The 86,690-nt window shown below is 55.4% G+C and carries 75 protein-coding genes (1 of these 75 running past the window's edge); 42 read left to right on the top strand and 33 right to left on the bottom strand.

Features of this window, described 5'->3' with window-relative positions; all coding sequences use genetic code 11:
- The first annotated feature begins 695 nt into the window (after nucleotides 1-695).
- The 6 genes from mads1 to FWJ25_RS14760 are packed head-to-tail and all read left to right on the top strand — an operon-like array spanning nucleotide 696 to nucleotide 10,058.
- Entirely contained in the window at nucleotides 696-893 is a 198-nt protein-coding gene (gene mads1 / locus FWJ25_RS14785) for a methylation-associated defense system helix-turn-helix domain-containing protein MAD1 (RefSeq protein WP_001083515.1), read from the top strand.
- 1 nt (nucleotide 894) lies between these two features.
- The gene (gene hsdR / locus FWJ25_RS14780) at nucleotides 895-3,285 is read left to right on the top strand and encodes an EcoAI/FtnUII family type I restriction enzme subunit R (protein ID WP_149601022.1); all 2,391 of its coding nucleotides are present in this window, start codon (nucleotides 895-897) and stop codon (nucleotides 3,283-3,285) included.
- A 20-nt stretch (nucleotides 3,286-3,305) separates the two neighbouring features.
- A complete protein-coding gene (locus FWJ25_RS14775; protein ID WP_222772751.1) occupies nucleotides 3,306-4,883 on the top strand; it encodes a class I SAM-dependent DNA methyltransferase in 1,578 nt (525 codons plus the stop codon).
- The gene (locus tag FWJ25_RS14770; RefSeq protein WP_000666516.1) at nucleotides 4,880-6,022 is read left to right on the top strand and encodes a restriction endonuclease subunit S; all 1,143 of its coding nucleotides are present in this window, start codon (nucleotides 4,880-4,882) and stop codon (nucleotides 6,020-6,022) included. The genes FWJ25_RS14775 and FWJ25_RS14770 overlap by 4 nt, the downstream gene beginning before the upstream one ends.
- Nucleotides 6,022-6,819: a hypothetical protein gene (locus FWJ25_RS14765; RefSeq protein ID WP_000062432.1), complete on the top strand. Its 798-nt coding sequence runs from the start codon at nucleotides 6,022-6,024 to the stop codon at nucleotides 6,817-6,819. The genes FWJ25_RS14770 and FWJ25_RS14765 overlap by 1 nt, the downstream gene beginning before the upstream one ends.
- On the top strand, nucleotides 6,816-10,058 hold the full coding sequence (locus FWJ25_RS14760) for a DEAD/DEAH box helicase (RefSeq protein WP_149601021.1): 3,243 nt from the start codon (nucleotides 6,816-6,818) through the stop codon (nucleotides 10,056-10,058). The genes FWJ25_RS14765 and FWJ25_RS14760 overlap by 4 nt, the downstream gene beginning before the upstream one ends.
- Nucleotides 10,059-10,455: 397 nt before the next feature.
- Here the strand turns inward: FWJ25_RS14760 and FWJ25_RS14755 are convergent, their stop codons facing one another.
- The 4 genes from FWJ25_RS14755 to FWJ25_RS14740 all read right to left on the bottom strand — a co-directional run bounded on the left by FWJ25_RS14755 (nucleotide 10,456) and on the right by FWJ25_RS14740 (nucleotide 14,742).
- A complete protein-coding gene (locus FWJ25_RS14755; RefSeq protein ID WP_149601020.1) occupies nucleotides 10,456-11,145 on the bottom strand; it encodes a hypothetical protein in 690 nt (229 codons plus the stop codon).
- An 824-nt stretch (nucleotides 11,146-11,969) separates the two neighbouring features.
- Nucleotides 11,970-12,308: a hypothetical protein gene (locus tag FWJ25_RS14750; RefSeq protein WP_149601019.1), complete on the bottom strand. Its 339-nt coding sequence runs from the start codon at nucleotides 12,306-12,308 to the stop codon at nucleotides 11,970-11,972.
- Between the two features lies 1 nt (nucleotide 12,309).
- The gene (locus FWJ25_RS14745; protein ID WP_149601018.1) at nucleotides 12,310-13,560 is read right to left on the bottom strand and encodes a tyrosine-type recombinase/integrase; all 1,251 of its coding nucleotides are present in this window, start codon (nucleotides 13,558-13,560) and stop codon (nucleotides 12,310-12,312) included.
- A 315-nt stretch (nucleotides 13,561-13,875) separates the two neighbouring features.
- Nucleotides 13,876-14,742: a YicC/YloC family endoribonuclease gene (locus FWJ25_RS14740; RefSeq protein WP_149601017.1), complete on the bottom strand. Its 867-nt coding sequence runs from the start codon at nucleotides 14,740-14,742 to the stop codon at nucleotides 13,876-13,878.
- Between the two features lie 193 nt (nucleotides 14,743-14,935).
- On the opposite strand from FWJ25_RS14740, the gene rph reads away from it, so the two are divergent.
- The gene (gene rph / locus FWJ25_RS14735; protein ID WP_149601016.1) at nucleotides 14,936-15,652 is read left to right on the top strand and encodes a ribonuclease PH; all 717 of its coding nucleotides are present in this window, start codon (nucleotides 14,936-14,938) and stop codon (nucleotides 15,650-15,652) included.
- A gap of 144 nt (nucleotides 15,653-15,796) precedes the next feature.
- Here rph and FWJ25_RS14730 read toward each other — a convergent pair whose 3' ends face one another.
- Nucleotides 15,797-16,603: an exodeoxyribonuclease III gene (locus FWJ25_RS14730; RefSeq protein ID WP_149601015.1), complete on the bottom strand. Its 807-nt coding sequence runs from the start codon at nucleotides 16,601-16,603 to the stop codon at nucleotides 15,797-15,799.
- An 81-nt stretch (nucleotides 16,604-16,684) separates the two neighbouring features.
- Between FWJ25_RS14730 and pyrE the strand changes: the two genes are divergently transcribed.
- Together pyrE and FWJ25_RS14720 are read left to right on the top strand one after the other, a co-directional pair.
- Complete coding sequence (gene pyrE / locus FWJ25_RS14725; RefSeq protein WP_149601014.1) at nucleotides 16,685-17,323, top strand: orotate phosphoribosyltransferase; 639 nt, start codon at nucleotides 16,685-16,687, stop codon at nucleotides 17,321-17,323.
- 3 nt (nucleotides 17,324-17,326) lie between these two features.
- A complete protein-coding gene (locus FWJ25_RS14720) occupies nucleotides 17,327-17,995 on the top strand; it encodes a DUF4124 domain-containing protein (RefSeq protein WP_149601013.1) in 669 nt (222 codons plus the stop codon).
- Between the two features lie 96 nt (nucleotides 17,996-18,091).
- Here the strand turns inward: FWJ25_RS14720 and FWJ25_RS14715 are convergent, their stop codons facing one another.
- Complete coding sequence (locus FWJ25_RS14715) at nucleotides 18,092-18,517, bottom strand: hypothetical protein (protein ID WP_149601012.1); 426 nt, start codon at nucleotides 18,515-18,517, stop codon at nucleotides 18,092-18,094.
- Nucleotides 18,518-18,820: 303 nt separating this feature from the next.
- Here FWJ25_RS14715 and FWJ25_RS14710 point away from each other — a divergent pair, with 303 nt between their 5' ends.
- Nucleotides 18,821-19,270, top strand: coding sequence for a fibronectin type III domain-containing protein (locus FWJ25_RS14710; protein WP_246166849.1), 450 nt, complete (start codon nucleotides 18,821-18,823; stop codon nucleotides 19,268-19,270).
- Nucleotides 19,271-19,294: 24 nt separating this feature from the next.
- Here FWJ25_RS14710 and FWJ25_RS14705 read toward each other — a convergent pair whose 3' ends face one another.
- On the bottom strand, nucleotides 19,295-19,627 hold the full coding sequence (locus FWJ25_RS14705) for a DUF2782 domain-containing protein (RefSeq protein ID WP_149601010.1): 333 nt from the start codon (nucleotides 19,625-19,627) through the stop codon (nucleotides 19,295-19,297).
- 89 nt (nucleotides 19,628-19,716) lie between these two features.
- Here FWJ25_RS14705 and polA point away from each other — a divergent pair, with 89 nt between their 5' ends.
- Entirely contained in the window at nucleotides 19,717-22,440 is a 2,724-nt protein-coding gene (gene polA / locus FWJ25_RS14700) for a DNA polymerase I (protein ID WP_149601009.1), read from the top strand.
- Nucleotides 22,441-22,721: 281 nt separating this feature from the next.
- Complete coding sequence (locus FWJ25_RS14695; protein WP_149601008.1) at nucleotides 22,722-23,105, top strand: hypothetical protein; 384 nt, start codon at nucleotides 22,722-22,724, stop codon at nucleotides 23,103-23,105.
- Between the two features lie 37 nt (nucleotides 23,106-23,142).
- Here the strand turns inward: FWJ25_RS14695 and FWJ25_RS14690 are convergent, their stop codons facing one another.
- From FWJ25_RS14690 to FWJ25_RS14680, 3 genes are all read right to left on the bottom strand, one after another.
- Nucleotides 23,143-24,612: an OmpP1/FadL family transporter gene (locus tag FWJ25_RS14690; protein WP_149601007.1), complete on the bottom strand. Its 1,470-nt coding sequence runs from the start codon at nucleotides 24,610-24,612 to the stop codon at nucleotides 23,143-23,145.
- A 102-nt stretch (nucleotides 24,613-24,714) separates the two neighbouring features.
- Nucleotides 24,715-25,836, bottom strand: a complete 1,122-nt coding sequence (locus FWJ25_RS14685) for a PilT/PilU family type 4a pilus ATPase (RefSeq protein ID WP_149601006.1) — start codon at nucleotides 25,834-25,836, stop codon at nucleotides 24,715-24,717.
- Nucleotides 25,837-25,867: 31 nt separating this feature from the next.
- Complete coding sequence (locus FWJ25_RS14680; protein WP_149601005.1) at nucleotides 25,868-26,902, bottom strand: type IV pilus twitching motility protein PilT; 1,035 nt, start codon at nucleotides 26,900-26,902, stop codon at nucleotides 25,868-25,870.
- Nucleotides 26,903-27,043: 141 nt separating this feature from the next.
- Here FWJ25_RS14680 and FWJ25_RS14675 point away from each other — a divergent pair, with 141 nt between their 5' ends.
- The 10 genes from FWJ25_RS14675 to FWJ25_RS14630 all read left to right on the top strand — a co-directional run bounded on the left by FWJ25_RS14675 (nucleotide 27,044) and on the right by FWJ25_RS14630 (nucleotide 36,091).
- Nucleotides 27,044-27,748 (top strand): YggS family pyridoxal phosphate-dependent enzyme, encoded by a 705-nt coding sequence (locus tag FWJ25_RS14675; protein ID WP_149601004.1) that lies wholly within the window; start codon nucleotides 27,044-27,046, stop codon nucleotides 27,746-27,748.
- A gap of 62 nt (nucleotides 27,749-27,810) precedes the next feature.
- Nucleotides 27,811-28,644, top strand: a complete 834-nt coding sequence (gene proC / locus FWJ25_RS14670) for a pyrroline-5-carboxylate reductase (RefSeq protein ID WP_149601003.1) — start codon at nucleotides 27,811-27,813, stop codon at nucleotides 28,642-28,644.
- A gap of 22 nt (nucleotides 28,645-28,666) precedes the next feature.
- Nucleotides 28,667-29,251: a YggT family protein gene (locus FWJ25_RS14665; RefSeq protein WP_149601002.1), complete on the top strand. Its 585-nt coding sequence runs from the start codon at nucleotides 28,667-28,669 to the stop codon at nucleotides 29,249-29,251.
- Between the two features lie 246 nt (nucleotides 29,252-29,497).
- Entirely contained in the window at nucleotides 29,498-31,462 is a 1,965-nt protein-coding gene (locus FWJ25_RS14660; protein ID WP_149601001.1) for a dynamin family protein, read from the top strand.
- Nucleotides 31,463-31,589: 127 nt separating this feature from the next.
- Nucleotides 31,590-32,738, top strand: coding sequence for a homoserine O-succinyltransferase MetX (metX, locus tag FWJ25_RS14655; RefSeq protein WP_149601000.1), 1,149 nt, complete (start codon nucleotides 31,590-31,592; stop codon nucleotides 32,736-32,738).
- Nucleotides 32,735-33,340: a methionine biosynthesis protein MetW gene (metW, locus tag FWJ25_RS14650; RefSeq protein ID WP_149600999.1), complete on the top strand. Its 606-nt coding sequence runs from the start codon at nucleotides 32,735-32,737 to the stop codon at nucleotides 33,338-33,340. The genes metX and metW overlap by 4 nt, the downstream gene beginning before the upstream one ends.
- A 29-nt stretch (nucleotides 33,341-33,369) precedes the next feature.
- Nucleotides 33,370-33,798, top strand: a complete 429-nt coding sequence (locus FWJ25_RS14645; protein ID WP_246166853.1) for a DUF4426 domain-containing protein — start codon at nucleotides 33,370-33,372, stop codon at nucleotides 33,796-33,798.
- A 7-nt stretch (nucleotides 33,799-33,805) separates the two neighbouring features.
- Nucleotides 33,806-34,405, top strand: a complete 600-nt coding sequence (gene rdgB, locus FWJ25_RS14640; protein WP_149600997.1) for an RdgB/HAM1 family non-canonical purine NTP pyrophosphatase — start codon at nucleotides 33,806-33,808, stop codon at nucleotides 34,403-34,405.
- Between the two features lie 4 nt (nucleotides 34,406-34,409).
- Nucleotides 34,410-35,558: a radical SAM family heme chaperone HemW gene (hemW, locus tag FWJ25_RS14635; protein WP_246166848.1), complete on the top strand. Its 1,149-nt coding sequence runs from the start codon at nucleotides 34,410-34,412 to the stop codon at nucleotides 35,556-35,558.
- Nucleotides 35,558-36,091, top strand: coding sequence for a hypothetical protein (locus tag FWJ25_RS14630; RefSeq protein ID WP_149600996.1), 534 nt, complete (start codon nucleotides 35,558-35,560; stop codon nucleotides 36,089-36,091). The genes hemW and FWJ25_RS14630 overlap by 1 nt, the downstream gene beginning before the upstream one ends.
- 48 nt (nucleotides 36,092-36,139) lie before the next feature.
- Here the strand turns inward: FWJ25_RS14630 and trmB are convergent, their stop codons facing one another.
- The 3 genes from trmB to FWJ25_RS14615 form a co-directional block, all read right to left on the bottom strand.
- Nucleotides 36,140-36,874 (bottom strand): tRNA (guanosine(46)-N7)-methyltransferase TrmB, encoded by a 735-nt coding sequence (gene trmB / locus FWJ25_RS14625; protein ID WP_149600995.1) that lies wholly within the window; start codon nucleotides 36,872-36,874, stop codon nucleotides 36,140-36,142.
- A 73-nt stretch (nucleotides 36,875-36,947) separates the two neighbouring features.
- Nucleotides 36,948-38,480: a YifB family Mg chelatase-like AAA ATPase gene (locus FWJ25_RS14620; protein WP_149600994.1), complete on the bottom strand. Its 1,533-nt coding sequence runs from the start codon at nucleotides 38,478-38,480 to the stop codon at nucleotides 36,948-36,950.
- A 72-nt stretch (nucleotides 38,481-38,552) separates the two neighbouring features.
- Nucleotides 38,553-38,804, bottom strand: coding sequence for an accessory factor UbiK family protein (locus FWJ25_RS14615; RefSeq protein ID WP_149600993.1), 252 nt, complete (start codon nucleotides 38,802-38,804; stop codon nucleotides 38,553-38,555).
- Between the two features lie 382 nt (nucleotides 38,805-39,186).
- Here FWJ25_RS14615 and glnK point away from each other — a divergent pair, with 382 nt between their 5' ends.
- Together glnK and FWJ25_RS14605 are read left to right on the top strand one after the other, a co-directional pair.
- Entirely contained in the window at nucleotides 39,187-39,525 is a 339-nt protein-coding gene (gene glnK / locus FWJ25_RS14610) for a P-II family nitrogen regulator (protein ID WP_004578958.1), read from the top strand.
- A gap of 72 nt (nucleotides 39,526-39,597) precedes the next feature.
- Entirely contained in the window at nucleotides 39,598-40,866 is a 1,269-nt protein-coding gene (locus tag FWJ25_RS14605) for an ammonium transporter (protein WP_149600992.1), read from the top strand.
- Between the two features lie 82 nt (nucleotides 40,867-40,948).
- Here FWJ25_RS14605 and speE read toward each other — a convergent pair whose 3' ends face one another.
- Entirely contained in the window at nucleotides 40,949-41,830 is an 882-nt protein-coding gene (gene speE, locus FWJ25_RS14600; RefSeq protein ID WP_149600991.1) for a polyamine aminopropyltransferase, read from the bottom strand.
- Between the two features lie 201 nt (nucleotides 41,831-42,031).
- Here speE and speA point away from each other — a divergent pair, with 201 nt between their 5' ends.
- Nucleotides 42,032-43,942, top strand: coding sequence for a biosynthetic arginine decarboxylase (gene speA, locus FWJ25_RS14595; protein WP_149600990.1), 1,911 nt, complete (start codon nucleotides 42,032-42,034; stop codon nucleotides 43,940-43,942).
- Here speA and FWJ25_RS14590 read toward each other — a convergent pair.
- Nucleotides 43,927-44,979, bottom strand: a complete 1,053-nt coding sequence (locus FWJ25_RS14590) for an AraC family transcriptional regulator (RefSeq protein ID WP_149600989.1) — start codon at nucleotides 44,977-44,979, stop codon at nucleotides 43,927-43,929. The two genes, speA and FWJ25_RS14590, sit on opposite strands and share 16 nt — an antisense overlap.
- A gap of 175 nt (nucleotides 44,980-45,154) precedes the next feature.
- Between FWJ25_RS14590 and FWJ25_RS14585 the strand changes: the two genes are divergently transcribed.
- From FWJ25_RS14585 to FWJ25_RS14570, 4 genes are all read left to right on the top strand, one after another.
- A complete protein-coding gene (locus FWJ25_RS14585) occupies nucleotides 45,155-45,802 on the top strand; it encodes a sigma-70 family RNA polymerase sigma factor (RefSeq protein WP_246166847.1) in 648 nt (215 codons plus the stop codon).
- Nucleotides 45,799-46,455 carry a ChrR family anti-sigma-E factor gene (locus FWJ25_RS14580; RefSeq protein ID WP_149600988.1) on the top strand — a complete coding sequence of 219 codons (657 nt, stop codon included), beginning with the start codon at nucleotides 45,799-45,801 and terminating at the stop codon, nucleotides 46,453-46,455. Before FWJ25_RS14585 ends, FWJ25_RS14580 begins: the two co-directional genes overlap by 4 nt.
- A 301-nt stretch (nucleotides 46,456-46,756) precedes the next feature.
- Entirely contained in the window at nucleotides 46,757-47,548 is a 792-nt protein-coding gene (gene tcdA / locus FWJ25_RS14575; RefSeq protein WP_149600987.1) for a tRNA cyclic N6-threonylcarbamoyladenosine(37) synthase TcdA, read from the top strand.
- Nucleotides 47,549-47,569: 21 nt separating this feature from the next.
- The gene (locus FWJ25_RS14570) at nucleotides 47,570-49,408 is read left to right on the top strand and encodes a cation:proton antiporter (protein WP_149600986.1); all 1,839 of its coding nucleotides are present in this window, start codon (nucleotides 47,570-47,572) and stop codon (nucleotides 49,406-49,408) included.
- 15 nt (nucleotides 49,409-49,423) lie between these two features.
- Here FWJ25_RS14570 and FWJ25_RS14565 read toward each other — a convergent pair whose 3' ends face one another.
- From FWJ25_RS14565 to FWJ25_RS14550, 4 genes are all read right to left on the bottom strand, one after another.
- Entirely contained in the window at nucleotides 49,424-50,401 is a 978-nt protein-coding gene (locus FWJ25_RS14565; RefSeq protein ID WP_188093641.1) for an NADP-dependent oxidoreductase, read from the bottom strand.
- A gap of 75 nt (nucleotides 50,402-50,476) precedes the next feature.
- Entirely contained in the window at nucleotides 50,477-50,950 is a 474-nt protein-coding gene (locus FWJ25_RS14560; RefSeq protein WP_149600984.1) for an acyl-CoA thioesterase, read from the bottom strand.
- Complete coding sequence (locus FWJ25_RS14555) at nucleotides 50,947-52,032, bottom strand: SMP-30/gluconolactonase/LRE family protein (RefSeq protein WP_149600983.1); 1,086 nt, start codon at nucleotides 52,030-52,032, stop codon at nucleotides 50,947-50,949. Before FWJ25_RS14555 ends, FWJ25_RS14560 begins: the two co-directional genes overlap by 4 nt.
- Before the next feature lie 116 nt (nucleotides 52,033-52,148).
- Nucleotides 52,149-52,940, bottom strand: coding sequence for an alpha/beta fold hydrolase (locus FWJ25_RS14550; protein WP_149600982.1), 792 nt, complete (start codon nucleotides 52,938-52,940; stop codon nucleotides 52,149-52,151).
- A 406-nt stretch (nucleotides 52,941-53,346) separates the two neighbouring features.
- Here FWJ25_RS14550 and FWJ25_RS14545 point away from each other — a divergent pair, with 406 nt between their 5' ends.
- The 3 genes from FWJ25_RS14545 (at nucleotide 53,347) to FWJ25_RS14535 (ending at nucleotide 56,624) form a co-directional block, all read left to right on the top strand.
- Complete coding sequence (locus tag FWJ25_RS14545) at nucleotides 53,347-54,432, top strand: AraC family transcriptional regulator (protein ID WP_246166846.1); 1,086 nt, start codon at nucleotides 53,347-53,349, stop codon at nucleotides 54,430-54,432.
- Nucleotides 54,432-55,862 carry a cardiolipin synthase gene (cls, locus tag FWJ25_RS14540; protein ID WP_149600981.1) on the top strand — a complete coding sequence of 477 codons (1,431 nt, stop codon included), beginning with the start codon at nucleotides 54,432-54,434 and terminating at the stop codon, nucleotides 55,860-55,862. The genes FWJ25_RS14545 and cls overlap by 1 nt, the downstream gene beginning before the upstream one ends.
- Before the next feature lie 84 nt (nucleotides 55,863-55,946).
- On the top strand, nucleotides 55,947-56,624 hold the full coding sequence (locus FWJ25_RS14535; RefSeq protein WP_149600980.1) for a GntR family transcriptional regulator: 678 nt from the start codon (nucleotides 55,947-55,949) through the stop codon (nucleotides 56,622-56,624).
- Here the strand turns inward: FWJ25_RS14535 and FWJ25_RS14530 are convergent.
- Together FWJ25_RS14530 and FWJ25_RS14525 are read right to left on the bottom strand one after the other, a co-directional pair.
- Nucleotides 56,605-58,788, bottom strand: coding sequence for a patatin-like phospholipase family protein (locus FWJ25_RS14530; RefSeq protein ID WP_149601036.1), 2,184 nt, complete (start codon nucleotides 58,786-58,788; stop codon nucleotides 56,605-56,607). The two genes, FWJ25_RS14535 and FWJ25_RS14530, sit on opposite strands and share 20 nt — an antisense overlap.
- 48 nt (nucleotides 58,789-58,836) lie before the next feature.
- On the bottom strand, nucleotides 58,837-59,436 hold the full coding sequence (locus FWJ25_RS14525) for a hypothetical protein (RefSeq protein WP_149600979.1): 600 nt from the start codon (nucleotides 59,434-59,436) through the stop codon (nucleotides 58,837-58,839).
- Nucleotides 59,437-59,655: 219 nt separating this feature from the next.
- Between FWJ25_RS14525 and FWJ25_RS14520 the strand changes: the two genes are divergently transcribed.
- Nucleotides 59,656-60,021: a hypothetical protein gene (locus tag FWJ25_RS14520; RefSeq protein ID WP_149600978.1), complete on the top strand. Its 366-nt coding sequence runs from the start codon at nucleotides 59,656-59,658 to the stop codon at nucleotides 60,019-60,021.
- Nucleotides 60,022-60,031: 10 nt separating this feature from the next.
- On the opposite strand, the gene FWJ25_RS14515 is transcribed toward FWJ25_RS14520, so the two are convergent.
- Nucleotides 60,032-62,812: an ATP-binding protein gene (locus FWJ25_RS14515; protein WP_149600977.1), complete on the bottom strand. Its 2,781-nt coding sequence runs from the start codon at nucleotides 62,810-62,812 to the stop codon at nucleotides 60,032-60,034.
- Nucleotides 62,813-62,908: 96 nt separating this feature from the next.
- Here FWJ25_RS14515 and FWJ25_RS14510 point away from each other — a divergent pair, with 96 nt between their 5' ends.
- Complete coding sequence (locus FWJ25_RS14510) at nucleotides 62,909-63,142, top strand: DUF2789 domain-containing protein (RefSeq protein ID WP_149600976.1); 234 nt, start codon at nucleotides 62,909-62,911, stop codon at nucleotides 63,140-63,142.
- Here FWJ25_RS14510 and FWJ25_RS14505 read toward each other — a convergent pair.
- The 7 genes from FWJ25_RS14505 to FWJ25_RS14475 form a co-directional block, all read right to left on the bottom strand.
- Entirely contained in the window at nucleotides 63,136-64,590 is a 1,455-nt protein-coding gene (locus tag FWJ25_RS14505; protein WP_149600975.1) for a GGDEF domain-containing protein, read from the bottom strand. The two genes, FWJ25_RS14510 and FWJ25_RS14505, sit on opposite strands and share 7 nt — an antisense overlap.
- Before the next feature lie 54 nt (nucleotides 64,591-64,644).
- Nucleotides 64,645-65,547 (bottom strand): tyrosine recombinase XerC, encoded by a 903-nt coding sequence (gene xerC, locus FWJ25_RS14500; RefSeq protein WP_149600974.1) that lies wholly within the window; start codon nucleotides 65,545-65,547, stop codon nucleotides 64,645-64,647.
- A 67-nt stretch (nucleotides 65,548-65,614) separates the two neighbouring features.
- Nucleotides 65,615-66,361, bottom strand: a complete 747-nt coding sequence (locus tag FWJ25_RS14495; protein ID WP_149600973.1) for a DUF484 family protein — start codon at nucleotides 66,359-66,361, stop codon at nucleotides 65,615-65,617.
- A 16-nt stretch (nucleotides 66,362-66,377) separates the two neighbouring features.
- Nucleotides 66,378-67,295: a diaminopimelate epimerase gene (gene dapF / locus FWJ25_RS14490; RefSeq protein ID WP_149600972.1), complete on the bottom strand. Its 918-nt coding sequence runs from the start codon at nucleotides 67,293-67,295 to the stop codon at nucleotides 66,378-66,380.
- A 14-nt stretch (nucleotides 67,296-67,309) separates the two neighbouring features.
- Nucleotides 67,310-68,560, bottom strand: coding sequence for a diaminopimelate decarboxylase (gene lysA / locus FWJ25_RS14485; RefSeq protein ID WP_149600971.1), 1,251 nt, complete (start codon nucleotides 68,558-68,560; stop codon nucleotides 67,310-67,312).
- A gap of 51 nt (nucleotides 68,561-68,611) precedes the next feature.
- Nucleotides 68,612-68,791: an LPS translocon maturation chaperone LptM gene (gene lptM, locus FWJ25_RS14480; RefSeq protein WP_246166845.1), complete on the bottom strand. Its 180-nt coding sequence runs from the start codon at nucleotides 68,789-68,791 to the stop codon at nucleotides 68,612-68,614.
- A gap of 82 nt (nucleotides 68,792-68,873) precedes the next feature.
- Nucleotides 68,874-71,732 (bottom strand): class I adenylate cyclase, encoded by a 2,859-nt coding sequence (locus FWJ25_RS14475; protein WP_149600970.1) that lies wholly within the window; start codon nucleotides 71,730-71,732, stop codon nucleotides 68,874-68,876.
- 138 nt (nucleotides 71,733-71,870) lie between these two features.
- Here FWJ25_RS14475 and FWJ25_RS14470 point away from each other — a divergent pair, with 138 nt between their 5' ends.
- Nucleotides 71,871-74,315, top strand: a complete 2,445-nt coding sequence (locus FWJ25_RS14470; RefSeq protein ID WP_149600969.1) for an EAL domain-containing protein — start codon at nucleotides 71,871-71,873, stop codon at nucleotides 74,313-74,315.
- A 29-nt stretch (nucleotides 74,316-74,344) separates the two neighbouring features.
- Here the strand turns inward: FWJ25_RS14470 and argH are convergent, their stop codons facing one another.
- Nucleotides 74,345-75,754, bottom strand: coding sequence for an argininosuccinate lyase (argH, locus tag FWJ25_RS14465; RefSeq protein ID WP_149600968.1), 1,410 nt, complete (start codon nucleotides 75,752-75,754; stop codon nucleotides 74,345-74,347).
- Between the two features lie 120 nt (nucleotides 75,755-75,874).
- Here argH and FWJ25_RS14460 point away from each other — a divergent pair, with 120 nt between their 5' ends.
- The 6 genes from FWJ25_RS14460 (at nucleotide 75,875) to FWJ25_RS14435 (ending at nucleotide 81,885) form a co-directional block, all read left to right on the top strand.
- Complete coding sequence (locus FWJ25_RS14460; protein ID WP_149601034.1) at nucleotides 75,875-76,921, top strand: sensor histidine kinase; 1,047 nt, start codon at nucleotides 75,875-75,877, stop codon at nucleotides 76,919-76,921.
- 7 nt (nucleotides 76,922-76,928) lie between these two features.
- Nucleotides 76,929-77,690, top strand: coding sequence for a LytR/AlgR family response regulator transcription factor (locus FWJ25_RS14455; protein WP_149600967.1), 762 nt, complete (start codon nucleotides 76,929-76,931; stop codon nucleotides 77,688-77,690).
- A 98-nt stretch (nucleotides 77,691-77,788) separates the two neighbouring features.
- Entirely contained in the window at nucleotides 77,789-78,730 is a 942-nt protein-coding gene (gene hemC, locus FWJ25_RS14450; RefSeq protein WP_149600966.1) for a hydroxymethylbilane synthase, read from the top strand.
- Nucleotides 78,711-79,523, top strand: a complete 813-nt coding sequence (locus FWJ25_RS14445) for a uroporphyrinogen-III synthase (RefSeq protein WP_149600965.1) — start codon at nucleotides 78,711-78,713, stop codon at nucleotides 79,521-79,523. Before hemC ends, FWJ25_RS14445 begins: the two co-directional genes overlap by 20 nt.
- Nucleotides 79,524-79,531: 8 nt before the next feature.
- Entirely contained in the window at nucleotides 79,532-80,647 is a 1,116-nt protein-coding gene (locus FWJ25_RS14440) for a uroporphyrinogen-III C-methyltransferase (RefSeq protein ID WP_149600964.1), read from the top strand.
- A complete protein-coding gene (locus FWJ25_RS14435; protein ID WP_149600963.1) occupies nucleotides 80,644-81,885 on the top strand; it encodes a heme biosynthesis HemY N-terminal domain-containing protein in 1,242 nt (413 codons plus the stop codon). The genes FWJ25_RS14440 and FWJ25_RS14435 overlap by 4 nt, the downstream gene beginning before the upstream one ends.
- A 68-nt stretch (nucleotides 81,886-81,953) precedes the next feature.
- Here the strand turns inward: FWJ25_RS14435 and FWJ25_RS14430 are convergent, their stop codons facing one another.
- The 3 genes from FWJ25_RS14430 to rho form a co-directional block, all read right to left on the bottom strand.
- Nucleotides 81,954-82,946: a 2Fe-2S iron-sulfur cluster-binding protein gene (locus FWJ25_RS14430; protein ID WP_149600962.1), complete on the bottom strand. Its 993-nt coding sequence runs from the start codon at nucleotides 82,944-82,946 to the stop codon at nucleotides 81,954-81,956.
- An 11-nt stretch (nucleotides 82,947-82,957) separates the two neighbouring features.
- Nucleotides 82,958-84,445: a 4-hydroxy-3-polyprenylbenzoate decarboxylase gene (ubiD, locus tag FWJ25_RS14425; RefSeq protein WP_149600961.1), complete on the bottom strand. Its 1,488-nt coding sequence runs from the start codon at nucleotides 84,443-84,445 to the stop codon at nucleotides 82,958-82,960.
- A 301-nt stretch (nucleotides 84,446-84,746) separates the two neighbouring features.
- A complete protein-coding gene (rho, locus tag FWJ25_RS14420) occupies nucleotides 84,747-86,009 on the bottom strand; it encodes a transcription termination factor Rho (RefSeq protein ID WP_149600960.1) in 1,263 nt (420 codons plus the stop codon).
- A 371-nt stretch (nucleotides 86,010-86,380) separates the two neighbouring features.
- Here rho and moaB point away from each other — a divergent pair, with 371 nt between their 5' ends.
- Nucleotides 86,381-86,690: the 5' portion of a molybdenum cofactor biosynthesis protein B gene (gene moaB / locus FWJ25_RS14415; protein WP_149600959.1), read on the top strand. The gene runs 263 nt beyond the window's last position; the window shows 310 of its 573 coding nt (coding positions 1-310); it begins with the start codon at nucleotides 86,381-86,383; the stop codon falls past the right edge of the window.

The following is an 86,690-nucleotide window of genomic DNA, read 5'->3' as shown; positions in this document are numbered from 1 at the left end:
ATGCCTTCTCCTGTGCGGAATACCGGCGACGGCGCTGCACGCCAGTTATGACTTCGATTCTCTCCACCTTGGACACTCCTTTGCACTAGGTCTATGCCTAGGCCTTTGCTTCTACCAAGGTGTCCGGTTTAAATGGGGGCTACTACAGCAGCTTTATTGAGCAACATGGCGAAAGCCGCTTTGCGCCCAAACAAAACGGTTACAGCAGCCAAGTACGCCAACGCGCGGGTTGGATAGATACCAGCGGCCCACAAACCCTCTACCTGTTTTACCCAACTGGCTGGCGTGAAGCCACCGAAGGTCTAAGCCCAGATCGCGCCGCCAAAGCGCTGATGGCCGCAGGCTACCTAGTCCCCGATGGCAACCGACCACAGCGCAAAGTCAGCCTGCCCGACAACACCCGTCCACGAATGTACTGCGTGAAAGGCAGTATCTTGGATGACTAAAAAGGCGATGAATCCTATGTAGGCTTGTCGCCTTTTAGTGTACCGCCAGTCAACCTAAGGGCTGGGCGAGGTATAAAGTCTGAGGCGGACAATACCGCTAGCGTACTGGTTGTGCACCGACAAGGTAAGAATGAATTTCTTTTTAATCCTTTTAAATCCTCTCTATTCAGCTCAAATCAAGTTTACTTTGCTGAGCGAATATGTGACTATTTTACAAAAGCATCAAGCTCATAACGTTAGGTACCTTTTGTGAATTCAGACCGCTGGTTATCTGTTGAAGAAATAGCCGAATATCTTGGCGTAAGCAAAGATACTGTGTACTCATGGATCAGTAAAAAGGGTATGCCAGCTCATAGAATTGGTCGGCCTTGGAAGTTTAAAGCAGATGAGGTGGATCAGTGGGTTAGATCTGGTGGCGCATCAGATGACAGCAAGGAAGAAAAATAGTATGGCCTTAAACGAAGCAGATACTTGTCGGGTCTATGTGACGCCAAAGCTCAAAGAGTCTGGATGGGAAAACAATCCTAGCGCAATAACTGAACAGTACACATTTACCGATGGCCGTGTTCAGTTTAAGGGCAGTAAAGTTCAACGTGGGGAGCAAAAGCGAGCGGATTATTTACTTAAGTACACTCGCGACTTTCCTATTGCTGTTGTTGAGGCTAAACCTGAAAACAGCCCTGTCGGCCAAGGGATGCAACAGGCAAAAGATTACGCAGAAATTTTAGGGCTAAAGTTTGCTTACTCAACCAATGGTCATGAAATCTTAGAATTTGACTACACCAGTGGTGAAGAGCAATTGTTGTCGCGCTTTCCAACCCCTGATGAGTTATTCAAGCGTCTTTGTGGCGATGAAGGTTTAAAGGATGAAGATCTTGATACCTTGCTGTCCCCTTACCACCATGTTTCGGGATATTCCCCGCGCTACTACCAACAAATAGCTATAAACCGCGCAGTTCAGTCGGTGCTTCAAGGTAAAAAGCGCTCATTAATTACGATGGCAACGGGTACGGGTAAGACAGTCGTCGCTTTTCAAATTAGTTGGAAGCTGTGGAGTGCTCGCTGGAATCGTACGGGAGACTACAGAAAGCCTCGCATTCTATTTCTGGCAGATAGAAATGTGTTGGTCGATGACCCAAAGGATAAAACATTTACCCCGTTTGGTGATGCCAGGCACAAAATTGAAGGCGGCAAAGTTGTTAAAAGTCGTGAAATTTATTTTGCGATCTATCAATCCATTGCCAGTGATGAGCGTCGTCCAGGCTTGTATAAAGAATTTCCGCAAGACTTCTTTGATCTAATTATCATTGATGAATGTCACCGAGGCAGTGCCCGCGACAACAGTAACTGGCGCGAAATTCTGGAGTATTTTGAGCCAGCTTTTCAAATCGGTATGACGGCGACGCCGCTGCGTGAAGATAACCGCGATACTTATCGCTATTTTGGCAACCCAATCTACACCTACAGTTTGCGCCAAGGTATTGATGACGGATTTCTTGCGCCATACCGCGTACACCGAGTTATTTCGGAAGTCGATGCGGCAGGTTGGCGACCAAGCAAAGGCGATGTAGACCGCTTTGGACGAGAAATCCCAGATGGTGAATACCAAACCAAGGACTTTGAACGGGTTATTGCGTTAAAGGCTCGAACAGATGCGTTTGCTAAGCATCTCACCGACTTTATGAAGCGAACCGATCGTTTTGCAAAAACGATCGTGTTTTGTGTCGACCAAGAACACGCCGATGAAATGCGTCGGGCGCTTAATAACTTGAATTCTGACCTTTCACGCAAGCATCCAGATTACGTTGCACGCGTGACATCAGAAGAAGGGAAAATTGGCAAAGGGCACCTCAGTCGTTTTCAAGAGTTGGAAACCAGTACTCCAGTGATACTGACCACTTCACAGTTATTAACAACGGGGGTCGATGCGCCAACCTGTAAAAATGTTGTGCTTGCGCGTGTTGTGAACTCAATGAGTGAGTTCAAGCAAATTGTTGGTCGTGGTACTCGCCTGCGCGAAGATTACGGCAAGTTGTGGTTCAACATCATTGATTATACCGGCTCCGCCACACAAAATTTTGCTGATCCTGACTTTGACGGTTACCCAGAAATTGAAGATGAAGTGGTGATTGATGAAGACGGTGAAGAAGTGGTAGATGACACTTCTTCACCAGAGAGTGAAGAGTTAGAGGTTGCTGAAGAGACGAGTGAATACGAAGTGAACACTGAAGGTGAAGGCGCTGATGATGGAGAGGAGCACGAACCGAGAAAGTACTACGTAGACGGTGGCAGCGTTAAAATTACGTCTCATTTGGTCTATGAGCTAGACGAAGACGGTAAACAGCTTCGTGTCATCCAATATACCGACTACACCGCAGAAAAGGTAAAGACCCTCTTTTCCTCACTGGACGAACTAAAAGATAACTGGGCAAACCCGTTAAAGAGAGAAGAGATCATTCTCGAACTACAAGAACGAGGGATCCAGTTTGAGGATTTGGTCGCAGAGTCAGGCAAAACCGATGCAGATCCATTGGATTTACTTTGCCACATAGCATTTAACGTACCGCTGCGAACCAGAAAAGAGCGCGCTGACTACTTGAAGAAAAACAAACCGGACTTTTTTGATCAGTACGGTCCAGAGGCACGCGCGATCTTAACGTCTTTACTGGACAAATATACCGACCACGGCCCCAAGCAATTCAGTATTCCGGATTCGCTACAGGTACCGCCCATTTCTGAATATGGCAATGTGATGGAAATAGCCAATCTCTTTGGCGGTGCATTGCAAATGAAAACCGCCGTGGACCAATTACAAACGCTGCTCTATAGCCAGCAATAACAGAAGTGACGATACGATTTATGGCACGAACAAAGAAAGCAGATCAGCCGATGACCACCGCCCAGCAATTAGGTGCGATTGTTAAATCGTCTCGGCAAATCATGCGTAAAGACAAAGGCTTAAATGGCGATCTCGATCGTCTGCCAATGCTCACTTGGATCATGTTTTTGAAGTTTCTCGACGACTTAGAACAATTGCGAGAAACCGAAGCCGTGTTAGAGGGCAAAAACTTTCAGCCAGCCATCGAAGCGCCATACCGCTGGCGAGACTGGGCAGCAATTGAAGGTGGTATCACCGGCGACGAGCTGATTGCCTTTATTAACAACGACGAAGCAATGCGACCTGATGGTACCCGTGGCATCGGTTTGTTTGCGTACTTGCGTAGCCTGCAAGGTGACAACGGTGGTGATCGCAGAGATGTGATTGCGACCGTGTTTAAAGGTATGCAAAACCGCATGATCAACGGGTATTTGTTACGTGATGTTGTCGACAAAATAAACGGCATTCATTTCAACTCATCTGAAGAGATGCACACCTTAAGCCGCTTATACGAAACCATGCTGCGTGAAATGCGTGATGCCGCTGGTGACTCCGGCGAGTTTTATACTCCGCGTCCAGTGGTTCGCTTTATGGTTGAGGTGATGGACCCGCAGTTGGGTGAGTCCGTATTGGACCCAGCCTGTGGCACGGGGGGGTTTTTGGTTGAAGCGTTCGAACACCTGGAGCGCCAGTGTAAAACAGTCGAAGACCGCGAAGTATTGCAAGAAAGCAGTATCTTTGGCGGTGAAGCCAAATCGTTGCCTTACCTGTTGGTACAAATGAACCTGTTACTGCATGGTTTGGAGTACCCAAGAATTGACCCAGAAAATAGCCTGCGCTTTCCACTACGAGAGATGGGTGACAAAGATCGTGTAGATGTGATCTTAACCAACCCACCGTTTGGCGGTGAGGAAGAAAAAGGCATTCTTGGTAACTTCCCGGAAGATATGCAAACCGCCGAAACCGCAATGCTGTTCCTTCAGTTGATCATGCGTAAACTCAAACGCCCGGGTCATGGTTCAGACAATGGTGGTCGCGCCGCGGTTGTTGTCCCAAATGGCACGTTATTCAGTGATGGTATCAGCGCACGCATTAAAGAAGAGCTGTTAAAGAACTTTAATCTGCATACCATTGTTCGTTTGCCGGAAGGGGTATTCGCGCCTTATACCGATATTGCAGGCAACTTACTCTTCTTCGATCGTTCTGGCCCAACAGACGATATTTGGTATTACCAAATCACTGTTCCTGAAGGTCGTAAAAAATATACTAAAACTAAACCAATGGAAAGCCATGAGTTTGATGAATGCTTGAACTGGTGGAGTAACAGGATCGTTAATCAGAATGCCTGGAAAGAAAGTGCCTCAGAGATTATTAAATACTCCGAAAGTGGACAACTGATTGACGTAAATTTAGATAGAAAAAACCCTAATAGTCTCGAAGTGCTTGAACACGAAGAGCCTATGGATTTGATAGAGAAAATAACCACGAAAGAAGAGTCTCTTTTAGCGATCTTAGAACAGATTAAAGCCGAAATAAGCACTCAAGGTATCTCTAAATGAAAGAGTATACTTTAAGGGATGTTCTTATCCGCCAAAAAGAGGCCATCACCGTTGAGGATGATGCTGAGTATAAGCGCATTACCATTAAAATGAATGGTAATGGCGTGCTCCTTAGAGATGAAGTCATTGGTGACGCAATAGGAACTAAGCGCCAGTTTCTGGTGAGTTCTGATCAGTTTGTGCTTTCAAAAATTGACGCAAGGAATGGTGCTTTCGGAATAGTGCCTAAAAGCTGTGATGGAGCAATTATTACAGGAAACTTTTGGACATTTGACGTCAACTCCGAACTTGCAGATGTTAAATACCTCGATTTCATGTCTAAAACACCAGAGTTCAAAGACTTTTGTATCGTTGCAAGTGAAGGGACTACTAATCGAAAGTACCTTGACGAAAATAAGTTTCTTGATAAACGGATTTTGCTACCTGAGCTCGCAGAGCAGAAAAAAGTGGTTGCTAAGATCTTAAAGTTTAAGAATAAGATAGAGCTAGCGCGGAAAATCCGAAACGAGATTTTAAGTGATCTCTACGTGCTGTTAAACAGCACATTTCACAAATTAATTGAAGGCGCTGTTTATAAGCCGATGTCGGAAGTGGCTCCGATTGTTAGAAGACAAATTGAAATTACAGTTGATGGCGAATATCCAGAACTGGGTGCTCGGTCTTTTGGCAAAGGCATTTTTCACAAGCCGACGTTAATCGGTGCGGAACTCGATTGGCAAAAGCTTTATACCGTCCATTCTGGTGATCTGGTTTTAAGTAATATTAAGGCTTGGGAAGGTGCTATTGCTGCTGCTGGAGACAATGATCACGGTCGAGTTGGGTCGCACAGGTATATCACATGTGTGCCTGTAGAAGGGGTAACAACTGCAAACTTTCTGGCGTTTTATCTTCTGACTCAAGAGGGTATTGAACAAGTACAGGCAGCTTCGCCTGGTAGTGCAGACCGAAACAGAACCTTGGCGATGAAAAGATTAGAGAAAATTAAGGTTCCTGTACCCGATTACGATAAGCAGCTTTGGTTTAATCAATTGCAAAGCTATGTTGAAAAAATTAAACAAGCTCAATCAGAAAATGAAATAGAGCTAGAGGCCCTGATGCCTTCAATTTTGGATAAAGCCTTTAAGGGAGAATTGGTTTAATGTCTATGCCTGCACCGACGCTTGCATATGATGCTGGCACCCAGCCTGTTATTGCTCATGGCTTGTCTTATCAGGACGAGCAAGTGAGCGAGATGTTAGCTGGCCCCGTAAAGCATATTTTGCAAGATACCGCAGGCAATGATGAGCTCCAGGAGTTACTTGGCAGTGTTGTGAGCACGGAGTTTGAGCAAGAGGGTTTACGCCAAGCGCTGATTGATGAAACCGTGCCAGATAATTGGCGAGTAGGCGAAGCCATTGCCGAAGCCTTTGTGGCTGATATTGGCAATTGCGTGTTTCCGTGGCCCACAGGGCGTGATCTTAAAAACCCGAATGCCAGCCCAGCAGGGTGCGATTTGACTGGATTTCAACCGGTAAACGATGCTGAGCTTCCCTACCGTTTTGCGTTTGGTGAAGTAAAAACGTCTGAAGAGAACAAAGCGCCGCCAAGCGTGATGACCAGCTTGGGTACCCAATTGTTTGGGCTACGAGATAATCGCCAAGTAAAAGATGCTCTCTTACGTTATTTAGGACTCCATGCGGTGCGAGCACCGTGGGAACCGATGTTTAAAAGCGCTGCCAAACGCTATTTGAGCTCGAACACGACGGACGTTGCTGTTTATGGTGTTTTGGTGCGCGATATTGCCCCAAGCGCTTCTGATATTGCTGGCCGAGCAAAAGCACTGGCGGCCGATTGTCCAGTGCAAACTGATATTGAAATGTACGCTTTATACCTTCCCCTAAACATGATTGGTACGCTGTCTGCTCGTGCTCAAGCGGCTATGCAGGAGGCGTCATGACGCTTTCACAAGAGCACTTACTACAGGTAGAGAAGCATTGGGCTGTTCAGTCCATTAGTGCTGAATTGCGTGATACGGCTATGGAAATGGCGGAACGGCGCTTGGTTGATGTGGCGCTGGGTAATCTACTTGAGCATGCGGCAACGGAGTTTGACAGTGACTTGTTAGAGCAAGTAGCAACGGCGTATGAGTTGGCCGCGATCGAAGGCATTGGCGCTTTGTTGCACCCTGTTGCCAATCAGGACAATAAAAATATTCGTGAGCTTGCACAAGCTGGCGCGTTTCGAGCGTTCGGGCTTTATCGTGTATTACCCGTACCGAGTGACAATGAGGCGCGCTTGTTTCATGTGTTGCATGTGTCGGGTTTGGCGTATTGCGCCGATCGCTGGACCGATTTACGTCGATGGTTTGAAGAGCAGAACAGTACAGTAGCAGTACCCAGTGTGGCTGGTGTTACTTGGGATAAGCGTCTGCTTTACCGAATTTTTGATTGCTGGTTGCGACTACTACGTAAAAACCGCTGGGACGACTTAGATCAGATTTCAGAGATTGTGCTTGGTTTACGAAACGATCAAGCAAACTACGAAAAAGCATTACTAGAGCAAACTCAAGGTGCAGAGGCGCAAAGCATAGCAATGCGTTTAGTGGCGCTTTATCACTGGGCCAAAGCAACAGAGCGTTTAGCGGTGTACATGCTGCAAGGCGAACCGGTAGCGATCGATGCACAATTAGATCAGCATTTTGAAGCGGCGCAAAAAGCGGCACAAGCCTCGAAAGACCCGCAGCTCGAAATGATTTTACGCTGGTTACATGTCGCAAGCCGAAAAATGGTCGCTGGCTCTTTATGGTGGGTGGCGCATACGGTTAACTCCCGTGTGACCCGCTTTGTTTCCCATGTGACTAAGCACAAGAGCTTATTTGAACTGTTACCTCCGCAACGAGCGGCACTGCAAGAGCAAGGTTTACTCGATCAAGCCAGTAGAGCGGTAATTGTTGATTTGCCTACATCCGGCGGTAAAACCGCGCTGGCACAGTTCCGCATGTTGCAAGCGCTGAATCAGTTTGATCAGGATGATGGTTGGGTGGCTTATGTTGCGCCAACTCGCGCTTTGGTTTCGCAAATTACCCGGCGATTACGTGAAGACTTTGGCCCATTAGGTATTCAAGTTGAGCCGTTAACTGGCGCGATTGAAGTCGATGCTTTTGAAGAAGCGCTTTTGGGTGAAGCACGTGCTTTTCAGGTTTTGGTTGCAACACCTGAGAAACTTCAATTGGTGATGAGAAACAAAAAAGTCGCTCGCCCATTGGCTCTGGTTGTAATGGATGAAGCTCATAATATTGAAGATGAGTCTCGTGGCTTGCGCATTGAACTTCTGCTTGCAACGATAAAGCAAGAATCACCTCGGGCAAACTTCTTACTATTGATGCCATTTGTTCCGAATGCTAACGATTTAGCTCAATGGCTAGCTGCCGATCGTGGCCGAAGCATCAGTTTGGGCACCTCTGCTTGGCAACCGAATGAGAGAATTGTTGGCTTATTTGATATTCATAAAGGTGAAAAACGCGGTGATTGGAATTTAAGTTTTGAAACGTTGACGACCACTCAACGGACGATTCACCTTAAAGGAATCCACAATGTAGATGGTAACCGCCCTCTGCAAAAACTGACGTACTCTAGCGCTAAGGGGCTCGCAACACAGGCTGTTGCTATGGCTAAGGTTTTCTCTAAGCGTGGTACCAGTATTGCGGTTGCGCAGACAATTCCAGATGCTTGGAGTATTGCTCGTAAAGTTGCCGCAGAGCTTGAACCTTTGGTTCAAGTGCACGAAGACATTAAACTGGTTCAACGTTTTCTTGCGGCTGAGATTAGTGAGGACTTTGAGCTAATTGATATGCTATCAAAAGGTGTTGTTGTGCATCATGCAGGTTTACCCGCTGAGGCCCTTTCATTAATCGAATGGCTTACAGAAGCTGGCCATATTCGAGTGATTTGTGCAACGACAACCATAGCACAAGGGCTTAACTTCCCTGTTTCATCAGTGTTTCTTGCTACGAGAAAATTGCCTTACGGCAATGAAATGTCGCATCGGGCATTTTGGAACCTCGCGGGTCGAGCTGGGCGTATCGGCCATGATAGCGTCGGCGTTATCGGTATTGCAGCAGGTGCACAGCCGAATGAGATCCGGAAATATGTTAGTGATGCAACCGCATCGTTAGTTTCCCGTTTGGAAGGGATGCTGGATGATCTTCAAACTGCGGGGAAATTAGCAGACTTATCTTGGGTTATGCAGCAAGAACAATGGGCAGACTTCAGAAGCTATATCGCTCATTTATGGAATGAAAAACGTAACTTGGACGCTGTAATTGGTGAAGCCGAACAATTACTGCGAAATACCTACGGGTTTGGTTCTCTGCGCGCTAAAGCTGATAAAGCCTCGCAAGAGAAAGCTGATGCGCTTCTTGAAGCTACCAAAGGATATGTCAGAAAGTTAGCTGAGCATCCAGAAAATGCTTCTCTTGCAGATGTTACAGGCTTCTCTCCTGAGGGCGTTCGTTCAACTTTATTGGATTTGAATAACCTTGAAAACAAGTTAACGCTTGCAGATTGGGAGCCTTCGAGTCTATTTGGCGATAAATCGAAGTCTGTGCTGCCAAGCTTGATGGGGATTATGCTGCGGGTTCCGCAGTTACAAGAAAGTTTACGAGAGATCAGTAAAGGACAGGGGAATAGTCATCGTAAACTTGCTGATATTACCCAGGCTTGGGTAACAGGTAGCTCCATTGAATCTATAGCGAAGACTTACTTCGAAGGTGATAGCCTTACAGATCAAATATCTAAAGCTTGCAGAGCGGTTTATAGAGATTTGGCCAATAATGGCGCTTGGGGGTTGTCGGCATTAAGCAAAATGCCAACGTCAGGCCTTGATTTTGAAGCCATGACAGACGAAGAAAAGCGCAGATTAAATAACCTTCCAGCGATGCTTTACCATGGTGTAAAAACCGAAGAAGGCGTGTTGATGCGCATGAACAGCGTTCCGCGTAGTATTGCTGAACGTGCCGGTGAAGACTTTAAGGCTCGAACTGAAGCCGGTGCAGAAAATACTCTGTCACCTCGAAAAGCCAGCGAATATCTGAAGTCTTTGAAACCGGATGATTGGGCGCGTTTGAAACCTGATAATTCCTCGCTGTCCGGCGATGACTATTTGAAAATATGGAAGCGGCTTTCAGGTGAAGCTTAGAAAGTCGTTCTTGTTCTAGAGGATGGTACCGACATTTATGTCGGTACCAGGTAATTTCAGGAAAATATAGTTAATTACTAATGGCCATATAATCAAGCAGTTAAAGATTGCTAACCATTTCGTGGATCAACACGAGATGGTACGAATAGATGGCCATTTTGCATTGTTAATATTAAAATCGCACCAACAACACCCCTCCCGCTACCCGTTAGATCAGCGCCCTGTGAGGGGTTACTCGTTTCTTGAGATTGTGATTTCGGGTAGTTTGTAAGAGATAAGCCCCAGTCTTAACGGCGACTGAGGCGCAGCCACGAGCCAAAACGCTAGGTAAAGGCGCAACCAGCTTTAAATAGCTTGAGTGAAATTGTGGTTTTCTTCAAAACAAATATCAAGTTATTTAGCCTTGTTGTTGAGTTTTGTTCTCGTTACCAAAGCATTTGCTCGTAATCCACACATCATTCTCCGGCCCACAAAGGTGGTGCAACAGCGCTAGGTTGATCTGGTGGCTGATCACGTTGCCGTTTCGTTTTTGGCTCTCTTTTCTCAAACCTCTCAGTAATAACCCCGTACATGATTTGCCCATTTGCTCTGGCGAACTGGGCAGGCAAAAAGCGCGGTTTTGCTGTTTGGGGTGCAAGGTAGCGCGTTTCCCTGTTTTAGATAAAGGCGAAATGCACCAAAAGATACAGGCGTTGGTCGGTGTGCTTGCTTTCAATGTGTTGGTTTTGCTCGTGTAATCCGCATATACCGGTAACAAATGTGCCGGTAACAAAACCAACCCGCCTTGCGCGTGGCCTTCAACCTCAGGTAAAGGTAGCCAATACAGGTTTGGCCATTGCTCGGGGCTCTGCCATTTTTCTACGATCACTTGCGCGCCAATGCTATTCAGCCATTGGTGAATGGGGCAGCCTGGATGCGCTTGTTTAACGCGCGGTAACTGATAGGTCAGCCAGCGGGTTAAGCGTTCGGCTGCATTATCGCACTGGCTTAATGCTGGGTAGAGGGTAAACGCGCCATGCCCAACCAGTAAAGCGACCACCTGCTGTATCCATTCTCTATCCCAATCGTTAGCACTTGCCCATAACACGTCACTTATCACCTTGTTGGTTCGTCATGCCGTCTATTTTCAGTGGTCGGGTGCAGACTCAGTGGTGAATTAGATGAAAGAAATGGCCATCAAACTAACCAGTCAAATCGGTTTTTTGTGATGACCTGTGCGCGGCTAACTGTTTGATATACATAGTCCAATACAGCGCTGTTTGACGGCATTTAGCCCATGCAAAAAAATCGAGACGCCAAACGATCGTTTGCATTCTGGGTTAGAAAAAACAAACGGTTTGTACTTTGGATTCGAGGTTGGTTTAGGGTGCAAAAAGTGCCAAACCTTGCTTTGAACCAGTAATGGCAAGGCCTACCAGCGTTGGATTTCAATCGAGAAGCCAAACAGTGAATGGGCTAATTTCCCTGTTTGGCGTTTCGATCCAAAAGCCAAACGGATAGTGGTTTTGGCGTAAGGGGGTAAAGGCATGGGGAAGTGTGTGGCGGCTGTTGAAACTCATGGATTAGCAAATGACGCCTAGGGGGGATTGCATCAGCTGATCAAAGTAAGTAATTGGGTTGGTTGATTTAGCTTAAAGCTGGGTGTGGTATTTTGTAAGCGAGCTATCGGTAGGATAAGCAATGGCTGAATAGTGACAAGGCGAAATGAGAACCGACGCGTACAGAAATGCAGAGGCGTCGGCCATATTGGCTTGAAGATTATGTTTAGTGACCTATTTTGTCAATCAAAGCCCCGATTGCCCCATTCCTTGGGGCGGTTCACATCCCTCTTATTCACCCTCTGAAGCTCGGCATATCAAGTGTTGCCCCATTGTCCCAACTGCCCACGGTAAGTGAGCAAATGGGGGATTGTTAGTTTCGCCTGATGGGCCTTTTCGGCATGCGGCTGCGTTTGCCATCGAAGAAGGCCAATACTCTGAACCAATAGAGTGATTCTTCATACCCCAAGCTGTGCGTTGGACGTGCAGGCGGGATGAGTCCCAGTTTGCGTCCTAGGCTGACAATCACGTAGAACGTGAGTTTTAGCGTCAGCCAAGGAGCGAGTACCACCAATGTCATCAGGCAATACCGAGCAAGTGCGTAGCCTATACCATGAGGTTGTTCGAGTAAGGCAATGCCAATACACCAACCAAGCCCTGCCAGCATGGTGATTGGAAAGGTAATGGGGGCAAGTCGCATCATAAATTGCATGTTAGCGCCCTCCTGTGTGGTGTTGTGAAGCGGGCTCAAAGTTCACTAGCGGTTCAACCACATCAGCCACGGTTTGATGGGCAATACGGCGCTCTTCAAAGTAATCGTGGCGGTCGTAGATACCCTCAACGCCTTTTAGCTTATGGTTAAGACAGCGTTCGGCTACGTTGCCTGCAATACCCAAAGAGGCGGCAAGGCTGCGAAAGGTGCGGCGCAAATCGTGTACGGTGAAGTGTTCAAGTTTGCCCATTTTATTGGGAGGCTGTTTTTTGCGCCCAGGCTCGCGACCAAAGAGTTTAGAAATGGCACGGTTTAGCGTATCTGGCCCCATATGTGGACGATGGCTTGCTCGTCTGGCTGGGAAAACATAAGGCGAGCCACAAGCACGGACTTGCAACTCGTTAAACCAAGCAATGGCTTGGCGTGGTAAGGGAATGCTGATTGGCACGCCGGTTTTGCTGCGTTCTTTGGGCAGATCCCACACGCCTGTGGTTAAATCCATTTCACGCCACATGGCTTCGCACAGTTCGCTTTTGCGTACACCCAATACCAAAAACAGGCAGCAAGCGAGGTAGTTGTCGCGGCCAAAGCTATTGATATGGGAATGAAACACGCTAAAGGCGTAGTGAATTTCCTCTTTGCTAAGCATCCTGTCTTTACTGGACTCCACGCCACCGGCATCGTCTACGGTAAATGCTGCGGCTGGGTTGTTCAGCGTTAAGTCGAGCTTTATCGCATGCCGAAATAGCTGCTTCATGTACATCAAGGTATCGTTTGCAATGGTAGGGCGGTTACTTTCTCGAATGCGCTCTAGCACCTCCCGCACGTCACGTGCGGTCACCTCAGCAATACACTTAATGCCAATGACTGGGCTTATGTCTTTGGTGTAAACCCGATACGGAATCTTGGGATGCTTAAGTCGTCGACTAAGATCGGTTCGATACCAGTCATGGAACAGTTGATCCACGGTTTCAATGTCAGGTAACTCGATTTTCTGTTTTTCTAGAAGAGGATCTATGCCGTCACGTACTTCCTTTCGAAAGTATGCGGCGGCAATTCGAGCGTCTGCCAACGACATTAAAGGAAATTGCCCCAAGGTTGCTTCTCGTCGTCCTTTGGTTGTGGTGTAGCGGATCATCCAGTAAGGCGAGCCTTGTTTGCGGACGCAAAAATATAGACCTTCACCATCTGAATATTTTTTGGGGTCGGCTTTGCTGTATGCAATAACCTGTTTTGCTGTGAGTTTTCCCATGTTTACTCCATAGTTGCTGAAATAATGGAGGGGGCAATAATGGCTGCCCACCACCGATTTGCTTATTGAATCAGCAGCTAACCTGTTGTGGTGGCGAGTTAAATGCGAAAATTGGGTAACTTACTGCCCACCAATTTGCTCACCGCAAAATGCTTATTGAGCAAAAATGAGGGGGCTGCCCACCATTCTGCCCACCACTAAACAGGTAGTTGGTAACGGACATCTGTAAACCGATTTGGACGGGAAAAATAAAAAAGCCCTGTATTTACAAGCAAATAACAGGGCTTCTAAGACATTCTTGGACGGGTGAAAAAACTATTCGATATTTTGGATCTGTTCCCTCATCTGCTCAATCAGGACCTTCAGGTCGACCGCCGTACGAGTCACCCCAGCATCAATACTCTTACTGCTCAGCGTGTTAGCCTCGCGGTTCAGTTCCTGCATGAGAAAATCGAGGCGACGACCGATCGCATCGTTTTTCATCAGGGTATCCTGAACCTCACCGATGTGGGCATCCAGCCTATCCAACTCTTCGGCAACATCACTCTTCTGCGCCAGCATCACCATCTCCTGGGACACCCGGTCCGGGTCCAGCTCGACACGAGCCTTTTCGAAACGCTCACGAAGAGACTTATCCTGAGCCTGAAGGAGGCTGGGCATCAGGGCGCGAACCTGAGCGACCAACTCCGACATCTCGGACAACCGGTCGTCAAACAATGGCCGCAGGCGCTCACCCTCCCGCTCCCGCACGGTAACCAGCTCTCCGACCGTGTCAGCAAACAACGCTGCGGCGGCCGCCTTCGCCGGGCCATAATCCTGCTCAGGCACAGACAACACCCCGGGCCAGCGCATTATGTCGAGCGCACTGATATGCGCGGGATTATCAAGCATCCGGTTGATATGGTTGGCAGCCTCATTGACCGATTTGGCCATATCGTCGTTGATTTCAAAGCTCTGGGACGCCTTTTCCACCGACTGCAGGCGCATCGAAATATCTACCTTGCCGCGCTTGAGCTGTTTACGGAGTTCCTCACGAAAGCCGTTTTCCAGCTCTCGAAGGGATTCAGGCAAACGAAAAGACGGCTCCAGGTACCGGTGATTTACCGTTCGGATCTCGCAAGTCAGCGTTCCCCAGTCTCCCTGAGTGTCCTTCCTTGCAAACGCAGTCATACTTCGGATCATGATATCTCCGGCCCTAATGGTGTGAGTTATTAAACAGTCATCAAAGAGTGTAACAGGCTCAAACAACTCCCGGCGAACTGGACAAAAGACCTGGCCGTCTTCACCACCATCCCCATGTTATACTCACCAGCCTTTCAGTTTTTTCGACCGGAGTCTCCTCTCCGGACACTCATCACAGATGTCAGGAAACATTATGCGACCAAGCGGCAGAACGCCCGAACAACCCAGAGACGTTCGAATCACCCGGAATTACACCCGCCACGCAGAAGGCTCGGTCCTGGTGGAATTCGGAGACACAAAAGTGATCTGCACCGCCTCCGTCGAGAACAAGGTTCCCCCCTTCCTTCGCGGCGAAGGCAAAGGCTGGATTACAGCAGAATACGGCATGCTCCCACGCTCCACCGGCAGCCGCATGGGCCGCGAAGCCGCGCGAGGCAAGCAAGGCGGGCGTACCGTCGAAATACAGCGCCTGATTGGCCGTTCCCTGCGCGCTGCAGTAGACCTGCAAGCTCTCGGCGAGCACACCATTACTATTGACTGCGACGTTATCCAGGCCGATGGTGGCACCCGCACCGCCGCCATCACCGGTGGCTGCGTTGCGCTGGTGGATGCACTGAACTATCTGGTGGCCGAGAAGCGCCTGAAGAAGAGCCCGCTGAAACAGATGATCGCCGCCCTTTCAGTTGGCGTCTACAAAGGCACCCCGGTAGTCGACCTGGACTACCCGGAAGATTCCGAAGCTGAAACCGACATGAACGTGATCATGACCGACCAGGGCGGCTTTATCGAAATTCAGGGCACCGCTGAAGGCGCACCGTTCGAAAAGAACGAACTGGACAGCATGCTGGATTTGGCTAAGCAGGGAATTGAAAAGCTGCTTGAAATCCAGAAAGAAGCTCTGGAAAGCTAACTCGATATCTGGGGAGCCATTGCGGCGCTGATCCCCCAGAATGTTGAAGGCCAGGGATGGCCGAAAACAAGCGTACATGGACGTACTTGCAGTGGTTCTGGGGGATCAGCGCCGCAATGGCGACCTCCCCCAAAATCCAAAAATTTAAAAACCGATTTCGATGTCGTAATCCATAATCACCGGCGCGTGATCAGAAAAACGCGTGTCATCATCAATCCAGCCATCCTCGATGGTCTTGCGAATCCCCGGCGTCAGCAACTGATAGTCCACCCGGATACCTGCACTCCGCCGCGCACCGCCAGACTGCTCGGGCCACCACGAAAACTGATTGCTTTGCTTGTTGATTTCACGGAACGCATCGATGCAGCCCATCTCGTCAAACAGACGGTCCAGCCAGGCTCGCTCGTGGGGCAGAAAGCCCGAAAAATCAGACTTGTGGTACAGCGGACTCGCATCCGTCACATGATGAGCGGTCTGCAGGTTGGCACAGAAAATAAACTGGCGACGCTTACGCAGCGTCTTCTGCATATGCAGACCAAAGGCTTCCATGAACTCGTCTTTGTGATCCAGCACCGTCAGATCATCTTCACCGGTGACTTCTTCTTCACGCCCTAATGCACAGGGCGCCAGCACACAGGCGACAGAGACCTTGTCAAAATCGGCCTGAATAAACCGTCCTTCACGATCCGCCTGTTCATTGGCGAATCCGTACATGATGGCTTTCGGAAAATGACGGGTATAAATACCGACCCCACCATCTTCATTTTTTTCACCATCAATGAAGTAAGCCTCATAACCTTCCGGAATCAGGTTCATGTCCTCAATTTCATAGGCGCGCATGCGGTGATCCTGAACGCAGACAACGTCGGCATCCTGGTCGGCCAGCCAGTCGAAAAAGCCTTTGTCGACAGCCTGTGCAAGACCGTTGACGCTGATTGTTACTACCCGCATACGTGTTCCCTGATTCGGTTTGTGTGTATGATACCGTTTTTAAGCGTTATTTAAAGATCCACACCCGCCAGAAGCCTTGTCATGCACGACTATCAGCAGAATTTCATTGAATTTGCGATCCGCCGAAACGTACTGCGCTTTGGTGAATTTACCTTGAAGTCCGGCCGCACCAGCCCCTACTTCTTTAACGCCGGGCTTTTCAACACTGGAGACGACCTGCTCCAGCTAAGCAAAGCCTATGCCGCCGCCATTGAACGCAGCGGCCTGAATTATGACATTATTTTCGGACCTGCCTATAAGGGCATTCCGTTGGCTACAGTCACGGCCATGGCCCTGGCTACAGACGGTAACAGCAAACCATTTGCCTTTAACCGCAAGGAAAAGAAAGATCATGGAGAGGGCGGCAACATTGTTGGCGCACCATTGAAGGGCAAAATCCTGATTGTTGATGATGTTATCACTGCAGGAACGGCCATACGCGAATCCATCGATCTGATCCGCGCACAGGGCGCCGAGCCTGCTGGCGTACTGATTGCCCTAGATCGCCAGGAGAAGGGTAACGGAGAGCTGTCTGCCATTCAGGAAGTTGAACAGGAGTTCGGTATTCCTGTGGTCAGCATTATCCGGCTGGAACAGGTGCTGGATTACCTGAAAGCCAACCCGGAGTTCTCCGACCACGCAGAGAAAGTCGCCGAATATCGGGATCGTTACGGAGTCTGAGCAATGACCGACCGTTCCAGCATACGCTACATCGCTTCAGCCATTACGCTGACACTTGGAATTGTGACGGCAGCAGAAGCGGACATGTACCGTTACAAGGACGAAAACGGTCGCCCCGTCATCAGCAACACCATTCCCCAGGAAGCCACCCGGCGTGGCTATGAGATTCTTGGATCGAATGGCCGCGTTATCGAGACCATCGCTCCAGCCCCCACAGCTGAAGAAATTGCCGCCAGGGAGGCCGAAAATCAGCGTCAGAAAGCCCGGGAAGCCCAGCATGAAAAAGACCGCCTGCTCCTGAAACGCTTCAGCCATCCAGATCAGGCTGTACAGGCCATGCACCGGAAAATCGTCGAACTGGACAGCCTCATACAGCTCAAGCGCGGCAACATTTCCGTAATCTCCAGCCAGTTGGATAGTGAACAGAGCCGGGCGGCCAACATGGAGCGGGCCGGACGCAACATTCCCGAAGCCAGCCTCAACAAGATCCGCCGTCTGGAATCTCAGATTCGCGACATCGAGAAGGAAATCAATGCCCAGAGCCAGGATATCGAGGCCCTCAAGGCCGACTACCTGAAAGACATCGAGCGACTGGAAGAAATCACCGGTGAGAGCCGAACTCTGCCCCTGACCCCCCAATCCCAGGAACCCCAGGCGGCATCACAGAACTGATTCCCCTGCTGGCAGCATAAAAAAAGGGAGGCACTTTCGTGCTTCCCTTTTTTTCAGTTCGGCAGCCTTTCCGCGAGCCGCCGCACCTACGCTGTATCAGGCAGACGCAGTCGTCGCCTTCTTCGCCGCAGACGCAGGCTTGCGTGCCGGGGCCTTGCGAGCCGCAGGCTTCTTGGCTGCAACGGCTTTCTTGGCAGATTCTGCCGCTTCAGCAACTTCTTCAGCCGCTTCGGAAACAGCGTCCGCACCTTCGGCTGCTTCTTTCTCAAGCTTGGCAACCAGATCTGCAGCAAAGTTACCAAAACGGGTGTTCAGGCTGCGCAATTGCTCGAACAGGTTTTCGCTATAGCCAGTGTAACGATCACGCAGAGTCTTGACGCTGTACTCGCGCACTTCGCTTTCCAGCTTCTCAGCGTATTCGAAAGGCTTTGCGGCCAGCTTCTTCTGCTGCTCTTCAGCCGCGTTGATGCCCTTTTCCACGATTTCCTGAATCTGTTCCTGATAGCTCTTGAGTTTACCCATAACACTTCTCCTCGATTTATCTGAAAGATCTCAAACTCATGGACCCTGGACGGCCCAGAAAGCCTTTCCTCAAATTTCAGGTATCAAGTTACGGATAAAAATTAGAATGTTCATACTAAAAGAGGCACAGGTGTGCGGTAGGTATTTTTACAGATTCTTCACTTGATCCCACACCCTCCTCCGGCATAATGCTGCCCATAGTTTATAGAGGCGTAACGCCGAAGAGCGCACACGCCCCGACGCGAGTAAACCATGACTTCTCTTTCAGCAGGACACCGGAAACCGTGCCCAACGGAGTACGTTTTGCCCGCTCTCGTACTATCGCTGGCGGTGTTTCTTGGTGGCTGCCAGGAAGACGACAGAGCGGCCCGCACCACCGCGTCCCAGGCATCTGAACTGGCAGAGAACCGCATCGACCTCGCAACAAACAGCCTTCTGGATACATTTGGACAAACCGGCCCCGAAACGCTACAGCGCGCGGTGTCCAGTGAGCCCAAAACACTGTCCTGGAATCCCCCACTTACCCGGGAAGATGGAAGCGCCCTGAGTCCGGGCCAGATTGCGGGTTTCCGTATCTATTACCGGTTACGCCATCAGGACAGTTACAGCATCATCCCGATCAACGATCCTTCAGTAACCAGCTTTACACTTGGTGATTTTTCGGCGGGCGCCTATGAGTTTGCCATTACGACAGTCGACGTGAATGGCCTGGAAAGCCAGCGCTCAGATCCCGTCACCGCTGACCTGATCTGAGCTCTCTGACAGGGAATCAGGCAACTACCAGCGGAACAGAACCCAGCTGGGGATCAGCATGTCCGAATCGGTTTCCCGGATCCAGCCACCCCCATCAGCTGGAACAAGATAGTATTCAGGCCCGGCCTCCGGAACCACTTTGATCTCCATGAGCTGGCCATTCACCCGATACTCATAGAACACCTTGTTTTCCCCCGGGCGGATCACGATCTGCGGTCCTTCGGACGTGGACTGGTAATCCGAAATCACAACCGGCTCGTCAGGCGTCTCAACCAGCGTTTCATCCAGACCGCCAGTCTCCTGAGCCAATGCCGCTGACGATGCAAACACCAGCGCTGCGACGGTGATTCGTTTCATTTTCGTGGTACCCTTTCGTGCATCCAAAGTTAAGTACAGAGTTGCACAAGCCAACACACGCTTCAATCAGAATCCGGACCTGTTTTGACATGACTGAGCAAAAGATCCCACCGGTGGTTCTTGTGGACGGATCGTCCTACCTTTTCCGTGCTTACCACGCGCTACCACCCCTGACCACCAGCAAGAATCATCCAACCGGAGCCATCAAAGGCGTCATCAGCATGCTTCGCCGGCTGGAGCAGGACTTCCCGGGGTCGAAAGTTGTCGTAGCGTTCGATGCTAAAGGCAAAACCTTCAGGCACGACATGTATGAGGAATACAAGGCCAACCGTCCACCCATGCCAGAAGACCTCGCCATGCAGATCGCACCCATTCACGACATCGTACGTGCAATGGGGCTGCCACTACTGATTGTCCCCGAAGTGGAAGCCGATGACGTTATCGGCACCCTGGCCCACGAAGCCACCAGCAAGGGCATCGACGTGGTCATTTCAACCGGCGACAAGGACATGGCCCAACTGGTCAGTGATCACGTTATCCTTAACAACACCATGACCGACACCACCATGGACCGGGACGGCGTTGTTGAAAAGTTTGGGGTAACACCAGAACAGATCATCGACTACCTGGCCCTGGTTGGCGACAAGGTAGACAACATCCCCGGCGTCAACAAGTGCGGCCCGAAAACCGCCGTCAAATGGCTGGGCACCTATCAGGACCTGGACAATCTCATCGAGCATGCGGACGAGATCAAGGGCAAGATCGGTGACTACCTGCGGGAAGCCATCAAAACCCTGCCCCTGAGCCGGGAACTCGCCACCATCAAAACCGATGTAGACCTTGAATTTGGCCTGGAAGATCTGGGACTTCCCCGGCAAGACGACAGTCAGTTGATCGAACTGTTCCGCGAATACGAATTCCGCACCTGGGTGGCAGAGCTGGAAAAAGGGGAAAGTTCGGAAGAGCAGTCCTCAACTTCCGAAAACGCGTCTGAGCCCGTGGAAAGAAGCTACAGCATAATCACGGACCAGTCCGAACTGGACGACTGGATCGAACGACTGAAGTCCTCAGATCTGTTTGCCTTTGATACTGAGACCACCAGTCTCCGATATATGGATGCCGAAGTCGTGGGCGTATCATTCGCCATCCATCCTGGCGAAGCCGCTTACGTCCCCCTCGCCCATGACTACATGGGCGCACCGGAACAGCTCGACAGGGATCACGTTCTGGGACAACTGAAGCCGTTGCTGGAAGATCCCGCACTGGCCAAGGTCGGACAGAATCTGAAATACGACAAGAACGTACTGGCGAACCACGGGATCCACCTTGAAGGTATTGCCGAAGACACCATGCTCGAATCCTACGTGCTCAATTCGGTTCTCACCCGGCACGACATGGACAGCCTGGCCAGGCAGTATCTCGGAGAGGACACCATCTCTTTTGAATCCATCGCCGGGAAAGGTGCCAAGCAACTGACCTTCAACCAGATCGAACTGGAAAAAGCCGGTCCCTATGCGGCGGAAGACGCCGATATCACCCTTCGTCTGCACCAGACTCTGAGTCCGATGCTCGAGAAAACCGGCAAACTGGCGAACGTTTACCGGGAGATCGACCTCCCACTTGTGCCGGTACTGTCCCGAATGGAGCAACGGGGAACCCTGATTAACGCCAGCACTCTGAAACAGCACAGCCAGGAACTGGCCGAGCGCATGGCAGAGCTGGAAAAAGAAGCTCACGACGTAGCTGGCGAGCCTTTCAACCTCGGTTCGCCCAAACAACTCCAGGCCATCTTCTATGAAAAAATGGGGCTACCGGTTATCAAGAAAACCCCCAAAGGTGCGCCGTCCACCGCAGAGCCCGTGCTGCAGGAGCTTGCGCACGAGCATGAACTGCCCAGACTGATTCTGGAACACCGGAGCCTGAGCAAACTCAAGTCCACCTACACCGACACATTGCCAGGTCTGATCAACCATCGCACAGGCAGAATCCACACCTCCTACCACCAGGCCGTCACCGCAACCGGACGATTGTCGTCGTCGGAGCCGAACCTGCAGAACATCCCTATCCGCACTGAACAGGGCAGGAGGATCCGGCAGGCTTTTATTGCCCCTGAAGGCTTCAAACTGGTAGCGGCAGACTATTCCCAGATTGAACTGCGCATCATGGCCCACCTGTCCGGTGACAAGGGCCTTCTGACGGCGTTTGAAAAGGGCGAAGACATTCACAAGGCAACCGCCGCCGAAGTATTTGGCGTACCGGTCGAGGATGTTTCAGGTGACCAACGTCGTAGTGCGAAAGCCATTAACTTCGGTCTGATCTACGGCATGTCTGCCTTTGGGCTCTCACGCCAACTGGATGTCGAGCGCAAGGTTGCCCAGGAATATATCGACCGCTACTTTGAGCGCTACCCCGGCGTACTCCGCTACATGGACAACATCCGCAAACAGGCGCATGAGGACGGCTTCGTCGAAACCCTCTTCGGCCGGAGGCTTTACCTTCCCGAGATCAATGCCCGCAACAAACAATTGCAGCAGGCTGCCGAGCGGACAGCTATCAATGCCCCGATGCAAGGCACCGCAGCGGACATTATCAAACGGGCAATGATCGACGTGGAAAACTGGCTTCTGACCGAACACGCTGACACAGCACGAATGACCATGCAGGTTCACGATGAACTTATTCTCGAAGTCAGGGAATCCGCCCTGGTAGACATCCGGGATGGGCTGGTCAGACGGATGTCGTCTGCAGCAGATCTGGACGTACCTCTGCTGGTTGAAGCCGGCGTTGGCGACAACTGGGATCAGGCACACTGACCCTTCTCCAAGCGATCCTGTGGTGCGTCGGAGCCGAGCTTTGGCGCACCGCCCAAAACAGGGCAATCAAAGCCCCGGCGCACCGAAATATCGCGCGCCGATCTCTCTGAATAGTTAGCACTTTTTCACTTCAAAGCTCCCCGCGCCCTGCGCCACAACGCTTCCGGACAGGCCGCATTAAACGGCACGAATCTCGCTTGTTACATTTCCATGTCGGCCGCACTCCCGCGACACGAAGGCGGGATGCGCCATGTTGTGACACTTTACCCCGAGGTTAATACATGACTTCTCTGGCGTCTGAACGAAGCTGGCTACTGGACCCTGGCCTGCTGAAGCTGGTTCACCAGTGCCGCCGCCTGATTCATACCGAGTTCGGCGTAAAACTTCACCTCACGGAAGAGCATCTGGAACGACAGCTGGCAGACTATGCCCGCAAGACGCGATCAAGCCATCTTGTTCGCACCTGGGAGTCCCTGAAGGAGCAGGTACCGCAGCTCAAAATGGAAGAAGAAAATGCGGAAGCAGAACAAAGCGAGTCACCCAAACGGATGTACCGGGGGCAGGTAATTGCAGACAGCGCTGCGGACACCAGCACAACGGAGCCCAGCCCGGAAGCCCTGGCGCGGAAGAAGAAAATCATCTACCGCGGCCAGGTGGTGGGCTGATCAGAATCATTGATCAGCCCAGGCAACGTCAGACCACTTAAAAGGCCTTGCTGACCTGAACGGCTGCACTCCAGGCGCTCAGTTCATAGGTGCCCTCGTAATGGGAGGCTCCGGAGGCCGGATCAACGGTAGACGGTGCATCGTGGAGGTATGAGTACTCATCAACCTCTGCGTCGTCTGCGAAGATCAGGGTGCCAATGGCTGCATCCACGGCCCAGCCAGTGCGCACATCTTTCCACTGGGCACCCAGGGTCAGCCAATGACGATCTTCTGATGGCACGCGAGCGGTAACGTACTGATCAACAGGCGATTCATCCCAAGCGTAACCAGCTTTGAAGGCCCACGCCGGGGTTGCCTGCCAGATTCCGCCAACATTGAACTGCCAGGTGTTTTTCCACTTCTCGGTAATGTGGGTAATCGGGGTATCCCCGGTACGACCCGATGCCATAGAGACCGCACCGGAGTCGCCTTCAGCACTGTTGATATCCAACTCCTCAAAGCGGCTCCAGCGAGAGTAGGTCGCTCCCGCCAGCAGAGTCACGTCATCTGTCAGCTGATGACGAATGCCAAAGGTCGCACTTTCAGGGATGGCCAGGGGTACTTTGACATCTTCAGACAGCGTCGTTGGAGACAACCCAACCGGCGAATTGGCATCCGGTACCGGGTACCCCGTCAGCTTGATGTCGCCTTCCAGCTCGAACTCGGTTCCCGTCTGTGCAGTCAGGCCCAGCTGGGTTTTATCTGAGAGTTCATAGAGGAAGCCTACGCGGAAGTTAACCGCCACATCATCTCCCTCAACATCCGCATACGGGACTCCGTAGGCGGCCTCGTAGGCGTCGCCTGCTGCACTGGCCTGCGCCGCAGCCTGCTGTGCTGACAAACCAGCGCCAACCAGTGTCTGGTAAATACCTCCACGAACATCCTGGTACTTGGAGAGACGTCCCTCTGCGTACATGATGTTCATGGTGACACCCATGGACAGCCCCTGCCCGTTGTTAACCGCAACGGATGGAGAGAATGAAATCGCCGTCAGCTCTGTCTTGTCGGCAAAGTAACGGCCAACAAAGTCGTTCTCATAATCGGCAGCCAGCCCATACGGCGCATGGATCCCAAAGCCCACATCAATGGCATCGCTGACTTCGTGGGTCAGGTAGAAGTTCGGAAGAACGGCAGGATCAGCAATATCACCGCCAGCACTGCCCTGAACCTCGCCGCCCAGTACATTGGTCGCGGATACTGAATCGCTTTTCGCTTCAGCATCGATATCAAGAACCGCCGCACCAAATGATATGTTGGTGCCGGAAAGCTGGCTCATACCTGCCGGGTTGAAAAGAACGGTGGTGGCATTTTCAGGATTCGCCGCGGCACCGGCGTTCGCGGTACCCATGGCACTGGCGCTTTGCTCGTTGAGAGAGAATCCACCAGCGACCACCGTTGCCGGAGCAACGATAGCCGCCAGAGAGGCCAGACGAACAGCACGTGCAAGATTATTGAGTCGGTTATGCATGGTATCTCCTATTTTTCTCGGCGCGGAGTATACGCAGCACAGACCAAGGGCCTCAAATGCAAAAACTACTGATTTGCAGGCCTACTCAATTACGACTTTCGTCTAATCATCCTGAATCGACAACTTGTCGACGGTGGACGACAACTGATCTGCGCCCTGGGCGTCGGCACCCAGCTTGATCATCAGGCGCAGATCATTCGCCGAATCGGCGTGGGCCAGGGCATCCTCATAGGTAATGGAACCCTCGGCATAGAGACGATAAAGCGCCTGATCAAAGGTCTGCATCCCCGCCTCTGTGGACTTCGCCATCAACTCCTTGAGCTTGTGGACTTCGGCTTTGCGAATCAGGTCGGCTACCAGAGGCGTATTGATCAGGACCTCAATAACAGCCTTACGCCCCTTGCCATCCGGGGTCGGCACCAATTGCTGAGCCACGATCGCTTTCAGGTTCAGCGACAGATCCATCCATACCTGGTTGTGCTGTTCCGGCGGGAAGAACTGGATGATCCGGTCCAAAGCCTGGTTAGCATTGTTGGCGTGCAGAGTGGCAAGACAGAGGTGGCCGGTTTCGGCAAACTGCACGGAATATTCCATGGTCTGACGGGTCCGGACCTCACCAATGAGGATGACATCCGGCGCCTGCCGGAGTGTATTTTTCAGGGCTACTTCGAAGCTCTCGGTATCAATCCCGACTTCACGCTGGGTCACGATACAGCCCTGGTGCTGGTGCACAAATTCGATAGGGTCCTCGATGGAAATGATATGACCCCTGCTGTTCCGGTTACGATGCCCGAGCATGGCGGCCAGGGATGTGGACTTACCGGTACCTGTGGCACCCACAAACATGATCAGGCCACGCTTGGTCATCGCCAGATCCTTGATGATCTCTGGCAGCGCCAGTTCATCAATCTGGGGAATCTTCACTTCAATCCGGCGCAGAACCATACCGCACAGGTTGCGCTGGAAAAACGCGCTGACCCGGAAGCGTCCGATGCCCCTTGCACTGATGGCAAAGTTGCACTCGTGACTGGTTTCGAACTCTTCCCGCTGTTTATCATTCATCGCGCCGTAAACCAGTTCCCTGGTCTGCTCCGGGGTAAGCGCATTCTTGGTGACGGGAAGTACCTTGCCATTCACCTTCATACTCGGCGGGACCCCCGCCGTAATGAACAGGTCGGAGCCGCCCTTTTCAACCATCAGCCGAAGCAGTTTTTCAAATTCCATTGTTGTTACCTATCCTGTTGTTCCAGCCCAATCAGAAGTTGTCCGGAATTTTGGCCTTCGCCTTGGCCGCTTCACGGGAAATCAGCCCTTTCTGGAGCAGACGCTCGAGGCACTGATCAAGTGTCTGCATACCAATGGAACCACCGGTCTGGATCGATGAATACATCTGTGCAATCTTGTCTTCACGGATCAGGTTCCGGATCGCAGCCGTACCGATCATGATCTCGTGGGCCGCAATCCGGCCGCCCCCCATTTTTTTCATCAGCGTCTGGGAAATAACGGCCTGCAGGGATTCTGACAGCATCGAGCGGACCATGGACTTCTCTTCTGCCGGGAAGACATCCACCACCCGGTCAATGGTCTTCGCCGCTGAGGTCGTGTGCAGGGTGCCGAACACCAGGTGCCCGGTTTCCGCCGCTGTCAGCGCCAGACGAATGGTCTCAAGGTCACGAAGCTCACCAACCAGGATGATATCGGGATCTTCACGAAGCGCAGAACGCAGGGCTTCGTTGAACCCTAGGGTATCCCGGTGCACTTCCCGCTGGTTAACCAGGCACTTTTTGGAGTCATGGACGAATTCGATGGGGTCTTCGATGGTCAGGATGTGCTCGTAGCGGGTGTCATTGATATAGTCCATCATCGCCGCCAGCGTCGTGGACTTACCGGAGCCGGTTGGCCCTGTCACCAGAACCAGGCCCCTGGGAACCGACGCAATATCCTTGAAAACCTGGCCCATGCCCAGATCTTCCATAGTAAGAACCTTCGAAGGGATGGTCCGGAACACCGCACCCGCACCGCGGTTCTGGTTGAAGGCGTTAACACGGAAACGGGCAACACCCGGGACTTCGAAAGAGAAATCGGTTTCGAGGAACTCCTCAAAATCCTTGCGCTGCTTGTCGTTCATGATGTCGTAAATCAGCCCATGGACCTCTTTGTGTTCCATCGGCGGAAGATTGATCCGGCGAACATCACCATCAACACGAATCATGGGGGGAAGGCCAGCAGAAAGGTGCAAGTCAGACGCACCCTGTTTGGCCGAAAAGGCAAGCAGTTCAGTAATATCCATAGGGGTCCTCGGAAGGCGTTCTTCTTTTATCCTGGTGCGTCGGCCCGGCGGAGCTCTGAATCGGTTCACTTGGCATTTCAGCGACCTGCGGGTAACGTGTCACCGTACCAGCGACAGGACCGGACGTAGCATTTTCACACTATGAGCAGCATAGCAGACAACATCGGGAGCGTAACCCGACGCATACAAAAAGCAACATTGGATGCCGGACGGGCGCCGGATTCTGTGGGCCTGTTGGCAGTGAGCAAAACCCGCTCACCTGCTGACCTTCGCCAGGCCATTACTGCAGGCCAGAGAGCTTTTGGCGAAAACTACCTTCAGGAAGCTCTCGATAAAATCGAGGCTCTGCGGGAAATTCCCGATATTGAATGGCACTTTATTGGCCCCATCCAGTCCAATAAGACTCGCCAGATTGCCAACAGTTTTGCCTGGGTGCACAGCGTTGACCGTCTGAAGATAGCCCGGCGCCTCAGCGAACAGAGAGACCGCTCGTTACCGCCACTGAATATCTGCCTGCAGGTCAACGTAGATCGGGAAACCAGCAAATCCGGCTGTGACCTCGATGAGCTACCCGCGCTGACAAAGGCAATTGCCGAGCTGCCAGGGCTGAGTCTGCGGGGACTCATGGCCATTCCGGACCCGGCTCAGTCTGCCGACGAACTGCGGCTGAGCTTCCGCAAACTGGCAACAGCATTGAACGACCTGAAAACACGCTATCCCGACGCTGGCCCCCTGGACTCTCTCTCCATGGGCATGTCCGGTGATCTCGAACTGGCCATTGCCGAGGGCGCGACCTGGGTCCGCATAGGTACAGCCCTGTTCGGATCACGACCGGCCAAGAGCTGAATACCGCGGTTCCTGCTATGATCAGGACCGGACGTTTAACCGATCAACCGTTGGAGTGAACCTTGAGCACATCTCCCACCATTTCATTTATTGGCGCAGGCAATATGGCCAGCGCCATCATCGGCGGTATGTTGGACAGCGGCTACAAAGCAGCTGACATCTGGGTAAGCGCCCCGGATGACAGCCACCTGCAAGCCCTGCGTAACAAATTCGGGGTAAGCGTGACCACCGACAACCGGTATTGTGCACAGCAGGCCGACATGGTGGTGCTGGCCGTCAAACCGCAAGTCATGGCCGATGTGTGCCGCGACATTGCACCGGTAGCTCAGAACACCCGCCCGCTGATGGTTTCCATCGCAGCAGGGCTGACAGCTGATACCCTGGACGAATGGCTCGGAGGTGGCTTGCCTCTGGTGCGCGTCATGCCCAACACCCCGTCGCTGGTTGGCAAAGGCGCCGCAGGCCTGTTCGCCAACGGGCACGTCAAAGATCCGCAGAAAGCCATGGTCGAATCTGTCTTCAAGAGCATCGGTTCTGCCTTGTGGGTCGACGACGAAAATCTGCTGCATGGGGTGACGGCGCTGTCCGGCAGTGGTCCTGCCTATTTCTTCCTTATGCTTGAGGCCCTGGAAGCCGCCGCCACCGAATCCGGCATCGCCGCCGATACAGCCCGTCAGCTTGCTATCCAGACCATGGCGGGCGCCGCCGAGATGGCTGCGCGCAGCGAGCATGACCCGGCACAACTCAAGCGTAACGTTATGTCTCCTGGCGGAACCACAGAACGGGCAATCAACACCTTTGAGGAAGGCGGCCTGCGTGAACTCGTCAACAAGGCCTACAAAGCGGCCTTCAGGCGTTCCGAAGAAATGGCCCAAGAACTGGCTGGCAAACAGTAACCGATAACGGAGAAACGGCTTCATGCTGGCAGACATCCTGATTACGATCCTGCTGATCGCATCCACGTTTTACATGACCATTGTGCTGCTCCGCTTTCTGCTGCAGCTTGCCCGGGCTGACTTCTATAACCCGATCTCACAGTTTGTGGTCAAGGCCACCAACCCACCGCTACGCCCACTGCGCCGGTTCATTCCCGGCTGGGGCGGCATTGACGGTGCCTCTCTGGTCCTGGCCATCATCATTCAGGCCATTACATTCTTTCTGATCCTCATTGCCCTCAACGGCGGAATACCTGCCATTAACCCGATCACACTGCTGGTATGGGCAGTGCTGAATGTCCTCGACCTGATCGTAAAAATCTACTTCTGGTCTGTCATCGCTATCGTAGTGGTCAGCTGGATTGCGCCAGCCAGCGGGCATCCTGCCATCCAGTTGGTCGCCCAGATTACCGAACCCGTCATGCGCCCGGTCCGGAACATCATGCCGTCCATGGGTGGATTGGACCTGTCGCCGATCATAGTGTTCCTGATTCTGAATGTTGTTTCGGTGGTCATTGATCACATGAAACTCGCCGCCGGGCTGGGCTCCATCGGCCTAGGGATGTAACCCAGTTCACACGGATACACTCCGTAACAGTTTTCAGCAAAAACCAATATTGAAAGGCCGGGAGCTCAAGTCGTTGAACTCCCGGCCTTTTTCGTGAAATATCACCCTATCATCCTCAAGTTACTGTCGATTCAGCCGACTAACAAGATGAGGAAAGCAGCTAATATTACCCGGAATTAATCCGCCGCCCATGTGGACCTGATTGGTGCCCGGGCCAACCGGAAGTCGCGCAGAAGGATAACTCCGATGACCCCACAGGGAACTCTGTCGCAGCAGGTAGAGGCCTACCATAACTGGAAGAAAGAGCTGATCCGCCAGATTGGCCGGTATCGTCTATGGCTGCAGGACAACAACCTGTTTTCCGAAGACGTCAGCACCCGGATCCGGCACGGGCTGGAACTGCTTATCGAAGATGAGCTCACCATCGCATTCGTGGGTGAATACTCCCGCGGCAAGACTGAGCTGATCAACGCCCTGTTCTTCTCGGAATACGGTCAGCGCATGCTGCCTTCCCAGGCCGGACGGACCACCATGTGTCCGACCGAACTGTTCTTCGACCGAACCGCCAACGAGAACTACCTGCTGCTGTTGCCCATCGAGACCCGGACCGGCGATCTGTCTCTGCAACAACTCCGGAAACAACCTGAGCGCTGGGTCAAACACGACCTGGATGAGCGTGATCCGGAAGTCATGCGCGAAGTCCTGGCCGAGGTGGCGCGGGTCAAAAGCGTCACCCCGGATGAGGCCCGCAAGCTCGGCTTTGATGAAGCCATGCTTGAGCAGGACCGCAATAATCCGGGACAGGTACTGGTTCCGGCCTGGCGCAATGCCCAGATCAGTATCCGTCACCCCATGTTCGAGCGTGGCCTGAGGATTCTGGATACTCCGGGCCTCAACGCACTCGGTTCCGAGCCGGAACTGACCATCAGCATGTTGCCGCGGGCCCATGCCGTCATTTTCGTGCTCAGCGCCGATACCGGCGTCACCGCCAGCGATATGACCATCTGGAAAGAGCATATCGATACCGAGCACGCAGACCACCGTGCCGGCCGGTTTGCAGTACTTAACAAAATCGACGTCCTGTGGGATGACCTGCAAGGTGAAAAGCACACGCAGGACGCCATAGACCGTGTTCGCAATTACAGCGCGGGCCACCTTGGCATCCACCAGAAAGACGTTATTCCTCTTTCTGCCAAGCAGGGCCTTATTGCCCGGGTGCGTCAGGATGAAGCACTCTTCGATCGATCCAACATCGGCCACCTGGAAGAGCTCATCATCCAGCGCATCCTGATGCACAAAGAGCAGCTGATCACCCAGAGCCTGATCAACGACCTGCTGGGCATGCTCCAGAACAGCCAGGCAGCCATGCAGACTCGCCTGGAATCTCTCGAAGAGGAACTGAAAGCCTGTTCAGGCGCCACCCTCGACAAAGCGGCGCTGAGCCGCCTCGCCGACCGCGCCCAGCAGGATTACGATTTCTACTACAAGAAACTTATCACTTTGCGTTCCAGCCGACGCCTGATGGACTCCCAGGGCGATTTACTGAGGCAACTGGTCAGCGAGCAACGGTTTGAGGCACATGCTGAGAAAATTCGCAGAAGTATGTCGAAAAGCTGGACCACAGCGGGCATGAACCGCGCCATGGATCAGTTCTTCGAACTATTGGAAAGTGATCTGACCAACCTTCTCAGCGAAGGCCATCTGGCCGAGAAAATGGTCGGTGCGATTTATCGCCGATATAACGAAGATACCCGGGCACGCCATCTGGAGCCCATCCCTTTGCGGGCTGGCAGGCATGTCATTGCTATCCGGGAACTGCGCAAGAAGGCCCGGCGTTTCCGCATCAGCCCGAAAAACCTGCTGACAGAACAATCGGTTCTGGTTCGCCGGTTCTTCAACGTGATGGTCGGTGAAGCCCGCACCCTGCACTCACGGGTGCGCCGTGACGTGGACCGGTGGCCCAATGAGGCGCTGCTACCGATCATGCAATATTCCATGGAGCAGAAGCAGCTACTGGAGCATCAGATCCGCCGGCTGCGCGACATGGTCCGCAACGACCGGGATGGCCGAGCAGAAAGGGAGCGCCTGACCAACGCCATCAGCGACCTTCGCCGCCAGCTGGAACTGGCCGATGCCATGCACCGCCAGATCCGCAAACCAGCGCCCACCATGATCCAGCAGAAAGTCGTGAATATCTCCGGGGTCCTCTGACCCCGGAGATTCCCCAGAGACAGGCGGTTGCAGCCGTGGCGGCCCGGCTTTAAACTGCTGGGCTGGCAATGATCATGTCATTGCCGTTCCAGACACCTATGGACCGAATCAGGAACCTGTCGCGCCAATGCCCGATTCCCTGCCTGCGGATTCTGTCGGGATAGTTACCCCGCAGACCTATCATTTTGATACCCCTATCGATCTTGCCTGTGGCCAGTCGCTGCCGAGCTATGACCTGATGGTCGAGACGTATGGCGAACTCAACGCTGACGCCAGCAATGCGGTGCTGATTTGCCATGCCCTGAGCGGCCACCACCATGCCGCGGGCTTTCACTCCATGGAGGATCGTAAGCCCGGCTGGTGGGACAGCTGCATCGGCCCCGGAAAGCCCATCGACACCAACCGGTTCTTTGTCGTTGCCCTGAACAATCTTGGCGGCTGCCACGGCAGTACAGGCCCCAGCAGCATTAACCCGGCGACCGGAAAACAATATGGCCCGGACTTCCCGGTCATTACTGTGAGCGACTGGGTAAAAAGCCAGGCCCAACTGGCGGATCGGATGGGCATCGAAACCTGGGCTGCCGTGGTCGGAGGCTCCCTTGGTGGCATGCAGGCGCTGCAGTGGAGCCTGGATTATCCCGACCGCTTAAAGCATGCGGTGGTCATCGCCTCGACACCTCGCCTCACGGCCCAGAATATCGCCTTCAATGAAGTTGCCCGGCAAGCCATTACCAGCGACAGGGAGTTCTACGACGGTCGCTACTATGACCACAACATCGTTCCTCGCCGGGGGCTGATGCTGGCTCGCATGGTTGGACACATTACTTATCTGTCCGACGAATCCATGGGCGAGAAGTTCGGTCGCGAACTCAGGGACCAGGCGTACAAATTCGGTTACGACGCCGAGTTCCAGGTAGAAAGTTACCTTCGCTATCAGGGGGAGCGGTTTTCCGAATCCTTTGACGCCAACACCTACCTGCTGATGACCCGGGCCCTGGACTATTTCGATCCTGCCTATGACTATGGCGGGAACCTGTCCCGGGCACTCGCATCGGCCCGTTGCGAGTTCCTGGTATTGTCCTTCAGTACCGACTGGCGATTCGCTCCGGAGCGGTCGGAAGAAATGGTCAATGCCATGATCGCCGCCCGCCGAAAGGTCAGTTATGCCGAAATTGACGCCCCCTGGGGCCACGACGCCTTCCTGATTCCCACCCCGAGGTATACTGATATTTTGCATGCCTATATGGACCGGATTGGCAGGGAGGTAGGGGCATGAGACCAGACCTCGATATCATCCAGCAGTGGATCAGCAAGGGGCACCACGTGCTCGACCTCGGGTGTGGTGATGGAACCCTGCTCGATTACCTGCAGCGGGAGCGTGGCGCCAGCGGTTTCGGTCTTGAGATCAATCCTGAGCACATAACCACCTGCATGAGTCGCGGCGTTGCCGTTATTGAACAGAACTTGGACACTCAGGGGCTGGGCAACTTCGATGACGGCAGCTTCGATGTGGTTCTGATGACCCAGGCTCTTCAGGCGGTGCGCCGCCCTGACAAAGTGCTCGACGAAATGCTACGGGTCGGTCGCGAGGGCATTGTGACCTTCCCCAACTTTGCCCACTGGCGCCTGCGCTGGGGGCTGGCTCTCAGTGGACGCATGCCCGAATCCGACGCATTGCCGTATAAGTGGTACAACACGCCGAACATCCGGCTATGTACTTTCAAGGACTTCGAAGCGCTGTGCCGTCAAAAAGGCATACGCATCACTAGCCGAAGGGTTGTCGATGGGCAGCACCAGAACAGCTGGTTAGCGCGCCTGTGGCCAAACCTTCTGGGCGAAATTGCGATCTATCGGATCACAAGGGAGAACACGCTATGAGCATTCAAACCTTGAAACAGGCTTGCCTGATGGTCGTCACACTGGTGGCATTGCTGACCGCCAGCCTGCAGGCTCAGGCCGCTGGCAATAAGGATTTCGGGGACTACCAGGTGCACTGGAGCGTTCTGCCCAGCACATTCCTGGCACCAGAGGTGGCCAAAGCCAATAACCTGCAACGCAGCAAAGGCATTGGCATCATCAACATTGCCATCATGAAAGAGGGTGACAAGGGCCAGCTGATGCCTGTCACCGGCCAGGTGGAAGGCCAGGTGTCCAATGACATCCAACAGGTTAAATTCCTTGCCTTCCGCCGGATACAGGAAGGCGATGCCGTCTACTTTATTGCCGAATACCAGTACGCCTCCGGCGAGCTGATGACCTTCAACGTAACCGCCAGACCGTCAGGTTACTCGCAGGATCTGCCGGTTCGCTTTGCACACACCCTGTTTAGTGATTAATTCTGATATGAGTGAACAACTGGTCATTGCCAGCAACAACAAGGGTAAGATTGCGGAGCTTACCGAGCTTCTGGCGCCTCTCGGGATGACGCCTGTGGCCCAAGGAGAGCTGGGGGTTGGCGAAGCCGAAGAGCCCGCCGTTACCTTTGTCGAAAACGCCATCCTCAAGGCACGACATGCCGCCCGGGAAACCGGCCTGCCAGCCCTTGCCGATGACAGTGGCCTTGCCGTCGACGCCCTGGGGGGAAAACCCGGCGTGCGCTCGGCCCGCTTTGCTGGCCCGGATGCCAGTGATCAGGACAACATTGATGCCCTGCTGGAAGCCATGAAGAATGTTCCGGACGCCCAGCGAACAGCCCAGTTCCATTGCGTTCTGGTGTACCTCCGGCATGCGGACGACCCGACACCGGTCATCTGCCACGGCCGTTGGCCCGGCCATATTCTGAACGAGCCCCGGGGCGAAGGCGGTTTCGGCTATGACCCGGTATTTCTGGTACCCGGATACGACTGTAGCGCTGCGGAACTGAGCCGATCGGAAAAAAGCCGCATCAGCCATCGTGGCCGCGCCCTCTCCCTGCTGATGGACCAGCTCGGGACCGGAGCCTGAGCCGGTGACACCCCCCTCTGCAGAGGCGGTATGCCCGCCACTGAGCCTCTACATCCATGTGCCCTGGTGCGTTCGCAAGTGCCCATACTGCGACTTCAACTCCCACGCCATTAAACAGGACATTCCCGAGGAGCGTTATCTCAAGGCGCTACTGGAAGATCTGGATGAAGACCTGTCCTTTGCCAGTGACAGAAGCATTCAGACCATCTTCATCGGCGGTGGTACCCCATCGCTTATGTCAGGGCCGTTTTACCAGAACCTGTTTAACGAGCTGAAGAAACGACTGGCACTGTCCCCGGATGCAGAGATCACACTGGAGGCCAATCCGGGTACTCTCGAGGAGGGTCGATTCGAGGCCTTCCGGGCAGCAGGTATCAACCGGCTGTCCATCGGAGTTCAAAGTTTCAATCCTGTACATCTGACGGAACTTGGCCGGATTCACGACCGGGAATCTGCTCACCGTGCCATCGAGGCCGCCCGCGAGGCGGGTTTTGATAATTTCAATATTGATCTGATGCACGGGCTTCCGGGGCAAAGTGTCGAGGATGCTTTGTCCGACCTCCGGTTGGCTCTTGAGCACAACCCTCCGCATCTGTCCTGGTACCAACTCACTCTCGAACCAAACACCGAATTCTACAGCCGCCCTCCGACACTGCCTGACGACGACCAGCTTTGGGAGATCTATCAGCAAGGGTCTGCATTTCTCAGACAACACGGCTTTGAGGATTACGAAGTGTCGGCCTGGAGCCAACCCGGTAAGGAATCGCGGCACAATCTGAATTACTGGACCTTCGGTGACTATCTGGCACTGGGCGCCGGCGCGCACGGTAAGATCAGCCTGCAAGATGGAACCATCCGCCGTTACTGGAAAACCCGGCAACCCGATGCCTATCTGAACCGGATTGGCAGCCGGACGGCAGGCAACGAAGAGATAGACTGGTCAGAACGCCCCCTGGAGTTCCTGATGAATGCCCTAAGGCTGTCCCGGGGTACCAGTGAAGAACTGTTTGAAGAACGTACAGGTTTACCCCTGTCGTCCATTGCGGTAAAACTTGAACAACTGCGTGAGGAAAAGCTTCTGGATAGGCACCGGATCCAAGCCACCGAGTTGGGCCACCGGTATCTCAACAGTCTGTTGGAGCGCTTTCTTTGATGGATTCAGAACAGGAACGTACAGCCTTGCCCAATAGCCTGAAAGCCGGCCTTCTCTCAGCCGTTGCACTGTTCACTACACTGCTTGTGATCAACCAGCCATTGCTGACAGGAAGCGCACCTCAAGGGATCATCAGCTTCCAATTGGCTGGAAACGCAGATCAGGCTACTGCAATCCTCCAAAGCTGGGGGCCTGAGGGCAGTTTCTGGGCCCGGGTGTCGCTATGGGTGGATTTCCTCTTTGTGCCCGCCTACGTGCTCAGCATGATTTTGCTGACACGCCACTTGATGCGGGACCGGCCCGGAGTTCGTGAACGGATGGTCGCTCGCTGGATCCGAGCCCTGTTTATTACAGCCGGGTTGAGCGATGTGGCGGAAAACGTCCTGTTGCTGAACAACTTTGACGCCCCCACTGATCTGGTCAGTCTGAGCGCCACCGTCTGCGCACTGATCAAATTTACCGGCCTCACCCTCGGTACCGCCGGCCTGGTGATCATTCGCGCCGCGCGCCGCCATCCGCTGCCCCATAGCTGAAGATTACTCCCGCAGACTCGGGCAGCGACTGACTCGCAGACAACGGGATCAGTTTGTACGGTTGAACAGTAAATCCCAGACGCCGTGTCCCAGGCGCTCGCCCCGCTTCTCAAACTTGGTGACCGGGCGGTGATCAGGCCGGGGAGAATACCCTCCATCCTGCCGGCTGTTGGCAAAACCTTCCGCATCGTTCATCACTTCCATCATGTGCTCCGCGTAATTCTCCCAGTCCGTGGCCAGGTGAAGCACACCACCAACACGAAGTTTGTGGCGGATACGCTGAACAAACGCAGCCTGGATCAGCCGGCGTTTGTGATGCTTTTTCTTGTGCCAGGGATCCGGGAAGAACACCATCACCCTGTCCAGACAGGCCTCGGGAAGACACAGGTCAATCACATCGTTGGCATCGATGTTGTACACCCTGACATTTTCGAGCCCGCGATCCTCAACCTCCTTCAGCAGCGACCCTACCCCCGGAAGGTGCACTTCGACACCGATAAAATCCTGTTCGGGAGCCGCTTCCGCCATTTCAGCCAGGGATTTACCCATGCCAAAACCGATTTCCAGGTTGAGCATGGCTTCCCGGCCAAAGACTTCACGGGGATCAATCATGCCCTGTTCACGGGTCAGGCCATATTTCGGCCAGCTCCGCTCGAAGGCCCTCTTCTGCCCTTCGGTCATGCGCCCCTGGCGCAACACAAAGCTACGGATGCCTCTCCGGGTGGTTACCGGAGAGTTCTCGGAGCGCTCATTGGTATCTTGCGGTCCGTTCTGGTCGGTCATCTGTCATCCTCAACCGCAGGCTGCGGGATATGGTTAGCGGAAATTGCACGACAGTTTACCAGAGTCGGCGGATTCAGGAGGACACCATGGGGCTGTGAGACTGCTTCCGGTCCAACTGGCGATAGCCAAGCGCCTCCATCAGGTGCTGAGACGTTATTGCCTCAACGCCCTGCAAGTCTGCCAACGTTCGTGCTACCCGGAGTATCCGGTGCAGGGCACGGGCAGAAAGGCCCAATTTATCCATGGCTCCGGACAACAGTCGCTCGCTTTGCTCATCGAGGCGACAGGCCTTGTGCAGACTTTGTCCTGCCAACAACGTATTGACCTGCCCACGCGCCGCCTGGCGCTCCCTGGCGTCAGCCACCCGTGCTCTGACAACTGCACTGGAATCACCATCACCGCCGGCCTTAACCAGAAGATCGCCAGTCTGGACCGGCACTTCCACATGGAGATCAAACCGGTCCAGCAACGGGCCGGAAACCCTGGAGCGATAGCGCATGACCTGCTGCGGCGTGCACTGACACTCGATTGATGGGTGCCCACTGTAGCCACAGGGGCATGGGTTCATCGCACCAATGACCTGAAACTGTGCAGGGAAGGATACCTGCCGGGCAGCACGGCTGATCGCGATCTCCCCGGTTTCCATCGGCTCGCGCAGAACTTCCAGTACCCGACGCTCGAACTCTGGCAACTCATCGAGAAACAGTACGCCACGATGAGCCAGGGAGATCTCTCCCGGCCTCGGACTGCTACCTCCTCCAACCATGGCAACAGCAGACGCTGTATGGTGGGGCGCACGAAACGGAGGCCTCCGCCATTGGCCATCCCGTACCGGCAGGCCGGCCACCGAATGTACGCTGGCCACCTCCATTGCCGCATCATCGTCCAGTTCCGGAAGAATCCCGGGCAACCGGCTCGCCAACATACTTTTACCGGTACCCGGAGGACCAAAAAACAACAGATTGTGACCGCCTGCCGCAGCTACTTCCAGGGCTCGTCTTGGCACCTTCTGCCCCCGGACATCTGCGAGATCAGGCACTGCCTCCAGACCATCAGCCCTGGATTCAGGTGACAACTGCTCAATCGGCACAATTCGGGCGCGGGCACTCAAATGCTCGCAGACCGTCAGCAAATGGCCAGCAGCAAAAACATCATTCCGGCTGGCCAGCGCCGCTTCCGACGCATTGCTCTGGGGCACCAACAACTGACGCCCTTCCGACCGGGCCGCCAGAACCGCGGGCAGGATGCCTCTCAGGGAACGCAGTGCACCATCAAGGGACAATTCCCCGACAAATTCATACTGGGCCAGGCTTTCACCCGGAATCTGCCCCGAGGCGGCGAGAATGCCCAGTGCTATAGGCAAATCAAAGCGACCACCTTCCTTGGGAAGATCCGCAGGAGCGAGATTGATGGTTATCCGGCGGGCGGGGAACTCGAAGCCGCTGTTAAGCAAGGCACTGCGAACCCGCTCCTTGCTTTCACGAACGCCGGTTTCCGGCAATCCAACAATGGACAGGGCGGGAAGTCCGCCCGAGAGATGCACTTCGACAGTCACCGCCGGTGCGGACACGCCTATGCTGGCGCGAGAATGGACAATGGCAAGCATGACGACCTTCCATGGTAAGACAAACTACGCTTTCACCGAGCCATGCATCCTGCCGGCCCGGCCATTCAGAAATCAGGATTCCAGAGATTTTTCGAGAGCTTGTACCCTTTTTTCCAGCGCTTCCACTTTTTCCCGGGTCTTCATCAACACCGCTTGTTGGGCATCGAATTCCTCCCGCGTGACCAGTTCAAGCCTGGACAATACAGACATGACAGCCGCACGGGCCTGGGTCTCGAAATCTTCCCGGGCAGCCCGGGCCATATCTGGAACAAACTGGCCGAACTGGCCCTGCAACTGGGCAAAAATATCCTGCGGACCTTTCACGCTACACCTCACTGGCTCAAAATTTGGCCGGTTTAGACCAAAGACAGGGCCTGATACCGGTTTGCGGGAGTGTATCACACCCAAGGCCCTGCCATACTGTAGGCAGTCGGCAGTATAATGACCGGCGCGCCCGGCTGGTGCAGCTGCTCTGGTTTGGAACACTCTTGGGCGCAACGCCCTTTTTTGGTGCGCATATTTGCGCCAATCTGGGACACGAAACTTGTAACATATTGTTTTTAAATTATTTTTTTGCGTTGGCACACCCGATGCTAAAGCCTACGTACGCAATCCGCACAATTGGTGTGCGTGGTAGCAGCATCCCGAACTCAACAACCGGCCGACGGGCCCTCACTGTTGGGACGGCTTTACCAAGGAGAAAGCAATGAAACTTGTGACAGCGATCATCAAGCCTTTCAAATTGGATGATGTCCGTGAGGCACTATCCGAGATTGGCGTTCAAGGCGTGACCGTCACTGAAGTCAAAGGCTTCGGTCGGCAGAAAGGTCATACAGAACTTTACCGTGGCGCGGAATACGTTGTGGACTTCCTGCCCAAGGTCAAAGTGGAAGTCGCCATTGGCGACAACCTGCTTGACCAGGTCATCGAGTCCATCACCAAAGCAGCCAACACCGGCAAGATCGGTGACGGCAAGATCTTCGTGACTGAACTGGAACAAGCCATCCGTATCCGGACCGGCGAAACTGGCGAAGAAGCGGTTTGATCCGACTCTGATCATCACCCAGCCAACGCAAAAAACTTAATAACCTGACGAGCCTGGTGCGGAGGGCTTCAAATGGAAAGCAATATTTTTCACCTGCAGTACGCCATAGACACCTTTTATTTTCTGGTGTGTGGTGCATTAGTAATGTGGATGGCAGCTGGCTTTGCCATGCTGGAATCCGGCCTGGTGCGTGCTAAAAACACCACCGAGATCCTGACCAAGAACGTGGCATTGTTTGCCATTTCCTGCATCATGTACCTGGTGTGCGGTTACGCCATCATGTACGGCGGAAACGTGTTCCTCTCCGGCATTGCTGACGTAGATGTTGCCAGCACTCTGGGAGATTTCGCCGCCCGTGAAGACGGCTTCGAGGGTGGTTCCATCTACTCCGGCGCATCTGACTTCTTCTTCCAGGTTGTCTTCGTTGCAACCGCTATGTCCATCGTATCCGGCGCTGTCGCCGAACGTATGAAGCTTTGGACATTCCTGATCTTCGCAGTCGTTATGACTGGTTTCATCTATCCGATGGAAGGTGCATGGACCTGGGGCGGTGCTTCTGTCTTCGGCATGTACACTCTGGGCGACCTCGGCTTCAGTGACTTCGCAGGTTCCGGTATCGTTCACATGGCTGGTGCCGCTGCTGCTCTGGCTGGTGTTCTGCTGCTGGGTGCCCGTAAAGGTAAATACGGTCCGAATGGCGAAATCCGCGCCTTCCCGGGTGCAAACCTGCCGCTGGCCACCCTCGGTACCTTCATCCTGTGGATGGGCTGGTTCGGCTTCAACGGTGGTTCTGTCCTGAAACTGGGCGACATCGCCAGCGCCAACTCTGTGGCCATGGTCTTCCTGAACACCAACACCGCAGCTGCCGGTGGTGCAATCGCTGCCCTGCTGACTGGTCGTCTGATGTTCGGCAAAGCTGACCTGACCATGCTGCTGAACGGTGCCCTGGCTGGCCTGGTTGTGATCACTGCCGAGCCTTCAACCCCGAGCGCTCTGACTTCAACCATCTTTGGCGCCTTCGGCGGCATCCTGGTTGTCCTGAGCATCGTCACCATGGACAAGCTGCGCATTGACGATCCTGTCGGCGCCATCTCCGTTCACGGTGTGTGTGGTCTGCTGGGTCTGCTGCTGGTACCGGTTACCAACGACGGCGTCAGCTTCTCCGGTCAGATCGTCGGTGCTATCACTATCTTCGTATGGGTATTCGTTGCCAGCCTCGTAGTCTGGGGCATCCTGAAGGCTGTTATGGGTCTGCGGGTCAGCGAAGAAGAAGAGTACGAAGGTGTGGATCTGTCCGAGTGTGGTATGGAAGCCTACCCGGAGTTTGTCAGCAGCAAGTAAGCAACGCTGACATCCAATACCAAAAGGGCGCCCCAGGGCGCCCTTTTCATTGGTCAGCAATTAGCGCGGAAGCATGTGACGATCAGCCTTCGCCGGGCACAACCACATCCTCCAGGGCATCAACCATGAACTGGGGCATTGCGAGGGCTCCGTGATGAATACCCGCGTTGTAGTAACGGGTGACAAACGGCCTGTCGTTCACATCCTCTTCACGGAAATAGCGTACCGGATTCTCCTTGCTTGCCATGGTGCAGCTCCACCACCCTGTCGGATACACTGGCTGCGGGAAAGGCAGGGTCTGGATATGGTCGAAACCTGCTTTCTTCATGTCCTCATGGATATCGCGGATGATGGTGTCGGTATGCAGCAGCGGAGACTCGCTCTGCTGGACAATAATGCCGCCTTCCCGAAGAGCCAGCATCGCATCACGGTAGAAATCCAGAGCAAACAGGCCTTCGGCCGGTCCCACCGGATCGGTGCTGTCAATGATGATGATGTCGACACTTCCGGGCTCGATATCTCTCATCCACTGGATGCCATCGCCAAAGAAGAAGTTGGCCCTGGGGTCGCCATTGGATTCACACAGCTCCGGAAAATATTTTTCCGACATCCGGGTAACACGCTCGTCTATCTCTACCTGCCAGGCCTCCTCAACACCGGGGTGTTTCAGGACCTCTTTCAGGGTACCGCAGTCGCCACCGCCGACGATCACGACCTTTTTCGGATCCTTATGGGTAAACAGTGCCGGATGGGTCATCATTTCGTGGTAAAGAAAGTTGTCCCGGCTGGTTAACATGACGCAACCGTCCAGTACCATCAGGTTGCCGAAGGTCTCAGTTTCATAGATTTCCAGCTTCTGGAACGGTGTCTGTTCTTCGTGCAGCTTCTGTTTGACCTGCAGGGAAAATGCGGTGCCCTGGTCCTGGAATACCTCGGTAAACCATCCATCATTTAACGCTGTCATGTGTTTCCTCCCGCTCTGCGCCATGGGCTATGTTAGAAGGTGCGTATTGTAGGGCCGGGTGCCCGGCAGCAGAAGTCTTTATCTTCACCGGAATACAGGTATTTTCCGTATCCGGTGCTTTCCGCCAGCAAGGGTTGGTCCTACAATGGCGCCCATATTTCCGGCACCCGTCCGGCCCGGTTTCCTGACAGGATAGCAAGCATGAGCGATGCCAGCGGAACTCCCGCCAACAAGGTCTATAACATTGCGCAATGGAGCGATGGCTATATCGGCGTAAACGAAGCCGGCGAAGTGATGATCCGGCCAGACCGGGGGCTCTCTCCGGCCCGGATCAACCTGCCTGAGCTTTGCGACACAGTGGCCGAGTCCGGCGTGCAGCTACCGGTGCTGATCCGTTTCACCGATATTCTCCATGACCGCGTGAACACGCTGTGCAACGCCTTCAACAAGGTGGCCTCCGAGCAGGGGTACAACGGCCAGTACACCGCAGTGTATCCGATCAAGGTAAACCAGCAACGCCGCGTCGTGGAGGAACTGATCAGCGCTGAACCTGCAGCGAGCAAAGGTCAGATCGGACTTGAAGCCGGCAGCAAGCCCGAACTCATGGCTGTCCTGGCCATGTCACCGCGATCTGGCTCAATCATCGTCTGTAACGGTTACAAGGACCGTGAGTATATCCGGCTGGCACTCATCGGCCAGAAGCTGGGGCACCGGGTATTCATTGTAGTGGAGAAGCAGTCCGAACTGCCGCTCATTCTGAAAGAAGCGGAAAATCTGGACGTCGAACCATTGATTGGCGTGCGCGCCCGTCTGGCAAGTATTGGCAAGGGTAACTGGCAGAATACCGGTGGGGAGAAGTCGAAGTTTGGCCTGTCCGCCTCCCAGGTTCTCGATGTGGTTCAGACCCTTCGTGATGCAAATGCTCTGTCCGCCCTGCAGTTGTTGCATTTTCATCTGGGATCACAGATTGCCAACATCCGGGACATCCAGACCGGGCTCAGGGAGTGCGCCCGTTTCTATAGCGAACTGAGGCAGATGGGTGCTCCCGTGGGAACCGTCGATATCGGGGGTGGCTTGGGTGTGGACTACGAAGGCACCCGTTCCCGCAGCAGCTGTTCCATGAACTATAGTGTCCATGAATATGCCTACAACGTTGTTCACATTCTGCAATCCGAGTGTGATCGCAACGACATCCCGCACCCGAACCTGATCAGTGAATCCGGAAGGGCTCTGACCGCACATCATTCTGTGCTGGTGACCAATGTCATTGACCGGGAAACGCCGGATAACCGGCAGCCTTCTGAACCAGAGACTTCCGCTCCGGCCCCGTTGTTGGATTTGTGGCGCGACCTGAACAGCCTGGAAGACAGCAATACACCGCGTTCGCTGGCGGAAATCTATCATGATGTGTTACACGCCATGACCGACGTCCATGCCCAGTTTACCCATGGCTTACTGTCGCTGAGTGAGCGAGCCAACGCAGAGACCATCTACACTCGTTGCTGCAGGCTCATTCGGGGATTGCTCGACCCTGCCAACCGTGCACACAGGGAAATCCTGGACGAGCTCAACGAAAAGCTCGCCGAGAAGCTGTTTGTGAACTTTTCCCTGTTCCAGTCCCTGCCAGATGTCTGGGGCATCGACCAGATTTTCCCGGTGATGCCCATCAATGGCCTGAACCGACCACTCAATCGCCGGGTGGTTATCCAGGACATCACCTGCGATTCCGACGGTCGCATTGATCAATACGTGGATGGCCAGGGCATGGAAACAACACTGCCAATGCCCGGTGATGAGGTAGGAGAACCTCTGCTCATGGGCTTTTTCATGACCGGCGCCTATCAGGAAATCCTGGGCGACATGCACAACCTGTTCGGGGATACCCATTCCGTAGATGTACGCCTGACGGATAATGGCAGCTACACCATCAGCCCGCCGGTCGTCGGTGACACCGTCTCCAAGGTACTGCGCTATGTCAACTTTGAGCCGGAGGCACTGCTGGATGCGTACTGCCGCAAGTTCGCACAGAGCGGGCTGCCTGAAACCCTGCAGTCAGAACTGCTGGCAGAACTTGCAGCCGGACTGGAAGGGTACACCTACCTGGAAGAGTGACCTTTCCGCGCGTGCTCCTGGCGCCAGCTGCTGGGAGCCTGCCCTTCCCATTTCCGGAAAGCCCGTCCGAAATTGGACGGGTCGCTGTACCCCAGTTGCTCCGCAATCACATCAATGGCCAGATCAGAACGCTTCAACAACTCCAGTGCTCTCCGGTGGCGAATATCATCCTGCAGGGCCTGAAAGCGAACCCCCTCGGCGGATAGCTGGCGTCGCAAGGTACGGGCGGAGAGATGCATCTGCCCGGCCACGTCGTCCAGTCCGGGCAGACGACCATCCCGTGCCGATTCGAGCAGTCGGGTTACTCGCCCGGCTACCGTGCTTGCTGCGTCGATGGATCGCATTTCCTCTTCACACTGGGCCTCGGCCAGTCGTCGGGTGACGGGATTGGAGAGTGAAATCGGAAGGCTCAGGAAGGACTTGCTGAATCTGAGCTGATTCACACCGCGATCAAACTCCACATCTTCGCCAAACAAAGCCCGATAGGCCGTCAGATCCGCGGGGGCTCCATAATCCAGCAGCAGCCGGCCACCAGACACCAACTGATCGCCAAACAGCAAAAGATTCACATCCATCAGCGAGGCCATCACCACCTCGATATTGAAACGATACAGGTCTTCCAGGCCATGCTGCAGATCCAGTTGCAATACCGCATCATCGCCGTCGATGAAGAACGACAGCTCCATGTAGACAAAGCGGATCCGGAAGTACTTGATCAGCACGAACAGCGCTTCTTCCAGGTTGTCGCAACTGATAGCAGCCTGAGACAGCGAACCGTGGGTGGTAAATTTCAGGCGCCGACCATACTCCAGGCCCAGGGTCACCTGGTCGCAGTGCAGAATCGCCTGCCGGCACAACAGGGTGAACTGATCGACAGTAATGAAGTTATCAGGATGGCCGAGCATGGAAGGACGAATACCCGCTGCAGACAGCAACGCTGATCGCGGTACATCCATGTCCTCTGACAGCTCGCAGAGTATGTCTGCGTAGTGTGCCCGGATAACGGGCAGACTACCGGTAAAGCCTGGGGCATTCATAACGTCCTACTGCTCCGGAGTCCGTTCTGTTGCTCAGACTAGACTGTGATGGCTCCGCCGGCAATTACTATCGGGACGGAGCATGGTCGGCACTGATGTCAGCAGGCAGCAGTGATCCACCCCGGACAGCCACTCGTAAATAACCAGACTGACAAACCCATGACGAGTGCCTAGAATGATGCCTGCAACCCTCTCAACCCCCTTGAATGCCAAGGAGCGCCCGGTGGCTGCACTGGATCAGAAAACAGCAAACGCCGAGGGTCCGAAAGACCCGTGGAGCCGCTTGCTCGAAAAGGTCGGCAAGCACCAGGATCGTGAAGCGTTCCACAAGCTGTTTGAGCACTTTGGCCCCCAGATCAAATACTTTGCCATTGCCAATGGACTGTCCAGTCACGCAGAAGAGCTGGTGCAGGAAGTGTTCGTCTCTATCTGGCGTCGATCCTGTCTCTACGACTGGCGCAAAGCCGCGGCGTCGACCTGGATATTCACCATCGCCAGAAACCAGCGCATCGACATGCTGCGAAAGATGCAGCGAACCAGTGCAGAGATTCCCATTGAAACCGAAGATCTGTGGCAGGTTCCCGGTGAGAACGACGATGAACCGGTTACTTCGCTGCACCGACTGATGTCGGAGCGGCGCATCCGCGAGTCCCTGGGAGAGCTGTCAGAAGAACAGACAACCGTCATCGCCAAGGTCTACATGGAGAACAAGTCGCATCAACGCGTTGCAGACGAGCTGAACATACCGCTGGGCACGGTGAAAAGTCGGGTTCGGCTGGCTTTGAACAAACTGAAAGTGATTCTGCAGGACCAAAACCCATGACACGGCACCACCCAGATAACCTCAGCCTGCTGGAATACAGTGCGGGTAACCTGAGCGAGCCCCATGCTCTCTGCATCCGGCTCCATCTGGACAAGTGTTCGCACTGTCGCAGCCGTGTCGATGCCATGGAAACCCTCGGCGCCGTCATCATGGAGCATCAGCCCCGCGTTAGCCTGTCCGAAGGCATGTTTGACAGCATCATGGATCGGGTGGATCACGGACCAGAGGCTGCAAAGCCGGGCTCCGCATCACCAGCTCCAGCGCCCGAGAAGAGGCAGGACGTATTGCAAAAGCTGCTTGGTGCCGGCCTCAATGACCTGCCCTGGAAACGTCAGCTAGGTGATGTCAGCGTGCTCGATATCACATCAAAATTTCCCAACCAGCCGGAACGGGTGGTCCTGCAGAAACTGGCGGCTGGCGGCAAAGCGCCGACCCACACTCATCGGGGAGAGGAAACAACCCTGGTGCTCCAGGGTGCCTTTGCCGACCACAAAGGCGTGTTCAATCAGTGGGACTTTGTCGTGCTGAACCAGGAAGACGAACATAAGCCTGTCGCCGTGGGCTGCGAGGACTGCATTACCCTGTCCATACTGAGCGCCCCGGTAAAGCTGACCGGCACCTTCACCCGATTGCTCAACCCGTTCATCCGCTGAGCGAACTCTGGAACTTTGTTGGCCTGAACGGCCAATTACTTGGCCAGACTGACCGAAAATGACCGATCATTGGCATGTTGTGACCTTCTTCAGGACATATAAAGCCCTGATAATAGCCACGTTGATTAGTGTCTCTGAACTAGTCCGGCACAGATTCCGAACAGAATCAGGTGCTATTTTTTAAGCCGCGCTCTGCGTGGCTTTTTTTATGCCCGTTTGTCTGTCAGCCCAGGGGCTGGGGTACAATGGCGCCTTTTGATCTTGTTCCCGCACCCGCCGGGCTGAAGAACACGGAGTCGCTATGAACCCAGCCGATTACTCATTCCGCTTTGGCGGCATCGAACGCCTGTACGGTCGCCGGGCCCTTGACGCTTTCCGCCAGGCACATATCGTCATCGTGGGGCTGGGGGGCGTTGGCTCCTGGGCGGCAGAATCCCTGGCTCGCAGCGGCATCGGTACCCTGACACTGATCGACATGGACGATATTTGTGTCTCCAACACGAACCGCCAGCTTCACGCCCTGGAGAGCCAATACGGCCGAACCAAGACCGATGCCATGGCCGAGCGCCTTAAGGCCATCAATCCCCAGGCCGACATCCGTGTCCACTTCGGATTTCTGACGCCCAAGAATGTGGCAGAGCTGATTCCTGACAGCATAACCGGAGTCATCGATGCCATCGACAGTGTGAAGGCCAAAGCGTCTCTGATTGCACACTGCCAGCGGCGCAAGATTCCCATCGTTTGTGCCGGCGGCGCAGGCGGCCAAATGGACCCCACCCAGATCCAGGTAGCTGATTTGAGCAAGACCACCCAGGACCCGTTACTGGCCAAAGTCCGTAACATGTTACGCCGGGAGTATGGATTTTCCCGCAACCCCAAGCGCCGTTTCGGGATTGAGGCCGTATACTCACTGGAGCAGCTGACGTATCCTGCCGGTGATGGCGAAGTCTGCCTGCAGAAGCCTGCAGCAGAAGGCCCGGTTCGACTCGATTGTGCTTCCGGGTTCGGAGCCTCCAGCCCAGTGACCGCCAGCTTCGGCTTTTTTGCGGCGTCCAGGCTACTGAACCGGATTGCACGGCGCGCCAACCAGTAACTCAAAGGACCTGAATCCCTTATGCCTATCAGTACCGTGATGCTCCTTGCCAGCATTGGCGTTCTTTCCCTGTTCTGCCAATGGCTAGCCTGGCGGGTACGGATGCCCGCGATACTTTTCCTTCTCGCGGGAGGGATTGCCGCCGGTCCGGTACTTGGCTTTCTTGCACCAGAAGCCGTTTTCGGCGATCTGTTATTCCCGGTCATTTCACTGGCCGTTGCGATCATCCTGTTCGAAGGCAGCCTGACTCTGCGTTATGAGGAAATTCGCGGCCACGGAAAGATGGTCAGAAACCTGGTTCCGGTGGGCGCCATCGTCACCTGCATCATCGGGACGCTCACCGCAAAATGGGTGCTCGACGTTTCCTGGCCCGTGGCCCTCCTTTTCGGCGCGATTTCCATTGTTACCGGGCCTACAGTGATTGCACCGCTGCTCCGCTCTGTCCGCCCCGACTCGAAGCTTGCGAACATCCTGCGCTGGGAGGGGATCATCATCGACCCTGTAGGCGCCCTGCTCGCGGTGCTGGTCTTTGAAGGCATTGTGTCCTGGGGACAAGGTAATGTTTTCGAACACTCTCTGTATATCTTCGGCAAAACGCTGCTGGTTGGCTTCCTGATTGGCGCCGTTGCCGGTTACCTCAATGGCATCGTGCTCCGCAAGCACCTGATCCCCCAGTACCTTCACAATGCCGGCACCCTGACCTTCATGCTTGGTGTCTATGCCATATCCAATGAAATGGCTCACGAATCCGGACTGCTGACGGTCACGGTCATGGGTATCTGGATGGCCAACATGAAGCAGGTACCGATCGAGAGCATCCTGGAGTTCAAGGAATCCCTGAGTGTCCTGCTGATCTCTGCCCTGTTCATTATTCTGGCGGCTCGGATCGAGTTCACTGCGATTGCAGACCTCGGATGGGGCCTCGTGATTGTTCTGGCTATTCTGATGCTGGTCGCACGGCCACTCAGCATATTCCTCTCAGCGATCGGCACCAGCCTGAACTGGCGGGAGAAGTTATTTCTGAGCTGGATTGCACCCCGTGGCATCGTGGCGGCCGCGGTATCCGCACTGTTCGCGTTCCAGTTGCAGAAACTCGGCTATGAAAGCGCAGCCACACTGGTTCCGCTGGTCTTCATGCTGATTATCGCCACTGTCACCCTGCAAAGCCTGACAGCCCGCCCGCTGGCACGGATCCTGAAAGTGGCAGAGCCCGCTGAGTTCGGTTTCCTGATACTGGGCGCCAATCCGGTTGCCAGAATGATTGCCCAGGCACTGCACAAGCACGACGTGCCGGTCATGCTGGCAGATACCAACTGGGAGAATGTCCGCCAGGCGCGCATGGACAATCTCCCTACTTACTTCGGCAACCCGGTCTCTGAACATGCATCAACCCACCTGGACCTGACCGGTATCGGCAACCTGCTGGTCATTTCGCCGTACAAGCACATGAATTCCCTGGCCACCTACCACTTCCTGGACTGGTTCGGCACGACATCCGTATTCACCCTCGCCGACGGTGATCAAGACCAGAAAGCCCGACACCAGACTGCTGAGAAGATCCAGATGACCAGAGGTCTGTTCGACGGTGTCAGTTACGCCAAGCTGGCCAGCCTGGCCAGCCAGGGCTACTCGGTGAAAACAACCCAGCTGAGCGAAGAGTTCAGTTACGAGAACTTCCGGGAAAAATACGAGAATCAGGCGCTCGTGCTGTTCGTGTTCGACGGCAAGGACCGGATCTCACCAGTCCGGGAAATGGATACACTGAAACCGGAAAATGACTGGAGCCTGATCAGCCTGGTGCCGCCACAGCCCCCCAAAGAACGGAAAGAGAAGGAAACCGAGGCTCCCGGGAAAGACTGAGGAGCCCCGGGCTCCTCAACGGCAATCGAGAACGAGCTTGCCTCGTACGTGACCGCCTTCGAGTAATTCGTGGGCGTCGGCTACCTGCTCCAGCGGGAACGTCCGATCAATGTGCACCTTAACGTCACCGTCTTCGATCAGTTCGGCAATCTCATCCAGGTGGAAGGCATCCGGGCGTACCGTCATTCCGTGTGCCCTCAGCCCCATGGACTCTGCGGTGCTGATAATTTCATCAGCTGTCACAGTCGGAATAGTCACCAGGACACCATGCTCCCCAAGCGTATGCAGCGAGCGCTTACCCGCTTCTCCTCCGACCAGATCAAGCACCACGTCGAGGCCGTAACACTCTTCTCCCACATCCGTCGTGTGGTAATCAATAACCTCATGCACCCCCAATCCCGCCAGGAAATCCCGGTTATTCGCGGAGGCCGTGGCAATAACGTGAGCACCGCGCTCCAGTGCAAACTGAACGGCAAAATGTCCGACGCCGCCAGCTCCTGCATGAATCAGTATTTTCTGACCAGATTCCAGCTTGGCGACTTCAAACAGCGCCTGCCAGGCGGTCAGGGCCGCCAGTGGCACCCCGCTCGCTGCCACCAGATCCAGCTCATCAGGCACAATCGCCAACTCATCAGCCCCGGCCACGGCGTACTGGGAATAGCCACCGCCAGAGGATGGAAACCCGATCATGCCCATTACCCTGTCTCCCGGGCTGAGGGTCGTTACCTCTTCACCGACGGCCACAACCTCTCCCGCCATGTCATAGCCCGGAGTCCAGGGCAGTGAATTCTCGATCTGCCGGGCCGCAAAACCGAGCCCCTTCCTGGTTTTCCAGTCAATGGGGTTAAGGCCTGCGCCGTGTACCCGGATCAGAACCTGGTCAGCCTCCGGCTCAGGGACTTCTGACTGGATAACTTTCAGGACATCACGCTCCCCGAACTGATCGTAAACGACGTGACGCATGGGCTCGGTAATCGGGTTGGACTGTTCCATGATGCTCTCCAGACTGCAGTGATAACGGGATACAGGGATTCATTCAGACTAGCAGAAGTTGCCAACACCAGCGGTTCAGTTGAAGCCTGCGTTCTTTCCGCCAGCGACCACCGCGCCACCCAGAATGTCCGCAAAGGGTTTCGGAGCCCGGGACGGCCGCTGGCTTTTCAGATCGACACAGGCATGAGTCGACACCGCCCGAACCAGGGTCTTCCCATCAACCGGACGAATCAGCTGGAACTGCCGGGACGACCGGAACTTACCATCATAACCGGTCAGCCAGGTTGCCAGAACCAGACGGTCTCCGGCATTTGCAGGCATCAGGTAGTCAATCTCGGTCCGGGTAATGGCCATGGCCTTGCCGGTTTCTTCGTGCAATTCCCAGGTCATACCCAGGCTGTCAATATGTGCCCAGCTGATGTCCTCAAGCCAGCGCACGTACACCACATTATTGGCATGCCCCAGGCGATCGGTATCTTCGTCCCGTACGACAATGTCGATCGTGAACGGATCAGGCAGATCCCACTGGAACGTCTTTTCGGTGGTCATTGTTCTTCTCCGAACCCCGGAATGGCCCGTAACGGTAACCGCCCGATACGATCATTGTGAAGTGAACCAAAGTATAGGTAGCTACCAACAGGGTTCACCGAAGTGATTTCCTGGAGGTGATCGCCACTTGTGTCATGGAGACTGGTCAGCACCTTGCCATTCCGATCAAAGGCTACCGCCAGGCCGTATGCCTGGGGCTTTGGCTGAAGACTTTCGGGTAGCTTTGCCACCAGGTTCTTGAGCCAGGGATGCTTGTGCAGGAAATCCATCTGGGGGTTTCGCAAGGTGGGAAATGCCACCCAGTAACGACCTTTGCTATCTACCGCCAGGTTATCCGGGAAACCAGGCAGGTTATCCGCGAAGATATCGGTCTGCCCCGCTTTCGGGCCCTTAAGCCAATGGCGAAGAATCCGGTATTTCCAGGTTTCGTTCACCAGAACAAAATCACCGTCCGGAGATACCGCCACCCCATTGGCAAAATAGAGATTCCTGACAATGACCTCGGTTTTACCATTGCGGGGGGAGTAGCGGAGCAATCGGCCGTAGGGACGCATTTCCATCAGGTCGAGCCGGTAATCCGGCTGATGGAAACGGGAACTGGCGTCGGAGAAGTAAATCCGGCCGTCCGGCGCAATATCAACATCATCGGTAAAACGAAACGGGGTGCCCTCCGCTTCACGAGTCAGGATTGACAGCGTCCGGTCCGGCGCAACGGAGACGAGCCCTTTCCAGGCGTCAGCGACAATCAGATTCCCTTTCCCGTCAAAGACCATACCCAGCGGGCGCCCACCCGGCTCAAGCCAGGTTTCTACCTTGCCATCCGGCATGACACGGACAATCTTGCCGTCCTGGGTCCCTGCGTAAACCACACCCTCTGAACTGACGGCCGTATCCTCCGGGCCGTAGATCTCGCCCCGGGCTAACAAATCGGCCTGACGCAGCAGCTCATTCGGCGCCAATGGGCCACTCATCGCCACCGGCGCCGGCGCCTGCCAGGCAGCACTGTCAATCGGAGAGGGACTCAGCAGGAAACCACCTACCAGCAGAAACAGGGCCAAGGCCGCTGCCATTATCCATTTCATGGTTCTTATCCGCTTGTTATCGGTTGTCTGGATACATTCGCGCTGGCTTAACCTTAGCAGATGGTAAGAGGGCCTTGAACACAACCGTTGGAGCTGTCCCTGTCGGCTTCAGGACGTCAGGATTTCAGGAAACGGCGGCAGAGCGCGGTAAACGTATCAGCCTTATCCACATGCAACCAGTGGCCGGTATCGCGGATGATCCGCAACTCCGCAGCCGGGAACAGGCTCTGTATTTGCTCCCGGTGTTTTTCCTGGATATACGCCGAATCCGCTCCCTTGATGAACAGCACTGGCCCGTTGAATGGTCCATCGCCCGCAGGAGCCTTGGCGAGGTTGGCGTAGAGATTGTTAATCACCGGCAGATTCATGCGCCAGCGAAATACCGGGCCGCCGGAAACCTGCTCGTCCCTGGGGACCCGAACCAGATTCTTGAGCAGGAACTGTCTGATAGACGGGATATCCACATACTCCGTCAGATGATTCTCTGCGTCCTGCCTGGACTTTACTGCCGCCAGATCGGTTGTTGTCAGCCCTTCAAGAATGGCATCGTGGCGAGGCTTGTAGTTCACCGGGGCAATGTCAGCCACGATCAGCTTGTCTACCCGCTCCGGGGCCATCAACGCCACTTGCATGGCCACTTTGCCCCCCATGGAGTGCCCCAACAGGCTCGCGCTGTCTATACCCTGAGCATCCATGTAGGCGATAACATCTTCCGCCATCGAGGGGTAATCCATGTCATCTGTATGGGGTGAGCTGCCATGGTTGCGCTCATCCAGAGCATGAATCTGCCACTCATCCTGCAAACGGCGGGTAATGCCTCCCAGGTTTTCCAGCGAGCCGAACAGGCCGTGCAGCAGGATCAGAGGGGCACCCTCACCGGTAATACGATGGTTCAGTTCTACACTCATGGACAACCAGTCTCCGAATCGCCATTGATACAAGTCAGGCGGGATACATTACCACTGCCTGTGCAGTGGGCAAGGCCCGGAACATCCGGAGAGCTTAAAATGACACAAAAAAAGGCCGGGGGTTACCCGGCCTCAAGGTCATAGGCTTTACGCCTGGCTGATCAACAGTAGAAAATGCTGTTCAGATACTCGGCTAATGCCACTACATTCTCACGCTCGTACGTGCTGTGCGGCACAAAAATTTCCTGTTCCATAAGACACCTCCTGATTACGCCTACGGATTACTCCAACCTGGTGACTTACATGCTATCGTTACTACAACAACAAACCGTTGACAGGGCGTCTCATCCATTTGACATTTTGTATCAGTGTCGATGACAGCCTGTTCATATTGGAAACGGATACTGTGATTCCGGCCGAACTCGCCCCATCCGACACCCCCCTTGTGGCAGCCTCAAGCACTCTGGCGCTGGTGCATTATCTCGAACGCCAGGGCGTACTGGATAAGGCTCGGGTTGAACAGATCACCGGCCTCAATCTCCATACTCTGTCTGATCCTGATCTGCGGGTTCCCGCCTCGGCCCACTACCGGCTCTGGGATTATGCCGAGTCAGTCACCGGGGATGCCGGCGTGGGACTGCACGCAGGCCAGGTCATTGACCCGGAACGAATGGGGTTGGTCGGGCATGTCTTCTTTAACTGCGATACCCTCGGGGAAGCAGTCACCCAGTATGTCAGGCTGCATCGCCTGATCAACGAATCCATCATACTGAGCTTCGAGCAAACCGGTGATCTGGCCATTCTGACCTGGCAACCGGATACCCCTGACCATTATTGCCGACAGGATATGGACCGGACCCTCGCCGCCGCTCTGAGCCGGACCCGCCATTTCATCCACGCTGGCCTGCAAGCCGAATGGGCAGAGATAGCCCATCCCAAACCTGCCTACGGCGATGAGTACGAAAAGCTGTTTGGCGGGCCCGTACATTTTGGCGCGGGCATCACCCGGCTGGCATTCCACACCAGACACCTTGCCCAACCGATCCCTCAGCGCAACCCCTACGTCTATTCCGCCGTTCTGAAACAGGTCAACGCGGTTCTGGCACGATTACAGACCCGGCGCTCCTTTGGCCGCAAGGTCCGCCGCCTGATTTCCCGGCAGATGGCAACAGACCGGATAGATGCGGACACCCTGGCCCGCCAGTGTCACATGAGCCGTCAAACGCTTTACCGGAAGCTGAAAAAAGAGGGGCTGAGCTTCCACGACCTGGTTGAACAGGTGCGCAAGGACAAAGCTCTCAGGTATGTTGCGGCCGGCCAATACGCTCTTGGTGAAATCGCCTTTCTGCTCGGATTCTCGGAGCTCAGTGCATTCAGCCGCGCATTCAAGCGCTGGACCGGTTCGTCACCCGCCCAGTACCGGGCCAGCCATCAAACCCTTGAGGCAACGTCTGTCGCGACCGGCAGCACGACTGGACACAAGGACCAATAATGCCAGACTTTTCTTTCGTCGCGGTCGTCGTCGGCCTGATCTATCTTGCAGCATTTGCATGCATCTATCGGATTCTCCTTACCTACCGCACGGCACAGGGCGCCATCGCCTGGATAATCGGACTTGTCGGCCTACCCTACCTGGCCGTTCCACTATTTGTCATGTTCGGGCGTTACCGTTTCGGCGGTTACGTCAAGGTCCGCCGGATGGGAGATGAACGGCTGACCAGCCTGCTGAACCGGTTCGAACAGCAAACCACCTCCATTCCCAAGCCCGCTTCGGAACGCTTCGAAGACGAGTTACAAGTGCTCTGCAAACTCGGGCGCCAACCGTTTACCGATGGTAATCAGTGCACGCTACTCAGAGACGGTGCAGCCACTTTCGAGGCTTTGTTCGAGGCCATGGAGGACGCCCGGCACTATATCCTCCTCGAGTTCTACATTATTCGTTCAGACCGCGTCGGCCAGCGCATCAAGTCGATCCTGGAACGTAAACTGGCACAAGGTGTAGAAGTCTGGTTTCTCTATGATGACATTGGCAGCGTCTGGCTGCCGAGAACCTACCTTGACCAGCTATCCGCGGCAGGCGCCCGGGTAGCGTCTTTCGGCAATGGCAACATCCGCCGCAGGCGATTCCAGATCAATTTTCGCAACCATCGCAAGCTGCTGGTCTGCGATGGCAAAGTCGGATTTGTCGGCGGCATTAACCTGGGAGACGAATACCTGGGAACCTTTATCGACCAGGAGCCCTGGCGGGACACCCACTGTCGGATTGAAGGGCCGGCCGTTACTGGCCTGCAACTGGCCTGGCTGGAGGACTGGAACTGGGCCAGTGATCAGCAGCCGCAGCTGGACTGGACGTCTGCGGACATCCCCCCCGGCAAGGATGAAGTCCTGGTATTACCTACCGGCCCTGCAGACGACTGGGAAACCTGTACTCTGTTCTTCCTCAACTGCATCAACAATGCCCGCACCCGACTGTGGATCGCTTCGCCCTATTTTGTTCCTGACCTGCAGGTACTCAACGCCCTGCAACTGGCCGCGATGCGAGGCGTGGATGTGCGCATCCTGATACCGGAGAAATCCGACAACCGGCTTATCCGGCTGGCCGCATATTCTTATCTTGTTCAGGCCTGCAAAGCAGGCATCCAGATCTACCGTTACCAACCGGGTTTCATGCATCAAAAAGTCATCCTGGTGGACGATCGCTATTCAGCTGTCGGAACAGCCAATCTCGACAACCGCTCCATGCGCCTGAACTTTGAGATCACCGCGGTTACCACCGCATCTCACTTCCTGAGCAGTGTTGAAGCGATGTTAAAAGAGGATCTCGACAACTGCCGCCTGATGACCGAGGACGACTACCGGCAACGTTCCATTCTGTTCCGGCTCGGTTGCCGCGCCAGCCGGCTGTTCGCACCCATTCTCTAAGCAGCTGCGCGCACTGGTTTCGACTCAGGGAATTATGCGACTATGCCTGTCTGAACCCGCCGTCTGCTTTAGCGAAACACAACCATGAATGCGTTCAAGCCCAAGGAAACCCTGACCGAACAGGTCGCCCGCCACATAGAAAACCTGATTGTTTTTGACCAACTGGGATCAGGGGAGCGTATTTTCGAAGCTGCCATGGCCAAGCAGATGGATGTCAGCCACGGTTCTGTGCGGGAAGCCCTGCTGCTCCTGGAGAAGCGCCACCTGGTCCGCAACGTGCCACGCAAGGGTGCTTTTGTGACACCACTTGATGAGTTCTTCGTTCGCAGCCTCCACGAAGTCCTGGAACTCTACCTGACCCACACCGGCCGTAAGCTGGCCCGCTTGTGGCAGGAAGATGATATGCAGAAACTCGAATCCCTGTACCAGCGTATGGACAGCTGCTATCGGAACAATGACCTGATGACCTTCCTTGAGCTGGGCATCGAATACACCAAAGCCTCGCTGGCGTACGCTGACAACTACTTTATCGTTTCCGCCATTGACGACCTCTGGCCATCAGCCAGGCGTTGCGCCTTCGCCGCGTTCCAGTTCGGCGGCAAGCAGATACTGGAAGACAACCTTGCCCACATGCAGGAGTCCATCAGAGCCATCAGGGAGCGAGATGAAGACAAGCTGGCAGACATACTGCACAGATTTGCACTTCAGCAATGCCAGCAGGTCCTGGACGCGATAGAAGCCTCTAGTAGAACAAACGCGTAAACGAGAAACCGATATTGAGGTAGGTGGCCCAGTCGTCCTTATTACTATAGGCAGTCGCCAACTGCACTGGTCCCAGAAAGGTATCCACCCCGGCAAATACACTCCATGAACGGACCGAGCGCCCCCAACTGGCGTCCTCAAGTGATTCCCAGGCATTACCAGCTTCAAAGCCCAGCCCGGCAAACCATGGAATCAGCGGGCCGCCGAACGTCTGCCGGGCATACACTGCGGCCATCAGTCCATTATCCCCGGTAATCTCTCCGGGAGCATAGGCCGACAGCTGGCGAAAACCACCCAACCGGACGGCATTTTCGACGCCCGGTTCGCCACCGGTAACCGTCTCGCCATAGAGCATTCCGGTCAGATTGAAACCTCGCCAACTACCCGTACCCAACAGCATGGCGGTTACCGAATCAAAGTGCCGGTCGGAGCCCAGACCCTCTCTTTCGATTTTGCCCCTGATACCGGCGAACGCTCCATGTCGGGGATAAAATGCATCATCCAGAGAATCATGGAGCATCTGAAGCGAGAAGCCGCCCTGGTGTATCGACCCCGACTCAGCTATTGGCTGTCCCACCTGTTCATCAATGGTCGCGTAACCCCGGGCATACTTCAGACGTAGCTCTGCGTTCCCACCCAATTCCATGCCCAGAGACAGATCCGCATGGCGAAAAGTCACGTCCACATCCGCGATACGGAGTCCGGTGTTGTCATAAAGGCTGAAGCTTTCCCGACTGTAGTCTGCACCGACGGCCAGGAAACGCTGATAGCCATAGTCCAGTGGTTGGTACCACTGGGTACGCACCCAGGGCTCAGTACCCAGCTGAATGCCGGTCTGCCATTCTGCCCCCAGCTCGTTGAGTTCTGTCATTCGCAGGGATGAGGCAATATTGAAACGGGTATCCCCCTCAAAATTATCCTCGTAGTTCAGCCCAAAGGAGAGATAGTTCGGGCCCCAGTTTTTTTCCCGGACGCGAATCGTCAATACCGTGCCATTCGGGGATGGAGACAAGGAATAGGACACGGTTTCGTAGTAGCCCAACCCATATATGAGTTTGAGGTCGGCTTCCAGCACCGCCACATTCAACTCATCCCCGACTTCCTGGTGAATACGCTGGAGCAAAAAGTCCTGAGACAGATTGCCTCGCTGATCAATCTCGATGCGGGCAATCGGGCCCGCGCTCAAAGTCCGGGATGACAGACGTGCCTTGAAGGCAACCCAGTCAGGCCTTTCCACAGACAGCGGATGCAGTTCTACAGCATGGGCGCGCGCTCCCGTTGCACCCAGTTCGTAGAGCACCGGCGCGTCATAAAAATCGGAAGAGGTATAACCCTGCAGGTCCGGGCGGATGAGAATATCCTGGTCAGTCAGCGATTCCAGCTGCTGATCGGTGTTTCTCCGGGTCATCACCGTGGTGAGCTGACCGACCACCGAAAAGGCTTCCCGCAACTCTTCCGTCTCCATCAGCGGGTCGGTGATATCCACCGCAATCACCACGTCGGCTCCCATCTCGCGGGCAACACTCACCGGCAGATTGTTGGCTACGCCACCGTCTACCAGAAGGCGGCCACCCCGTTCAACCGGAGCATAGACACCTGGAATACTCATACTTGCGCGGATGGCTTCGGCCAGGTTGCCATCGCCAATGACCACTTCGCCCCCGGTTTCCAGGTCGGTAGCGACTGCCCGGAAGGGAATGGGCAAATGGTCGAAATCCTGAACCAGAGCTGCGCTCCGGGTCAGCTCATTGAGAATGAAGCCAAGATTCTGGCCGGAGATTATGCCACCGCCCACATGCAGACCATCGGCGCGAAGGCCTACGCCGGGAGTCAGTGGAAAGCGCGCCTCTTCCTGCTTTCTCCGTACCGGCTTGTAGACCCGGCCCGGGTCATCCCGGAAACTGGACAGCCAGTCCAGCTCTATAAAGCGTTGTTCGATGTCCTCTACTGACATACCGGAGGCATATAGCGCCCCCACCGCAGAGCCTGCGCTGGTGCCCACCACAAAATCCACCGGCACGTTCATTTCTTCCAGTACCCGCAAAACGCCAACATGCGCCAACCCTTTGGCTCCACCGCCACTGAGAACCAGTCCTACTTTCGGGCGGTCTGCGGCCAGCACTGGCGAGGTCAACAAGGCAAAGAGAGCCAGACACAGGAACATAACTCTCACAGGGCAGGCTTCCTTTCCTTCACAAAAAGCAACTGGCACTCAGTGCTGGTCAGCATCATTGTCATCCGCGATGGACAGGTGCGAAACGTCCGGCACTATGGGTGGGGGGACATCTCTTTTTACACCAAGATCCGATCCGGAAGGGGCCAGACTCCATTCATCAAGGTGCTGGAACATGGGAGCTTCCACCTCTTCCGGTTCCGCAAGCGTGACACCTACCGGGTCCAGCCCCAGCCCACTTCCTGAAAGAATGTCATCTACTTTGTCACCGGCCACCGGTAAACGGTCACCGGGTTCAACCTCTGGAACTCCCGACGCCTTACGATCCTCTCTCACCGGCTCAGGCTCGGCAGCAGGGGCTGCGGCCGGTACCGTCCGTTCTGTCACCGCTGCTGCCGGTCGGGCAGGGGCGGCACCGGGCATTGGCTGGACCTGGGCCACCATACCGTGTTTTTTCAGAACGGCCTGGTATTTCTGCGCCTGGGCCTCATCCAGCTTATTGCGGATCACGACTGGCTGCCCGCTGAACATCCGGTCCACCTGCTCGACACTGGCCTTGAACAGAGCCCTCGCATTATTGCGTGCCGTCGCCTGGTCTGTACCCGGCTCACATTCACCCTTGAACACAAGCTGAAACATACCCTTTCCCCTTTTCTGATGCTTCGTTCAAATGATAGCCAATCCTATACCAACCGGGCAGCCGGCCTCATTGGCCCATAATCACATGCGAACTGCAAAAAATTGAAAAATACCGAGTCAAATCTAACGCAAAGCACGACAGACTCTGCAATAATCAATCGTAACCAAGCGTTACACGTTGTTACATGGACGCTAACTTGTCACACGGGAGCAACCGCCATGATGCTCAGAAATCTCTCCCTCGCACTGTTTGCCAGCAGCCTGTTTGCCACCAGCAGCGCTCAGGCGGAGAACATTGACGTTCTGATGAGCTCAGTTTTCCCTCAGGGGCAGGCCACCTACATCGGCTATGAGAGCGTTGAACGCCAAGACATCCCGCTGTCTGCCGCAGTTGATCGCAAATACCTGATTGTCGACTTCCGCATGCCATCAGACAGTCTTCCTGCTGAGCAACTCCAGGCCAGTGTCCACAAAGTCTGCATGACTCTGCTGAAAGACCAGGATCTGATCCGGCATCTATCAGACTCCGGCTACGATATGGTCTCCGTAGCCTTCGATCGCAGTTCGCAGTTCGACTGTCTGTAAGCCCAGGCGGTCACGACTCTCGCCCCAGCAGTTTGGGAAAGGACTCCAGCGCACTGTTAACCGCATCCAGGTTAAACGCTTCCACATCGGCCAACAGTTTTTCCCCATAATGGGTGACTGAGCGGGACCGGAAGCGCTGTCCCCATGCCATGACCCGGGTGGCGAAGTCCCTCATCTTTTCCGGGTCCCCGCTCTCGCGCACCGTTTCCCACTCATCGCCAAAATCCGACGCCAGTTGCTCACAAAGCCAGCCACGCTCCTGCATACTGAGAGTCTGGGCCAATAACCGCTCAGCCTCTTTAGGTTCACCGTCGTCTTCAGCCTGCTCCACCGTCGCTTCGACTCCCGGCAGAGTGACCGTAAACACAGAACCCTGACCTTGCTCGCTTTCCACGTTAAGAGATCCACCCATCATCTGGACCAGTTTCCGGCTGATTGCCAGCCCGAGTCCGGTTCCTCCATAGCGCCGGGTGTTTTGTCCTTCCTGCTGTTCAAACGCATCAAAGATACGCTCACGCTGGTCCGGAGCAATGCCGATCCCGGTGTCCTTGACGGTCACAACGAGCCGGTAATACTGATTATCCTGGCCGCCACTGTCATCAGATGAATCGTCGTTTTCGGATTCCGGCAGGGTCGCAACCGCACGGACCTTCACAACCCCTTCATGGGTGAACTTGATGGCATTACCCACGAGATTGAACAACACCTGACGCAAGCGGGTTTCGTCCAACATCATCGCCGCAGGCATTTTGGAGTCAACGCTTACCTCCAGGGAAATGCCCTGCTCCCGGGCTCTCAGATCGAAGATGTGGCGAACGTCATCAAGGAGCCGTCGTACCGAAACAGCAGAATAATCCAGACGCATCTTTCCGGCTTCAATCCGCGACAGATCGAGAATATCGTTAATCAGCATCAGCAAGCTTCGGCTACCAGCCCGGATGGCATCCAGGTAATTTCGCTGCTGGGGGTCCGTCACACTGTTGCTCAGCAAATCACTGTAGCCAATAACCGCGTTCATGGGTGTCCGGATTTCATGGGACATATTGGCCAGAAACTCAGACTTAGACCGACTGGCGGCTTCCGCCTCCCGGGCCAGCCTCTCTGCCTCCAGCTTGGCGGCGCGGAGCTCATCCTCACTCCGTCTCAGGGCATTCTCCGAACGTATCCGCTCATCAACTTCCCGTGACAGTTTTCGGTTCCAGTACAGGAAAATCAGCACCACCACGATGGCAATCAGAATCACCCGACGCACGACGGTGTAATCTGGTTCCTGCTCGATATCCAGATGAATCCAGCGGTTGTAGATGGCTTCTGTTTCAGCGGCATCCAGGCTGCTGAGCGCCTTATTGAGAATCCGGTGGAGCTCCGGACGATCCTTTCTCACCGCCAGCCGGAAGTCATACTGGTAAGGCGTGATACTGGTAATACGGAGGTTCGACAGCCCCAGACGGGCAACGGTGTAGCTCACTGCCGGGATATGGGTCACCATCACATCCAGGTCGCCGTTTGACAGCGCAAGCAGCCCCTCCTCTACACTATCCACCGGGTAGAGGTCGAGGTTCGGATGGTTGATCAGCAGATAGTCGTGAGCGGCATGTCGATTCACCACCCCGACCCGCTCGGTGCGGAGTTCCCGGAGATCACCAATAAACCGCCCATCATCCCGAATCGCCAGCGCAATCGGCACCGTGAGATAGGACCGGGTAAACAGGTAGTCATTCTCCGTGCGGGGCGTTTTGGACAACCCCGGCAGGATATCCACTTCCCCGTCCTGAAGCATACGATCAGCTTCTATCCGGTCAGGCACCTGTATTCTGGAGAAACGAACGTGGAGCTGGCTTTCCAGACGGTTGACCAGGTCCGGCACCAGGCCGGCAGGACGGCCATCCTGGCTATACTCGAACGGCGGCCAGTCGTCCCGGAAGGCCACACGGAGATTCGAGTGCTGTTTGAGCCATTCGAGATCGGAGCCTGACAATTCCAGCCCGCTGCGTTCCAGCGAGGGTAAATCACTCTGTAACCAGGATTGCCGGATCACCCGGTGTTCATTATGGCCGATAGCCGCTACCGCCTGGTCCAGCACCTCAAACACCCGGTCATTATCAACATCCACCTGTAAAACCACGTCGACGGTCTGCTGGTCCAACAGTATCGACAGACCGATTCCGTTGATCATCGCCGACTGCAGGTAATCCGACACCACGGGCACCGGCCCCAGAAACGCATCCGCCTGACCGGACAATACCTGGCTGACAGCTTCCCCGATACTTTCAACCAGCACCGGAGTGAAACTGTCCACCGGGTCCAGCATTGGATACTGGTTGGCGTCGCCATCAATGACCGCCACCCGGCGCCCCTCAAGATCCGCCATACTCCGGATCGAGGCATCTCCGGCGCCAACAAACAATCCGTAAGTCAGGGTCATCATTGGCTGGGTGTAGCGCTTACCTGTTGTCACCGGCGCATTCGGCAAGCGGGTAGTCAGCACGGCATCGACAGAATCACCGCCTCCACCGCCCATCACAACAGGCTCAATGGGCAAGCCAAGCTTGTCCGACAGGCGAGCAAGATAATCTACGTAGGTGCCTGCCAGCACGCCATCCCCGGTATCAAATATCAGCGGTACCTGGCCGACCGTCACACCAATACGGAACTTTTCCTGCTGCGCAAGCCAGAGCAGGTCCTCATTACCGAGAACCGGCGCGGGGGATGGCTGGGGAGGGTCTGCCCGCAGAGGGGTGTGGAATAACGCCAACAGGCAGCAAAGTAAGACAGGCAGGGCAACCTTCACTGGATATCCTCAAGGGTTCCGCTACATTTCAGGGAACAATACCTGCATTCGAAAACGATTTCATTCGGACCGTCATTATTCAGGAGATCTGACTCGATGGATACCAGCAAGCACACCCTAAGCACCCTGTTTGAACAACTCGGACTGGCCTCGGATGAAGCCAGCATTGAAGATTTCATTACCCGGTATTCTCCACTTCCCAGCGAAGTCGCGCTGCAAGACGCGCCATTCTGGTCTGAAAGCCAGTCACAGTTCCTGGAGGAGGGACTGGAAGAAGACAGCGACTGGGCAGAAATCATTGACGAACTGGATGCCCGAATGCGTCACTGAGCGGGTGAATCCGGCTCCAGGTGAACCTGGTTGCGCCCGGCGTCCTTGGCCTGGTAGAGGGCTCGATCAGCACGATCGAATACCGTCTCACCTGTATCTCCCGGGCTGAACCCCGAAACACCGGCAGAAAAGGTCACAGTCACCGGTTCGCCACTGAAATGGAAAGGCAGGTTAGCGACATGTGCTCTTAGTTGGTCGAGAACCGCGATTGCATCAACCGGTGACGTTTCGGGAAACAACAGCACAAATTCTTCACCGCCGTATCGTGCAATGAAGTCCGTGTTGCGCAAGCGCTCTTTAAGTTCCCGGGCAACCAGTTGCAACACCCGATCACCGGCTTTGTGGCCATAAGAGTCATTAATCCGTTTGAAAAGGTCGATATCCAGAACCCCAACGGTGAGCGGGTGCTGGTACCTTTTCCATCGGTTGTACTCAAAGGAAAGCCTTTCCTGCCAAGCCTCACGGTTGGGCAATTGGGTCAGCAGATCTGTGGTTGCCTTCTGGCGTTCGCGGCGGATCTGCTCCTGCATCTGCTCGGAATGCGCCTCCATTGCCGCCATTTTTTCCTGCATGGCTGCAAGCTGATCGGCAAGCTCTTGCTCCCGCTGGGTTTCCTGCGCACGAAAACGGTCCAACGCGACAGCAATGGATTCAAGGTGGTCACTGACGGATGATTTCAGTTCTCCCAGATCATGGCTTTCCTGAACATCCACTCCGGCACACTCGAGCCCGTGGCGAATTTCCTGGTCTAATAATTCTGTAGCGCGAATACGCTCAGCCTGCGCCGATGACTGGTTTGCAAAATGCTGCTGGAACACTTCCAGGCGTTCATCCAGACGCTGAAGAAAAGCTTCAAACTCCCGCTGGCTGCGGGCAATGGCAGCAATAACCAGATCTGCCACATGATTGAGGCCTTCCCGCAATTCATCCCAGCTATCCGAAGACAGTAACGATTGCTGCAAGACTCGTGCTTGCGCTTCAGCATTGGCCTCAAGGGAGACCTGACTGAGTAACTGCCCGAGCAACTGGCCCACCCTGCGGGCAATCCTCAGCCTCTGGGTATTGTCATCCAGGCTGCCGCTGTCAGTCGGTTTTACGGTATCGGGTGGTGTCTCTGCCGGGGGGGAGTCAGCCTCTTGTTCCGGGAGTTTCTTCCAGTTGAACAGGCTTTTCTTGGCAACGGGCTTCTCATCGAGCAGCGTCACCTGGCGATCGATCTGTTCCTGCAGTTCCCGCCAGTTTTCAACATCTACTTTATTCTTTCTCAGGTCTTTACGTACCCGGGCCAGCAGGCGATCGAGTTCCGGTGCTTGTCCTTCCGAAGCCAGACAGGTACGAACCAGCATGCGTTCGAGGGTATTACGCTCCGCCTTCCACTGCTCTTCCCTTTGATCTGCCGACTCAAGTTCCTGAAGATACTTCTCTTTCCAGGACTGATCCGATGTCATTGAACGCTCCCTTCTCCTGCTTGCTCCTGCTTGCCCTTGCTCAAGCTGTGCTCGTCAGCCGCCGGCCTGATCGTCGGAATGACCTGATCCACGCTGATGACGACGCGCCCTGGGATGACTCTGGTCATACACGCGGGCCAAATGCTGGAAATCAAGATGAGTATAGACCTGTGTGGTCGCAATGTCCGCATGTCCCAACAACTCCTGGACGGCTCGCAGATCGCCGCTGGATTCCAGCATGTGGCTGGCAAAACTGTGCCGGAGCATATGTGGATGCAATCCCTGATCCGCCCCTTTGGCGATCCCCCAGCGGCTCAACCTGGCCTGCACACTCCGTGCACTGAGGCGGTTTCCCCGCCTGCTCACGAACAGCGCCGGCTCGGCCTCGCCCGCCAGCGCTGACCGCACCGGCAGCCACACGTCAAGGGCTGCTAATGCCTTACGGCCAACCGGAAGAATTCGTTCCTTGCTGCCTTTTCCCAAAACCCGAATCTCATGTCCGCGGTGATCAACAGAATCAAGATCGAGCCCCACCAGTTCCGACAATCGCAACCCGGACGAATACATCAGCTCGAACATGCAGAGGTCCCGAATTTCCAATGGGTCGTCTGGATCTGTATCCAGCAAATGATTGACCTGATCTACATCAACAGCCTTTGGTAACCGGCGCGCTGCTTTCGGGGCCCGGATATCCAGTGCGGGATTATCCTTCACCAGTTTTTCCCGGAGAAGAAACTGGTAGAACCGCCGGATCGCAGAGAGGTGGCGGGCAATGCTTCGCCCCCCAAGACCCTCGCGACTGAGAGTGGCTACGTAACGTCGCAAGTAATGACTGTCAACATCGCGCCACTGAGTCACATCTGACTGGTTTAACCAGACAGAAAGTCGGCCAAGGTCACGACGGTAACTATCGCAGGTTCTCGGGGAATGGCGCTTTTCTGAACCCAGATGCTCCATAAACTTCGCCAACGGCCCTGTCAGGGTCGCTGGTAATACTGCTGCGGCGGGGCCCGCCTCGGGCACCCTAGCGGGACTCCGTGGCGATATCCGTGACTGACGGAGCCGCGGCGTGTCGACCAATCATCGGTGGCAACAGGCGGCTGAGGGTATCGCTGATGTAGCTGAGGAAAAGCGACCCCATACTCTGGTCAAAGTAGCCTGGTTCGCAACTACCAATGGCGAAAACGCCTACGAGGTTCTCGTTGCGTAACGGAACCAGGGCCACAGACGCAATGGGTTCTTCCCGATCCGGAAACAGGAAAGCCCGTTCACTTTCCCGGAACTGACCACACACCGCCCGATCACCTTCCAGAAGGTTCCCCAGCCGTTTGTGCGCTTCGTCCGGCCGGACCACATGCAAGGCACCCTGTGCGGTTTCGGGAAGCTCTGTCTCGCTGAACAGCAGTACCGAGGCGGCATCCAGGCCGAAATCCCCGCGAATACTGTCATCGATGGCAGCGGCCATATCATTGAGCGAACGTGCTTCAATCACCTGCATCAACAACCGTTTGCTCTTTTCGAAGAGCCGGTCGTTGTGCCGGGCAATGGATACCAGTTCAACCAACTCCCGACGCAGGGTGTCCCGCTGTTCCCGGAACAGATGAACCTGTCGTTCAACCAGAGAGATGGCCCGGCCACTATCGTGGGGCAGGGTCAGGCTGCGCAGGAGTTCATCCTGCTCAACAAAGAAATCCGGATGCTCCCGGAGGTAATCCGCCACCTGTTCCCGTGTGAGTTCACCGGCCTTCTGGCGGGCCGTTTGTTCTGTCATCCTGTTCTCCTGACTGTCAGGACCGGCTCTTCGGAGCACGACCACTGCTCTTGCGGCGGCGACCGTTGCTGTCTGCAGGCAGTCGCAACTGCCCTTCAAACACACTGGCCGCAGGGCCTTCCATCATAACAGGGGTACCCTCCCCCTGCCATTCAATGACCAGACGGCCTCCGCGCAACTCCACTTCAACACGCTGGTCAAGCAAACCTCTGAGACGCCCGGCAACCACCGCCGCGCACGCGCCACTGCCACAGGCCAGGGTTTCTCCGGACCCGCGTTCGAAAACCCGCAGTCGTGCGTGTCCACGATCAACAATCTGCAAGAATCCGATATTCGCCCGTGCAGGGAACCGGGGATGGCTTTCAAGGCTCGGCCCGAGGGTCTCCACCGGAGCCGTATCGACATTGTCGACCACCAGCACACCGTGGGGATTCCCCATGGACACTGCACTCAGCTCAACGGTTTCACCGTTCACCTCAACGGTGTAAATTTCCTTGCGACGATCGGCGGCAAAGGGTATCGCCGGCGGATTGAGTTCCGGCACGCCCATGTTGACGGCAACCATGCCGTTCTTGCCAACCTTCAGTTCAATAACACCTTTGGCGGTCTGAACCCGGATCACCCGCTTATTGGTCAGACGCTGATCCCGGACAAAGCGCGCAAAACACCGGGCGCCGTTGCCACACTGCTCTACCTCCGAGCCATCAGCGTTAAAAATCCGGTAGCGAAAATCCACATCCGGCAGTCCTGGCGGTTCCACCACCAGGAGCTGGTCAAAGCCAATGCCAAAATTACGATCAGCCAGGCCGCGAATAATATCCGGGCGCAGCCGGAACGGCTGGCTGATGGCGTCCACTACCATAAAGTCGTTACCCAAACCGTGCATCTTGGTGAAACGAAGCAAAGGGCCCTGGTTACGACGCGGCTGACTCATTTCCTGCTCCCCGCTCATTCCGGAAGACAGCTCTCAGGGGCAAGTTGATCGTCCAGTGTTTCCCGGCGACGGATCACATGCACCTGGTCGCCATCCACCATCAACTCAGGGGGACGGTTACGGGTGTTGTAGTTCGAACTCATCACGAATCCGTAGGCGCCGGCAGAACGAACCGCCAGCAGATCGCCTGGCTCCAGTCTGAGCTTGCGATCCTTACCCAGGAAATCACCAGTTTCACAAATCGGACCCACCAGGTCCCAGGCCTTTTCTTCACCCTTCTGGTGAGGCCTGACCGGAATAATGGACTGCCATGCGCTGTACAGGGCCGGCCGGATCAGATCATTCATGGCAGCATCGATGATGGCGAAATTGCGGTGCTCTGTGCACTTCAGGAATTCCACCCGGGTGATCATGATGCCGGCATTGGCTGCTATAGAGCGCCCCGGCTCCATAATCAGTTCCAGATCGCGATCACCCAGCCGCTCTGCCAGTGCACTGACATACTCTGAGGGCTGCGGAGGCTGTTCCTGGTTATAGGTAACACCGAGGCCACCCCCCATATCGAGATGACGTATTTCAATGCCCTGTTCCGCCAGGGTATCGATCAACACCAGCACCCGATCAAGGGCATCGAGGAACGGTGATACTGATGTCAGCTGAGAACCAATGTGACAGTCTACGCCCTGGACATCCAGATTCGGCAGGCTAGCGGCCCTGGCATACACAGAAGCCGCTTCCGCGATATCAATACCGAATTTGTTCTCTTTCAGACCAGTGGAAATGTACGGGTGAGTACCCGCATCCACATCCGGGTTCACGCGGAGGGAGACCGGTGCCCTGACACCCAGTTCACCCGCCACTTTATTGAGGCGATCCAGCTCGGTGTCTGACTCCACGTTAAAGCAGCGCACGCCAACTTCCAGGGCACGCTTCATTTCCCATTCCTGCTTGCCGACACCGGAGAACACAACTTTACCGGCATCTCCGCCTGCGCGAAGAACTCGCTCCAGCTCGCCGGCAGAAACAATATCAAAGCCCGCGCCCAGACGCGCCAGCACATTCAGAACTGCCAGGTTACTGTTGGCTTTAACGGCGTAGCACACCAGATGGGGATGCCCGGCCAAGGCTTCGTCGTAGGCACGGTAGTGACGTTCCAGGGTGGCCCGGGAATAGATATAGGCAGGTGTGCCAAAACGCTCGGCAATCGTGGAAACCGGTACATCCTCGGCAAAGAGTTCACCGTTGCGGTAGTTGAAGTGATCCATGCTGTTCCTGATTCGTGGTGCCTGATTCGTGGTGAAGGGGGCCAGGGCTGTTTACTGTCCGCGGTTCTCGTCGTCGCCGGTGCTATCGCCTTCGGCGACGGCATCAACCGCCTGGACAGATGTGGTGGCGGACATTGCCGTGTGCTCTCTGTACAGCGGTCCCTTCTGGCCGCAGCCACCCAGCACCGTTGTCAGGACCAGAGCACTGATCACCATTATTCCAGCACGCATACTCGCTACCCCTGAGTTTACAATGGGCGAAGTATACCTGAGACACGACCCGTGCGGCGAGGACAGCAGGGCACCGAAATCGCTAACGACGATTCTGCAACTCGTTGTTGAGAGACTCTTCCAGTACCGACCGGTAATAGAGGTATTGGCTGGTCTGGATATCCTGCTGATACACCTGCGGGTCCAGATCATGAGGAAGATGCACATCGGTCAGGTACACCGGGTAGTGCTCCGGGCTGCGCCTTATGGAATGTATATAGTGAGCGACTGCGGGAATCAGCTGATCACCGTACTCCTGAACCGTAAACTCCTGATCACCACAGAAAATATCGAAACGAACCCGGCTATCCCCTTCCTGAATCCCTACTGCCTGCACTTCCATTCCTGGCAGATCATCCCCGCTGTCGACCTCGGGACGCCGCTCAACCCGCCACACCCCGTCACGGACAGCCACTTCGTAACACTGAATACAACCCAATATCCCCGGCGCATCTCCCTGACGCAACATTCTGCGTTCAACCAGGTTTTCCAGAAAGCGCAGCAAGGGCGTCAGCAAGTAGCGGCGACTGGCCAGGGCCTGCTCCCACTGGAACACCGCTCCCAACTCGTCAATCACCCAGATCCGGGCCCGCTCTCCCTGAACCCGATAGAACACCTGAATGTTATCCGGCTCACTGGCATGACAAACAGCCCTCAGTGCCGGCTCTTCCGGAATTGCGTAGCGATCGAACACCACTGGCAGGTAACGCTCCTGAGGAAGCGCCAACTGCTCGATCAGTGCCCTGAAACTGCTGACGGTAACAAAACCGGGTTCAGTCCCATTAAACTGCAGAATGAAATAACGACGATCCATTTCGATCACATACCGCAACGGATGCGGCCCGGCACTTCCGGCAAAAAACTGGCGTAACACATCCGAAAACAGTTCACCCACCCGCCGGGCAATGGCACTGCCATGACCAGGGTTATGGCTATGTACCTGAATTTCAGGCAGGTCCGTTGGACGTCCAGCCACGGAGGCCAGTATGTTTTTCAGACACTGAATCAGCGTATCCCCGGACGCATAATGCTGAAGGCTGACCTCATGCCAGCTATTGAAGGTGATCTGATCGATGGTAACCACCAGGTTGTCGCGACCACCACTGAACCCCAGCGAATCATGACGGGCGCTGAGTTTATGCAGCCCCAGCTCCGTCAGATGGGCCTGGGGATCAACGCCAACATTGACCAGTAAGAGATTACGCAGCGGGCGCACCTGTTGCGACAACAACTCGCGACCGGCAGGTTTGACAGGATGTGGCAGAAAGCCTGAGATGGCATCCAGCATTTCCCTCAGCTCATTGACCGAGGCAATACTGCGCCCAGCCCTGACATTGAGCCGTGTTGACCGGGTCAGCAGACCATTGCAGTAACACCAGACCATCAGCTCGGCCAGATTTCCGGAGCGCCGGATGACGGGCTTCCAGAATGCATCGGTCGGATCTTCAAGATCCCGGTACAGCAACCAGCCTTCACCATCTCCACCCTGCTCCGACTGGTGGTGAAAGGCCAGGTTCTCTTCTTCCAGAGAGGGCGCCAGCCCCGGATTGATCTGTTCGATCTTGCCCGCTTTGCGCTGAAACGCCGCGTACAGCTTTCGCCCCAACAGGTTAATGTCGCCGGCACTGATCGATGCCCGGGTACCATGTTCCCGCGCCAGCTTCGACAATAATCGGTAGCTGTGGGTAAATTCGGTAACAATGCTGCGCCGGATAGAGGTCACATCTTCCGCCCTCCAGTTCTGCCGATCATCCAATCGCGCCAGTTCTGTTTCCGTCCAGCCCCATTGCCCGGTTAAACGCCGTAACGACCGTACTCGCCAATAGTCAGCCCCGGCTTCAACCCGCGTTAGCGGCAACCCGGCTTTCAGGTAAAAACTGCGCCGGACCAGATCCAGACGGGCATCCGCACCGCATTCTGTCAGCCAGTGTTCCAGACGATGGTGCAGCAACAAGTAGGGGTCCAGCTCATCTGCCTGGCTCTCCCCCTCGTACACAGCACGCTTGAACACAGCAGACAGAAGCGGTTGCCCGGAAGTACGGGCATAGCATTCGATCAACAGAAGCTTGAGGATCGATTTCCACGGTGCGTCAATTCCCTTGTAGAGCTGCCATACCCCTGCACCCAGAAATTCCGCTTCCGGAATGCCGGGCACTGCGCCGAAATCAATGTACTCGTCACCCCGAATGAAACGACAGTCCACCAGTTGGCGCATGCAGTCGTCATAGCGCGCTTCATCCTCCACCGGTATCAACCACCACAGGGGGTACTGGCCGGCCAGATGAATACTGGTTCGGTAAAACTCGTCGAGGAGCAGAAAATGCTGGGCACTACCGCAGTTTTCCCCGGTGACCTCCGCTCGCTGACGCCCGTTCCGCCAGTCCTCGGCGTTGAATACAAAAACATGCAGCTCCACCCCAAGAGACGCCGCCCATTCCGAAAGCCGCACGGCCTTGCGTTCCAGACACCGAACACCTCGTTCCGGAAGATCTTTCCGGTGGCACAACCAGACATCAAGATCACTGGCGACGGAATGGCCCAGGGTGCCAGGGCTTCCCATCAGGAAAAGCGCGTCCAGATCAGGCCTCCGGCTGCCCTCATCTTTCAGACTGAAGGTACGGGCCAACCTCCGCGCTGCATCCAGGGTTTTTCCGGAAGGCTTATAATGGCTAAAGCCATAGGGGCAATCTCTGTCCAGGTAACCGGGCAAAGCCGGATGATTGGTATGAAAAACCAGGGGCAGGATTTCAAGAACCCGCTGTTGCCGATAGGTCAGTGCAGAATGGGCCCGCTCCCATCGCTGCTGGTTCACCACCAGAAAGCGGTCCCGAAGACGTTTCAGGGTCTTGCGGTCAATGCCGTCATCAAAATCGAGGACGATTGGGGCAGATTGGGCAGTCAAAGCGTCTCCGGCGAGAGGTTCTTTTCGCGTCAGGTATCAGTATTATGAATACATCGTTGCAAAACAGATCATAAAACAAAAGCGACCAAGGCGCCCCGTTGATCAGGGCTTGCCTGATGATATCGAGGCCCGAGCCCAGTGAAAGAATTTGTCATCACGCGGTGCAGATCCGACCAGCGGCAGACACCTGCCCGTTCGACATGGCTGTCCATTGACGATGAAGGTCGAATACTACACGCGGACCATCATGCCGAGTCGGTACTGGGATATGATGCCAACGAACTCAGAGGGCGCCCGGTCCAAACAGTGCTTGCATCCCGCCAGGATGACCCCTTCGCACCCGCCAACCGGCATCAACTGGAAAGAGGCCAGAAAGCCCTGGTTACCTTCCGGCACAAAGAAGGTTTTTTCTACACCGCCAACCTGAGCCTGAGTCAGGAATCACGGGACTCCGACAAAGCAGCAACCGCGACTATAACCTACCGTTCAGTATCCGATATTGATCCAGCGCTATTTCAACTCGCGGAAAGCAGCGCAGAATTCGGGATTTGGGAGTTGGATAACACCCGCAACACCATGTCCTGGAGCGGTGGCCTGTTTCGGATTCTGGAACTCAAGCCCGGCACGGAGATTACCCCGGAACAGGCACTGTATTACTGCCAGACCGGACAAGCCCGGGTGCGAGCCATGTTCCGCCGCTGCATCCTCACCGGCCAGCCATTCTCTATAGAACTTACGATAGTGACAGCAAAGCAGGACCTCCGCAGGGTCATGTTTAACGGCCAACGTCTTGAATTCGGCCCCGACACACACCGGCTCGGCGGCACTCTCGTCGATCTGACCAGGGAGATGACCCAGGACAACACTTTACAGCAATCGGAAAGACTACTGGCCATGACCACCCTGGCCTCTCGCGATCTGATCGCCGCGGTCGACACCCAGCTTAACCTGCTTCACTGTAACCAGGCATTTGCCCGCCACTTCGCCAGGCACTTCGGAACAGTCCCTGCCCCCGGCCAGAATCTGAAGGCCCTGCTCAGCGATTTTCCCAGTGAGCGGCGCATGGCAGAACGGCTCTGGCAAAAGGCCTTTGAGCGCGAAAGTCTGCTTATTGAGATGCCGGCAGCTCAGGGTAACCAGGAACTGCCCATCCTCGAATTTCATTATCAGCGTTTGACTGATAGTCAGGGCCAGGTCCTGGGCGCAGTTCATGTAGCCCGGGACACAACAGCCCGTTCCTCCCGAACCGGCCGCGGAGACCACCGGCTGCGCCATGATCCGATTACCGGGCTGATGAACCGCAGGGAGTTCCTGACTCGCCTTCAGCGAATCCTCGATCAGAAACATCAGCGAATATCCTGCGACAGCCTACTGTTTATCGACCTTGATCACTTCGAAGGTTTCAACCAGCAGGCAGGATCCGGCACGTGCGATCGCTACCTGCGGGAACTGGCCGGCAGCCTGGGCATCCGCGTTCGGCAACGAGATGCCCTGGCCCGACTGTCCGGCGACACCTTTGCACTGCTGATTGAGAACTGCCCTCAGCCGCGGGCGAGGGAATTGGCCAACGAGATCATCACGCTGATTGGTGATTTTGTCTTTGAATCACAGGAACAGACTATCCGGACCACCGCATCCGGAGGGCTACTGATACTCGAAGGCAAAGTTCCGGGCGATCCAGAGCAACTCCTGGATCAGGCTGCCGAGCTTTGCCACACCGCAAAAACGTCAGGCCGTAACCGTATTCATGCAGCCCAAGCCATAGATCATCCTACCGATGAAGCTATGACAAGCCAGCAGGTGACTCAGATCCGCTCAGCCCTCGATAACGAGAATCTGCTGCTGGAGTATCAGGTCCTGAAACCGGTGGCGAGCGCCACCTGGGGCGACCACATAGAGATACTGTGTCGCATTCCCGGCAAAGACCACCTTCAGCCCCCGTTACAGCCGGATGAGTTTCTGCCCGTGGCAGAACGTTTTGACCTTGCCAGACAACTGGATCGACAGGTCATCCGCCAGACCCTGGCCTGGCTCCACCAGCGCCCACTCATGGAACCCCGACTTAAATACTGCGGATTCAACCTTTCGCTCGCCAGCGTTCTGGACGACACCTTCCCGGAATTTATGCTCGAGGTTCTGAGCGACAGTCCTTACGACCCGGGCTGTTTCTGCCTGGAAATCCGGGAGGCACATGCGACCAGGTACCCGGACGATGTAGCCCAACTCAGTGAAGCGATGCACAAGGTAGGGTGCAGGGTGGCTCTGGACGGTGCCGGGGCCTCCGTAGAAAGTTACAGCTTGGCGGCCAGGCTACCGGTTGACATTATCAAGCTGGATCGGCAAATGATGTCCACCCTGGAGGAAGACCCGGTTCAGCAGGTCATGCTGGAGGCCCTGCACCGGATTGCAGAAGCGGCGGGGAAAACGACGGTTGCCACGTTTATCGAAAACGACGACATGCTGAGAAAAGTCCGGGCCTTGGGCATTCACTTCGGCCAGGGGTTCCGCCTGTCCCGACCGCTCCCGTTATCAGAGCTGGCACCGGTGGCGGTTGATCTGAGCACCGGGCGCATCGGCGGCTAGCCATCGCGCCCGGTGCCGGCAGAACGGGTTCAGCCCAGCTGGCGACGGGCCCGCTCTACAGCGGCACGCACCTGATTAGGTGCTGTGCCGCCCAGGTGGTTCCGGGCCTGTACAGAACCTTCCAGGGTCAGTACCTCGAACACATCCTCTCCGATCACATCGGAGAACTGACGCAGCTCATCCAGTGTCATCTCAGACAGGTCGCGACTTTCGGCCACACCGAACGCTACAGACTTACCAACAATTTCATGGGCATCCCGGAAAGGTACGCCCTTTTTAACCAGGTAATCTGCCAGATCCGTCGCTGTGGAGAAACCACGCTTGGCAGCCTCGCGCATGTTATCTGCCTTGGGACGAATAGCCGGGATCATGTCCGCATAGGCTTTCAGACAGCCCTTGATGGTATCAACGGTATCGAACAGCGGTTCTTTATCTTCCTGATTGTCCTTGTTGTAGGCCAGCGGCTGGCTTTTCATCAGGGTCAGCAGACTGATCAGGTGACCATTCACACGGCCGGTTTTGCCACGCACCAGCTCCGGCACGTCCGGATTCTTTTTCTGAGGCATGATGGACGAACCGGTGCAGAAGCGGTCCGGAAGATCGATAAAGTCGAACTGCGCCGACGTCCATAGCACCAATTCCTCGCTGAACCGCGACAGGTGGGTCATCAGCAGTGACGCAAAGCTACAGAATTCGATGGCGAAATCGCGATCACTCACCGAATCCAGGCTGTTCTCGGTAGCCCGGTCAAAGCCCAGCAGGCGGGCCGTCATATCCCGATCAATCGGATAAGTGGTACCAGCCAGTGCAGCCGCGCCCAACGGCATGACATTCACCCGCTTACGGCAGTCCTGCAGGCGATCTGCATCCCGCACCAGCATTTCATACCAGGCCAGCAGGTGATGACCGAAAGTCACCGGCTGAGCGGTCTGCAAATGCGTAAAGCCCGGCATGATGGTGTCGGCTTCACGCTCTGCCAGATCCAGCAGGCCCGCCTTCAATCGAGCCAGTTCCTCTGCGATCACATCAATCTCATCCCGCAGGTACAGGCGGATATCCGTAGCAACCTGATCGTTACGGCTGCGGCCAGTATGGAGCTTCTTGCCCGTGATACCGATCCGGTCGGTCAGGCGCGCCTCCACGTTCATGTGGACATCTTCCAGACTGACTGACCACTCGAACTTGCCCGCTTCGATATCGGCCTTGACCGCATTCAGGCCCTCGATGATGGTGTCCCGCTCTTCTTCCGTCAGCACCCCTACCGCCGCCAGCATGGTGGCGTGGGCAATAGAGCCGGTAATGTCGTGGTGATAAAGACGCTGATCGAAACCGACGGAGGCGGTAAAACGCTCAACGAAAGCATCCGTGGGCTCGCTGAAGCGTCCGCCCCAGGGTTTTTCGGAGGTTGTGGTCTGGTCAGACTTTTTCTGATCCGTCATGGTCTATCTTTCCTGCTGACAGCCCGGCATCATCTGGCGGGGACTGGGTACATTAAAACGTGCCGGGATTATAGCATTCTGACCGGCCGAAAGGAGACACCTCTGAGCAAGCGCAAGCAGATCGACACCAGTAACTTTTACGTACCGGACCTGTGCCGGGTACGTGCCGTTTTCCTGTTACTGGTTACCAGCGAAGTCCTGGTTCTGCTGCTGGCAGTTGTTCAGGCCAGCAGTGGCTGGATTGACTGGAACTACTTCGGGCTGCTGTCGCTGTTTGTACAATGGACCACCCTGACCAGCGCAGCCCTGATCTGCCTTCTGCGGCAACGACTCGCACGAATGAGCGTTGGCCGGGCTACCATCAGCATCGTGTTGATTGTGCTTCTGGACGTGCTGGCTTTCAGCCTGTTCGCAGACAACGTCCTGCACCCGCAGGAGGGCATTGCCGCCTGGCACGGCATTGCCAAGAAGCTGCTGCTGGCACTGCTCATCATCCTGATGGTGCTGCGATACTTCTACCTTCAACACCAGTGGCAACAACAACGTGAAGCCGAAATGCAGGCTCACCTGACCGCATTGCAGGCCCGTATCCAGCCTCATTTCCTGTTCAACAGCATGAACACCATCGCCAGCCTGATTGCCAGCAACCCGGACCAGGCCGAAGAGGCCGTCCTGGACCTGTCAGAACTGTTCCGCGCCAGCCTGAGGACCGGCGACCAGCTGATTCCGCTATCCAGGGAACTGGACCTGTGCCAGCGCTACCTGGCCATCGAAGCACTGCGGCTGGGTGACCGACTCACTTTACAGTGGGACCTGTCCCCAGGCCTCGACAACCAGGCCATCCCGCCACTGACCCTGCAGCCATTGCTGGAAAATGCCATCTACCACGGTATCCAACCCCTGAAAGAGGGAGGAGAAGTCCGGGTCGAAGTCAAAGCCCAGGGAGATTTTGTATACTTGCTGGTTCAGAATCCGAACCCGGAGCACAACGGCACAGAGCATCAGGGTAACCGCATTGCCCTGGCCAACATCCAGTCCCGCCTGCACGCCCTGTTTGGCGAACCCGCGGTACTCAAACGCAGCCAGCACAACGGCATATACACGGTGACTCTGCGCCTTCCGCGACTGGATGCCAACACCCGAAAAACGCCGACAAGAAGGACCTGACACTGGCATGATCAATACGCCTGACAGGAATCAATCCATTCTCATCGCTGATGACGAACCCCTGGCCAGGGACCGGCTTCGCCGCCTGGTTGAAGCTTTGCCCGGTTACCGGGTTTGCGGCGAGGCGTCAGACGGAAATACCGCCCTGCAGCGGGTTGCTGAACTGGAGCCGGACATTCTGCTCCTGGACATTCGCATGCCCGACATGGATGGCATGGAAGCGGCGGCCAGACTGGCTCGACTCGCCAATCCGCCGGCACTTATTTTCTGCACCGCGTACGACCACTACGCGATTCAGGCGTTCGACGTCCACGCCGTGGCGTACCTGTTGAAACCGGTACGCAAGGAAGCGCTCGCTAACGCCCTGGCGCGCGCAGGACGGGTTAACCGGGTCCAGCTACAAGCGCTAACCAGCCAGTCCCAGCAGAACGATGACCAGATTGCCGTCAAAACCCACAGGGGCACCGAGCTGATCGACCTCACGGATATCGTATACTGCGAAGCGGACCAGAAATACGTCACCCTCCATCACACCCATGGCGATACAGTCTGCGACTATACCCTCAAGGAACTGGAAAACGCTTACCCGCACCACCTCCTTAGAATCCACCGCCATACCCTGGTCGGAGTCCGTTTTATACAGGCCCTTCACCGGTCGCCCGAAGGACACAGTGACATTCTGTTACGGCAAGATCTCGGGACCCTGCAGGTCAGCCGGCGCCATGTCAGCACCGTCCGCCAGTGGCTCCAGGACCAGCAGCCAGGCTGACATCTGCCACCTTAGGGGTATGTCCCGGCCTATAGCGGGACTTTTTTGCCGTCACAAGGTAACCTTGGCGGACATTTTCCGAACCGACAGTGAGCACCATGTCCAAACGTACCCTTCGCATCGCAACCCGTAGCAGCGCTCTGGCACTGTGGCAGGCCGAGTTCATCAAGTCTGAACTTGAGCGGCTGAACGACAACGTCAGCGTTGAACTCATCAAGATCAAGACTCAGGGCGACAAGATCCTGGATGTTCCTCTCGCCAAGATCGGCGGCAAGGGTTTGTTTGTGAAGGAACTCGAAGAGGCAATGCTGGATGGCCGGGCCGATCTCGCCGTGCATTCCATGAAGGATGTCCCCATGGAGTTCCCTGAAGGCCTGGGCCTGGTCGCCATCTGTGAACGTGAAGACCCGACTGATGCGTTCGTGAGCAATCAATACGAAAACATTGATGCCTTGCCTGAAGGTGCCATCGTGGGCACAGCCAGCCTGCGCCGGGAAGCGCAACTGCGCTCTCATCGCCCGGACCTCCAGATCCGTGTACTCCGGGGCAACGTCAACACCCGCCTGGCCAAGCTGGACGCCGGCGAATATGACGCTATTGTGCTGGCGAGTTCTGGTCTCAAACGCCTCGGATTCCATGACCGCATCCGCTACTGCCTGCCTGACACCATTTCCCTGCCTGCGGTTGGCCAGGGTGCTCTGGGCATCGAATGCCGGCTGGGCGACAACGAACTTCGTGCCATGCTGGATCAGCTGACCCACAAAGACAGCTGGGATCGGGTAACCGCAGAACGGGCCCTGAACCGTCGTCTTGAAGGCGGCTGTCAGGTACCCATTGCCGCCTACGCACTGCTGGAAGACGACGACACCCTGTGGCTGCGCGGGCTTGTAGGTTCGGTCGATGGCACCGAAATTTTCCGGGTGGAAGGCCGAGCGCCCCGCAGTGAAGGCGAACGCCTGGGTCGGGAGCTGGCCGAAGAACTTCTGGCCCTGGGTGCAGACAAGGTTCTGGCCGAAATCTATGGCCACACCCCGCGCTGAGATGCCCTCCCTCGAATGCCGGCGGGTGCTGATCTGTCGGCCCGAGCCTGAAGCGTCCAGACTTGCGACACTGTTTAGCGCATCTGGCGCCGACGTCAGGGTGATGCCACTGATTGATCGGCAGCCCCTGCCCGAAACGCCGGAACGCCGTACCCTGATACTCGATCTGGATCAGTTCTCGCATATTATTGCCGTCAGCCCGTACGCCGCCAGGTTGTTACTGGATGAACTGGACACCTGGTGGCCACAAGTTCCTTCAGGCATACGCTGGTATGCCGTCGGAGCCGGCACGGCCAGGGTATTTTCCGAATATGGCATCAGTACCCGAAAACCGGCCCGGGGCTGGACCAGTGAAGCGCTGCTTGCACTACCCTCTCTGACTGCAATGAACGGCGAACGGGTTCTGCTGGCCCGGGGCGAAGATGGCCGGGAACTGATCCGGCAAACCCTGGAAAGCCGGGGAGCCCGGGTCACTGTGTTGCCACTCTACCGCCGCCTGTTCCCGGACTATACTGCTCACCAGGTCAACGAGATTCTAGGCAAGTTTGCGCCCGAGGCCATTGTGACCCTGTCCGGGGAAACCTTGCAGAATCTCATCGCACTATGTGCGAAGAGCGGCCATAATCTATACGATAGGTTATTGATTGTTCCGGCTGATCGGGTCGCCGAGCAGGCCCGCAGTGCTGGATTCCGACATATTTGCATACCGGACAGTCTGGCCGACAAAGACATCATGGCCTCCGTTGCAGCGCATCTTGGCGCCGGAGACGGCGGGGCCGGACAAGCCAAGTAAGGACGCCCGTGACTGAGACAACGAATCAACTGCCTGCCCCAATTCCCCAAAAGACGCCCGAGCGTCCCAAACTCTGGCCCGTATGGCTGATCGCTGTACTGGCGCTGATTGCCGCCTTGGCTCTCGGGCTCTGGAGCTGGCAACAGTGGAATAATCATCAGGCCGTGCAGCAAACGCTCCAGTCCCTGCAGCAGAACACCAATCGCCTGGAAGATCTGTACAGTGATCGTGGCAGTCAGCAAAGCCAGCGAATTCAGGCACTGGAAGACAAGCTCGCAGCCCAACGCGAACTGATCGCCACCCAGCAACGACAGATCGACCACACTGCACGTGAGCTGCTTGAGGCAGGTAACCGCACCCGCACGGACTGGCTGCTCGCCGAAGCTGAGTACCTGCTGCGGATAGCCAACCAGAGACTGCTGATCGAAAAGGATATCCGGGGCGCGCTGTCTGCACTGGAAGCCGCCGACGACGTTCTGACCGAATCCGACGACATCGGTGTTTACCCTGTTCGCCAGCAACTGGCCCGGGAAGTTCTTGCCCTCAAAGGCATCAGCGGTGTTGATCGCACCGGCCTTTATCTGACCCTCGAAGCCGCCATCAGCGGTGTTCACGAGCTGACTGACCAGGCTCTGATCAGCGCGCGGGCACCCGGATTCATAACACCAGATGACAACACCGAGGCTGGCGTCGAAACCCGAAACATCTTCCTGCGCGCCTGGGACAAGTTCAAAGCGACCATCAAGCAGGTCATTGTTGTCCGTCGCATGGATGAGCCCGTCAAACCATTGCTGTCGCCTGACCAGAGTGCTTACGCCCGACTGAATCTGCAGCTGATGTTGGAAGAAGCGGAAATGGCAGTACTGCGCGGCAACCAGCCCCTGTTCGAGCGTGCCCTGGCAAAAGCCAGAAACACCGTCGACAACTGGTATGACAACACCAACCCGAGAGTCTCCGCCCTGTCTGAAACCCTCGCTGAACTGGCGACCCGCAATGTCGACCCCAAGCTTCCGGATATCAGCCAGTCCCTGGCGTTACTGAAGGAGCGCCTCGCCGGTCGCATGACTACAAGCGACAGCAAACCTGAGGCGGATAGCGCCGACAACGGAGACGATGCTTCATGATTCGCCTGTTGCTGATAGCACTTCTGGCCCTGCTGATTGGCACGGGGCTGTCCCTGGGGCTCCAGTACGATCTGGGCTATATACGCATCAGTCTCGGCAACTACCTGATTGAAACCAACTTCTGGGTAGGCATCGTGCTGCTGGTGCTGCTGGTTGCCGTAATCGTTGTGTCACTCAATCTGTTCCGGCGCTTTCGCCAAAGTTCCGGCATGGTCACCGGATGGCTGGCCCGGGGCAATGAGCGCCGTTCCCGCCGGCGCACAACCCAGGGTTTGCTGGCGCTCGCAGAGGGCAATTGGCCAAGGGCACGAAAACTACTGACCACTTCCGCCAGCCACGCCGACACGCCACTGATCAACTACCTTGCCGCGGCCCAGGCTTCCTTTGAATCCGGCGACCATGACGCGGTAGATGAACTGCTACGAAAAGCGTTCGAAAGTACGCCAGGCTCGGATATGGCGGTTGGCATCACCCAGGCTCAACTCCAACTGGCCGGCAACAGACTTGAGCAGGCCCTGGCAACGCTGCTCCGCCTACGCAAACAATCACCCAATCATCCGTTTGTGCTGAAGCTTCTGAAAAATACTTACCTGCGACTGGAAGACTGGCGGGAACTGTGCAAACTGCTACCGGATCTACAAAAGCGCCACGTTCTGCCCGAGAACGAATTCAACGAACTCCAGCGTCAGGTCTGGCACAACCTGCTTGAACGTGCCGCCGAGGACTGCCGTCGTCAACGCGAGGAAGACCCACAAGCCTCCCTGGACCCTTTGACAAGACTCTGGGATGCACTCCCGGGATACCTGCGCCGCGACGAGCAGACCATCAAGGACTACGCACGCCTGCTCGCGGATCTGGGGGATGAAGCCCAGACTGAGACACTGCTGCGCAAGGTTCTGCGGAACCACTGGAGTGACGAACTGGTAAACCTCTATGGCCGTATTGGGGGGCACAAGCCGGACGAGCAATTACTCCTGGCTGAGCAGTGGCTGAAAGACCGCCCAAATAATCCGGAACTATTGCTGGCGCTGGGCCGCCTGAGCCTGAGAAACCAGCTCTGGGGCAAGGCCAGGGAATACTTTGAAACCAGTCTGAAGCTGCGCCGCAGCCGGGAAACTCTGGCAGAACTAAGCAGGCTGAATGCCCATATGGGGGAAGAGGAAGCCAGTGTCAAACTCATGATGCAGGGATTGGCCAAGGACAATGGCCTGCCCGAGCTACCGATGCCGAAGGCGTAAAAGCCCCGTTTACGTGAAGCCGATGAAATCCGGGGGCAGGACTGACATCTGCCCCCGGATCTGGTCACCTATCCCCGCGGTGCGTATTCCAGCACATCCGAGAAAAATGCCGATTCCGGCAACCCCTTTTCAATGAGCGCATCCATCAGGGTATACACCATAGTCGGTGAACCGCTAGCGTGAACTTCCACATTCTTCCAGTCGGCGCCTGAAGCCAGCACCGCTCGGACCAACTGGTCATGGTGTCCACCCCAGTCATTATCTTCATCGTCACCAACAACCGGAACAAAGGTCAGAGGAGACCAGTCCTGCGCCCACTGCTCAGCCATGCTGCGCAAATACATATCTTCCTGGCGACGCACACCCCAGAACAGAGTGAGCGGGTGCGCGAAGGTGGTTTCACGCAGATAATTCACCAGACTTTTCATCTGCGCAAAGCCTGTTCCCGCTGCTACCAGTAACACAGGGCGCTGCGGCGCAACAGCCAGACAGGCCCTGCCATGGGGTAGCTCCAGGGTCACATCGCTGCCCAGCACGAGCGCATCAATTACCTTCTGGGCCGAAACCCACTCCGGAGATGCCTGAATGTGCAGCTCAATATTCGGCTCGGCAGGACTGCTGGCAATGGAGAAATAGCAGGGATCGGCATCCGGGAGGTTCACCGAGAGATACTGGCCGGCGTGGAACGTCAGTTCACGGCGACGGGGGAGTTTCAACTCAACCCGGTATACATCGTGGCTGATCGGCTGAACATCCACTACATTCGCCTGAAACTTACGAGGCTCTATCTTTCCGGCTGCCATAATGGCGGTCATCTCCAGTTCAAGGTCACTCAGGGCCAGGCTTCTACACAGCATCAGGCGCCCGTTGACCGGAATCATCTGTTGGTTTCGGGTGTTGAGTACCGTCCCGGCCAGCAGGCGGGCTTCACAGATCTCACACACCCCGTTACGGCAGGCTGCAGGCACTCGAACACCAGCCCCGGCAGTCGCACTGAGCAAGTCATCCTCAGGAGCCGACAGCAACTCGATGCCTGCTGGCTCAAACACTACCCTGTACACGGGCAACCCTGTTACTCGGGGCGGCCAGCCGGGATTTCAATACCCAGACTGTCCCAGATGTCATCGACCCGACTTTTCACCTCATCGGCCATCACAATCGGCTCGCCCCACTCCCGATCCGTTTCACCCGGCCATTTGTTGGTCGCGTCCATACCCATCTTGGACCCCAGGCCGGACACCGGCGAGGCAAAATCCAGATAGTCGATGGGCGTGTTTTCCACCAGCGTGGTGTCCCGGGCCGGGTCCATTCGGGTGGTAATTGCCCAGATCACGTCTTTCCAGTCCCGCGCGTTGACGTCGTCGTCTGTCACAATCACGAACTTGGTGTACATGAACTGGCGCAGGAACGACCATACGCCCATCATCACCCGTTTCGCATGGCCAGGATACTGCTTCTTCATGGTGACCACGGCAAGGCGATAGGAACAGCCTTCCGGTGGCAGATAGAAATCCACAATTTCAGGAAACTGCTTCTGCAATATCGGAATAAACACTTCGTTAAGCGCCAGACCAAGTACCGCCGGTTCATCAGGCGGGCGGCCGGTGTAGGTGCTATGGTATATCGCATCCTTACGATGGGTGATCCGCTCCACGGTAAACACTGGAAACTGATCCACCTCGTTGTAGTAACCGGTGTGATCACCAAAAGGCCCCTCCGGCGCCATATCGTCCGGATAGATAAAACCTTCCAGAACAATCTCGGCGCTGGCCGGCACCTGCAGATCACTCAGTCCCGCTTTCACCAGTTCCGTACGGCTGCCACGCAACAATCCGGCAAAGGCATACTCTGACAAAGTATCCGGCACAGGCGTAACGGCACCGAGAATCGTGGCCGGGTCAGCACCCAGGGCAACAGCTACCGGATAGGGCTTTCCCGGATTGGCCTTCTGGAACTCACGAAAGTCCAGCGCCCCACCCCGGTGACTCAGCCAGCGCATAATCAAACGATTGCGGCCGATCACCTGCTGGCGGTAAATACCGAGATTCTGCCGTTCCTTATGCGGCCCCCGAGTAATCACCAACGGCCAGGTCACCAGAGGGCCAGCATCACCGGGCCAGCATTTCTGAACCGGAATCTGGTAAAGGTCGATCTGATCCTTTTCGATCACAACCTCCTGACACGGCGCTGAGCGAAGCACTTTCGGGCTCATTCTCATCACCTGCCGGAACAACGGCAGCTTTTCGATGGCGTCTTTGAAACCCTTGGGGGGATCTGGCTCTTTGAGGAATGCCAGCAACTTTCCGATCTCCCGCAATGCGGTGACATCTTCCTGTCCCATGCCCAACGCGACCCGCTTGGGGGTGCCAAACAGGTTGGCCAGTACGGGCATGTCATAGCCTTTGGGGTTTTCAAACAACAATGCTGGCCCACCTGCCCGCAGGGTGCGGTCGCAGATTTCGGTCATTTCCAGATGGGGGTCGACTTCAACGGTGATCCGTTTCAGCTCGCCGAGCTTCTCCAGCTGGTTGATGAAGTCCCGAAGGTCGCTGTAATTCATTGTCTGGCTCCGTTCGGCATAGGAGTTTGAACAAAGCCGGGAAAGGGGTCCAAAACGGAAAACGTGGTTTCCCTGATTGTTTTGGACCCCCTTCCCGGCTTCGTTCTTCGATCCAGGGAACTGACTACTTAGAGTGCGCGCACCAAAGATAACTGGCGTTGGCGGGGATAATCTCCAGAGACTGTGTCTTGCCAAGGATGGCAAGACCAAGCCCCCAGGGATGGGTTCACGGCGTGTCTCTGGAGATTATCGCCGCCAACGCCTCCCCCACCAGTCAGAGGCGCCAAGTCAACTCCTACGATCAACGACGCTTCATGGACTGGAAGAACTCGTCGTTGGTCTTGGTGTCCTTGAGTTTGTCCAGCAGGAACTCGATCGCAGCGGTATCGTCGTCCATGGAGTGCAGCAGCTTCCGCAGGATCCAGACGCGCTGGATATCCGCTTCACTCATCAGCAGGTCTTCACGACGGGTGCCGGAGCTTCGGATGTTGATGGCCGGGTAGGTACGTTTTTCGGCAATACGGCGGTCCAGGTGGACTTCCATGTTACCGGTACCCTTGAATTCTTCGTAGATAACCTCGTCCATCTTGGAACCGGTGTTAACCAGCGCGGTTGCCAGGATGGTCAGGCTTCCGCCTTCTTCCACGTTACGGGCTGCGCCGAAGAAACGCTTGGGTTTTTCGAGGGCGTGGGCGTCAACACCACCGGTCAGTACCTTACCGGAGGAAGGAATAACGGTGTTGTAGGCACGTGCCAGACGAGTGATGGAGTCCAGCAGGATGACCACGTCTTTCTTGTGCTCGACCAGGCGTTTGGCCTTTTCGATCACCATCTCAGCAACCTGAACGTGACGCGCAGGCGGCTCGTCGAAGGTTGAGGCAACGACTTCACCGCGCACGGTCCGCTGCATCTCGGTCACTTCTTCCGGGCGCTCGTCGATCAGCAGCACCATCAGGTGACATTCAGGGTTGTTGCGGGTGATGGACTGGGCAATCCCCTGCATCAGCAGTGTCTTACCGGCCTTCGGCGGGGAGACGATCAGGCCACGCTGGCCTTTTCCGATCGGAGCCACCAGGTCCAGAACCCGTGCAGACAGGTCTTCGGTACTGCCGTTACCGGCTTCCAGTGACAGACGTTCCTGCGGAAACAGCGGCGTCAGGTTTTCAAACAGGATCTTGTTACGGGCATTGTCCGGTTTGTCGAAGTTAATCTCGTTAACTTTCAACAGGGCAAAGTAGCGTTCGCCGTCTTTTGGCGGTCGAATTTTACCGGCTATCGTATCACCGGTCCGCAGGTTGAAGCGACGGATCTGACTGGGAGAAACATAGATATCGTCAGGACCTGCCAGGTAGGAGGCATCGGCGGAACGGAGGAAACCGAAACCGTCCTGCAGAATTTCCAGTACGCCGTCGCCGTAGATGTCTTCGCCGCTTTTGGCGTGTTTTTTCAGAATGGAAAAGATCACATCCTGTTTACGGGAACGAGCCAGGTTATCGAGACCCATTTCTTGCGCGATTTCGAGCAACTCGGGTACGGACTTCTGCTTGAGTTCAGTTAGGTTCATAGTTTGTTGGATTTTCAGGAATGGAAGTAAACGAATATTGGAATGACAGGGGTGCCCCTGAACGGATTGGTCAAATAGTCATTGGACATGTTGCTGGCCAGGTGGAGCAACCGGTGTAGATGGAGTCCGGAATTAAAGGTACTGAAGCCAGTAGAGTGGGAACAACCGTTCGCCGGGCAAGAAGGATCATCGGCCACCTTAGCAGCGGATGTCAAGCCCGCTGAGCAAATTTGCGACAATTTGATCACATTCACTCCAGAAGTAGGAGGCAAACCGCCTCCGACCTCCCCCCGAAGAGTTACTCCTCTTCCAATCACCCCAGCGGTTTCGGATACTGGTGATAATCCACAACTTTCTGCGGAGCCACTTCAATGAGCAGCAAACCCTCAGGCGAACTCAAACCCCTCAATATCGCCATCCTGACGGTCTCGGACACCCGGGGCCCGGATGAGGACAGTTCTGGCCAGTACCTGGAAGACAGCGTTACTGAGTCGGGCCACAACCTGCTGGCCCGGCGCATTCTTCCGGATGACATTTACTTGATCAGGGCGGTCATTTCCGGCTGGGTTGCAGACCCCGACATTCATGTTGTACTGATTACCGGCGGGACCGGTTTCCATGAACGCGACAGCACTCCTGAAGCGGTTGGCCCACTGCTGGACAAAACCATCGAAGGCTTCG

It is taken from the genome of Marinobacter salinexigens (genome assembly GCF_008370345.1).
In the GTDB taxonomy this organism is placed as follows: Bacteria; Pseudomonadota; Gammaproteobacteria; order Pseudomonadales; family Oleiphilaceae; genus Marinobacter; species Marinobacter salinexigens.
This window is presented reverse-complemented; position numbering and strand designations above follow the sequence as displayed.

Bases quoted from the DNA above. Each gene is read 5' to 3' on its own strand.
- hsdR (WP_149601022.1), top strand. From the start codon at position 895: ATGGCCTTAAACGAAGCAGATACTTGTCGGGTCTATGTGACGCCAAAG.
- FWJ25_RS14775 (WP_222772751.1), top strand. From the start codon at position 3,306: ATGGCACGAACAAAGAAAGCAGATCAGCCGATGACCACCGCCCAGCAA.
- FWJ25_RS14770 (WP_000666516.1), top strand. From the start codon at position 4,880: ATGAAAGAGTATACTTTAAGGGATGTTCTTATCCGCCAAAAAGAGGCC.
- FWJ25_RS14765 (WP_000062432.1), top strand. From the start codon at position 6,022: ATGTCTATGCCTGCACCGACGCTTGCATATGATGCTGGCACCCAGCCT.
- FWJ25_RS14760 (WP_149601021.1), top strand. From the start codon at position 6,816: ATGACGCTTTCACAAGAGCACTTACTACAGGTAGAGAAGCATTGGGCT.
- FWJ25_RS14750 (WP_149601019.1), bottom strand. From the start codon at position 12,308: ATGCAATTTATGATGCGACTTGCCCCCATTACCTTTCCAATCACCATG.
- FWJ25_RS14745 (WP_149601018.1), bottom strand. From the start codon at position 13,560: ATGGGAAAACTCACAGCAAAACAGGTTATTGCATACAGCAAAGCCGAC.
- FWJ25_RS14740 (WP_149601017.1), bottom strand. From the start codon at position 14,742: ATGATCCGAAGTATGACTGCGTTTGCAAGGAAGGACACTCAGGGAGAC.
- rph (WP_149601016.1), top strand. From the start codon at position 14,936: ATGCGACCAAGCGGCAGAACGCCCGAACAACCCAGAGACGTTCGAATC.
- FWJ25_RS14730 (WP_149601015.1), bottom strand. From the start codon at position 16,603: ATGCGGGTAGTAACAATCAGCGTCAACGGTCTTGCACAGGCTGTCGAC.
- pyrE (WP_149601014.1), top strand. From the start codon at position 16,685: ATGCACGACTATCAGCAGAATTTCATTGAATTTGCGATCCGCCGAAAC.
- FWJ25_RS14720 (WP_149601013.1), top strand. From the start codon at position 17,327: ATGACCGACCGTTCCAGCATACGCTACATCGCTTCAGCCATTACGCTG.
- FWJ25_RS14715 (WP_149601012.1), bottom strand. From the start codon at position 18,517: ATGGGTAAACTCAAGAGCTATCAGGAACAGATTCAGGAAATCGTGGAA.
- FWJ25_RS14705 (WP_149601010.1), bottom strand. From the start codon at position 19,627: ATGAAACGAATCACCGTCGCAGCGCTGGTGTTTGCATCGTCAGCGGCA.
- polA (WP_149601009.1), top strand. From the start codon at position 19,717: ATGACTGAGCAAAAGATCCCACCGGTGGTTCTTGTGGACGGATCGTCC.
- FWJ25_RS14695 (WP_149601008.1), top strand. From the start codon at position 22,722: ATGACTTCTCTGGCGTCTGAACGAAGCTGGCTACTGGACCCTGGCCTG.
- FWJ25_RS14690 (WP_149601007.1), bottom strand. From the start codon at position 24,612: ATGCATAACCGACTCAATAATCTTGCACGTGCTGTTCGTCTGGCCTCT.
- FWJ25_RS14685 (WP_149601006.1), bottom strand. From the start codon at position 25,836: ATGGAATTTGAAAAACTGCTTCGGCTGATGGTTGAAAAGGGCGGCTCC.
- FWJ25_RS14680 (WP_149601005.1), bottom strand. From the start codon at position 26,902: ATGGATATTACTGAACTGCTTGCCTTTTCGGCCAAACAGGGTGCGTCT.
- FWJ25_RS14675 (WP_149601004.1), top strand. From the start codon at position 27,044: ATGAGCAGCATAGCAGACAACATCGGGAGCGTAACCCGACGCATACAA.
- FWJ25_RS14665 (WP_149601002.1), top strand. From the start codon at position 28,667: ATGCTGGCAGACATCCTGATTACGATCCTGCTGATCGCATCCACGTTT.
- FWJ25_RS14660 (WP_149601001.1), top strand. From the start codon at position 29,498: ATGACCCCACAGGGAACTCTGTCGCAGCAGGTAGAGGCCTACCATAAC.
- metX (WP_149601000.1), top strand. From the start codon at position 31,590: ATGCCCGATTCCCTGCCTGCGGATTCTGTCGGGATAGTTACCCCGCAG.
- metW (WP_149600999.1), top strand. From the start codon at position 32,735: ATGAGACCAGACCTCGATATCATCCAGCAGTGGATCAGCAAGGGGCAC.
- FWJ25_RS14645 (WP_246166853.1), top strand. From the start codon at position 33,370: ATGGTCGTCACACTGGTGGCATTGCTGACCGCCAGCCTGCAGGCTCAG.
- rdgB (WP_149600997.1), top strand. From the start codon at position 33,806: ATGAGTGAACAACTGGTCATTGCCAGCAACAACAAGGGTAAGATTGCG.
- FWJ25_RS14630 (WP_149600996.1), top strand. From the start codon at position 35,558: ATGGATTCAGAACAGGAACGTACAGCCTTGCCCAATAGCCTGAAAGCC.
- trmB (WP_149600995.1), bottom strand. From the start codon at position 36,874: ATGACCGACCAGAACGGACCGCAAGATACCAATGAGCGCTCCGAGAAC.
- FWJ25_RS14620 (WP_149600994.1), bottom strand. From the start codon at position 38,480: ATGCTTGCCATTGTCCATTCTCGCGCCAGCATAGGCGTGTCCGCACCG.
- glnK (WP_004578958.1), top strand. From the start codon at position 39,187: ATGAAACTTGTGACAGCGATCATCAAGCCTTTCAAATTGGATGATGTC.
- FWJ25_RS14605 (WP_149600992.1), top strand. From the start codon at position 39,598: ATGGAAAGCAATATTTTTCACCTGCAGTACGCCATAGACACCTTTTAT.
- speE (WP_149600991.1), bottom strand. From the start codon at position 41,830: ATGACAGCGTTAAATGATGGATGGTTTACCGAGGTATTCCAGGACCAG.
- speA (WP_149600990.1), top strand. From the start codon at position 42,032: ATGAGCGATGCCAGCGGAACTCCCGCCAACAAGGTCTATAACATTGCG.
- FWJ25_RS14590 (WP_149600989.1), bottom strand. From the start codon at position 44,979: ATGAATGCCCCAGGCTTTACCGGTAGTCTGCCCGTTATCCGGGCACAC.
- FWJ25_RS14585 (WP_246166847.1), top strand. From the start codon at position 45,155: ATGATGCCTGCAACCCTCTCAACCCCCTTGAATGCCAAGGAGCGCCCG.
- FWJ25_RS14580 (WP_149600988.1), top strand. From the start codon at position 45,799: ATGACACGGCACCACCCAGATAACCTCAGCCTGCTGGAATACAGTGCG.
- tcdA (WP_149600987.1), top strand. From the start codon at position 46,757: ATGAACCCAGCCGATTACTCATTCCGCTTTGGCGGCATCGAACGCCTG.
- FWJ25_RS14570 (WP_149600986.1), top strand. From the start codon at position 47,570: ATGCCTATCAGTACCGTGATGCTCCTTGCCAGCATTGGCGTTCTTTCC.
- FWJ25_RS14565 (WP_188093641.1), bottom strand. From the start codon at position 50,401: ATGGAACAGTCCAACCCGATTACCGAGCCCATGCGTCACGTCGTTTAC.
- FWJ25_RS14560 (WP_149600984.1), bottom strand. From the start codon at position 50,950: ATGACCACCGAAAAGACGTTCCAGTGGGATCTGCCTGATCCGTTCACG.
- FWJ25_RS14555 (WP_149600983.1), bottom strand. From the start codon at position 52,032: ATGAAATGGATAATGGCAGCGGCCTTGGCCCTGTTTCTGCTGGTAGGT.
- FWJ25_RS14550 (WP_149600982.1), bottom strand. From the start codon at position 52,940: ATGAGTGTAGAACTGAACCATCGTATTACCGGTGAGGGTGCCCCTCTG.
- cls (WP_149600981.1), top strand. From the start codon at position 54,432: ATGCCAGACTTTTCTTTCGTCGCGGTCGTCGTCGGCCTGATCTATCTT.
- FWJ25_RS14535 (WP_149600980.1), top strand. From the start codon at position 55,947: ATGAATGCGTTCAAGCCCAAGGAAACCCTGACCGAACAGGTCGCCCGC.
- FWJ25_RS14530 (WP_149601036.1), bottom strand. From the start codon at position 58,788: ATGTTCCTGTGTCTGGCTCTCTTTGCCTTGTTGACCTCGCCAGTGCTG.
- FWJ25_RS14525 (WP_149600979.1), bottom strand. From the start codon at position 59,436: ATGTTTCAGCTTGTGTTCAAGGGTGAATGTGAGCCGGGTACAGACCAG.
- FWJ25_RS14520 (WP_149600978.1), top strand. From the start codon at position 59,656: ATGATGCTCAGAAATCTCTCCCTCGCACTGTTTGCCAGCAGCCTGTTT.
- FWJ25_RS14510 (WP_149600976.1), top strand. From the start codon at position 62,909: ATGGATACCAGCAAGCACACCCTAAGCACCCTGTTTGAACAACTCGGA.
- FWJ25_RS14505 (WP_149600975.1), bottom strand. From the start codon at position 64,590: ATGACATCGGATCAGTCCTGGAAAGAGAAGTATCTTCAGGAACTTGAG.
- xerC (WP_149600974.1), bottom strand. From the start codon at position 65,547: ATGGAGCATCTGGGTTCAGAAAAGCGCCATTCCCCGAGAACCTGCGAT.
- FWJ25_RS14495 (WP_149600973.1), bottom strand. From the start codon at position 66,361: ATGACAGAACAAACGGCCCGCCAGAAGGCCGGTGAACTCACACGGGAA.
- dapF (WP_149600972.1), bottom strand. From the start codon at position 67,295: ATGAGTCAGCCGCGTCGTAACCAGGGCCCTTTGCTTCGTTTCACCAAG.
- lysA (WP_149600971.1), bottom strand. From the start codon at position 68,560: ATGGATCACTTCAACTACCGCAACGGTGAACTCTTTGCCGAGGATGTA.
- lptM (WP_246166845.1), bottom strand. From the start codon at position 68,791: ATGCGTGCTGGAATAATGGTGATCAGTGCTCTGGTCCTGACAACGGTG.
- argH (WP_149600968.1), bottom strand. From the start codon at position 75,754: ATGACGGATCAGAAAAAGTCTGACCAGACCACAACCTCCGAAAAACCC.
- FWJ25_RS14455 (WP_149600967.1), top strand. From the start codon at position 76,929: ATGATCAATACGCCTGACAGGAATCAATCCATTCTCATCGCTGATGAC.
- hemC (WP_149600966.1), top strand. From the start codon at position 77,789: ATGTCCAAACGTACCCTTCGCATCGCAACCCGTAGCAGCGCTCTGGCA.
- FWJ25_RS14445 (WP_149600965.1), top strand. From the start codon at position 78,711: ATGGCCACACCCCGCGCTGAGATGCCCTCCCTCGAATGCCGGCGGGTG.
- FWJ25_RS14435 (WP_149600963.1), top strand. From the start codon at position 80,644: ATGATTCGCCTGTTGCTGATAGCACTTCTGGCCCTGCTGATTGGCACG.
- ubiD (WP_149600961.1), bottom strand. From the start codon at position 84,445: ATGAATTACAGCGACCTTCGGGACTTCATCAACCAGCTGGAGAAGCTC.
- rho (WP_149600960.1), bottom strand. From the start codon at position 86,009: ATGAACCTAACTGAACTCAAGCAGAAGTCCGTACCCGAGTTGCTCGAA.